101 protein-coding genes, 1 tRNA gene and 1 riboswitch (1 of these 103 running past the window's edge) are annotated in these 115,343 nt (G+C 67.4%); of the genes, 67 read left to right on the top strand and 35 right to left on the bottom strand.

Annotated elements, in window-relative coordinates:
- The 4 genes from CMO28_RS00700 to CMO28_RS00685 all read right to left on the bottom strand — a co-directional run.
- Positions 1-1,631 carry the 5' portion of an SLBB domain-containing protein gene (locus tag CMO28_RS00700; protein ID WP_296708122.1) on the bottom strand. It extends 1,069 nt beyond the left edge of the window, so 1,631 of the gene's 2,700 nt are visible here — the first part of the coding sequence; its start codon is at positions 1,629-1,631; its stop codon lies beyond the left edge, outside the window.
- A 214-nt stretch (positions 1,632-1,845) separates the two neighbouring features.
- Positions 1,846-3,198, bottom strand: a complete 1,353-nt coding sequence (locus tag CMO28_RS00695) for a nucleotide sugar dehydrogenase (protein ID WP_296708119.1) — start codon at positions 3,196-3,198, stop codon at positions 1,846-1,848.
- A 5-nt stretch (positions 3,199-3,203) separates the two neighbouring features.
- Positions 3,204-4,199, bottom strand: a complete 996-nt coding sequence (locus CMO28_RS00690; RefSeq protein ID WP_296708118.1) for an NAD-dependent epimerase/dehydratase family protein — start codon at positions 4,197-4,199, stop codon at positions 3,204-3,206.
- Between the two features lie 220 nt (positions 4,200-4,419).
- Entirely contained in the window at positions 4,420-5,196 is a 777-nt protein-coding gene (locus tag CMO28_RS00685) for a sugar transferase (RefSeq protein ID WP_296708116.1), read from the bottom strand.
- Positions 5,197-5,533: 337 nt separating this feature from the next.
- On the opposite strand from CMO28_RS00685, the gene CMO28_RS00680 reads away from it, so the two are divergent.
- The 8 genes from CMO28_RS00680 to CMO28_RS00645 all read left to right on the top strand — a co-directional run bounded on the left by CMO28_RS00680 (position 5,534) and on the right by CMO28_RS00645 (position 13,649).
- Positions 5,534-6,388 (top strand): NAD-dependent epimerase/dehydratase family protein, encoded by an 855-nt coding sequence (locus tag CMO28_RS00680; RefSeq protein WP_296708113.1) that lies wholly within the window; start codon positions 5,534-5,536, stop codon positions 6,386-6,388.
- A complete protein-coding gene (locus CMO28_RS00675; protein ID WP_062769425.1) occupies positions 6,388-7,410 on the top strand; it encodes a dTDP-glucose 4,6-dehydratase in 1,023 nt (340 codons plus the stop codon). The genes CMO28_RS00680 and CMO28_RS00675 overlap by 1 nt, the downstream gene beginning before the upstream one ends.
- 254 nt (positions 7,411-7,664) lie before the next feature.
- Positions 7,665-8,711: a sulfate ABC transporter substrate-binding protein gene (locus CMO28_RS00670; protein ID WP_296708109.1), complete on the top strand. Its 1,047-nt coding sequence runs from the start codon at positions 7,665-7,667 to the stop codon at positions 8,709-8,711.
- Between the two features lie 5 nt (positions 8,712-8,716).
- Positions 8,717-9,565 carry a sulfate ABC transporter permease subunit CysT gene (gene cysT, locus CMO28_RS00665; protein WP_296708106.1) on the top strand — a complete coding sequence of 283 codons (849 nt, stop codon included), beginning with the start codon at positions 8,717-8,719 and terminating at the stop codon, positions 9,563-9,565.
- Between the two features lie 4 nt (positions 9,566-9,569).
- Positions 9,570-10,454, top strand: coding sequence for a sulfate ABC transporter permease subunit CysW (cysW, locus tag CMO28_RS00660; protein ID WP_296708104.1), 885 nt, complete (start codon positions 9,570-9,572; stop codon positions 10,452-10,454).
- Between the two features lie 206 nt (positions 10,455-10,660).
- Complete coding sequence (locus tag CMO28_RS00655; RefSeq protein ID WP_296708101.1) at positions 10,661-11,719, top strand: C4-dicarboxylate TRAP transporter substrate-binding protein; 1,059 nt, start codon at positions 10,661-10,663, stop codon at positions 11,717-11,719.
- 78 nt (positions 11,720-11,797) lie between these two features.
- Entirely contained in the window at positions 11,798-12,304 is a 507-nt protein-coding gene (locus CMO28_RS00650; RefSeq protein WP_296708096.1) for a TRAP transporter small permease, read from the top strand.
- A gap of 4 nt (positions 12,305-12,308) precedes the next feature.
- Positions 12,309-13,649 (top strand): TRAP transporter large permease, encoded by a 1,341-nt coding sequence (locus CMO28_RS00645; RefSeq protein WP_296708094.1) that lies wholly within the window; start codon positions 12,309-12,311, stop codon positions 13,647-13,649.
- Between the two features lie 72 nt (positions 13,650-13,721).
- Here the strand turns inward: CMO28_RS00645 and CMO28_RS00640 are convergent, their stop codons facing one another.
- Genes CMO28_RS00640 through CMO28_RS00630 form a run of 3 tightly spaced genes read right to left on the bottom strand, consistent with a single transcriptional unit; the run spans position 13,722 to position 17,253 of the window.
- Complete coding sequence (locus CMO28_RS00640) at positions 13,722-14,525, bottom strand: enoyl-CoA hydratase/isomerase family protein (protein WP_296708091.1); 804 nt, start codon at positions 14,523-14,525, stop codon at positions 13,722-13,724.
- Complete coding sequence (locus CMO28_RS00635; protein ID WP_296708090.1) at positions 14,522-16,105, bottom strand: class I adenylate-forming enzyme family protein; 1,584 nt, start codon at positions 16,103-16,105, stop codon at positions 14,522-14,524. The genes CMO28_RS00640 and CMO28_RS00635 overlap by 4 nt, the downstream gene beginning before the upstream one ends.
- Positions 16,102-17,253 carry an acyl-CoA dehydrogenase family protein gene (locus CMO28_RS00630; protein ID WP_296708087.1) on the bottom strand — a complete coding sequence of 384 codons (1,152 nt, stop codon included), beginning with the start codon at positions 17,251-17,253 and terminating at the stop codon, positions 16,102-16,104. The genes CMO28_RS00635 and CMO28_RS00630 overlap by 4 nt, the downstream gene beginning before the upstream one ends.
- 169 nt (positions 17,254-17,422) lie before the next feature.
- On the opposite strand from CMO28_RS00630, the gene CMO28_RS00625 reads away from it, so the two are divergent.
- The 8 genes from CMO28_RS00625 to CMO28_RS00590 all read left to right on the top strand — a co-directional run bounded on the left by CMO28_RS00625 (position 17,423) and on the right by CMO28_RS00590 (position 25,048).
- A complete protein-coding gene (locus CMO28_RS00625; protein WP_296708084.1) occupies positions 17,423-18,328 on the top strand; it encodes an SDR family NAD(P)-dependent oxidoreductase in 906 nt (301 codons plus the stop codon).
- A gap of 140 nt (positions 18,329-18,468) precedes the next feature.
- Complete coding sequence (locus tag CMO28_RS00620; protein ID WP_014744214.1) at positions 18,469-18,918, top strand: MarR family winged helix-turn-helix transcriptional regulator; 450 nt, start codon at positions 18,469-18,471, stop codon at positions 18,916-18,918.
- A gap of 27 nt (positions 18,919-18,945) precedes the next feature.
- Positions 18,946-20,094 carry a CaiB/BaiF CoA transferase family protein gene (locus tag CMO28_RS00615; protein ID WP_296708081.1) on the top strand — a complete coding sequence of 383 codons (1,149 nt, stop codon included), beginning with the start codon at positions 18,946-18,948 and terminating at the stop codon, positions 20,092-20,094.
- Positions 20,095-20,186: 92 nt separating this feature from the next.
- Complete coding sequence (locus tag CMO28_RS00610) at positions 20,187-21,101, top strand: MaoC/PaaZ C-terminal domain-containing protein (RefSeq protein WP_296708079.1); 915 nt, start codon at positions 20,187-20,189, stop codon at positions 21,099-21,101.
- Complete coding sequence (locus CMO28_RS00605; protein ID WP_296708077.1) at positions 21,098-21,517, top strand: Zn-ribbon domain-containing OB-fold protein; 420 nt, start codon at positions 21,098-21,100, stop codon at positions 21,515-21,517. Before CMO28_RS00610 ends, CMO28_RS00605 begins: the two co-directional genes overlap by 4 nt.
- Positions 21,514-22,659, top strand: a complete 1,146-nt coding sequence (locus CMO28_RS00600; protein ID WP_296708076.1) for a thiolase C-terminal domain-containing protein — start codon at positions 21,514-21,516, stop codon at positions 22,657-22,659. The genes CMO28_RS00605 and CMO28_RS00600 overlap by 4 nt, the downstream gene beginning before the upstream one ends.
- 8 nt (positions 22,660-22,667) lie before the next feature.
- Complete coding sequence (locus CMO28_RS00595) at positions 22,668-23,465, top strand: SDR family oxidoreductase (RefSeq protein WP_322111277.1); 798 nt, start codon at positions 22,668-22,670, stop codon at positions 23,463-23,465.
- 41 nt (positions 23,466-23,506) lie between these two features.
- A complete protein-coding gene (locus CMO28_RS00590; protein ID WP_296708072.1) occupies positions 23,507-25,048 on the top strand; it encodes a class I adenylate-forming enzyme family protein in 1,542 nt (513 codons plus the stop codon).
- Positions 25,049-25,109: 61 nt separating this feature from the next.
- Here the strand turns inward: CMO28_RS00590 and cysC are convergent, their stop codons facing one another.
- A complete protein-coding gene (gene cysC, locus CMO28_RS00585; protein ID WP_296708199.1) occupies positions 25,110-26,969 on the bottom strand; it encodes an adenylyl-sulfate kinase in 1,860 nt (619 codons plus the stop codon).
- A 91-nt stretch (positions 26,970-27,060) separates the two neighbouring features.
- Complete coding sequence (cysD, locus tag CMO28_RS00580) at positions 27,061-27,864, bottom strand: sulfate adenylyltransferase subunit CysD (RefSeq protein WP_296708070.1); 804 nt, start codon at positions 27,862-27,864, stop codon at positions 27,061-27,063.
- A gap of 282 nt (positions 27,865-28,146) precedes the next feature.
- Between cysD and CMO28_RS00575 the strand changes: the two genes are divergently transcribed.
- Entirely contained in the window at positions 28,147-28,812 is a 666-nt protein-coding gene (locus tag CMO28_RS00575; protein WP_062769378.1) for a YjbF family lipoprotein, read from the top strand.
- Between the two features lie 88 nt (positions 28,813-28,900).
- On the opposite strand, the gene CMO28_RS00570 is transcribed toward CMO28_RS00575, so the two are convergent.
- On the bottom strand, positions 28,901-29,152 hold the full coding sequence (locus CMO28_RS00570; protein WP_296708068.1) for a hypothetical protein: 252 nt from the start codon (positions 29,150-29,152) through the stop codon (positions 28,901-28,903).
- Positions 29,153-29,417: 265 nt separating this feature from the next.
- Between CMO28_RS00570 and rfaD the strand changes: the two genes are divergently transcribed.
- Positions 29,418-30,404 carry an ADP-glyceromanno-heptose 6-epimerase gene (gene rfaD, locus CMO28_RS00565; RefSeq protein WP_296708066.1) on the top strand — a complete coding sequence of 329 codons (987 nt, stop codon included), beginning with the start codon at positions 29,418-29,420 and terminating at the stop codon, positions 30,402-30,404.
- Positions 30,405-30,413: 9 nt separating this feature from the next.
- Here the strand turns inward: rfaD and CMO28_RS00560 are convergent, their stop codons facing one another.
- A complete protein-coding gene (locus CMO28_RS00560) occupies positions 30,414-30,845 on the bottom strand; it encodes a cupin domain-containing protein (protein WP_296708064.1) in 432 nt (143 codons plus the stop codon).
- A gap of 186 nt (positions 30,846-31,031) precedes the next feature.
- Here CMO28_RS00560 and CMO28_RS00555 point away from each other — a divergent pair, with 186 nt between their 5' ends.
- Both CMO28_RS00555 and rfaE1 read left to right on the top strand, forming a co-directional pair.
- A complete protein-coding gene (locus CMO28_RS00555) occupies positions 31,032-31,646 on the top strand; it encodes an SIS domain-containing protein (RefSeq protein ID WP_296708062.1) in 615 nt (204 codons plus the stop codon).
- A gap of 40 nt (positions 31,647-31,686) precedes the next feature.
- Positions 31,687-33,201: a D-glycero-beta-D-manno-heptose-7-phosphate kinase gene (gene rfaE1 / locus CMO28_RS00550; protein WP_296708060.1), complete on the top strand. Its 1,515-nt coding sequence runs from the start codon at positions 31,687-31,689 to the stop codon at positions 33,199-33,201.
- 4 nt (positions 33,202-33,205) lie between these two features.
- Here the strand turns inward: rfaE1 and CMO28_RS00545 are convergent, their stop codons facing one another.
- Entirely contained in the window at positions 33,206-34,093 is an 888-nt protein-coding gene (locus tag CMO28_RS00545; RefSeq protein ID WP_296708058.1) for an alpha/beta hydrolase, read from the bottom strand.
- 184 nt (positions 34,094-34,277) lie between these two features.
- Here CMO28_RS00545 and CMO28_RS00540 point away from each other — a divergent pair, with 184 nt between their 5' ends.
- From CMO28_RS00540 to CMO28_RS00500, 9 genes are all read left to right on the top strand, one after another.
- The gene (locus CMO28_RS00540; protein ID WP_296708056.1) at positions 34,278-34,871 is read left to right on the top strand and encodes a DedA family protein; all 594 of its coding nucleotides are present in this window, start codon (positions 34,278-34,280) and stop codon (positions 34,869-34,871) included.
- A gap of 115 nt (positions 34,872-34,986) precedes the next feature.
- Positions 34,987-35,895, top strand: coding sequence for an alpha/beta fold hydrolase (locus CMO28_RS00535; protein ID WP_296708054.1), 909 nt, complete (start codon positions 34,987-34,989; stop codon positions 35,893-35,895).
- A 221-nt stretch (positions 35,896-36,116) separates the two neighbouring features.
- On the top strand, positions 36,117-37,112 hold the full coding sequence (locus CMO28_RS00530; RefSeq protein ID WP_296708052.1) for a BMP family protein: 996 nt from the start codon (positions 36,117-36,119) through the stop codon (positions 37,110-37,112).
- Between the two features lie 165 nt (positions 37,113-37,277).
- Positions 37,278-38,888, top strand: a complete 1,611-nt coding sequence (locus tag CMO28_RS00525) for an ABC transporter ATP-binding protein (protein ID WP_296708050.1) — start codon at positions 37,278-37,280, stop codon at positions 38,886-38,888.
- Positions 38,878-39,927 carry an ABC transporter permease gene (locus tag CMO28_RS00520; RefSeq protein ID WP_062769352.1) on the top strand — a complete coding sequence of 350 codons (1,050 nt, stop codon included), beginning with the start codon at positions 38,878-38,880 and terminating at the stop codon, positions 39,925-39,927. Before CMO28_RS00525 ends, CMO28_RS00520 begins: the two co-directional genes overlap by 11 nt.
- Positions 39,928-39,945: 18 nt before the next feature.
- The gene (locus CMO28_RS00515; RefSeq protein ID WP_296708047.1) at positions 39,946-40,887 is read left to right on the top strand and encodes an ABC transporter permease; all 942 of its coding nucleotides are present in this window, start codon (positions 39,946-39,948) and stop codon (positions 40,885-40,887) included.
- Positions 40,888-40,890: 3 nt separating this feature from the next.
- Positions 40,891-42,183 carry an amidohydrolase family protein gene (locus CMO28_RS00510; protein ID WP_296708044.1) on the top strand — a complete coding sequence of 431 codons (1,293 nt, stop codon included), beginning with the start codon at positions 40,891-40,893 and terminating at the stop codon, positions 42,181-42,183.
- A 116-nt stretch (positions 42,184-42,299) separates the two neighbouring features.
- Positions 42,300-42,611, top strand: coding sequence for an AbrB/MazE/SpoVT family DNA-binding domain-containing protein (locus CMO28_RS00505; RefSeq protein WP_014744190.1), 312 nt, complete (start codon positions 42,300-42,302; stop codon positions 42,609-42,611).
- Entirely contained in the window at positions 42,608-42,991 is a 384-nt protein-coding gene (locus tag CMO28_RS00500) for a PIN domain-containing protein (RefSeq protein WP_296708041.1), read from the top strand. The genes CMO28_RS00505 and CMO28_RS00500 overlap by 4 nt, the downstream gene beginning before the upstream one ends.
- Positions 42,992-42,995: 4 nt before the next feature.
- On the opposite strand, the gene CMO28_RS00495 is transcribed toward CMO28_RS00500, so the two are convergent.
- Positions 42,996-45,521 (bottom strand): cation:proton antiporter, encoded by a 2,526-nt coding sequence (locus CMO28_RS00495; RefSeq protein WP_082828853.1) that lies wholly within the window; start codon positions 45,519-45,521, stop codon positions 42,996-42,998.
- 113 nt (positions 45,522-45,634) lie between these two features.
- A complete protein-coding gene (locus tag CMO28_RS00490; protein ID WP_062769334.1) occupies positions 45,635-46,222 on the bottom strand; it encodes a hypothetical protein in 588 nt (195 codons plus the stop codon).
- A gap of 257 nt (positions 46,223-46,479) precedes the next feature.
- On the opposite strand from CMO28_RS00490, the gene CMO28_RS00485 reads away from it, so the two are divergent.
- Positions 46,480-47,322 carry a class I SAM-dependent methyltransferase gene (locus tag CMO28_RS00485; RefSeq protein WP_296708035.1) on the top strand — a complete coding sequence of 281 codons (843 nt, stop codon included), beginning with the start codon at positions 46,480-46,482 and terminating at the stop codon, positions 47,320-47,322.
- Positions 47,323-47,344: 22 nt separating this feature from the next.
- On the opposite strand, the gene CMO28_RS00480 is transcribed toward CMO28_RS00485, so the two are convergent.
- The 4 genes from CMO28_RS00480 to CMO28_RS00465 form a co-directional block, all read right to left on the bottom strand.
- Positions 47,345-48,613, bottom strand: a complete 1,269-nt coding sequence (locus tag CMO28_RS00480) for a TRAP transporter large permease (protein WP_296708032.1) — start codon at positions 48,611-48,613, stop codon at positions 47,345-47,347.
- Positions 48,610-49,221 carry a TRAP transporter small permease gene (locus tag CMO28_RS00475; protein ID WP_296708028.1) on the bottom strand — a complete coding sequence of 204 codons (612 nt, stop codon included), beginning with the start codon at positions 49,219-49,221 and terminating at the stop codon, positions 48,610-48,612. The genes CMO28_RS00480 and CMO28_RS00475 overlap by 4 nt, the downstream gene beginning before the upstream one ends.
- A gap of 30 nt (positions 49,222-49,251) precedes the next feature.
- On the bottom strand, positions 49,252-50,298 hold the full coding sequence (dctP, locus tag CMO28_RS00470) for a TRAP transporter substrate-binding protein DctP (RefSeq protein ID WP_296708025.1): 1,047 nt from the start codon (positions 50,296-50,298) through the stop codon (positions 49,252-49,254).
- Between the two features lie 97 nt (positions 50,299-50,395).
- Positions 50,396-51,103 (bottom strand): GntR family transcriptional regulator, encoded by a 708-nt coding sequence (locus CMO28_RS00465; RefSeq protein ID WP_014744182.1) that lies wholly within the window; start codon positions 51,101-51,103, stop codon positions 50,396-50,398.
- 116 nt (positions 51,104-51,219) lie between these two features.
- Between CMO28_RS00465 and CMO28_RS00460 the strand changes: the two genes are divergently transcribed.
- Positions 51,220-52,299: a malate/lactate/ureidoglycolate dehydrogenase gene (locus CMO28_RS00460; RefSeq protein WP_296708021.1), complete on the top strand. Its 1,080-nt coding sequence runs from the start codon at positions 51,220-51,222 to the stop codon at positions 52,297-52,299.
- Positions 52,300-52,438: 139 nt separating this feature from the next.
- On the opposite strand, the gene CMO28_RS00455 is transcribed toward CMO28_RS00460, so the two are convergent.
- Positions 52,439-52,513, bottom strand: a tRNA-Val gene (locus CMO28_RS00455).
- A 318-nt stretch (positions 52,514-52,831) separates the two neighbouring features.
- Between CMO28_RS00455 and CMO28_RS00450 the strand changes: the two genes are divergently transcribed.
- The 4 genes from CMO28_RS00450 (at position 52,832) to CMO28_RS00435 (ending at position 57,316) form a co-directional block, all read left to right on the top strand.
- Positions 52,832-53,788: an N-formylglutamate amidohydrolase gene (locus CMO28_RS00450; protein WP_296708019.1), complete on the top strand. Its 957-nt coding sequence runs from the start codon at positions 52,832-52,834 to the stop codon at positions 53,786-53,788.
- 136 nt (positions 53,789-53,924) lie between these two features.
- A complete protein-coding gene (locus CMO28_RS00445; protein WP_014744177.1) occupies positions 53,925-54,500 on the top strand; it encodes a GNAT family N-acetyltransferase in 576 nt (191 codons plus the stop codon).
- A 122-nt stretch (positions 54,501-54,622) separates the two neighbouring features.
- Positions 54,623-55,471 (top strand): phenylalanine 4-monooxygenase, encoded by an 849-nt coding sequence (gene phhA, locus CMO28_RS00440; protein ID WP_296708015.1) that lies wholly within the window; start codon positions 54,623-54,625, stop codon positions 55,469-55,471.
- A 909-nt stretch (positions 55,472-56,380) separates the two neighbouring features.
- Positions 56,381-57,316 (top strand): transglycosylase SLT domain-containing protein, encoded by a 936-nt coding sequence (locus CMO28_RS00435; protein ID WP_296708012.1) that lies wholly within the window; start codon positions 56,381-56,383, stop codon positions 57,314-57,316.
- A gap of 73 nt (positions 57,317-57,389) precedes the next feature.
- On the opposite strand, the gene rpoH is transcribed toward CMO28_RS00435, so the two are convergent.
- The gene (rpoH, locus tag CMO28_RS00430) at positions 57,390-58,337 is read right to left on the bottom strand and encodes an RNA polymerase sigma factor RpoH (protein WP_062769308.1); all 948 of its coding nucleotides are present in this window, start codon (positions 58,335-58,337) and stop codon (positions 57,390-57,392) included.
- Positions 58,338-58,849: 512 nt separating this feature from the next.
- On the opposite strand from rpoH, the gene CMO28_RS00425 reads away from it, so the two are divergent.
- The gene (locus CMO28_RS00425) at positions 58,850-59,425 is read left to right on the top strand and encodes a helix-turn-helix domain-containing protein (RefSeq protein WP_296708008.1); all 576 of its coding nucleotides are present in this window, start codon (positions 58,850-58,852) and stop codon (positions 59,423-59,425) included.
- A 10-nt stretch (positions 59,426-59,435) separates the two neighbouring features.
- Here CMO28_RS00425 and chrA read toward each other — a convergent pair whose 3' ends face one another.
- Positions 59,436-60,635: a chromate efflux transporter gene (gene chrA / locus CMO28_RS00420; RefSeq protein ID WP_296708005.1), complete on the bottom strand. Its 1,200-nt coding sequence runs from the start codon at positions 60,633-60,635 to the stop codon at positions 59,436-59,438.
- Positions 60,636-60,886: 251 nt separating this feature from the next.
- On the opposite strand from chrA, the gene CMO28_RS00415 reads away from it, so the two are divergent.
- Positions 60,887-63,208 (top strand): xanthine dehydrogenase family protein molybdopterin-binding subunit, encoded by a 2,322-nt coding sequence (locus CMO28_RS00415; RefSeq protein WP_296708003.1) that lies wholly within the window; start codon positions 60,887-60,889, stop codon positions 63,206-63,208.
- Positions 63,209-63,300: 92 nt separating this feature from the next.
- Here the strand turns inward: CMO28_RS00415 and CMO28_RS00410 are convergent, their stop codons facing one another.
- From CMO28_RS00410 to CMO28_RS00395, 4 genes are all read right to left on the bottom strand, one after another.
- Positions 63,301-63,882 (bottom strand): YqaA family protein, encoded by a 582-nt coding sequence (locus tag CMO28_RS00410; protein ID WP_062769296.1) that lies wholly within the window; start codon positions 63,880-63,882, stop codon positions 63,301-63,303.
- A gap of 161 nt (positions 63,883-64,043) precedes the next feature.
- Positions 64,044-66,197: a methyl-accepting chemotaxis protein gene (locus CMO28_RS00405; RefSeq protein WP_296707997.1), complete on the bottom strand. Its 2,154-nt coding sequence runs from the start codon at positions 66,195-66,197 to the stop codon at positions 64,044-64,046.
- Positions 66,198-66,478: 281 nt separating this feature from the next.
- A complete protein-coding gene (locus CMO28_RS00400; RefSeq protein WP_296708197.1) occupies positions 66,479-67,450 on the bottom strand; it encodes an NADPH:quinone oxidoreductase family protein in 972 nt (323 codons plus the stop codon).
- Between the two features lie 59 nt (positions 67,451-67,509).
- On the bottom strand, positions 67,510-68,238 hold the full coding sequence (locus CMO28_RS00395; protein ID WP_296707995.1) for a TetR/AcrR family transcriptional regulator: 729 nt from the start codon (positions 68,236-68,238) through the stop codon (positions 67,510-67,512).
- Between the two features lie 376 nt (positions 68,239-68,614).
- On the opposite strand from CMO28_RS00395, the gene CMO28_RS00390 reads away from it, so the two are divergent.
- From CMO28_RS00390 to CMO28_RS00375, 4 genes are all read left to right on the top strand, one after another.
- Positions 68,615-69,826 (top strand): acyl-CoA dehydrogenase, encoded by a 1,212-nt coding sequence (locus tag CMO28_RS00390; RefSeq protein WP_296707993.1) that lies wholly within the window; start codon positions 68,615-68,617, stop codon positions 69,824-69,826.
- 310 nt (positions 69,827-70,136) lie between these two features.
- Complete coding sequence (locus tag CMO28_RS00385; protein ID WP_296707991.1) at positions 70,137-70,430, top strand: DUF4258 domain-containing protein; 294 nt, start codon at positions 70,137-70,139, stop codon at positions 70,428-70,430.
- Positions 70,431-70,511: 81 nt separating this feature from the next.
- Positions 70,512-70,970: a helix-turn-helix domain-containing protein gene (locus tag CMO28_RS00380; protein WP_296707988.1), complete on the top strand. Its 459-nt coding sequence runs from the start codon at positions 70,512-70,514 to the stop codon at positions 70,968-70,970.
- A gap of 126 nt (positions 70,971-71,096) precedes the next feature.
- Entirely contained in the window at positions 71,097-73,028 is a 1,932-nt protein-coding gene (locus CMO28_RS00375) for a PhoX family protein (RefSeq protein ID WP_296707987.1), read from the top strand.
- A gap of 90 nt (positions 73,029-73,118) precedes the next feature.
- On the opposite strand, the gene CMO28_RS00370 is transcribed toward CMO28_RS00375, so the two are convergent.
- From CMO28_RS00370 to CMO28_RS00360, 3 genes are all read right to left on the bottom strand, one after another.
- Positions 73,119-74,165 (bottom strand): phosphotransferase, encoded by a 1,047-nt coding sequence (locus tag CMO28_RS00370; RefSeq protein ID WP_296707985.1) that lies wholly within the window; start codon positions 74,163-74,165, stop codon positions 73,119-73,121.
- 153 nt (positions 74,166-74,318) lie between these two features.
- The gene (locus CMO28_RS00365; protein WP_062769280.1) at positions 74,319-75,095 is read right to left on the bottom strand and encodes an SDR family NAD(P)-dependent oxidoreductase; all 777 of its coding nucleotides are present in this window, start codon (positions 75,093-75,095) and stop codon (positions 74,319-74,321) included.
- A gap of 79 nt (positions 75,096-75,174) precedes the next feature.
- The gene (locus CMO28_RS00360; RefSeq protein WP_296707981.1) at positions 75,175-75,951 is read right to left on the bottom strand and encodes a glucose 1-dehydrogenase; all 777 of its coding nucleotides are present in this window, start codon (positions 75,949-75,951) and stop codon (positions 75,175-75,177) included.
- Between the two features lie 168 nt (positions 75,952-76,119).
- On the opposite strand from CMO28_RS00360, the gene surE reads away from it, so the two are divergent.
- Both surE and CMO28_RS00350 read left to right on the top strand, forming a co-directional pair.
- Positions 76,120-76,926 (top strand): 5'/3'-nucleotidase SurE, encoded by an 807-nt coding sequence (gene surE / locus CMO28_RS00355; RefSeq protein WP_296707979.1) that lies wholly within the window; start codon positions 76,120-76,122, stop codon positions 76,924-76,926.
- Positions 76,927-77,153: 227 nt separating this feature from the next.
- On the top strand, positions 77,154-78,809 hold the full coding sequence (locus CMO28_RS00350) for a 3-(methylthio)propionyl-CoA ligase (protein ID WP_296707976.1): 1,656 nt from the start codon (positions 77,154-77,156) through the stop codon (positions 78,807-78,809).
- Between the two features lie 48 nt (positions 78,810-78,857).
- Here the strand turns inward: CMO28_RS00350 and CMO28_RS00345 are convergent, their stop codons facing one another.
- A complete protein-coding gene (locus tag CMO28_RS00345) occupies positions 78,858-79,319 on the bottom strand; it encodes a MaoC family dehydratase (RefSeq protein WP_014744157.1) in 462 nt (153 codons plus the stop codon).
- 374 nt (positions 79,320-79,693) lie between these two features.
- Between CMO28_RS00345 and CMO28_RS00340 the strand changes: the two genes are divergently transcribed.
- The 16 genes from CMO28_RS00340 (at position 79,694) to bfr (ending at position 98,405) form a co-directional block, all read left to right on the top strand.
- A complete protein-coding gene (locus CMO28_RS00340) occupies positions 79,694-80,959 on the top strand; it encodes a branched-chain amino acid ABC transporter substrate-binding protein (protein ID WP_197465288.1) in 1,266 nt (421 codons plus the stop codon).
- Between the two features lie 258 nt (positions 80,960-81,217).
- The gene (locus CMO28_RS00335) at positions 81,218-82,168 is read left to right on the top strand and encodes a branched-chain amino acid ABC transporter permease (RefSeq protein WP_296707971.1); all 951 of its coding nucleotides are present in this window, start codon (positions 81,218-81,220) and stop codon (positions 82,166-82,168) included.
- A complete protein-coding gene (locus CMO28_RS00330; protein WP_296707968.1) occupies positions 82,165-83,484 on the top strand; it encodes a branched-chain amino acid ABC transporter permease in 1,320 nt (439 codons plus the stop codon). The genes CMO28_RS00335 and CMO28_RS00330 overlap by 4 nt, the downstream gene beginning before the upstream one ends.
- Positions 83,484-84,236, top strand: coding sequence for an ABC transporter ATP-binding protein (locus CMO28_RS00325; RefSeq protein WP_296707963.1), 753 nt, complete (start codon positions 83,484-83,486; stop codon positions 84,234-84,236). Before CMO28_RS00330 ends, CMO28_RS00325 begins: the two co-directional genes overlap by 1 nt.
- Positions 84,237-84,241: 5 nt before the next feature.
- Positions 84,242-84,937 carry an ABC transporter ATP-binding protein gene (locus CMO28_RS00320; protein ID WP_062769489.1) on the top strand — a complete coding sequence of 232 codons (696 nt, stop codon included), beginning with the start codon at positions 84,242-84,244 and terminating at the stop codon, positions 84,935-84,937.
- A 173-nt stretch (positions 84,938-85,110) separates the two neighbouring features.
- On the top strand, positions 85,111-87,210 hold the full coding sequence (locus CMO28_RS00315) for a 3-hydroxyacyl-CoA dehydrogenase NAD-binding domain-containing protein (protein WP_062769256.1): 2,100 nt from the start codon (positions 85,111-85,113) through the stop codon (positions 87,208-87,210).
- 238 nt (positions 87,211-87,448) lie between these two features.
- Positions 87,449-88,645, top strand: a complete 1,197-nt coding sequence (locus CMO28_RS00310; protein WP_062769253.1) for an acyl-CoA dehydrogenase family protein — start codon at positions 87,449-87,451, stop codon at positions 88,643-88,645.
- 29 nt (positions 88,646-88,674) lie between these two features.
- Positions 88,675-89,823 (top strand): acyl-CoA dehydrogenase family protein, encoded by a 1,149-nt coding sequence (locus CMO28_RS00305; RefSeq protein WP_296707954.1) that lies wholly within the window; start codon positions 88,675-88,677, stop codon positions 89,821-89,823.
- A 160-nt stretch (positions 89,824-89,983) separates the two neighbouring features.
- Positions 89,984-91,795, top strand: a complete 1,812-nt coding sequence (locus tag CMO28_RS00300; protein ID WP_296707953.1) for an acyl-CoA dehydrogenase — start codon at positions 89,984-89,986, stop codon at positions 91,793-91,795.
- Positions 91,796-91,855: 60 nt separating this feature from the next.
- Entirely contained in the window at positions 91,856-92,713 is an 858-nt protein-coding gene (locus CMO28_RS00295) for a 3-hydroxyacyl-CoA dehydrogenase family protein (protein ID WP_296707951.1), read from the top strand.
- 105 nt (positions 92,714-92,818) lie between these two features.
- Positions 92,819-95,014, top strand: a complete 2,196-nt coding sequence (locus CMO28_RS00290; RefSeq protein ID WP_296707948.1) for an intermembrane phospholipid transport protein YdbH family protein — start codon at positions 92,819-92,821, stop codon at positions 95,012-95,014.
- A 32-nt stretch (positions 95,015-95,046) separates the two neighbouring features.
- Positions 95,047-95,241 (top strand): YnbE family lipoprotein, encoded by a 195-nt coding sequence (locus CMO28_RS00285; RefSeq protein ID WP_014744143.1) that lies wholly within the window; start codon positions 95,047-95,049, stop codon positions 95,239-95,241.
- Positions 95,241-95,633: a YdbL family protein gene (locus CMO28_RS00280; protein ID WP_296707944.1), complete on the top strand. Its 393-nt coding sequence runs from the start codon at positions 95,241-95,243 to the stop codon at positions 95,631-95,633. Before CMO28_RS00285 ends, CMO28_RS00280 begins: the two co-directional genes overlap by 1 nt.
- A 111-nt stretch (positions 95,634-95,744) precedes the next feature.
- Entirely contained in the window at positions 95,745-97,394 is a 1,650-nt protein-coding gene (locus CMO28_RS00275; protein WP_296707942.1) for an acyl-CoA synthetase, read from the top strand.
- 107 nt (positions 97,395-97,501) lie between these two features.
- Positions 97,502-97,711: a (2Fe-2S)-binding protein gene (locus CMO28_RS00270; RefSeq protein WP_014744140.1), complete on the top strand. Its 210-nt coding sequence runs from the start codon at positions 97,502-97,504 to the stop codon at positions 97,709-97,711.
- Between the two features lie 211 nt (positions 97,712-97,922).
- Complete coding sequence (gene bfr, locus CMO28_RS00265) at positions 97,923-98,405, top strand: bacterioferritin (protein WP_296707934.1); 483 nt, start codon at positions 97,923-97,925, stop codon at positions 98,403-98,405.
- Between the two features lie 93 nt (positions 98,406-98,498).
- On the opposite strand, the gene CMO28_RS00260 is transcribed toward bfr, so the two are convergent.
- The 3 genes from CMO28_RS00260 to CMO28_RS00250 form a co-directional block, all read right to left on the bottom strand.
- Positions 98,499-98,882, bottom strand: coding sequence for a hypothetical protein (locus CMO28_RS00260; RefSeq protein ID WP_296707931.1), 384 nt, complete (start codon positions 98,880-98,882; stop codon positions 98,499-98,501).
- Between the two features lie 163 nt (positions 98,883-99,045).
- Positions 99,046-101,319: a methyl-accepting chemotaxis protein gene (locus tag CMO28_RS00255; RefSeq protein ID WP_296707929.1), complete on the bottom strand. Its 2,274-nt coding sequence runs from the start codon at positions 101,317-101,319 to the stop codon at positions 99,046-99,048.
- A gap of 157 nt (positions 101,320-101,476) precedes the next feature.
- Positions 101,477-102,490, bottom strand: coding sequence for a nucleoside hydrolase (locus CMO28_RS00250; RefSeq protein ID WP_296707926.1), 1,014 nt, complete (start codon positions 102,488-102,490; stop codon positions 101,477-101,479).
- Positions 102,491-102,690: 200 nt separating this feature from the next.
- Between CMO28_RS00250 and CMO28_RS00245 the strand changes: the two genes are divergently transcribed.
- The 5 genes from CMO28_RS00245 to CMO28_RS00225 all read left to right on the top strand — a co-directional run bounded on the left by CMO28_RS00245 (position 102,691) and on the right by CMO28_RS00225 (position 106,901).
- Positions 102,691-103,911, top strand: coding sequence for an MFS transporter (locus tag CMO28_RS00245; protein ID WP_296707924.1), 1,221 nt, complete (start codon positions 102,691-102,693; stop codon positions 103,909-103,911).
- Positions 103,912-104,096: 185 nt separating this feature from the next.
- Positions 104,097-104,843, top strand: coding sequence for a methyltransferase domain-containing protein (locus CMO28_RS00240; protein ID WP_062770361.1), 747 nt, complete (start codon positions 104,097-104,099; stop codon positions 104,841-104,843).
- Positions 104,840-105,664 (top strand): FkbM family methyltransferase, encoded by an 825-nt coding sequence (locus tag CMO28_RS00235; protein WP_296707917.1) that lies wholly within the window; start codon positions 104,840-104,842, stop codon positions 105,662-105,664. Before CMO28_RS00240 ends, CMO28_RS00235 begins: the two co-directional genes overlap by 4 nt.
- The gene (locus CMO28_RS00230; protein ID WP_296707914.1) at positions 105,661-106,320 is read left to right on the top strand and encodes a LysE family translocator; all 660 of its coding nucleotides are present in this window, start codon (positions 105,661-105,663) and stop codon (positions 106,318-106,320) included. The genes CMO28_RS00235 and CMO28_RS00230 overlap by 4 nt, the downstream gene beginning before the upstream one ends.
- Positions 106,317-106,901, top strand: a complete 585-nt coding sequence (locus CMO28_RS00225; protein WP_296707911.1) for a peroxiredoxin — start codon at positions 106,317-106,319, stop codon at positions 106,899-106,901. The genes CMO28_RS00230 and CMO28_RS00225 overlap by 4 nt, the downstream gene beginning before the upstream one ends.
- Before the next feature lie 33 nt (positions 106,902-106,934).
- On the opposite strand, the gene CMO28_RS00220 is transcribed toward CMO28_RS00225, so the two are convergent.
- Positions 106,935-108,206, bottom strand: a complete 1,272-nt coding sequence (locus CMO28_RS00220; protein WP_296707909.1) for an MFS transporter — start codon at positions 108,204-108,206, stop codon at positions 106,935-106,937.
- A 189-nt stretch (positions 108,207-108,395) separates the two neighbouring features.
- On the opposite strand from CMO28_RS00220, the gene CMO28_RS00215 reads away from it, so the two are divergent.
- A complete protein-coding gene (locus CMO28_RS00215; RefSeq protein ID WP_296707906.1) occupies positions 108,396-108,980 on the top strand; it encodes a TetR/AcrR family transcriptional regulator in 585 nt (194 codons plus the stop codon).
- Positions 108,981-108,986: 6 nt separating this feature from the next.
- Here the strand turns inward: CMO28_RS00215 and CMO28_RS00210 are convergent, their stop codons facing one another.
- Positions 108,987-109,928 carry a homoserine O-succinyltransferase gene (locus CMO28_RS00210; RefSeq protein WP_062770343.1) on the bottom strand — a complete coding sequence of 314 codons (942 nt, stop codon included), beginning with the start codon at positions 109,926-109,928 and terminating at the stop codon, positions 108,987-108,989.
- A gap of 41 nt (positions 109,929-109,969) precedes the next feature.
- A riboswitch (SAM-I-IV-variant riboswitch) is annotated at positions 109,970-110,091 on the bottom strand.
- 77 nt (positions 110,092-110,168) lie between these two features.
- Complete coding sequence (putA, locus tag CMO28_RS00205) at positions 110,169-113,351, bottom strand: bifunctional proline dehydrogenase/L-glutamate gamma-semialdehyde dehydrogenase PutA (protein ID WP_296707899.1); 3,183 nt, start codon at positions 113,349-113,351, stop codon at positions 110,169-110,171.
- Positions 113,352-113,511: 160 nt separating this feature from the next.
- Between putA and CMO28_RS00200 the strand changes: the two genes are divergently transcribed.
- Positions 113,512-113,994 carry an Lrp/AsnC ligand binding domain-containing protein gene (locus tag CMO28_RS00200; RefSeq protein ID WP_296707897.1) on the top strand — a complete coding sequence of 161 codons (483 nt, stop codon included), beginning with the start codon at positions 113,512-113,514 and terminating at the stop codon, positions 113,992-113,994.
- A 195-nt stretch (positions 113,995-114,189) separates the two neighbouring features.
- Positions 114,190-115,305 carry an alkene reductase gene (locus CMO28_RS00195; RefSeq protein ID WP_296707895.1) on the top strand — a complete coding sequence of 372 codons (1,116 nt, stop codon included), beginning with the start codon at positions 114,190-114,192 and terminating at the stop codon, positions 115,303-115,305.
- Positions 115,306-115,343 lie beyond the last annotated feature (38 nt).

The following is a 115,343-nucleotide window of genomic DNA, read 5'->3' as shown; positions in this document are numbered from 1 at the left end:
GGACAGTTAACCGACCCAGGCGCGTTCGTGGACGTTCCACCCTGAACCAGAAATTGCCGCGCACTGAGGAAACTGTCTGCACGGGTCTTGCGAACCAGACTGGACAGGGACGCCAGAGCGGGGCATGCACCGCCAGAGTTGGCAAGTGCTTCCGCGACCGCCGGCGTCGAAAGGAACGCGATATCACCGGCACCCAGAACAATAAAGCGATCGCCGGAGGCAAGCGTCATATCCTGGTTGCCATTGATGACATTGACGAGATCAACTGGCGTGAACAGAGGCAGAAGAGTACTTGGATCACGCGTACGAATAACCGCAAAAGGCAAATAGGGTGATCCACTCAGCAGGTCGAGGTTCGACAGGAGGGACTTCAGGCTCCCCCTGCTGTCAAGCGCCCTGGGTCCAGGTGTGGAAACACTGCCCTCGACCACGACCGTTCCGCCCACGACGTTACGATCAATAAAGACCTGCAGAATTTCACCGCGCTGCAATGTGCCGGATCGCGCATCCGCGCTCGTCGCGGACTGGACGCCCTCACTGTCAAACGCAATGCGCATAAAGCGGTTGCCAGCGGGGCGCAGCGGCCCACCGGCCAACTTCATTGCTTCACTGACCGACATTGTCGAGCGACCGGGCGCAGTCTCGAAAATCGCCGGACGAGCCACATCGCCATCGACGGCCACCGTCGGACCAAGCAGAGGCACGACGATCCGGTCACCATCCTGAAGGGGCAGTGTAGCGCCGCCACCAGCCCCGATCAGATAATCGTACAGATCAACCGGGATGCGTTCGCCATTCGCCCGAACCAGTTCGATGCGACGAAGGGATCCGGAACGCAGTACGCCGCCCGCGGCACCAATTGCATCGACCACGGTCCCGAAGCTGTTCACCGGCCGCAGTCCCGGGCGGAACACTTCGCCAAGCACGGAAATGCTGATCAGACGTACGCTGCCGACAGTGACGAAGACCCGACTGCCCACCATGCTTTCGCCAGTCACCTGCTGCAGCCGGTTGCGAAGATCCGCCACGGTCGAGCCGACGGCCTTGATCGGTGGCGTTTCGGGAAGAACGATGTCGCCATCGCGATTCACCTGAACGCTGACTGTCCGTGAAATCTGGCCGCGATAGGTGACAATGAGTTCGTCGCCAATACCCAGAACATAGTCGGGGCTGATCTCTCCGGAGGTGATCGGAGCCCGCTGCGACTGACGAAACACGCGGTATCCATACTGGCTGATCGCGCGCCCGGTGCGAAGCGCATAGTCCCGTTCGATAGATGACGGGTTACCCGCAAGACCCAGACGTTGATCGTCCGCCTCTTCATCAGTGGCATTTCGCCGCTTGGTCTCTTCGTCGGCCTCTTCTGACCGATCTCCGGCTTCCGGATCGAGGGAAGTGTCAGCCGTCCCGTCTTTGGGATCGATATTTGAGGCACCGCCGTTCTGCAGCGCCTGCGTCGCTGATTCGATCTGACTTTGCAGATCCAGCAGCGTTTGTGCACCAGAATGCCCCGGAGCAAGGAGCGTCAAGGCTCCAACGGCCACCATAGCCACCGCGTTAGCAAGGTGCCGGACGGCGTGGCCAGATCTCACACGAAGGATTTCGCGAAGCGAAGCGGAGTCGAGGATCATGCTGCGTCCCGTGGCAGATTCGATGCTATGTTATGGATCTCTTAGCTCAAATCGTGAGGGGAAGTCCGTCGACGCTGCCGGGGCACCCTCGAACGTGACACCTCGCCGGCTGCACGTGAGCGCTGACACCCTAGCACATGCTGGCAGATCAGCAACGTGGTAAAAGCTCACTATTGTGCGGCGCAGTAGGAGTTCGGCGATAGGCTTTGCTCTCCTACAGGCTCCAATAGTTGACAGACGGATCACGCTGAGCCGTTCGGTAGAACCCTTTGGGATCCGCCATCATTCCTCCGGGTGAAACCAGGCGGAAGATCACTTCTGGCGATCGATCAAGAAAATCCCGATGCCCCACCGCCATTACTACAAGATCAAATGTCTCCTCTGGCCAGCCTATCGCCTCAACGTCCTGTCTAGACGCCAGCTCCTGAGGCGCGAACCACGGATCGTGCACCTTGACATCAAAGCCATGGCGGGACAGCCGATGGACAAGCTGGGGAATCCGTGAATTCCGCAGGTCCGGGACATCCTCCTTAAAAGTAGCCCCCAAAATCAGAACTCTCGGACGAAGTATTGGCTGGACGACCTCGCGGAAGCGAAAGGCGATACGGTCGGCCATCTCATCTGCCATGTGATCATTAATTCGACGGCCAGCGAGTATAACCTCGGGTTCATGACCTATCATTTGTGACAGATGGCTAAGATAATAGGGATCGACACCAATGCAGTGCCCCCCGACCAGACCTGGCTTAAAATCGAGGAAGTTCCACTTCGTACGCGCAATATCGAGCACATCATGGACCGATAAACCGATCCGCTCGCAGATCAGCGCCACCTCGTTCACGAAAGCAATGTTGATGTCACGCTGAGCATTCTCAATCGCTTTTGCCGCTTCCGCCGCCCGGATTGACGGAGCAACGTGGATCAACCCACCATTGAGCAGCCCATACAAACGGCCGAGCGCCTCGGTAAGCGCCCTCCCTTGCCCGGACACCACTTTCACGATTGTATCGATGCGATGCGCCCGATCTCCGGGATTGATCCGCTCCGGGGAGTAGCCGAGCATCACGTCACGGCCCAGCACCAGTCCCGAAGCCGCAGCCAGAGCGGGGCCGCATATATCTTCAGTCACACCGGGATAGACCGTGCTCTCGAATACGACCACGCTTCCAGCATGCAATCTCGGCCCAAGAATCGCGCATGCCGCGAGCAACGGGCCGAGATCAGGCCGCCTGTCCGAGGTGATCGGAGTCGGGACGCACACCATGATAATCCGTGCCTCCGAAAGACGATCCGGATCAGCCGTCGGCATCAGCCCGCGTGCCAATGCCCGCTGCAGGTCGGCTGGCGAAACTTCGCCGGTGTCATCCATCCCGGACCGGATGCGGGCAACCCGGCGAGCGTCCAGGTCATATCCGATGACGCGCCGACCGTGCGAAGCAAACGCCACGGCCAGAGGCAGCCCGACATAACCAAGGCCGATCACCCCCAGAACTGCCGTTTCGGGGTCCGCCTGTTCGAAAATCGGGAGCAGGAACGGATCGTCCGTCATCGACTTGTCGACATCCATATCAATCAGATCTCGTGATAGGCCCGAAACCAAGCAACGAAGCGGGGGATACCTTCGTCAATCGGAGTGCGGGGCTCAAAGTCCAAAAGACTACGCGCCCGGTCGATATCGGCATAGGTGGCCGACACATCGCCGGGCTGCATCGGCTCCATGATCTTCACCGCCTCCCGCCCGGTCGCCGCCTCGATCGCCCGGATGAAGTCGCCGAGTGCCACCGGCGCATTGTTGCCCAGGTTGAAAACGCGATGCGGCACCCTGCCGTCCCCGGCGTCGGAAGCCACGGAGGTCGGAGGAGTGTCCAGCGCCGCCAACACTCCACGGGCGATGTCGTCGACATAGGTGAAATCGCGCTGCATACGCCCTTCATTGAAAACCCGGATCGGCCGGCCGTTCAGAATGGCGTCGGTAAACAGCCAGGCCGACATGTCCGGGCGCCCCCAGGGACCATAGACCGTGAAGAACCGCAGACCGGTCAACGGCAGACCGTAAAGATGGGCATAGGTATGGGCCATCAGCTCCCCCGCCCGCTTGGTGGCGGCATAGAGCGACAGCGGGGTATCGACCCGATCCGCCTCGGAAAAGGGCAGCTGCCGGTTGGCGCCGTACACCGACGACGAGGAGGCATAGACCATGTGCACCAGGCCGGGCAGATGGCGGGCAAGCTCCAGAAGGCAGAGATGCCCCTCGACATTCGCCCGCGTGTAGCTGTGCGGCGCCTCGATCGAATAGCGCACCCCGGCCTGGGCGGCCAGATGGACGATGCGGTCGATCCGGGGCAGATGATCGCGCAGGGCCTCGATCGCGGCACGATCCGCAATGTCCAGCCGCCGGAAGGCAAAGCCGGCGCGCCCCTCCAGCCGGGCCAGCCGGGCCCGTTTCAGGGCCGGATCGTAATAGTCGTTCAGGTCGTCGATGCCGAGAACCTCTTCCCCGCGATCGAGCAGCAGGGACGCCACGTGCGAGCCGATGAAGCCGGCGGCACCGGTGATGAGGACGGTCATGGCATGCGGCTCCGGCAATGGAGATCATCGCGAGGCAAGGTAGCGATGCGGACCCCGGATGTGAAGCATGTCGGCAAATCAAAAAAGCCTGCGCCGGTCATCCGGCACAGGCTTTTGAAAGTCGTCGGGCGTTCCGGAAGAAGACGGCGAGCGTCCGGCAACGGCAGGCGGGCGCTCCCGTCGCGGCAGATGGCCGCCGGACATCCGGTCCGGGTGCGGCTCAGTAGGCGCCGCTATTGGGCGAGAACACCACACGCACGGTCTGGAACAGCAGCTTGAGGTCGAGAAGCGGCGTCCAGCTTTCCAGATAGGTGCGGTTGAAGGCGATACGCGAGTCGTACTCGCTGTCGGTCCGGCCATTGATCTGCCAGAGACCGGTGATCCCCGGACGCAGCGAGGTGTATTCAACCAAGCTCGCCCCCCAGCGGGAGGTCTCGTGCAGCGCCATCGGGCGCGGGCCCACAAGGCTCATATCGCCGCAGAGCACATTCCACAGCTGCGGCAGCTCGTCCAGGCTGGTCTTGCGCAGGATGCGGCCGATGCCGGTGATGCGCGGATCCTTGCGCAGCTTTTCGAACTGCTCCCACTCGGCGCGCGCCTCGGCGTCACGGGCGAGCAGATCCTTCAGCAGCTTGTCCGCATTCGGAACCATCGAGCGGAATTTGTAGCACTTGAACCGGTTGCCGCGATAACCGAGCCGCTCGTGGCCGTAGAAGATCGGCCCCTTCGTGGTCGCGACACAGAGCCCGAGGATCATGAAAATCGGCGACAGCAGCAGCAGCAGCGTCGTGGCGCCGACGATATCGAATGCACGCTTAAAGATACGAGCTCCGGTCGTAGTCGCCGGAACCACGCCGCGATCAAGGCTTGCCTCGAACACGTGGCTGGTGTTGACATCCGTCATGATGCTTGCCCGCTTGACGTTATTATGCACACCCGACTGCCGGACCGTACAACGCCTTCCATCGACGTCGCCCTTGAAGCGAAGACAGTCCATGATCCCGGTCGGGGCGGTTGTTTCCGGGGGCCTCATCCATCATCGGATGCACCACCCGGCCCGCACTGCATCGATTGCTTAACTTATACCGCGCATGTCCCTCATAGCCAACCCGGATTCCGCAGCGCACAAATCCCCTGAACGGGGGATCCGCGGAAGCCTGATCGACGGCCAGGGCCATCACGTCGGCGACGGTAGCAGATTGTTAACCATACGCCTAGACGACCTCGGCGCGATGATCACGCAAAAAACGAACGGCGTACGGCATGGCTGCCATGCATTCTCCCACCTTGATGGCGGATTTCCCGTTGGAGAGGACCGCCCCGGGTGTTAATCATTGGGCCGGTTCGACCATCCGCATTTTCAGGGCCTGGAGCAACGACTTCGCATGCGCATTCTCGTCTTCGGCGGCGGAAGCCTGCTTGCCCGCGCCTTCACCGGGACAGCCACACCCGGCGGATCGGTCCGGATCGCCCGGCATGACGACATCGATGCCCCCGACCTGATGGACGGGATCGACGTCGTGGTGAATTTCGCCCGCCATCCCGATGACATGCGTCTGGCCCACGACCCGGAACGGGACGTCGATCTCCGCTTGGCCCGGCGCGTGGCCGGGACGCAGGCGCGCTATGTGATGCTCAGTTCCCGCAAGGTCTATGCCGCCGACGCACAGCAGAATGCGACCGAAGACGCCCCGCTGTCCGGGCTCGACGTCTATGGTCGCAACAAGGTTGCAGCAGAAGCGGCCTTGCGGGACCTGCTGCCCGGGAATCGGCTCACGGTGTTGCGCATCGGCAACGTCATCGGCCCGGAGCGCATTCCCGGACGTCGCAGCTTCATGGGGTTCATGCTGAACACGCTTGCCGACACGGGTGAAATCGTGTTCGACATGAGCCCGTTCGTCTCGCGCGACTTCGTGACGGTGGAGCATTTCGCGGCCCAGCTCGGCAGGATCGTCGAACTGGGCCTGACCGGCACGTACAATCTGTCCTCGGGAACCGGCATCATGTGTGGCGAGCTCGCCCTCGCCGTGATCCGCGGACATGGCAGGGGGCAACTGCGGATCATCGATCCGCGTCATGCCGACGCCTTCCGCCTGGACGTCTCGCGCCTCGTTCGTGAAACCGGCCTCAGACAGACGGCCGACGAGATCATCAGCTACTGCTACAATCTGGGAAGGGCTCTTGGATAATGCCGAAGATCGTCATCACCGGCGGCGCAGGCTTCATTGGGTCGCATATCACCGACCACATCTGCGAGCAGTTCCCAGATCATGACGTGGTCGTCTTCGACAAGATGACCTATGCGGCAGATTTCCGGAACATCCAGGAGCTGGCGACCAGCGAGCGCATCGAGCTTGTGGTCGGCGACATCTGCGATTTCGATCTGGCCTGCCGGGTGGTCGACGGCGCGGATTACGTGATCCATGCCGCAGCCGAAAGCCATGTCGACAATTCCTTCGGCAACTCGCTGCTCTTCACCATGACCAACGTCTACGGCACCCATGCGATGATGGAAGCCTGCCGGCGGATGGGCGTGAAGCGCATCGTTCACGTCTCCACCGACGAGGTCTATGGCGAGGTGCTGGACGGGGCCGCCGACGAGAGCACCGTACTGAACCCGACCAACCCCTATTCGGCATCGAAGGCCGGCGCCGAGATGATCATCTCGGGCTATCTGCATTCGTACAAAATGCCGATCGTCACCGTGCGCGGGAACAACATCTACGGCATCCGTCAGTACCCCGAGAAGATCATCCCGCGCTTCTCGCTGCTGCTGGAATGTGGCAAGAAGCTGACGATCCACGGCACGGGCAACAACCGCCGGCACTTCCTGGCCGCGCAGGATTTCGCCGCCGCCATCGCCCTGCTGATGCGCAAGGGCGAGATCGGCGAGATCTACAATATCGGCTCGGAAGACGAGTTCGAGAACATCGTCGTCGCGCGCATGATTGCCGAGACCTTCGGCTACAAGCTGGACGACGTGGTCGATTTCGTGCCGGACCGGCCGTTCAACGACCGGCGCTATGCGATCAACAGCACCAAGATCCGCGAACTCGGCTGGGCGCCCAGGCGCAACCTGCTCGACGATCTGCCCACGGTGGTGCGGTGGTATCGCGACAATGCCCCCCGCTTCCGCCGGCTGATGACCACCTTCGAAAGCCATAGCGCCGATATCGACATCGATCTGCGCGCCATCACCCACGGCGCCTGATCCGGTACCGATCCGGGCCGTATGACGCCCGCCGGCATCCGGCGGGCGTTCTTTCGCCACCTTAATTACATATTTATTTTGTTTAATAATTGTTTATTACATTTCTAACAAAAAGAATCATCTTGATTCCACAGTTGTGCTGCCGCTTCATAGCAGCTGCACGCCAGGTGCCCGTACCGCGGACGGGATCCGGCCGATCTCTCAGATCCCATCCAGGCCGGGATGATCCTCCCGGCTGCACCGGAGCCGAACCCATGTCCCGAGGCCATGACACCCGGCCTGTATCCCGCCTGATGCGGTTTGCCGGCCTGCCGCTGATTGCGGCCCTCATCGCGGCGGCATCGCCGGTCGACGGGGTGCGCGCCGCCGATATCGAGCTGCTCAACGTCTCCTACGACCCCACGCGGGAGCTGTACAAAGAGGTCAACCGGGCCTTTGCCGCAAAATGGCGGGCGGAAACCGGCGACACCCTCACCATCCGCCAGAGCCATGGCGGATCGGGCAAACAGGCGCGCAGCGTGATCGACGGGTTGGAAGCGGATGTCGTGACCCTGGCACTGGCCTATGACATCGATGCCATCGCCGACAATGGCGGCGCCCTTCGCCAGGACTGGCAGAGGGCCCTGCCCGACAATTCATCCCCCTACACCTCGACCATCGTGCTCCTGGTCCGCAAGGGCAATCCCAAGGGGATCAAGGACTGGGACGATCTGGTAAAGCCCGGCATCAAGGTCATCACCCCCAACCCCAAGACCTCGGGCGGGGCGCGCTGGAACTATCTCGCGGCCTGGGGCTATGCGCTCGATCAGGGCCGGGACGCGGCCGGCGCCCGCGACTTCGTGAAGGCGCTGTTCGCCAATGTGCCGGTGCTGGACAGCGGTGCCCGCGGGGCCACCACCACCTTCGTTCAGCGCGGCATCGGCGACGTTCTGCTGGCCTGGGAGAACGAGGCCCTGCTGGCGGTGAACGAGCTGGGCCCCGATGCCTTCGACATCGTCGTGCCCTCGCTCTCGATCCTGGCGGAACCGCCGGTGGCGGTGGTCGATCGCGTCGTCGACGCCCATGGCACCCGCAAGGTCGCCGAGGCCTATCTCAACTTCCTGTACACGCCCGAAGGACAGGAGCTGGCGGCACGGCATTTCTACCGCCCGCGCGATCCCGAGGTGGCGGCCCGCCATGCCGCCACTTTCCCCGAGGTGAGGCTGTTCACCATCGACGAGGTCTTCGGCGGCTGGCGCAAGGCCCAGGCCGAACATTTCGCCGATGGCGGCATCTTCGACCAGATCGTGGCGAAGAACTAGGCGTCATGCGTGCCGTCGCTGGCCGCAGCGTCCGCGCCGGTGCCGGGCCCCTGCCGGGGTTCGGGCCGGCGCTTGGCCTGACGCTGACCTGGTTGTCGCTGATCGTGCTGATCCCGCTTGCCGCCGTATTCGTCCGCGCCTCGGGTCTGGGGGTGGACGAGATCCTGGCCAAGGCCTTCTCGGACCGTGCCCTCGCCGCCTATCGGCTGAGCTTCGGCGGCGCGCTGATCGCGGCCGCCCTCTCCAGCATCGCCGGGCTGCTGATCGCCTGGGTGCTGGTGCGTTACAGCTTTCCCGGGCGGCGGCTGGCCGATGCGATGGTCGACCTGCCCTTCGCCCTGCCGACGGCGGTTGCCGGCATCGCGCTGACCGCGCTGACGGCGCTCAACGGGCTGATCGGCGCGCCGCTTGCGGCCTTTGGGATCCGGATCGCCTTTACGCCCACAGGCGTGATCCTGGCCATGGTGTTCATCGGCCTGCCCTTCGTGGTCCGCACCGTACAGCCGGTGCTGGAGGATCTGGATCGCGAGGTCGAAGAGGCCGCCGCCTCGCTCGGCGCCGGCCGCCGCCAGATCCTGTGGCGGGTGATCCTGCCTGCCCTGGCGCCCGGCCTCTCCGCCGGTTTCGCCCTCGCCTTCGCGCGGGCGGTGGGGGAATACGGCTCGGTCATCTTCATCGCCGGCAACATGCCCGGGGTCAGCGAAATCGCGCCGCTGCTGATCGTGACCAGTCTGGAGCAGTACGACTATGCCGGCGCCTCGGCGATCGCCGCCGTGATGCTGATCGCCTCGTTCATCCTGCTGCTGATCGTCAACGGCCTGGATGCCCGCCGCCGCCGGGCCATGGAGGGGTGAACCGATGACCGATCGTCCCGCCCCTCTCCGCCCCGCGCCGCCGCTCCTCTCGCCGCCGCTCCCCTCCGTGCCGCTGACCGAGAGCCGCCCCGTCCGCATCCTGGCGGTGGCGGCAGCCTTCCTGATCCTCGCGGTCTTTCTGGTTCTGCCGCTTTGCAGCGTTTTCGCCCAGGCGTTCGCCAAGGGCACCGACGCCTTCCTGGAGGCGATCCGGGAGCCCGATGCCCTGGCGGCGATCCGGCTGACCCTGCTGGTTGCGGCGATCGCCGTGCCCGCCAATCTGATCTTCGGCATCGCCGCGGCCTGGGCGATCACCCGCTTCGACTTCCGCGGCCGCAACCTGCTGATCTCGCTGATCGACCTGCCCTTTTCGGTCTCGCCGGTGATTTCGGGCCTGGTCTGGGTGCTGCTGTTCGGCGCCCATGGCTGGTTCGGGCCCTGGCTTGCGGCGCACGGGATCAAGATCGTGTTCGCGGTGCCGGGGCTGGTGCTGGCGACGATCTTCGTCACCTTCCCTTTCGTCGCCCGCGAGCTGATCCCGCTGATGCTGGCCCAGGGGCGCGACGAGGAAGAGGCGGCGCTGACGCTCGGCGCCGGCTGGTTCACCATCATGCGCCGGGTGACCCTGCCCAATGTCCGCAACGGCCTGCTGGCCGGCATCCTGCTGTGCAATGCCCGGGCAATGGGTGAATTCGGCGCGGTCTCGGTGGTTTCGGGCCATATCCGCGGCCTGACCAACACCATGCCCCTGCATATCGAGATCCTCTACAACGAATACGACTATGTGGGCGCCTTCGCCGTGGCGTCGCTGCTGGCCCTGCTGGCGCTGGTCACGCTGGTGGTGAAGACCCTGCTGGAACGCGGCCATCGGCGGACCGGCGCCCACTGACCGCGGGGGGCCCTGCCCAACCCGATATTCCATGCCCCCGCCGGCCCGTCCGGCGGGGGTTTTCCATGCCTGCCCGGGCTGTCGTTCCCCGGCATATCCGCGACAATTTATGTTGCTAGATGATAATTAGCTTAATATCTTTCTCCGATCCGAAGCGCGGATAACCATCTGACGTGACGGCTTAAAAAAAATGAGGGAGGAAACAGATGAAACGTCTTGCCGGGCCGTTTCTGGCAGCAGCCTGCACGCTTGCGGCGGCTCTGCCCGCCGAAGCCGAGACCCGTCTGATCCATGCCGAACCCGGGCCGAACCGCGGCGTGCGTGCCGAGGCCACCGAATGGTGGATCGGCGAGGCCGCGCGCCGCAGCGGCGGCGAGCTGGCCTTCGACATCCATTGGGGCGGGGCGCTGTTCGGCGCCAATGCCGCGCTGACCTCGATCTCCAACGGGGTGGCGGATAGCGGGCTGATCGTCGGGTCCTATCTCGAATCCGAATTCCCCGAGCTGTATATGGGCGACCTGCCGCTGTCGGAGCGCGACCCCTGGGTCACCATGCATGCGATGAACGAGATCCTATCGTCCTATCCCGCCGTTCAGACGGCGCTGGCGGACAAGAAACTGGCCTATCTCGGCATCTATGCGACCTCGCCGCTGCAGATCGGCTGCCGCAACGACGCGCTGACCACGGTCGACGACGTCAAGGGCATGAAGATGCGCTATGGCGGCGTCTATGGGCCGGTCTTCTCGGCGCTGGGCGGCAACATGGTCGAGATGTCGATCTACGACACCTTCCAGGGCATGGAGACCGGGCTGATCGACTGCACGCCCACCTATGCCTATTTCGCGGTCGCGACCAAGCTGGACGAAATGCTCGACAGCCTGACCCCGATCAAGCTCAGCCCGGCAAGCAGCGTCGCCACCTTCATGAACCGCGACGTGTTCGAGGATCTGTCGCCCGAGCATCGCAAGGTGCTGGAGGGGCTGCGTGCCGAGGTGATCGACCACTTCGCCGAGCGGCTGAGCAAGGCGGATGCCGAGGCGATCAAGAAGATGACCACCCGCGAAAAGCCGGTGGTCATCCACAATCTCAGCGCCGAAGACGACGCCCGGATCCTGGAGGCCGCCCAGCCGGTGATCACGCAGTGGAAGGCCTCCGCCACCGCCAAAGGCTTCGATGCCGAGGCGCTGCTGGCCGAATACAAGCGGCTGCTCGACAAATGGGCGAAGATCCGCGACACGCAGGGCTACCCCTGGGAGCGCGGCTGAGACCGGCGCCCGGCGCCCCGGGGGAGCATGGCGCTTCCCCGGGCGACGGGCGGCCGGCCCGGCGCGGAGGCCCCACGGATGATGACCCGCATTGAAACCCTGATGAACACGATCGCCACGCTTTCGGTCGTGGCACTCTGTCTGCTGATCACCGCCAATGTCGCCGGCCGGATCTTCTTCGGCGCCGGCGTGCCCGACGCCATGGTGCTGGTGCGCGAGCTGATGGTGCCGGCAATCCTCTTTCCCCTCGCCTCGGCCACCGCCGCCCGCGCCCATGTCGCGATCGAGGTGGTGGCCCGGTTCTTCCCCCCGGCGCTGGCGCGCTGGATGGCGGTGCTGGCAGCACTCGTCGGGCTGGTGATCGTGCTGCCGCTGCTCTGGGCGGGCTGGCGCGAATTCACCGATGCCTTCGGCAGCGGCGCGCTGTTCACCGGCGATCTGGGCCTGCCGAAATGGCCGGGACGGGCGCTGTTCGTGATCGCGCTCGCCATGTTCGCGCTGCGCCTGGTGCATGTGGCGGCGATCGATCTGGCCGCCGCCCTGCGCGGCCGGGACACGCCCCGCACCGACCCGCAGGGGAGCTGAGCCGATGGAGCTTTGGATCTGTGGCATCATCGCCTTCGGCGTGATGCTCTCTCTGCTTGCCCTGCGCGTGCCGATCTCGTTCGCGCTGGGCGGCGTCGCGGTGACCGCGATCTTCCTGCTGTTCGCCTGGCGGACCGGCAGCTTCATGCCTGAACGCGCGATCCGCGCCACCCTGTCGCTGATTTTCGCCAGCACCTACGATCTGGTGCACAGCTACGACCTGTCGATGATCCCGCTGTTCATCGCGCTGGGTCACGTCGCCCACAAGGCGGGGATCACCACCGAAATCTACGAAACCGCCAGGGTCTGGCTGGTGCGCCTGCCGGGCGGTGTCGCCATCGCCTCGGTCGCCGGCTGCGGCGGGTTCTCGGCCATCTCGGGCTCGTCGATCGCCTGCGCCTCGACCATGGGGCGGATCTGCACGCCCGAAATGCTGCGCCTGAACTATGATCCGCGTCTGGCCACCGCCAGCGTGGCGGCGGGCGGCACGCTGGGCTCGCTGATCCCGCCCTCGGTGCTGTTCATCATCTACGGCATCTTCACCGAAACCTCGATCAATCAGCTGTTCCTGGCGGGCATCCTGCCCGGGCTGCTGTCGATGGCGGGCTATGCGGCCGCGATCATGATCTGGGTGCGGCGGGATCCGTCGATCGCCCCGGTACCGGCCGAGACCATCCCGCTTCGCGAGAAGCTGGTGGCCGCCGCCCGATCCTGGCCGGCGGTGGTGATGTTCGCCATCGTGGTCGGCGGCATCTATGGCGGCATCTTCACCGCCACCGAGGCCGCTGCCCTCACCCTGCTCTTCGCCACCCTGGTCGGGTTGGGGCGCGGCCGGATGCGGCTGGCCGACATCGTGCCCACCATGCGCGAGACCGCGAAGACCACCGCCGCGATCTTCTTCATCGCCGCCTGCGCCAAGACCTTCGTCGCCTTCATCTCGCTGACCGGCCTGTCCAACCAGATGGTCACCGCGGTGGGCGCCGCCGAGTTCGGCCCCTGGGCCTTTCTGGCGGCGGTGGTGGTGATCTATCTGGTGCTCGGCATGTTTCTCGACCCCGTGGGCATCATGGTGCTGACCCTGCCGCTGATGATCCCGATGGTCGAAAGCTACGGCATGGATCTGATCTGGTTCGGCGTGGTGATCGTGAAGCTGCTGGAAATCGGCCTGATCACGCCGCCGGTCGGCCTCAACGTCTTCGTGCTCGCGGCCGTGATCGAGGACAAGGTGCAGATCGGGCGGATCTTCGCCGGCATCACCCGCTTCCTGGCCATGGATCTGGTGGTTCTGGCCCTGCTGATCGCCATCCCCTCGATCTCGCTGATCGTCCCGCTGACCATGCGCTGATCCCCCGCAACGAAGAAGGGCCGCTCCCCATGGCCGGGAGCGGCCCTGTTTTTTTGCGCCCTTCGCGGACCCTCAGGCGCCGGGGAACAGCGGCGGCAGCTTGCGGGTGAAGCGGTCCAGCGCCTCCAGATGATAGGCACTGGTCAGGCAGTCGGCCTGGGCCCGGGCCTCGGCCGCAAGCAGGGCCTCGCCGTCCAGATCGAAGGCCCGGCCCGTCACCTGTTTGGTCCAGCGCACCGCAAGCGGCGAGGCGAGCGCCAGGGCCTCGGCCATGGCGATCGCCCGCTCTTCCAGGGCGTCCGGTGCCGTCACCTCCATGACGATGCCCCAGGCTTCGGCCTCGCGCGCGCCGATCTCGCGGCCGGTCAGGAACATCATCCGGGCGCGCTGCACCCCCGCCATCCGTGGCAGGGTGCAGAACAGGTTGAAATCGGGCACGGCACCCAGCTTGCAGAACGAGGCACAGAACCGCGCCTCTTCCGAGGCGAGCACGATGTCGGCAGTCAGCGCCAGGCCGAACCCCGCCCCATAGGCGACGCCGTTCACCGCCGAGATCACCGGCACCGGCAGATCCCTCAGCCGGCGCAGCCAGCCATGCAGCACCTCGAACCGTCCGGCGATGCTCTCGGGGCTCTCGCCCGCACCACCGGCCGCCCGATGACGGGCGAGCATGCCTTTCAGGTCACCGCCGGAGCTGAACGCGGCCCCCGTGCCGGTCAGCACCACCGCCCTCAATTCCGGATCGGCCTCCAGCCCGGCCACCGCATCGGCAAGGGCGGTCTTCATGGCATCGGTCAGGGCGTTGCGGGTGGCCTGATCCTGCATGCGCAGGATCGCGACCGCCCCCCTGCGCTCGATCGCGAGCGGTTCGGTCATGCCTCCTCCTTCAGCGCCAGGGCTCGGGCGCGCAGCAGGGTCTTGTCGATCTTGTTGGTGGGCGACAGCGGCAGCGGCTCGCGGAAGATGTCGATGCTGCGCGGCGACTTGAAGTCGGCGATCTGGCTGCGGCACCAGGCGATCAGCTCCGCCGCATCGGCCTCGGCGCCCTCGTGCAGGGCCACGGCCGCATGCACCCGTTCGCCCCACAGCTCGTCCGGCAGGCCGAAGACGGCGCATTGGGCCACGGCCGGATGGCGCGACAGGCAGTTCTCGGTCTCGATCGGATAGACGTTTTCGCCGCCCGAGATGATCATCTCCTTGGTGCGGCCGGCGAGGAACAGATAGCCGTCTTCATCCAGATAGCCGGCATCGCCGGTGTGGTAGAAACCGTTCCGGATGGCGCGCGCGGTCTCGTCGGGGCGGTTCCAGTAGCCGGTCATGACCTGGGGGCCGCGGATGATGATCTCGCCCACCTCCCCCACCGGCAGCTGCCGGCCATCGGCATCGACGATGCGCAGATCGCCGTAATGGATCGGCCGGCCCACCGAGCCCAGCTTGTCGAAGAAGCGGCTGCCCGGCACATGATCCTTCCAGGTCAACACCGACAGCACCGGCGAGGCCTCGGTCATGCCATAGCCCTGGCAGAAGGTGACGCCCGGCACCTTTTCGATCGCGCGTTCCATCAGCCTGACCGGCATCGGCGCCGCGCCATAGGTGAAGCAGCGGATCGACGAGAAGTCGAACCGGTCGAATTCGGGATGGTCCAGGATCATCCGCAGCATGGTCGGCACCAGGGTGACCGTGCTGACCCGGCAGTCCTGGATCAGCTGCATGGTCTCGTCCACCCGGAAGCGCGGCTGGACGACCATGCCGGCGCCGAAGACCAGGGCGGTAAAGACCCGAGACCCGGTGCCCAGATGGAAGAGGGGCCCTGAGAGCAGCAGCACGTCGTCCGACGAGAACTCGTAAAGCGGCCCGGTGCCGGCGGCATTGGCGAAGAGGTTCAGATGCGACAGCATCACCCCCTTCGGCACGCCGGTGGTGCCCGAGGTGTAATAGAGGATCAGCGTGTCGCCGTCGCAGGAAGCCAGATGGTCGAAACGGTCTTCGGCAACCGGCGGCTCGGCTGCGATCAGCGCGTCATAGCATTGGGTGCCGGGCGGCAGGGCCGGATGGGCACCCTCCCAATCGGCGAAAATCAGCCGGTCGAGCGCCGGACAGGCCGCCATCAGCCGGGCGCCGGTCTCGGCCATATGGCGGTCGACGATCAGGATCTTCGGCGTGCAGTCGGCGATCAGTTCGACCAGTTCGGGGAAACCCAGGCGGTGGTTCAGCGGCACCGGGATGGCACCGATCACCGAGGGGGAGAGATAGGTCTCGACCAGCCAGTGGGAATTCCAGCCCAGAAAGGCGACCCGGTCGCCGGGGCCGACACCGAAGCCGTGCAGCACCGAGGCCATACGGTGCACACGGTCGTTGGTCTGGCTCCAGGTGAAATCGCGCCCCTCGAAATGCAAGGCACGGCGATCAGGAGATGCTGCGGCGTATTTGCGCAGCAGATCGGGGATCCGGATCATTCCGACCTCCCGACCAGGGCGCGGCCGATGATCTCGCGCATGATCTCCCCCGTGCCGCCGGCAATGCGGCCGACGCGGGAATCCGCCCAGGCGCGGGCGATCGGGTATTCCCACATATAGCCGTAGCCCCCATGCATTTGCATGCAGATGTCGAGGCATTGGAACAGGGTTTCTGAGCTGACCATCTTGGCGAGCGCGGCATCGACCGCGTCCAGCTCTCCCTTCAGATGCATCTCAAGGCAGCGGTCGACGAAGACCCGCATCACCACCGCCTGGGCCTTGACCTCGGCCAGCTTGAAGCGGGTGTTCTGGAACTGGGCGATCGGCCGGCCGAAGGCCTTGCGGTCGGTGGTGTGGGCGACCGTCCAGTCGAGCGCCGCCTCCAGCGCCGCCGCGGCCCGGACCGCCTGAAGCAGACGTTCCTGCGGCAGCTGCTCCATCAGTTGAACGAAGCCGCGCCCCTCGCGGCCGAGCAGATTGCCGGCCGGCACGCGCACATCCTCGAAAAACAGCTCGGCCGTGTCCTGGGCCTTCCAGCCGACCTTGTCGAGCAACCGGCCCTTGGTGAAGCCCGGCCGGTCGGCCTCGACCAGGATCAGGCTGACGCCCTTGGCGCCGGCCGCGGGGTCGGTCTTGCAGGCCAGCACGATCAGGTCGCAATTGCCGCCATTGGTGATGAACACCTTCTGGCCGTTGATCACCCAGTCGTCGCCGTCGCGAACCGCCGTGGTGCGGATGCCCTGCAGATCGGATCCGGCGGCAGGCTCGGTCATGCCCACGGCGCCGATCGCCTCGCCCCGTGCCATCAGCGGCAGCCAGTGCCGCTTCAGCGCGTCCGAGCCGTAATGAAGGATGTAGGGGGCGACGATGTCGGAATGCAGCGAGAAACCGGGCCCCATCGCCCCCGCCCGCGCCAGTTCCTCCATCACCACCATCGAGAACAGGAAATCGGCCCCGGCGCCGCCATAGACCTCGGGCATGGCGGCACAGAGCAGACCCGCCTCGCCCGCCTTCCTCCAGGCGTCGCGGTCGACGACACCGGCCTTCTCCCAGGCGGCGTGGTTGGGGGTGATCTCCCGCTCGACGAAACGGCGCACCTGTTCGCGGAAAAGCTCGTGCTCCTCCGTGAAAATCTGTCTGGTGAACATCCCAGACGTCCTCCCTGGCGGTTTTTTCTCCGGCGGTCGTGTCTGCCTGCCGGGCAAGGTCGAGGTTAGGCAGCTTGAAAATCATAATCAAGCATATTATAAACCAGCTAACGGAATGCTGAAAACGGCCGTATTCCGCGGAAAAACCAGACAGTCAGGGAAGAAACGCATGCTCGAAGGTAAATCCGTCGTCGTCACCGGCGCCGGTCGCGGCATCGGCCGCGACATCGCCCTTCTGCTCGCCGCCAAGGGGGCCAGAGTGGTGGTCAACGACCTCGGCGGCTCCGACAAGGGCGATGGGGCGGACGACGCACCGGCGCGCGAGGTGGTGCGCGAGATCGAGGCCGCAGGCGGCGAAGCGGTCGCCGATTTCGGCGACGTCTCGCAGCTGGAAGACGCCGAGGCGATGATCGAGACCGCGGTCCGCCAGTTCGGCCGGATCGACGGCGTGGTCAACAATGCCGGCATCCTGCGCGACATGATCTTCCACAAGATGACCCCCGAGGCCTGGCAGGCGGTCATCTCGGTCCATCTGAACGGATCGTTCAACACCTCCTATGCCGCCGCCCGCCATTTCCGCGAGCAGGGCTCGGGCCGTTTCGTGCACTTCACCTCGACCTCGGGGCTGATCGGCAATTACGGCCAGGCGAACTACGCCGCCGCCAAGCTCGGCATCGTCGGCCTGTCGCGGTCGATCGCGCTCGACATGGCCCGCTTCGGCGTCACCTCGAACTGCATCGCCCCCTTCGCCTGGAGCCGGCTGATCGGCACCATCCCTGTAACCAACGAAGCCGAGATGGCGCGGGTGCAGCGGATCAAGGAAATGACGCCGAACAAGATCGCGCCCCTGGTCGCGGCCCTGCTCTCGGACCAGGCAGCCGACGTCACCGGCCAGATCTTCACCGTGCGCAACAACGAGGTCTTCCTGATGAGCCAGCCGCGCCCGGTGCGCTCGGCCCATCGCTCGGAAGGCTGGACGGCCGAGACGGTGCTCTCGCACGCGCTGCCGGCCATGCGCGCCGGTTTCACCCCGCTCGAACGCTCGGGCGACGTCTTCTCGTGGGATCCGGTCTGAGCCCCGGCCCAATCTGAGCTTCCGCCCCTCCCGATCCAACCCGGTCTGCAACATCGGGGGCCGGTCGCTTGCCGCCCCCGCCGCTGCGCCATAGATTGGGGACCGCTCCTCTCAGAAAGCCCTCTGCCGGAATGACACGCATGTCGAAGGCCCGCGCCAAAGCAGACAAGGACAACCCCGTTTTCCAGGACATCGCACGCTTTCGTGCGCTGATCTTCGACCGGCTGCTGAAGCCGCATGATCTGACCATGTCCCAGGGCTGGGTTCTGGTGCATCTGCTGCGCGAGAACGGGCTCAGCCAGTCGGAGCTGGCCAACCGGCTGGAGATTGCGACCGTCACCACCGGCAAGCTGATCGACCGGCTGGAAGAACGCGGCTTCGTGGAGCGCCGCCCCCATCCTGAGGATCGCCGGGCGAAGCTGGTCTTCGCCACCGACCTCGCCAAACCGGCGGTCAAGTTCCTGACCCGCTGCATCGGCGAGGTCGACAAGATCGCCTTCGCAGGCATGAGCGACGAGGACGTCGCCTTCATGCGCGACCGCCTGGATCTCGTGCGCGAGAACCTGCTGAAGGCGTGCAACCGGGGCTGAACCGGCCCCCTCGCACGGGTATCACACATGACCGAGACTGATCCGGGCGCGCCCCCTCTTGCGGGGCTGCGCGTGGTCGAGTTCGCCGGTATCGGGCCCGGCCCCTTCGCGGGCATGATGCTCGCCGACATGGGGGCCGAAGTGCTCAGGGTCGAGCGGGCGGGCGACATGCGGCCGGGGGCCGCCACCGACGTGCTCGCCCGCGGCCGTCGCTCCGTCGCCCTCGACCTCAAGACCGATGCCGGCCGCGCGGCGGCCCTTGCCCTCATCGACCGTTCGGATGCGGTGATGGAGGGCTACCGCCCCGGGGTGATGGAGCGTCTGGGCCTGGGGCCCGATGTCTGCCGGGCCCGCAATCCCCGGCTGGTCTATGGCCGGATGACCGGCTGGGGCCAGACCGGCCCTGCCGCGGCCGCCGCGGGCCACGATCTCAACTACATCGCGCTCTCGGGCGCGCTCTGGGCGATGGGCGATGCCGACCGGCCGCCGCCGGTGCCGCTGAACATCGTCGGCGATTTCGGCGGCGGCGGCATGCTGCTGGCCTTCGGCATGGTCACGGCTCTGCTGAAAGCCGCCCGCACCGGCCGGGGCGACGTGGTCGATGCGGCGATCTGCGACGGTACGGCGACGCTGATGGCCATGGCTTATTCAATGCGCGCCGCCGGCACCTGGTCGGATCGGCGCGCCGACAACAAACTCGATGGCGGGGCGCCCTGGTACGGCGTCTATCGCTGCGCCGATGACGGCTGGATCACGATCGGCGCGCTGGAACCCAAATTCTGGGCCCTGCTGCTGGACCGGCTGGGCCTCGATCCCGCCGGGCTCGGCGATCGGGACCGGCGCGAGGACTGGCCGCGGATGCGCCGCATCCTGGCCGAAACCTTCGCAGGCCACCCCCGTGCCCATTGGCAGGCGCTGCTTGAGAACACCGATGTCTGCTTCGCGCCGGTGCTCTCGCCCATGGAAGCACCGGACCACCCCCACAACCGTGTCCGCGGCATCTTCGTCACCCGCGACGGCGTGGTCCAGCCCGCGCCGGCCCCGCGCTTCGCCGAGGCCCGCACCCCCCTGCCCGCCCCACCGCCGGTGCCGGGGGCGGATACCGCAACCGCCCTTGCCGACTGGGGCCTGGATCCGACCCTGCTGGCGCGGCTGGGCCTGCCCGACGCCGGCTGATACGGCCAGCGCGCCGCCGGCGGCTTGCGCCGGCATGATGAGCTTGCTCAAATTGAGCCTGATAAGACGGATCAACCGTCCGGGAGGAAACGATGATCGATCACGACCGCCTGCTCGCGCGGGCGTTCCCGCCGGTCGAACAGGTCTATGACCATCGCGACAGCATTCTCTATGCCCTGGGTCTGGGCATCGGCAGCGACCCGCTGGACCCGGCCGCGCTGGGCGTCACCTATGAACGCGCCCCGGATTTCGCCGCCCTGCCGACCATGGTCGTGGTTCTGGGCTCGTCCGGATTCTGGGCGATGGAGCCCGATACCGGCATCACCTGGCAGCAGCTGCTGCACGGCGAACAGGCGATCACCCTGCATGCCACCCTGCCGCCCGCCGGTCGGCTGACCGGCCGCACCCGGATCACCGGCATCGTCGACAAGGGGTCGGGGCGGGGCGCGCTGATCTATTCCGAGCGCCGCCTGACCGATACCGCCACGGGCCGGCTGATCGCCACCATCGAGGTCACGAGCTTCGCCCGTGCCGATGGCGGCTTCGGCGGCCCGGCCGGACCGGTCAGGCCCCCCCAGCCCACGCCGGAGCGGGCGCCCGATGGCGTGCACGACCACGCCACCCTGCCGCAATCGGCCCTGATCTACCGGCTGTCGGGCGATCCCAACCCGCTGCATGCCGACCCGGCCGTGGCACAGGGGGCCGGGTTCGACCGGCCGATCCTGCACGGGCTGTGCAGCTATGGCGTCGCCGGCTGGTCGATCCTGCAGGCGACCGGCGGCGGCGATCCGGCCCGGCTGACCGCGCTGTCGGCCCGGTTCTCATCGCCGGTCTTCCCCGGCGAGACACTCCGCACCGAGATCTGGCGCGAAGGACCGGAAGATTACGCCTTCCGCACCCGCGTGCCCGCCCGCGACGTCACCGTGCTCAGTCATGGCCGCGCCCGCCTTACCGAATCTGTCCCTCTTGCCGAGTCTGGCCGCCCGACCGAAGGATCCACGCGATGAGCCTTGCCGACCGCCCTCTGCCAAAGCCCATGCCCGAAACCCGGCATTACTGGGAGGGCGCCCGCGAAGGCCGGCTGGTCCTTCAGTCCTGCCAGGCCTGCACCACCGCCTATTTCCCGCCGCGGCCCTTCTGCCCGCATTGCGGATCCCGCGAGGTGAAGACCTTCGACGCCAGCGGCCGCGGCCGGCTGTACAGCTTCATCATCAACCACCTGCCGGCCCCCGGCTATGACGGGCCGTTCATCGTGGCGGCGGTGGAGCTGGAGGAAGGGCCGCGGATGATGACCAACATCGTCGACTGCCCGGCCGATCCGGCCGCGCTTACCATCGACATGCCGCTTGAGGTGACCTTCGAACGGCGTACCGACGAGATCACCGTGCCCCAGTTCCGGCCCGTTCGGGGAGACGCCCGATGACCCGCGCCCGTATCGCCATCGTCGGTGCCGCCGAGACCACCCGCCTCGGCAAGATCCCCGAACTCAGCCAGACCGGGCTGCATGCCGATGCCGCGCTCAACGCGCTGGCCGATTGCGGCCTCACCCTCCGCGATGTCGACGGCATCGCCACCGCCGGCCATGACGCGGCCGAAATCGCCCAGTATCTGGGCATCACCCCCACCTGGCTCGACGGTACCTCGGTCGGCGGCTGCAGCTTCATCGCCCATGTCCGCCATGCCGCGGCCGCGATCGAGGCCGGGCTGTGCCGCACCGTGCTGATCACCCATGGTGAAAGCGGTCGCAGCGGCCATCGCGGCCACCGGCCGATCTTCCCGGCCATGCAGCAGCAGGAATTCGAAACCCCCTATGGCGTCACCCTGCCGCCGACCCGCTTCACCCTGCCGGTTGCGCGCAAGATGGCGAAGGACGGGCTGACGGAAGAACAGCTGGCCGCGGTGGCGGTGGCCCAGCGGGACTGGGCCTCGAAACACCCCCGTGCCGGCTTCCGCGACCCGATCACCGTCGACGACGTGCTCGACAGCCGGATGATCGCCTGGCCCTTCCGCCTGCTGATGTGCTGCCTGGTTTCTGACGGCGGCGGCGCGCTGGTGCTGACATCGGCCGAGCGGGCAAAGGATTTTCCGACGAAGCCGGTCTATCTGCGCGGGACAGGCGGTGAAAGCGCCGAGGGGCCGATGGTCTCGCAGATGGAAGATTTCACCTCCTCGCGCGCCTTCCGCACCTCGGGCCGGCTGGCATTCGAAAGCGCCGGCATCACCCATGCCGATGTCGACCATCTGATGATCTACGACGCCTTCGCCCATCTGCCGATCTACGGTCTGGAAGATCTGGGCTTCGTCGGCCGCGGCGAGGGGGGAGCCTTCATCGCCGAGGGCCATACCCGCCCGGGCGGCAGGCTGCCGATGAACACCAATGGCGGCGGGTTGAGCTATGCCCATTCGGGCATGTACGGCATGTTCGCCCTGCAGGAAGGCGTGCGCCAGGTCCGCGGCACCTCGCCCGCCCAGGCCGGCGAGGTGAAGGTCTCGGTCGTCCATGGCGTGGGCGGCATGTTCTCGGCCGCGGCGACCGCCGTGCTGACCTCGGAGGCGCAGTGGTGAGCCAAGATCTGAGATCGCGCGGGGATTTCGGCGGCCGCACGGTGGTGGTCTCAGGGGGAACCAGCGGCATCAATCTGGGCATCGCCCGTCATTTCGCCGCGGAAGGGGCCCGGGTCTTCGTGTTCTCGCGCAGCGCCGACAAAGTCAGCACGGCGGTGGCGGAACTCACCGGCATCGGCGCCGAGGCCCAGGGCATCGCCGCAGATGTCCGCGATGCGGCGGCGGTCGAGGCGGCGCTCGCCGCCGCGACCGACCGCTTCGGGCCAATCGATGTGCTGGTCTCGGGCGCTGCGGGCAATTTCGTCGCCCGCGCCGCCGATATCAGCTCCAACGGCTTCCGGGCGGTGCTGGAGATCGACCTGCTCGGCACCCATCACGTGATGCGGGCGGCCTGGCCGCATCTGAGGAAGCCGGGGGCCGTGGTCATCAACGTCTCGGCCGCACAGGCGAGCGTTGCCATGATCGGCCAGGCCCATGTCTGCGCCGCCAAGGCCGGGGTCGACATGATCACCCGGACACTGGCGCTGGAATGGGGCCCGGCGGGGGTGCGGGTGAATTCGGTGGTCCCGGGGCCGATCGCCGATACCGAGGGCGTGCGCCGGCTGATGCCCGACGCCGCGAGCGCGCGCGCCAAGATGGACGCCATCCCGCTTCGGCGCATGGGCACCACACGGGATGTCGCCGAGCTTTGCGGCTTCCTCGCCTCAGACCGCGCCTCGTGGATCACCGGCGCAGTGATCCCGGTGGATGGCGGGGCGATCCTGAACCCGATGCCCGGCCGGCTTGCCGACGTCGTCGGGGTCTGATCTGATCTGAACTCAACTGACAAGACCAGGGAAACGCCATCATGCCTCAGCCACAGTTGATTCCGCCCGAGATTCCGGGCGAAGCCTTCATCGGCTTTGCCCGTCGTCTGGCAACCAATGCCGCCCGCTTCCCGGGCGCACCGGCGGTGATCGACGAAAACCGCCGCCTCGACTGGGGCAGTTTCGCAGAACTGGTCGCCCGCATTGCCGGCGGGCTGACGATGCACGGCATCGGCCGTGGCGACATGGTGGCAACTCTCGCCTCGAACTCGGTTGAACATATCGCGGTCTATTGCGCGATCATCCACGCCGGCGCCTGCGTGGTGCCGCTGCCCTGGAGCGCCACCGAGGCGGCGCTGCAACTGATGCTCAAGGATTGCGGTGCCCGCATCCTGTTCGCTTCGGCCGCCCATGCCGACACGGCCCGCAAGCTTGGTGCCGAAGAGCTGGTGATGGTCGAAGCGCTGGAAAACTGGATCAGCTGGGCCCGCCCCATCCCGCCGGTCGACGTGCGGCCCACCGCTCTGATCAACATGATCTATTCCTCGGGCACGACCGGTGCGCCCAAGGGCATCGTGCACGACCAGCGCTTCCGGGCGCGCCAGGCCGGGCGGGTCGCGCAGTATGGCGTGAGGCCGGGCGCGCGGTCGCTGATCTCGACGCCGCTCTATTCCAACACCACGCTGTTCCTGGCCCTGCCGACGCTTGCGAGCGGGGCCACTCTGATCTCGATGAGCAGGTTCGATACGACGCGCTTCCTGGAGGTCGCCCAGGTCGAACATGTGACCCATGCCGTGCTGGTGCCGGTGCAATACACGCGGCTGATGGACACGCCCGACTTCGACGCGGCCAATCTTTCTGCTTTCATCTGCAAATTCTCCACCTCGGCGCCGCTGCCGGCCGCGATGAAGGCGCAGGTGATGGCACGCTGGCCCGGCAATCTGATCGAGCTCTACGGCATGACCGAAGGCGGGGTGTCGGTGATGCTCGACTGCGCGGCCCATCCCGACAAGCTCGACACCGTCGGCCGCCCCTCGCCCGGTGCCGATATCCGGATCATCGACGAGGACGGCAACGAACTGCCGCCGGGGGCCTTCGGCGAGATCGTCGGCCGCTCCGGCGCGATGATGCAGCGCTATCACAATCAGCCAGAGAAAACCGCCGAGATCATCTGGCGGAGCCCGGAGGGGCTGGATTTCATACGCTCGGGCGATATGGGCCGTTTCGACGCCGACGGCTTCCTGCAGCTGCTGGACCGCAAGAAGGACATGATCATCTCGGGCGGCTTCAACATCTATGCGACCGACCTGGAAGCGGCGCTGCGCAGCCACCCGGCCGTGGCCGATGTGGCGGTGATCGGCGTGCCGAGCGATGCCTGGGGGGAAACCCCGCTCGGCCTGGTGGTGCTGCGGCCGGGCCACGATGCCACGCCCCAGGCGCTGTGCGACCACGCGAATGCGCAGCTGGGCAAGACCCAGCGGCTGTCGGCGGTGGAACTGCGCGACAGCCTGCCGCGCAGCGAGATCGGCAAGGTGCTGAAGCGGGAACTGCGCGCGCCCTATTGGGCGAAGGCGACCGCCTGAACGCAGAACGCCCCGGCCCGCATTTGCAGGCCGGGGCATTCTACGTTCAAGGGTACCGCCATCAGCGGGTGATGGCGAAGCGCCGCTCGATATAGTCCATCACCGACTGCACCGCCTCTTCGATCGACAGACGACCGGTATCCACCACCAGTTCGGGTGCCGCCGGCGGCTCGTAAGGGGCATCAATGCCGGTGAAGTCGCGGATCTCGCCGCGCCGCGCCTTGGCATAGAGCCCCTTCGGGTCGCGGCCCTCGCAGACATCCAGATCGGCGCGGACATGGACCTCGTGGAAGCCCGCCCCGGCCGCGGCCCGGGCCCGCTCGCGATCGGCCCTGTAGGGCGAGATGAAGGCGGTCAGCACCAGGAAGCCGGCTTCGGCGAACAGGGCCGCGACCTCGCCCACCCGGCGGATGTTTTCGGTGCGGTCCTCGGGGCTGAAGCCCAGATTGGCGTTCAGGCCGTGGCGGACATTGTCGCCGTCGAGCACGAAGACCTGATAGCCCTTGGCGAAGAGCCGCTGTTCCAGCTCGATCGCCAGCGTCGATTTGCCGGCCCCCGACAGGCCGGTCAGCCACAGGACGCCACCGGTATGTCCGTTGCGCCGCGCCCGCGCATCGGCGGTTACCCGGTGTTCGACCGCGGTGATGTTGGTCGATTTGCGGGTCACGGCGCTGCGCTGGTCGGGATAGCCGTCCATCGAGATGATGCCGCCACCGACGGTGTCGTAATCCTCGATCAGCACGAAACGGCCGGTATTGGGCAGGTCGCGGAATTCATCCAGCGCCAGCAGGCCGCGCGACCGCAGCACCACTTCGGCGACCGCATTGCGTTCCACCAGCTGCGGCCCATCCCCCTGATCCGCCCCGGCCAGGCTGCCGGCATCGATCACCTTCTCGATCCGGTCGACCGTCACCCGCACCTGACGGGTGGCGAGCTTCATGAGGTAGCCAGACCCCACGGTGAGCGGGGTATGGCCCAGCCAGAACAGCCGCGCGCGGAACACGTCGGTCTCGACCGGCGGCATCTCGACATGGCTGATCACGTCGCCGCGTTCGATGAAGATCTGCTCGTCGAAGGTGATGCCGACGCTGCGGCCGGTCCCGGCCACCACCGGCGGCACGCCCTTGCCCCAATGCTCGATCGTCTGCACCCGCACGGTCTTGTTGGCCGGGGACACCATGATCGTGTCGCCGACCGCCAGCCGGCCGCTTTCGATCCGGCCGACGATGATCCGGCGCTCGTCGAATTTATAGACGTCCTGCACCGGCAGGCGCAGCGGCCGGTCGTCCAGCGCCGGGGCCGGCACGAAACCGTCCAGCGCCTCCAGCACGGTCGGCCCGCTGTACCAGGGCATGGTGCCGGCGGCACGCTCGACGATGTTGCCACCCTCGCGCGCCGCCACTGGCACGAAATGGGTGGCCGTCACCCCGATCCCGGCCAGATAGTCGGTATATTCGGCGACCACGGCGTCATAACGGGCCTGGTCGTAGCCGACCAGATCCATCTTGTTGACGACCACCGCGATCTGGCGCAGGCCCAGCAGGTGCAGCAGATAGCCGTGGCGGCGCGACTGCTCGCGCACGCCCTCGGCCGCATCGATCACCAGCACCGCGGCCTCGGCCGCGGCGGCGCCGGTGATCATGTTCTTCAGGAATTCCTTGTGCCCCGGCGCATCGATGATGACGTAGTCGCGGCGCGCGGATTTGAACCAGATCTGGGCCGAATCGATGGTGATGCCCTGGTCGCGCTCGGCCTTGAGCGCATCCATGACGAAAGACCATTCGAAGGGCATGCCCCGGCGCTCGCTCATCGCGCGGATGGCATCGACCCGGCCTTCGGGCAGCGAGCCGCTGTCGTTGAGCAGGCGGCCGACCAGGGTCGACTTGCCATGGTCGACATGGCCGACGATCACGATGCGCATCAGCCGGCGCTCGACCTCGGCGCGCAGATCGTCGTCTTGTGCCAGGACGGGCTGGAGGGTATCGGCAGTCATGGGCTGGGCTCCGTCCCGATCACATATAGCCTTCGGCGCGCAGGCGCTCGAAGGCATCTTCGGATTCCTTGTCCTGGGCGCGACCGGCGCGCTCGGAGGTTCGGGTGGTCTCAAGCTCCGCCACGATCTCGGCCACGGTCGATGCCGTGCTGCGGATCGGCAGGGTGCAGGGCGCGCAGCCGAGCGAGCGGTAGCGCAGCCCTTCCTGATTGGCGAAATAGAGGTTCACCACCGGGATCTCCTCGCGCTGGATGTAGCGCCAGATGTCGACCTCGGTCCAGTGGAGCAGCGGGTGGATGCGCACCGAGGTGCCGGCCGGGAATTCGGTCTTGAACTGGTCCCAGAACTCCGGCGGCTGATCCTTGACGTTCCAGGCATTGTCCTGGCCGCGCGGGCTGAACACACGCTCCTTCGCGCGCGTGCCCTCTTCATCGCGGCGGATGCCGGCGATGACGCCGGTGAAGCCGTGGGTGTCGAGCAGCGACTTCAGCCCCTCGGTCTTCAGCGCCGAGCAGCAGACCACGCGGCCGCGGGTGTGGTTCATACCCGCATCCAGCGCCGCCCGGTTCTGGCCGACGATCAGGTTCAGCCCCCATTCCCGCGCCATCCGGTCGCGGAATTCGATCATCTCGGGGATCTTGTACGAGGTGTCGACGTGGAGCACGGGGAAAGGCACATGGCCGAAGAAGGCCTTGCGGGCCAGCCAGACCATGACATTGCTGTCCTTGCCGATCGACCACAGCATGGCGAGCCTGTCGATGCGGTTGAACGCCTCGCGCAGGATGTAGATGCTCTGCGCCTCAAGACGGTCGAGATGATCCATGGAATCCTTCGCTCCTCATGCCCAGGCTGGCGTCGGCGAACGAGGCTGGCGGACAGGCGGGCGGGGTTCGGGTGCGGGCGGTGGATGTGGTTTCCGGCCCCACAGAAATCATGTTCCCGACAGATTGTCCAGGCCCTAATCGGATATTGATTTATTTAACCAATAATATTTGTGTTTTTGATGCCGGGGGCGGATGCTGCATCGCGGGCGCGGATGCTGTAGCTTTGGCGCGCTTTCCATGCGATGCGACCAGAGGGCCCGCCTGACATGAGCCGTTCTGCCATGAGCCACATCCGTTCGATCCTGCTCCTGCTGCCGGCCCTGCTGCTCGCCGCCTGCACGGACAAGGGGGAGCTGCCGGCCCCCTTCGACACGTTGGATGCGGTGTTCTTCCCGCAATCGGCACCATCTGCCGACGAGATCGATGTCGACAAGCTGCCGGTGGCGGCGATCCTGGTGGAATTCGGCCGCGGATCGGCCCGTGTGGCGCTGGCGGACACCCGCGACGGCACGCTGATCTGGCGCGCCCGCGACCGGGCCGAGATCCATACCCGCAACGGCATCCTGGTGCGTACGGTCGGCCTGCCCGACGATGTGCGGGTGATCCGCTTCGACGGCCTGCCGCCTGGCGCCCGGACGCCGGTGCCCGCCGCCGCCGGTGCCGGTACCTATGTCCGGATCTTCGACATGCCCGACCGGCGCCTTTACGGCGCACGGGCCGATTGCAGCCTGGCGGAGGTCGGCCAGGAGCCGGTGAAGGTGGGCAAGTACGAATTCGGCACCGTGGTCTATGACGAAAGCTGCACGGTCGAGGCACTCGGCTGGCAATACACCAACCGCTACTGGTACGAGCCCGACAGCAAGCGGATCTGGCGGAGCACCCAGCGCCTGTCCCGCGAGTTGGGCGACATGGAGATCACCCTGCTGCGGCCGGCGCGGATCCCGTAACACCGCACTCCGCACGAGCATCTCTACCGCAACAAGAAAGGGCGGCCCCTTGCGGGACCGCCCTTTCCGTCGTCGCGCCGACAGGCAATCAGCGGGTGCTGGTCGCCGTCGAGGTCGAGGTCGACGAGCCGCTGTTGTCGTCGTCCGAAGCAATGATGGCAATCGCCACGGCGGCGGCAGCGCCACCACCGACGGCCAGGCCGGTCAGCTCGTCGTCGAACAGATAGCCCGCTTCGTCGTCGTTGTTGTTCGCCGGCGGCGGAGTCTGCGCCAGCGCGATGCCGGCCGAACCCGCGAGAGCGAGCGCGACCGCAAGAGCGCGGATCGAGGTCTTGATCATGATATGATCTCCGATATTCCCCATGGGGTAGGTGCTAGCGTTAACAGTTATACGGCACGCGCGTGCCGCCGGGCAACCCGATACCGTGTCGCAATACCCATGCTGCATTGCACAGGGGGCGCGAGTCCACCCCCGGGGCGGGGCCGCAGGTGTGAGTTTTCCGCGGCACGGGCCGATTGATTGCAGAGATGCAACAGGTTATGCAGAAACGCCGACCGGCGCAGGGCCGGTATGACAGAAGGCGCAGCAGTGCAGGAGAAATGCCATGATCGTCGTGACCGGCGGCGCCGGCTTCATCGGCTCCAACATTCTGGCCGGGCTTGAAGCCCGGGGCCATGACGACCTGGTGGTGGTCGATACCCTGGGCACCGACGAGAAGTGGCGCAACATCGCCAAGCGTGCGCTTGCCGATGTGGTGGCCCCTGAGCGGATCTTCGATTTCCTGAACGCACGGGCAGGCGAGATCGAGGCCGTGGTCCATATGGGCGCCATTTCCTCGACCGAAGAGCGCGATGCCGACGTGATCGTCGCCAACAACATCCGGCTGACGCTCGACCTGGTCGACTGGTGCGCGCGCCATGGCGTGCGGCTGATCTATGCCTCCTCGGCCGCCACCTATGGCGACGGCGCGCTGGGCTTCGACGACGACGGCGAGACGGGCGCACTGGCCGGCCTGCAGCCGCTGAACGCCTATGGCTGGTCGAAGCACATGGTCGACCGGCGGATCACCGCGCTCCGCGCACGGGGGGCCGCCCTGCCGCCGCAATGGGCCGGTCTCAAATTCTTCAACGTCTACGGGCCGAACGAATACCACAAGGGCGGCCAGCGCAGCGTCGCCCATCAGGTGTTCTGCCGGATCCGCGACGGCGGCCATGCCCGGCTGTTCCGCAGCCACCGCCCCGACTATCCCCATGGCGGGCAGCTGCGGGACTTCGTCTGGGTGGGCGACTGCGTGGCCGTGGTCGAATGGCTGCTGGAGACACCCGAAGCCAGCGGCCTGTTCAATGTCGGCTCGGGCAAGGCCCGCAGCTTCGCCGACCTTGCCCGCGCCGTCTATGCGGCGATGAACCTGACCCCCGAAATCGAGTTCGTCGACATGCCCGAGCATCTGCGCGAGAAGTATCAGTACTTCACCGAGGCGAAGATCGGGCGCCTGCGCGCCGCCGGCTTCACCCGGCCGACGACCGAGCTTGAGGACGGCATCGCATCCTATGTTCGCGACTATCTGCTGAGCGCCGATCCTTATGTCTGACCGGGGGGCTCAGACGGCCGTGGTCGAGAACTCGGCCGGCGAGGTGATCTCGAGCATTTCGAGGTCGTCGGAGCCGGCCTCCAGTTCGTGGGCGATGCCGGGCGGCTGATAGACGCAGTCGCCGGCGGCCAGCGTCACCTGGCCGGTGCCTTCGTACCAGAACCGCACCCAGCCCTTCAGGACGTAGACCATCTGAAAGTCCAGCCCGTGGGCATGGCGACCGGTGCCGCCGGTGACGGCTTCCGAGGCCCGGATGACATGGGCGTGAAAGCGGCCCCGGGTGGCGGTGCCGATCGCAAGGTCGCGATAGGTGAAGAAGGCCCTGAGTCCGTCCCCCTCGAAATGCCCCTCGGCGGCGCGGGCGATGGTGACCCGCGGGCCCGCCTCCGATGCATCTGCCGGCGCATCTGCGGGTGTGGTCGTGGCGGTGGCGACGGTCATGACGGTTCTGTCCTCCCTGGCGGCCGCTTCGTCCGGCGGCATGTTCCCTTGTCCATGATCATCGGCTGCCGGGGAGGCGGCGTCAAACGAGCGTTCGAGCGATGGCCGCGTCTTGTCACCTGCGGCCCCGCCCCCTATCGTGGCCGCAGCCGGCAGATGGCCGGCCGATCAGCCAGGACCGGGCTCATGGATCTCGACGCCGCCTTCGATGCCGACGCCTTCTTCGATGCAGAACTGGAGGAACATGCACAGGTCGCCGCCCGCACCCGCGCGGCCCTGAAGCAGCCCTTCATCCGCTGGGTGGAGATGGCGCTGGCCACGATCCAGGGCGGCGGCAAGATCATGTTCTTCGGCAATGGCGGCTCGGCCTCGGACGCCCAGCATCTGGCGACCGAGCTGGCGGTGCGCTACCGCCGCGACCGCGCGCCGATCGCCGGCCTTGCGCTGACCACGGATACTTCGGCACTCACCGCCATCGGCAATGATATGGGCTTCGATCAGCTCTTCGCCCGCCAGATCCTGGCGCTGGGTCGGCCGGGCGACATGGCGGTCGGCATCACCACCTCGGGCCGCAGCCCCAATGTGCTGATCGGCCTGGATGCGGCCCGCACTGCCGGCATCACCACCGTCGCCCTCACCGGCCGCGACGGCGGCGACACGCTGAGCCGCGCCGATCTGGCCCTGGTGGTGCCGAGCGAGACCACCGCCCGCATCCAGGAGATGCACATCATGCTGGGCCAGATGCTCTGCGGCGCGCTCGAAATCGGCCTCGGCCTGGTGGCCGACGAACCGCGCGCCTGACCGGCACATTGCCCCACCTTTCAGACCGGACCCCGACCCGATGACGATCCGCCCCGCCCGTGCCGACTTCCTCGATCTCGACCGTGGCTTCGCTGCGGTCAATGTGGCGGTGATCGGCGATGTGATGCTCGACCGGTTCGTCTATGGCAAAGTGGAGCGGATCTCGCCCGAGGCGCCGATCCCGGTGCTGCGGGTCGACCGCCGCACCACCATGATCGGCGGCGCCGGCAATGCCGCCCGCAATGTCGCCTCGCTCGGTGCCACCGCCCGGCTGGTGGCGGTGGTCGGGCCCGATGCCGCAGCCGACGAGCTGCGCGGCCTGTTCGATGCCGAAGCCCGGATCAGCGGCGATCTGGCCGTCGACCCCGAGGGCGGCACCATCGTCAAGACCCGCTATGTGGCGCAAAGCCAGCAGCTGCTGCGCTCGGACGAAGACGGCACCGGCCGCCTGTCGCCGGCCGCCCGCGCCGGGCTGCTGGCGGCGGTGGACGCGGCGATTGCCGATGCCGGTATCGTGCTGCTGTCGGATTACGGCAAGGGCGTGCTGGCCCCCGACATCGTGACCGCGATCATGACGCGCTGTGCCGCCGCAGGGCGGCCGGTCGTGGTCGACCCCAAGGCGCGGGATCTCAGTCGCTATCGGGGCGCCATGGTGCTGACCCCGAACGCGGTCGAACTCGCAGCCGCAGCGGGTGAACCGGTCGACCCGGCCGATGATCATGCCGTGACCCGTGCCGCCCTGGGGCTGGTGCGCGCCAACGGCTTTCCCTATCTGGTCGCCACCCGCGGCGCCCATGGCGTCAGCGTCGTGGGCGCCGACGGGTCGGCGGTACATCTGCCGGCCCGGGCGCGCGAGGTGTTCGACGTCTCCGGCGCCGGCGATACGCTGGTGGCGGCCCTGGCCTGCGGCCTTGCGGCCGGCGGATCGATCGTCGATGCGGTCCAGTACGCCAATGCCGCCGCCGGCGTGGTGGTCGGCAAGCTCGGCACCGCCACGGTCACTCCCACCGAGGTGCGGGCGGCCGTGGCGGGCGATGCCGAGGCGAAATCGGTCGCAGCCGGCGGTGCGGCCCGTCATGCGCCGGTCTTCACCGATGCCGCCGCGGCAGCACGGCTGACCGCCGCCTGGCAGGCGGAAGGCCTGAAGGTCGGCGTCACCAATGGCTGTTTCGACCTGCTGCATCGCGGCCATCTGGACGTCATCGCCCGGGCACGGGCCGCCTGCGACCGGCTGGTGGTGGCGGTTAATGCCGATGTCTCGGTCAGGCGGCTGAAGGGCCCGACCCGGCCGGTCCAGGACCAGGAGACCCGCGCCGCGGTGCTGGCGGCGCTGGCCGATGTCGATCTGGTGCTGATCTTCGCCGAAGAAACCCCGGCCGAGCTGATCAGGGCGATCGGCCCCGACCTGCTGGTCAAGGGCGGCGATTACACGCCCGAAACCGTGGTCGGCGCCGATGTGGTGACCGCCCGCGGCGGTCGGGTGATGATCGTGCCGATCCTGCCCGGCCATTCGACCACGGCCACCGTCGCCCGCATCGCCGCCGGCGGCGACTGACGCGTCAGCCGATCCCCATCAGCCCAAGCGTCGCCCCGGCCAGCGGATGGCCGTCTTCGCCCAGGGCCTCCACCGCGCTCATGTGATGGCGGCCGGGCAGATCGATGGTGGTGATACGCGCGCCCGCAGCCGACCAGCGGCGGGCGAAATCCCGGCTCTGGCGATGGAACTCGGCGGATTCATCTCCGCCCACTGCCAGAACCAGCCGGGTATCCGGGCCCGGCACGGCAAAATGCGGGCTGGCGGCACGTGCCGTGGCGGGGGTCAGGCCCAGCCGGGCATTGATGGTGGTGCCGATCAGCGGCTCCAGATCGAACACGCCGCTGATCGCGACGCCGCCGGCGATCGGGCTGCCCTCGATCTCGGGGGCATATGCCTGCCAGGGCGTGGCGGCCAGCTGGCCCACGATCTGCCCGCCCGCCGAATGGCCGGTGACCACGATCCGGCTGCGGTCGATGCCCAGCACCGGCGCCAGACGCCAGAGCAGCAGCACCGCCTCACGCGCTTCCGCGGTGATGCCGGCCACCGTGGTCGCCGGGCAGAGGGTGTAGTCCACCACCGCCACCGCCGCACCGCGCGCGACATAGGGCCGGGCCAGATGGGTGAAATCGTCCCGCCCCATGGCCTGCCAGTAGCCGCCATGGAAGAACACCATCAGCGGCACCGGTCCGGCGCCGGTGCGTGACGGCGGCAGGATCAGGTCCAGCAGCTGATCCGCCCGCCGGCCATAGACCAGCCCGCGCCGCAACAGGCCCGCCCGTTCGAAATCCTGCCGGGCCGCCGCGGCCTCTGCCGCCCAACGGGCGAAGATCCGGGCGTGATCGGGCACGGCGGCCCGGGCATTGTATTCGCGTTCGGCATCGATGGCGGGGCGGGGTTCGAAATCGGTCATGGCTGCGGGAACATTCCAGGCGGTTCAACGGTATCGATCTACGATAACGTCCCGCGCGGCCGCTGGCTGCGGCGAAGTGGCACCCGGCTTCGTCGATGACCGGGGCTTTTCGGTGACCGGCCTTGTCCCTCCCGTCACCTGTGCCCACCTGACGCGGGCTCGCCTCATCAACGACGGAGCCTTCATGTTCGAGTGGATCGTGTCGACGGTATCCTCCGCCGGCTATATCGGTGTCTTTCTGCTGATGGCGGCGGAGAACATCTTCCCCCCGATCCCCTCGGAACTGATCATGCCGCTGGCAGGTTTCGTGGCGGCGCGCGGCGAGCTGGACGTCCTGGGCGTGATCGCCGCCGGCACGGCGGGATCGGTGGCGGGCACCCTGCCCTGGTACTGGCTGGGCCGCGCCTTCGGCCTGGCCCGCATCCGCCGCCTGGCCGAACGCTGGGGCCGGTGGGCGACGGTATCGCCCGACGAGGTCGACAAGGCCAATGGCTGGTTCGAGCGTCATGGCGGCAGCGCGGTGTTTTTCGGCCGGCTGATCCCCGCCATCCGCACCCTGATCTCGGTCCCGGCCGGCATCGCCCGCATGCCACTGCCCCGCTATCTGGCCTGGTCCACGGCCGGCTCCGCCATCTGGACCGCACTGCTGGCCGGCGCAGGCTATGCACTGCAAAGCCAGTACGAACTGGTCGCCGCCTATATGGACCCGGCCTCGAAGGTCATCGTCGCGGCACTGGTGCTGGTCTATGTCTATCGCGTGGTGACACGCCGGGGATGACCAGCCGCGGGCGCCCCTGGCCACAGGCGCATGCCCGATCTATCCTGCCCCTCCACCAGAACAGGCGCGGGTCTGCCGCAGGGCGTCCACGCAGCCGCATGAGGAGGATGCCCGGATGGATGGGATCGAGGGGCGCTTCGTCGCCAACGGACCGGTCAGGCTGCATGTGATCGAGGCGGGCCGGGGCGAGCCGGTGATCTTCGTGCATGAATTCGCCGGCGACCGGCGGAGCTGGGAGCCGCAGATGCGGCGCTTCGCCCGCAGCCACCGCGTCATCGCCTATGACGCCCGCGGCTATCCGCCCTCGGACGTGCCCGAAGAGCCCGACGCCTATGGCCAGGAGATGGCCGTCGACGACATCCGGGCGGTGATGGATGGCCTCGGCATCGATCGGGCCCATCTGGTGGGATGCAGCATGGGCGGGTTCGCGGTGCTGCATTTCGGCCTGACCCATCCCGCGCGCGCCCTGTCGATCACCGCGATCGGGGCGGGCTATGGCGCCGAGCCCGAGCTGCGCGAAAGCTTTGCCGCCAATTGCGAGGCCACGGCCGACCGGATTCTGGCCGACGGGCTGGAAGCCGCAGGGCGGAGCTACATGAATTCCCCCGGCCGCCGGCCCTTCGCGACCAAGGATCCGCGCGGCGCGGACGAAGCCTTCCGGGTGTTCCTGGACCATTCGCCGCTGGGCGCGGCACTGACGCTGCGCCGCTACCAGGCCCGCCGGCCGTCGCTTTTCGCCCTGGAAGACCGGTTCCGGACCATGACGGTGCCGGTGCTGCTGATCGTGGGCGATACCGACACCCCGGCGATCCGCGCCAATCTGTTCCTGAAAGAAGCCCTGCCCTCGGCCGGGCTGACCGTGCTGCCGATGACCGGCCACGCCGCCAATCTGGAAGAGCCGGAGCTGGTCAATCGCCTGCTCGCCGATTTCTTCGCCGCCACGGAACATGGTCGATGGCCGGTCCGGGATGCGGAACAGGCGGCGGATGACGGCGATGTGCTCGGCATGGGCGGCGGCCGCTGAACCGCCGGGTCCGGCCCGGAACATTTCGTCCTTCCAATTAGAGACCATTTGGTCAAAATTCGAGCGATCCGGCGCAGCCGCTGCCCATGCCGCAGGCAGTTACCGCCGGTCATGCCCCGGGCCGCCGGATTCCCACGCGGCGGCCTGCGGTTTTGGCGGTACTGGCCCGGTCCTTGCGTTATCATGCAAGTTCCGCGACACCCTTCGGAGATCGCTCGTCCATGTTGCTCGCAAAGCTCAAGGCCGCGGCCGTTGCCGCTTCGGTCGCCCTGGCGGCCCTGACCGCCGCCGAGGCATCGGCCGCCGACAAGATCAAGGTCGCCAGCGTCTACACCGTGCCGATCGAGCAGCAGTGGGTGAGCCGCATCCACATCGCCCTCGATGCCGCGGCCAAGCGCGGCGACATCGACTATGAATGGTCTGAGTCGGTCTCGAATGCCGACTATGAGCGCGTGATGCGTGAATATGCCGAAAAGGGCGTCGACATGGTGGTCGGCGAGGCCTTCGCCGTGGAACAGGCCGCCCGCCGCGTTGCCCGCGACTATCCTGAGACCGCCTTCCTGATGGGCTCGTCCTTCAAGCCGCAGGCGCCGAACTTCTCGGTCTTCGACAACTACATCCAGGAGCCGGCCTATCTGACCGGCATGATCGCGGGCGGCATGACGACGTCGAACGTGATCGGCGTGGTCGGCGGCTTCCCGATCCCCGAGGTCAACCGGCTGATGAACGCCTTCATGGCCGGCGCGCTGGAGGTCAATCCGGACGTCAGGTTCATGGTCAGCTTCATCGGCTCGTGGTTCGATCCGCCGAAGGCCAAGGAAGCCGCCTTCGCGATGATCGAGCGCAAGGCCGACGTGCTCTATGCCGAACGCTTCGGCGTGTCGGACGCCGCCAAGGAGCGCGGCGTGCTGGCGATCGGCAACGTGATCGACACCCAGGCCCAGTATCCCGACACCGTCGTCGCCTCGGCGCTCTGGCACATGGAACCCACCATCGACGCGGCGATCGCGGCGGTGAAGGCCAAGAGCTTCAAGGCCGAGGATTACGGCCACTATTCCAACATGAAGCCGGGCGGCGCCTCGCTTGCCCCCTATGGCACCTTCGAGGACAAGATCCCGGCGGAGCTGAAGGCGAAGGTCGAGGCGAAGAAGGCGGCGATCCTGGATGGCAGCTTCACGGTCGAGGTGAACGACGCCGAGCCGAAGCCCACGATGTGAGCCGCGACACCCAGGCATGAACCACCTTGAGAGGGGCGGGCGACCGCCCCTCTCGCCATCCGGGATCCCGCCGGCGGGGTGCCAGACCCGCGAGGGGCCAGAAACCCGACCGACCACAAACCCGACCGACCACAAACCCGACCGGCCAGAAACGCGAAGGGCCTTATGACCAGACCTGCCGAACCGCCTCTGACGGCGCCGCCCGGGGCGGAGCGGGCGCCGGAAACCGTGCTCCGGCTCTCGGGCATCACCAAGCGGTTCGGCGCGCTGACCGCCAATGACGCGATCGACCTGGATCTCCGCCGCGGCGAGATTCTGGCCCTGTTGGGCGAGAACGGCGCCGGCAAGACCACGCTGATGAGCATCCTGTTCGGCCATTACGTGGCCGACGAGGGCCGGATCGAGGTCTTCGGCCCCCCCCTGCCCGCAGGCTCGCCCAAGGCGGCGATCGCGGCCGGACTCGGCATGGTCCACCAGCATTTCACCCTGGCCGAGAACCTGTCGGTGCTCGACAACGTCACCATCGGCACCGAACCGCTGTGGAAGCCCGGGCGCGACCGCGCCGGTGCCCGTCGCCGGATCGCCGAGCTTGGGCAGCGCTTCGGCCTGACCGTCGATCCCGATGCCCGGGTGGGCGCGCTGTCGGTGGGCGAGCGGCAGAAGGTCGAGATCCTGAAGGCACTCTATCGCGATGCCCGGATCCTGATCCTGGACGAGCCGACCGCCGTGTTGACCCCGCAGGAAAGCGAGCGCCTGTTCGTCACGTTGCGCGCCATGGTCGCCGAGGGGCTCTCGATCATCTTCATCAGCCACAAACTGCCCGAAGTGATGGCGGTCAGCAACCGGGTCGCGGTGCTGCGCGCCGGCCGGATGATCGATCAGCGCCCGGCCGCCGGCCTCGACCGGGCCACGCTGGCCGAGCTGATGGTCGGCCGCAAGGTCGCAGGGCCCCGCCATACGACCGCCACACCGGGCGCCCCGGCCCTGGTCTTCGACCGGGTCTCCGCCACCGGCGCCGGCGGCAAGCCGAAACTGCACGAGGTGTCGCTGACCGTGCATGCGGGCGAGATCGTCGGCATCGCCGGCGTCTCGGGCAACGGCCAGTCGCTGCTGGCCGATCTGGTGGCCGGCATGGCCCGCGTCGAGGCCGGCCGGCTGACCATCCTGGACCACGAAACCCGCCGACCCGATCCGGCGGCGATGGTCCGACTGGGCGTCGGCCGCATCCCGGAAGACCGCCATGCCGAGGGCCTGGTCGGCGACATGAATGTCTGGGAAAACGTGATCGCCGAGCGGCGCAACCGCCCGGCCTTCTCGCGCTGGGGCTTTCTGCGCCGCAGCAAAGCCCGCGCCCATGCCGCCGATCTGGTGCGCGATTTCGAGGTGCGCTGCCCATCGGTCGATGCGACGGTGCGCCAGCTGTCGGGCGGCAACATGCAGAAGCTGATCCTGGGCCGGGCGCTTGCCCTGCATCCGGGGCTGATCCTGGCCAACCAGCCGACCCGCGGCCTGGATATCGGCGCGGTCGCCTATGTCCATCAGCGCCTGCTCGAAGCCCGCGACGGCGGTGCCGCGATCCTGCTGATTTCCGAGGATCTGGACGAGATCCTGGCCCTTTCGGACCGGGTGGCGGTGATCCATGCCGGCCATCTGACCCCCGCCCGCCCCAGGGCGGAGGTCACCGTGTCGGGCCTTGGCCTGCTGATGGCCGGCGCCGGTGATCCCGATGCCGGCTCGCCCCACCCGACCACGCCAGAGGCCGCCCATGCGTCTTGAACGCCGCGCCGAAACCCCGGCCGTTCTGTCGGTGGCGGTGCCGGTTCTGGCACTGCTCGCCGCCTTCGTCATCGGCGCCCTGCTGATCGTGATCTCGGGCGCCTCGGTGCCCGCCGCCTATGCGGCGATGGTCGAGGGCGCCTTCGGCAGCCGGTTCGCGCTGACCGAAACCCTGACCCGCGCCGCACCGCTGATGCTGACCGGGCTTGCCGCCGCGGTCGCCTTCCGCGCCCGGCTGTGGAACATCGGCGCCGAGGGCCAGCTCTATGGCGGCGCGCTGGCGGCCGTCTGGATCGGCACGGCGCCGCTCGGCATTCCCGACGCCCTGCTGCTGCCGGCGGTGATCCTGGCCGGTGCCGTCGCAGGCGGCCTGCTGCTGCTGGGCCCCGCGGTGCTCAAGACCCGTTTCGGCGTCGACGAGGTGGTGACGACCCTGCTGCTCAACTTCATCGTGCTGCTCTTCGTCTCGATGATGATCGAAGGGCCGATGAAGGATCCGATGGCCATGGGCTGGCCGCAGAGCGAGACCCTGCCGATGGCGGCGGAACTGCCGCGGCTGATCCCGCGCACCCGCCTGCATGCCGGGCTGATCATGGCGCTGGTCGCGGCCGGGCTGATCTATGTGATGATGACCCGCACGGTGCTCGGCTTCGAGATGCGGGCGGTGGGCGCCAGCCCGCGGGCGGCGCGCTTCGCCGGCATGGGGGTCGGCCGGGTGATGCTGCTGGTGGCGCTGATCTCGGGCGGTCTCGCCGGTCTCGCCGGCGTGAGCGAGGTGGCCGGCCGCACCGGCTATCTCACCCTCGACATGTCGCCGGGCTATGGCACCGGCGGTGTGGTGGTCGCCATGCTTGCCCAGCTGCACCCGCTGGGCGTGGTGCTGGGGGCGCTGATGGTGGCCAGCATCTTCGTCGGCGCCGATGCGATGAGCCGCGCGGTGGGGGTGCCCACCTATATCGCCGATGTGCTGGTCGCCGTGTCGCTGCTCTGCATGCTGACCGCCATGCTCTTCGCCCGCTATCGCCTGCGTCGCGGCTGATCCGGAGGTCCCGATCCCATGGAATTCATCGACCTTCTGATCTCGGCCGGTCTCTGGGCCACGGTGCTGCGCATCGCGACCCCCCTGATCTTCGGCACGCTGGGAGAGTTGATCTGCGAGCGGGCCGGCGTGCTCAATCTGGGCATCGAAGGCATCATGACCATGGGCGCCATGGTCGGCTGGATGGCGGTTTTCCAGGGTGCCGATCTCTGGACCGGCCTCGCGGTCGCGGCTGCGGCCGGCCTGCTGGTCGGCCTGCTTCACGGCCTGCTGACCGTGCCGCTCGGCCTGTCGCAGCATGTCACCGGTCTTGGCATCACCATGCTTGCGACCAGCCTGTCCTATTTCGCCTATCGCCTGCTGCTGCCCGAGACCACCACCCCGCCCTCGATCACCCCCTTCGCGCCGCTGGGCGATGGCTGGTGGCAGGCGGTGCCCTGGCTGGGCGAGGTGATCGGCCAGCAGACCGCCCCCACCCTGCTGGCCCTGGCTCTGGTCGGGCTGGTCGCGTGGGTGCTCTACCGCACCCCCGCCGGCCTTGCGGTGCGGATGGTGGGCGAGAACCCGGCCGCAGCCGATGCCCAGGGCATTTCGGTCACCGGCGTGCGGCTGGCGGCGGTGATGGTGGGCTCGGCGCTGATGGCGATGGGCGGCGCCTTCCTGACGCTGTCCGCCTTCAACGCCTTCTTCTTCAACATGATGGGCGGGCGCGGCTGGATCTGCATCGCGCTGGTGGTCTTCGCCTCGTGGCGGCCGGGCAAGGCCCTGCTCGGCGCGCTGCTCTTCGCCTTTTTCGATGCCGTGCAGACCCGCCTGCAGCAGATGACTGGCGGCGCCCTGCCCTATCAGCTGTTCCTGATGCTGCCCTATCTGCTCAGCATCCTGGCGCTGGTGGTGATGTCGCGCCGCGCCGCCTATCCCCAGGCACTGATGGTGCCCTTCCGCAAGGGAGAACGTTGAGCCATGTCCCTCGACCTGCTGATCGTGAATGCCCGCCTGCCCGAGGGCGGCACGCCCGTCGACATCGCGGTCCGGGACGGGCGGATCGTCGAGGTGGCGCCCGGCATCGCCGCCCGCGGCACCCCGGCTGCCGAAACCATCGACGCTGCCGGCAACCTGGTCTCGCCGCCCTTCGTCGATGCCCATTTCCACATGGATTCGACCCTCTCCTACGGCATGCCGCGGATCAACCGCTCGGGCACGCTGCTTGAGGGCATCGCCCTCTGGAACGAGCTGAAGCCCGAGCTGACCCACGAAGCTCTGGTGGAGCGGGCGCTCCTCTATTGCGACTGGGCGGTCGCCCGCGGCCTGCTCGCCATCCGCAGCCATGTCGATGTCTGCGATCCGCGCCTGCTGGCGGTCGATGCGCTGCTGGAGGTGAAGGCGAAGGTCGCCCCCTATATCGACCTGCAGCTGGTCGCCTTCCCCCAGGACGGGCTCTATCGCCGGCCGGGGTCGGAAGACCTGCTGATCGAGGCGCTGAACCGGGGTGTGGACGTGGTCGGCGGCATCCCGCATTTCGAGCGCACCATGGCCGATGGTGCGGCAAGCGTCCGCCGGCTGTGCGAGATCGCGGCCGAGCGCGGCCTCAGGGTCGACATGCATTGCGACGAAAGCGACGACCCGCTCTCGCGCCATGTCGAAACGCTCGCCTATGAAACCCAGCGGCTGGGGCTGCACGGCCGGGTGACCGGCTCGCACCTCACCTCCATGCATTCCATGGACAATTACTACGTCTCGAAGCTGATCGCGCTGATGGCCGAGGCGGATCTGGGGGCGATCGCCAACCCGCTGATCAACATCACCCTCCAGGGCCGCCACGATACCTATCCCAAGCGCCGGGGCATGACCCGGGTGCCGGAACTGATGGCGGCCGGGCTGACCGTCGCCTTCGGCCAGGACTGCGCCATGGACCCCTGGTATCCGCTGGGCTCGGGCGACATGCTCAACGTCGCCGCCATGGGTCTGCATGTCGCCCAGATGACCGGGCTCGACCAGATGCGGAGCTGCTTCGACGCCGTCACCACCAACCCGGCCCGGCTGCTGGGTCTGGAGGGCTATGGCCTGGCCGCCGGCTGCCGCGCCGACATGGTGATCCTGGATGCGGGCGACCCGGTGGAGGCGCTGCGCCTCAGCGCCACCCGCCTCTCTGTGATCCGGGCCGGTCGCGTCATCGCCCGCACGGCCCCCGCCGAAACCACGCTGATGCTGGGCGACGAGACCCGGACCACGCGGTGCCGGCTGGGGCGGGGCTGACGCTGCCGGCCTGATCTGCGCCCTTCGGATGCCGTCTTCACCGGCGGCATGGCATGCGCAGGGGGACCGCTCTATATTGTGAGATGACGGCGACAGACAGGGAGTCTCAGGGTTTCATGGTCGCATCCCGCAAGCAGAGTTCGGCTCCGCCGTCCGAGACGACCGGCCTGCGCGGCCATGTGAGCGAGACGGGGCGGCTCCAGCTTCCCGCAGAACTGCGTCGTGCCGTCGGCCTCGAACGGGGCGGGCCCGTGCGGCTTGAAATCGTCGATGGTTCGATCAGGATCCAGACCATGAAGGACGTGAAGGAGCACATCCGGGCCCTGGCACGCGACAGCGGCCTGAGCGACAAAGCCAGCGTTGCCGATTTCCTGAACTGGCGAGAGAAGGAGCGTCAGCAGGAAACGGGCGAGGCGGACGACGCGTGATCGTCATCGGCGCCTCGGCAATCCTGGCCGCCATTCTCGGCGAGACGGGTGGCGATCGCGTTTTCGATCATCTGGACGCCGCGCTGGTCAGTTCTGTCAATGTCGCCGAGGTCTATACTTATGCGACGGTCAATTGTCTTCCCGTCAGCGCAATCGACGCATTTTTCACGGAAACCGGGATCAACGTCGTCGCCTTCGATCACGCCCAGGCCGTGCTGACCGGGCAACTGGCGGACATCACCCGCAAGAGCGGATTGTCGCTCGGCGACCGGTCCTGTCTCGCCCTCGCAAAACTGCAGGCGGCCGAGGTGCTGACCGCCGATCGGGCCTGGCAGCGATTTGCCGGCGCACTCGGGCTGACGATCACGCTCCTCAGGTGACGTCTCAGGTCGCCGCACTCCGGTTCTGCGCCGCGCGGGCGCGGGCGATGCTCTCGAAGGTCTCGAGCAGGTCGGGGTCGCGACGCATCAGCCGGCGGAAATCATCGGCATCCAGGAAGAGCAGCTGGCAATAGCCGAGGGCGGCGATCTCGGCGCTGCGCGGGCGGTTGTCGAGCAGGGCCATCTCGCCGAAGAAGTCGCCGCGCCCCAGGCGGATGCGGCGATCTTCGATCCGGACCTCGACGGCGCCCGACGAGATGAAATAGACGCCGTCGCCCTTGTCCCCCTGCCGGAAGATCACCGTGCGCGGCAGCACGAAGACCGGCCGCAGCAGCTGACGCACCCGGGCCCGCACCTCGTCGCCGAGATCGGCGAAAAGCGGCAGGCGGCGCATCAGCTCGTCGGTGTCGAGGCCCAGATCCAGCCGGGGCAGGTCGTCCCGGCGCGACTGCGCCCGGGTGACGCCCCGATAGAGATCGTCGTAAAGCTCGGCATCGAGCAGGCCTTCCTGGGCGAGCGTGTCATAGCGGGCAAGCTCGTGCCGTTCGGCCATCCGGGCCAGGAAACGCCGCTCCAGCGCCTCGGCGTAATCGGGATACTGCAGGCGCATGGCGTCGAGCGCCCCCGCCACCTGACGGGCGCGGCCGTCGAGCATGTCGGCGATCAGCTCGGCGATGCGCCGGCCCAGCATCGGCCGGATCCGCTCGTCGACATAGGGCCGCAATTCCTGGATCGCCAGGCGGAAGGCGAGCAGCATCTCGAAACGGTTGGCGAGCCGGCGGGCGAGCGGCCGGTCCATGCGCAGCCGGCGGTGCAGCCAGTAGGCAAAGCGGAAGCCGCGTTCGAAATCGAGCGCGGTGCGCACCACGCGCATATAGCCGAGGCGGCCCTCGTTGCGCCCGCCTTCGAGCAGGGCCTCGGTCAGCCGCAGCAGCCGGTCGACGGTGGCGGTGGACAAGGTCCGCCGGTCGTGCAGGTCCAGGATCAGGCCGCGCTCGCGCACCGCCAGCGCCACAAGCCCCACGCCCAGACGCTCGCGATCGGCGATTTCGGCCTCGACATCGGTGTCGCTGGTCACCTGATCGGCGCGGCGGGCATAGGACTGGGCGATCTCGCGCACCACGCTGGGGCTGACGTCATAACGCCGGCCGGCCTCTTCGACCGCGCCACGGACATCGGTCAGCGACAGGGCCAGCACCTGACGGCGCAGCACCTCGCCCACCGGCGACAACCGGTCGAGCCCCAGCCACGAGATCAGCGGCCGGAGCGTGGTGCCGTTCACGAACAGGGTGAAGAGCACATAGCCGGTGGCGGTCACCGCCACGAAACGCTTGAGGCCGTCGGAGAGGCCCGGCGCCTCGACGACGCCGAGGGCCAGAACCAGGGTCAGTGCGCCACGCAGCCCGCCCCAGAGGATCACCGCCCGATAGCGATGGGTCACCCGGGTGGACAGCTTGAGCATGCTGAGCACCGGCAGCAGCAGCCAGAGGGTGATCGCCCGGCCGATCAGCGCAAAAAGTGCCAGCGCCAGGATGGTCAGCACATCGTAGAGATCGACATCCGCCATCAGCCGCGGAACCACCAGGGCGGCGAGCACGAAGATCATCGACCCGGCCCAGAAGGCGATCTGATCCCAGACCGCCAGCAGATGGCGCCAGTTTTCGGGCGAGATATGCGCCCGGCCCTGGGCCGAGACCACCAGCCCCGCCACCACGGCCGCCACCACACCCGACACGCCGATGCCGTATTCGCCGGTGACGAAGATGATATAGGCCGCCGCCACGGTCAGCGTTGCCTCGGCCGGCTTGATGTCGTCCAGGAGCGGCAGCAGCATCACGACCAGCCGCCCCGTCAGGGCGCCGAACAGGGCACCGCCGATCAGGCCGATGCCCAGATCGCTCAAGGCCTGCCAGGCCATGTCGGCATTGGGCTCTTCGATACCGGTGGCGCGCGCGGTAACCAGCGCGCCCATCAGCACGGTGAACAGGGCGATGGCGGTGGCGTCGTTGAGAATGCTCTCCCCTTCGACCAGCCGGGTCAGGCGACCGGGGGCGCCGATATCGCGGAAGATCGCAACCACCGCCGCCGGATCGGTGGTGGCCACGATCGCGCCGAGCAGCAGGCAACCCAGGATCGGCACGCCGAACACCGCCGAGAGCCCGAGGCCGATCGAGGCCGTTGTCAGCACCACCGCCACCACGGCGAGCAGCAGGATGGGGGCGATGTCTTCCACCAGCCGCCGCACATCGATGGTGAGCGCCGTCTGGAACAGCAGCAACGGCAGGAAAATGGTGATGACCGTCTGGCTCTCGATCCTGAGATAGACGACGGCACGGGCGGCTTCGTTGAAGACGTCGGTGAAAGAGGTGAAGAGCAGAAAGGCCGCCAGCGCCCCGATGGCCACGCCCACGGCCGCCAGCAGCACGTTCGACGCCACGCCGAGACGGCGGGCCAGCGGTTGTATCCCTGCAATGACGACCAGCAGAACGGCGAGCGTCAGTACCAGTCCCGTAATCCCGCCCGTCGTCACCCGTCGCTCTCCCCCGTCAGCCGCCCGAACGCCGCCGGATCATAGCAGAAACCGGCCGGAACCGCGGTAACCAGTCTGTGACGGGCACGACAGGTGGCCTGGCCGGGCCACGCTCAGGCGCCGGGATGGCTGCCGATGCCATAGGCCATGATGCCGCCCAGCGTCAGCCAGGTGGAGGCATCGACCAGACTGCCCGGATCGGGCGGAGCGACGCCGCCCGCCACCAGATCCAGATCCTCGTCGTCGAATTCGAGATCATCGGCACCCGCCGGGCGCCCGGCCACTGCCGGGACCCGCTCCGGCAGAATGATATCGATCAGCCCGGGTTCGGCATCGATCACGTCGACGACCAGCCCGGCCGCCATCTCGACCCCCTGGGCCCTGAGGGTCGCGACCGGCGCCACCCGCAGATCGGCCCGGAAGACCGGATCCGTCGCCGCCCGCCACATTGCGGCCTCAAGCGGGCCAAGCCCATCCGGCACGGGCGCATCGGTAAAGGGCGGCAGGGTCAGCAGCAGACGCCCGCGCCGCGGCCTGTGGACCCTGAGCTGCGCGCCTTCGGGCAGCAGGATCCCCATGGTGGCGAGCGCAGCGGCCGGGTCCGACCGGAACAGCTCGTGATAGCCGTCATCGGTCGCTGCACGCGCCAGGGCGGCGCGCAGCACCTCCGGATCGGGCAGGACGAATGGCTGAACGGTCATGTGGCACCCCGGCGCGGGTGGTGGTGGCGAATACATTGGCAAGCGAAGAATAAGGCTCTGGCCGGAAGAGAAGCCCCCGTCCGGACATGTGACCATGACAGCGCATGGCCGGGTGCGACCAGCGATCCCGCATCGCCGATCAATCGCGGTTAATCGCCGGGCGCGGTGATCCGGTCTTCAGCGCTTGCAGGGGCGCGAGAAGACCTGCATCGTCGTCTGCACGACAGATGATCCCTATGCGCCCCGAGGTGACCCGCATGCCAAGTCCGCGCCGCTATCCCGAGGCCGCTCTCTCCCGCTATCTCTCCAGCGGGATTCATGCGGTGCACGGCTGGCTCGACGACTTCAGCGCCGAAGCGATCGCAAAGCTCGGCGAGGCCCAGACCGATCACGGCCTGTCGGGGGCCGTGGCCGAAATCGGCGTGCATCACGGCAAGCTCTTCCTGCTGCTGCAGCTGGTCACCCGGACCGACGAGAAGGGCCTGGCGATCGATCTGTTCGAACAGCAGGAACTGAACATCGACCGGTCCGGCCAGGGCGATCGCGGGCGGTTCATCGAGAATCTGCGCAAGCACTGCGGCGGCGAGGACGGGGTCGTGATCCGGGCCGCCAGCTCCACCGACGTGACCGCCGGCGAGATCCGGGCCACCGTTGGCCCCGTGCGCCTGTTCAGCGTCGATGGCGGCCATACCGAAGCCCTCACCGCCAATGATCTGAAGCTTGCCGCCGCCTCTCTGGTCGACGGCGGCATCGTGGTCCTCGACGACCACTTCAACCCTTATTGGCCCGATGTGGCCGCCGGGCTCGGCCGCCATATCTTCGTCGACCAGTCGCCGCTGAGGCCGTTCGCGATCACCCCCGGCAAGGTGTTCCTGTGCCATCCGGACTGGTCGGCAACGTGGCGCGACGCCCTGGTCAAGGCCTTCCCCACCGCGCACGAGAAGCAGAGCGAGATGTACGGCGCCCCGGTGGAGATTCTGGGCATCGGGCGGTTTTCGCTGCGGGCAGAGGCCGACCGCCATCTCTGGCAGGTCAAGGCCTTCGTGAAGGCACGGCCGGCGCTTGCGTCGTTTGCCCGCAAGCTGACCGGCCGTAATTGACGACGGGCAGCCGTGGCTGCCGTCACCGCATGGTGGACGGCAGCCAGAGGGCGATGTCGGGCCAGATCATGACCAGGACCAGGCCGATCACCATCAGGAACACATAAGGGGCGACACCGCGGATCACCTCGCCCATCGGCGCCTTCGCGACCGCCTTGATGGTGAACAGGTTCATGCCCACCGGCGGCGTGATCAGCGCCAGTTCCAGGTTGATGGTCAGCAGGATGCCGTACCAGATCGGGTTGATGCCCAGATGGGCCATCACCGGCAGCACCACCGGCGTGGTGATCAGGATGATCGAGATCGTCTCGAGGAACATGCCGAGGAGCGCGATCAGCACCATCATCGCGATCAGGAAGCCGGCAACGCCCACATCCCAATGGACCACCAGTTCGACGATCTGCTGCGGCACGCGCATCTTGGTCAGCACATGGCCGAAGACGCCCGCCGCCGCCAGGATCATGAACAGCATGGCCGAGGTGCGGACCGAATCCATCGCCGACGCCCAGAGATCGCGCAGGCCGAAATTGCGATAGATGGCGGCCGAGACCACCAGGGCCGCCAGCGCACCGGCCGCCGCCGCCTCGGTGGCGGTGAAGACGCCCGCATACATGCCGCCCAGCACGAAGACAGGCAGCGACAGGGCCCAGCCGGATTTGCGCAGCGCCCGGCCCATTTCGGCCAGCGAGGCCCGCGGCTGACGAAGCGTGCCGCGATCATTGACCGCGCACCAGACGGCGAAGAGCACCGCGATCATCAGCCCGGGCAGAATGCCCGCCATGAACAGGCCGCCGATCGAGGTGTCGCTGATCACGCCATAGAGCACCATCGGCCCCGAGGGCGGGATCAGAATGCCGAGCGTACCGCCGGCCGCCACCACGCCATAGGCGACCCGCGGCTTGTAGCCGTAATGGATCATCTGCGGGATGGCCACGGCGCCCACGGTCAACGCAGTGGCGATGCTGGAGCCCGAAATGGCCGCGAAGATGGTGCAGGCGAAGACCGTGGCGATGCCGATGCCGCCGGGCAGATGCCGCAGCAGTGTATGGGCGGTGCCGTAGAGATCGTCCACCACCCGGCCGCGGATCATGATATGGGCCATCAGGGTGAAAAGCGGGATCGCGACCAGCAGATAGCTGTCCAGCTGGCCGAACACCACCTCGCCCAGCGCACCAAGATCGCCCTGAGTCGCGAGCAGCAGCCCGCCGGCAAACAGGCCGAGCCCGGTGAAGACCGGCAGGCCGGTCAGCAGCACCAGCACCACGCCGGCCAGGATGAGCAGGAAGGTCATGGACGCGGCCCCCCCTCTCCCGGTGCCGCGGATGCGCCCGCCTCGTCGATCGGGGACAGCCCGGCCGCCATGCGGGCAAGGCCGCCGAGGGCGCCCAGCACCAGCAGGATGCCGCCGATCCCGACGAATGCCTGGGGATATTCCATCGGCATGGCGAGATAGCCGGTCGAGACGATGCCGATCATCCGGGTGAAGGAGACCATTTCCCAGGCCTCGATGATCAGGATCACGCCGACGATGCCGACGGCGACCAGCCCCGCCGCGGCGACCGCGGCTCCGGCCCGGCGCCCCAGGCGCTGGGTCAGCACGTCGACCGAGATGTGCTCGCCGCGGCGCAGCGCATCCAACGCCCCCAGCATCACGATCGCAACCAGGCCATAGCCGACCAGTTCATCGGTCCAGACCACCGGCCGGCCGGCGAAATAGCGCTGCACGATCGACCAGCAGATCAGCACGAAGGCCGTGAGCAGCATCACCGCCGCGATCCCGGCGGCCAGAAGCGAGATCAGGCGCACCACCCGGTCGAAACCGAGCAGCAGGCGGGCGAGACCGCCCGCGACCACCGGGGATGGTGGCGGCGGGCGGTGACCGGTCGGTTCATGCGACATCGGCCGGGAGCGTCCCCTTGTCGTCCCCGCTCAGAGCGCGTTGACGAGGTCGACGAGCTTCGCCGCATCGGGGCTGGAGGCCTTGAAGGCCTCCATGACCGGCGGCTGCATCACCGCTTCGAAAGCGGCCGCCTCTTCCGGGGTCTGGACATGGATGGTCATGCCCTTCTCCTGAAGCTGGCGGATCGCATCTTCGGCGGTCTTCTCGGTCAGCGGGATGGACGCCGCTTCGGCCGACTGCGCGGCATCGTCGACCACCTTGCGCAGCTCCGGCGCCAGGCCGTCATACCAGGACGGGTTGACGTAGAGATGGAAATAGACGCTGAAGAAGGGCGAAACCGTGCCGTATTTCTGCACCTCGTAGAACCGGCGGCTATAGGCGGCCGACACGTCGGTCAGGCCGGCATCGATCACGCCGGTCTGCAGCGCCTGATAGACTTCCGAGCCCGGCATGGCGGCCGGTGCCGCACCGGCGGCGATCAGCCCTTCGTCGACCAGCTTGTTCAGGCCGCGGATTTTGATGCCCTTGAAGTCGTCGACCGCGACCAGCGGCTTGGCGGCCGAGGTAAAGATCGACTGGCGCGTGGTGTAGAACCAGGCGATGTTGCGCACGCCTTTTTCGAGCAGCTTCTGATCAAGCAGCTCTTCGGCGGGCGAGCCCGGGAACTTCTTGATCCGCTCCAGCTTCGTGAAGAAATAGGGCAGCGTGACGACGTTCATCTCGGGGATGGTGTTGCCCCACTGGAAATTCGTCGACACCGCCGCCTCGACCTGGCCGCGGGCCACGGCCGGGTGGTTCTGATTGGCCTTGTAGGCCTGCTCGGCCCCGAAGATCTGGACGTCGATGGCGCCATTGCTCTTCGCTTCGACATCGGCCGCGAACTGGTCGATCAGCTGCGCGATGTGATGTGCGGGCGGCAGCTGGTGGCTGATCCGCATCACCACCGGATCGGCGGCATCGGCGCCCTGGCCGGCGACCAGTGCCACGGCGAAGGCCGCCGCAGAAAGAAGCCCCGTAAGATGCTTGCGCAGCGGCCGCTTTGCGGCAGACAGCCGGGTGTCGGCAGGCGTGGTCATGACGTTTCGTCTCCCCTTGGATCGTCTCGTTGATCGTCTGAAATGAGGGCCGGTCACGGATCCGGCCTCATGCGGGCCGGTTACCGCCGCCCCGTCGTCAATCCGCCTCGGTCCCATCGAGGACGGCAAAACCGCGTACCGCGAAGCCGCGGCGCTGTGTCTTCAGGGCATCGAGCAGCCGGTCGCGACCGTGGCGGACATGGGACTGGATGGCAGCGGCCGCCGCCTCTCCGTCCCCGGCCTTCACCAGTTCGACGATCCGTTCATGTTCGATGAAGGCACGCTCCCGCCCGCCGGTCGACCAGATCTCCAGCCAGCGGCCACGGGCGATGCGGGTCATCACATCGTCGATCGCGCGCACGAAAAAGGCGTTGCCGGCAAGCCGCGCCAGCTCGACATGAAAAGCGATGCCGATGTCGAACCACTCGTCGCTGGAGGTGTCCCGGACCTCGGGCAGGATCAGCGGTTCGATGCCCGACAGGTCGAGCGCATCGGCGCGCGCGGCGGCAAGCCGCACGACGGTGGTCTCGATGGTCTCGCGGAAGACATAGGCCTGCTCGATTTCGCCGATATCGATCGGCGTCACCACATAGCCGCGGCCCTGTCGCTGCACCAGCCCCTCGCCCTCCAGCCGGACCAGAGCCGAGCGCACCGGCGTGCGCGACGCCGCCAGTCGCCCTTCCAGCCAGCGTTCCGAAATCGCCTCGCCCGGCCGCAATTCCACGCCCAGGATCGCATCGCGCAGCGACTGGTAGACGGATTGGGTCTGGGTCAGGCTGGGGCTGCGGTCGCGTGTCGCGGTCATCGGGGTCCGGGTTCGCTGGGGGCGTTGCTCAGAGAGTGGTATACCATCTGCCGGTCGCGCAAGGGAATTCGCCGGAGGACCGGTGATCCCTTGCCCGCGCAGAGGAGCAGAACGAGATGCGGATCATCGATCACGAGGTCTTGCGTGCCGCGGCAGCGGCGCTGATCGAGGCGGGCGGCAGCACGCCCGACGAGGCCACCATCGTCGCCGGCCATCTGGTCGAGGCGAACCTCGCCGGCCATGACAGCCATGGCGTGGGCATGATCCCGCGCTATCTGCAGAACGCCGCCGCCGGCGTTCTGCGCCCGGGCCGCACGGGGCGGGTCGTGACCGATGCCGGCGCCATGATCGTGATCGACGGCGAGCAGGGATATGGCCAGGTGATCGCGAAAGCCGCCACCGAGACGGCGATCGCCCGCGCCCGCGAGACCGGGGCTGCGGTGCTGGCACTGCGCAACTGCCACCATATGGGCCGGATCGGCAGCTATGGCGAACAGGTGGCCAAGGCCGGCCAGGTGGGGCTGATGTTCGTCAACGTCACCGGCTCGCCGTCGCTGGTGGCACCGCATGCGGGCTTCGACCCGCGCTTTTCGACCAACCCGATCTGCCTGTCCTTCCCCGGCGCCGATGGTGCGCCGCCGGTGATCTTCGACGCCGCCACCAGCGGCGTGGCGCTCGGCAAATGCCGGGTGGCGATGAACAAGGGCGAGCCGATGGCCGAGGGGCTGCTGATCGATGCCGAGGGCCGGCCGACCACCGATCCCGGGGTGATGTTCGCCGAGCCCCAGGGCGCGCTGCTGCCCATGGCCGGCCACAAGGGCTATGGGCTGGCCCTGTTCTGCGAACTTCTGGCCGGCGCCCTTACCGGTGCCGGCACCTCCCAGCCCGGCAATCCACGCTCCGACGCCATCCTGAACAGCATGTTCGCGATCGTGATCGAACCCGGCCGGCTGGTCGACACCGCCTGGCTCGCGGCCGAGACCCGCGCCCTGCTCGACCACATGCGATCCTCCCGCTCCGCTCCCGGGCAGCCGGTGCTGATCCCGGGCGAGCCCGAAATCGCCGCCCGCGCCGCCCGGCGGGCCGGGGGCATCCCGATCGACGACACCACCTTCGGCCAGCTGCGCGCGGCCGGGCTGGCGGCGGGCATATCAGCCGCGCGGCTCGATGCGCTTGGATTGACCGCTGGAACCTGAAGACATCGCCTGCCCGCCGCCCCGGACCTGGATGGATTTGGGGCGGCGACATGACAATTCCACGACAGTCGCATGCCATAGCGTTTCTAGAGCAAGTCTCAGAAACGACGAAACCCCCTGGTTTCCCAGGGGGTTTCGATGGTGGACGCGACAAGGATTGAACTTGTGACCCCCACGATGTCAACGTGGTGCTCTACCGCTGAGCTACGCGTCCATGTCCGCACCGCATCGGGCTTGTCTGCACCCGGCGTCGGTGTGGGCGTTCATATAACGCAGCCCGAAAGGCCGTGCAAGCCCGGAAATGCACGCCCGTGACGGTTCCGTGTCGCCGCCCCGGGAATGCGCTGCCGCCGCAAGGTGTTGCCCATGCGACGCGGACATGACCGCCCTGTGCCCCAGGGGCCGGTCCCGGGGACCGAATGGCATGACATGGGGGGCGGAATGCCGTATTCATGTGGGCCTGGATCGATGCGGCACCCGGATGGGACCGGGCAGCGGGCATCGGCGGCAGATCGGGGGACAAGACCGACCGATGGCCGATTTGGGCTTCGATACGGAAGACCGCCTGGAGATGGCGGGGGCAGCCACGACCGGGACCGGGTTCGACGACTGGGTCGATCCGGCGGTCGAGGTACTGCGCCCGGCCGATCTCCGGCTGCCCTTCGTCTTCGCCTCGCCCCATTCCGGGAACTGCTATCCCGCAGGCTTTCAGGCCTCGTCGAAGCTCGATCCGCTGACGCTGCGCAATTCCGAAGACGCGTTCGTCGACCGGCTGTGGGCCGCCGCCCCGGCGCTGGGGGCGCCGCTGATCCGTGCGCGTTTCCCCAGGGCCTATGTCGACGTCAACCGCGAGCCCTATGAAATCGACCCGCAGATGTTCGCCGATGCGGTACCGTCTTTCGTCAACGCCACGTCCCGGCGGGTGATGGGCGGGCTCGGCACCATCGCGCGCGTCGTGACCAACGGCCTGGAGATCTATGGCCGCAAGCTGTTCTGGGCCGAGGCGGAGCTGCGCATCGCCCGCTACTACTTCCCCTATCATGCGGCACTGAAGGCGACGATCGACGAAGTGCGCAGCCGGTTCGGCGGCGTGTTGCTGGTCGATTGCCACTCCATGCCGTCGGTGGGCGGGCCGATGGATCACGATCCGGGCGACCGGCGGGTGGATTTCGTGCTGGGCGACCGTTTCGGTGCCGCCTGCGCCCCCCGGGTGATCGATGCCGCCCAGCGGCTGCTGGAGGGGATGGGCTATAACGTGGCCCGCAACCGGCCCTATGCCGGCGGCCATGTGACCGAACATTACGGCCGCCCGGTGACCGGCGTGCATGCCCTGCAGATCGAGATCAACCGCGCCCTCTATATGGATGAGAGCGTGGTGGAGCCGCTGCCGGAGCTGGCGCGGGTCGCCGCCGACCTCACCCTGCTGATCGAGACATTGGGTCGCGACAGCGCCCTGCTCGCCGCCCTCGGCGTGGAACGACGAGGCTGACCGCCGCGGTTCGCCGGCCTCTGCCGCCGTCCCGGCACCCCGGCATCCCTTGCGGATGCCCGCTCATGGGTCCGACCGTCGCCCGCGGTCGGCTCCGCTGCCAGCCTCGACGCATTTCGAAGGGCGCCCCGATCCGATGGCCGTGCTCACCATGCCCAAACCCGATCGTCATCCGCTTCCCCAACCCGGGGTCGTCGTCCGCGACGCCACCGAGGCCGACATGGCCCAGGTGCATGCGATCTACAGCTATTACGTCTCCAACACCACGGTCAGCTTCGAACTGGCGGCACCGGATCTGAACGAGATGCGGGCCCGGCGGCTGGCGGCGCTGGATCGCGGCCTGCCCTTTCTGGTCGCGGTCGAAGCGGGCGAGGTGAAGGCCTTCGCCTATGCCTCGCCCTTCCGGATGCGTGCCGCCTATCGTTTCACGGTCGAGAACTCGGTCTATGTCGGCCGGGGCCAGACCGGGCGGGGGCTGGGGCGGGCGGTGCTGGCCGAACTGGTCCGGCGCTGCACGGCGGCGGGTTTCCGGCAGATGGTGGCGGTGATCGGCCATCCGGGCAATCCGGCCTCTCTGGCCCTGCACCAGGGGCTGGGCTTCACCCATGCGGGTGAATTCAAGGCGATCGGCTACAAGTTCGGCCGCTGGATCGACGCGATCATGCTTCAGCGCAGCCTGGGCGAAGGCTCTTCCACCGCACCGGAAGATTGAGGCCGGACTCTCAACCCGAAATTCGTTTCACTTGAAACTTTCCCGGCTTGAAAAAGCCGCGGGACGCACGCAGACTCGTCCTCAAACGCCCCCTTCAACGGTGCGACGAGGACTTGACGACCATGACCCAGGGTTATCGCGACCACGCGGCAGAGATCCGGGACGACTTCACCAGGGATCAGCATTGGGAGAAGCTGACCCAGGAGGAGCACGCGATCTGGCGCTTTCTGTTCGAACGCCAGGCCCGGATTCTGCGCGACCGGGCCGTTCCGGCCTTCATCGACGGGCTTTCGGGCCTGGGCATCGCGGCGGACGGCGTGCCGGAATTCGAGCGCCTCTCCGACGTTCTGGAAAAGACCACCGGCTGGCGGATCGTCTGCGTGCCGGGGCTGGTGCCGGACGACGTGTTTTTCCGCCACCTGTCGGAACGCCGCTTCCCCTCCACCAGCTTCATCCGCACCCGCGAGCAGCTGGACTATCTGCAGGAACCCGACGTCTTCCACGACATCTACGGCCATGTGCCGCTGCTGATGAACCCGGTTTTTGCCGATTACATGCAGGCCTATGGCCAGGCCGGGCTCAGGGCCGATGCCCGTCACTGCCTGCACAATCTGGCCCGGCTCTACTGGTACACGGTGGAGTTCGGTCTGATCGCCACGGATGACGGCCTGCGCATCTACGGATCGGGCATCGCCTCGTCGAAGGGGGAATCGATCTATGCGCTGGAGGATCGGCGCCCCAACCGGCTGGGCTTCGACCTGCGGCGGGGGATGCGCACCCGCTATCGCATCGATGATTTTCAGGAGACCTATTTCGTCATCCGGTCCTTCGAAGAGCTGTTCGAAGAGACCGCGCAGGACTTCCAGCCGATCTATGACGAAATGGCCAGCGCCGGCGACTATGCCCCTGGCGACGTCCTGCCCGAGGACCGGTTGTACCAGCCCAACCCACCGGGCGCCGAAGCCGCCTGACCACCGGACCATCGGCCGCTTTTCACCCCGCCATCCCCTGGATGGCGGGGTTTTGCATAGGCATATTTCGCATATGCAGCACAAGCCCGGACACCTGGCCCCAGCGGGAAGTCCGGACAAAAAAAAGGCCGTACCAGCAATCTGATACGGCCCAAGTCTAGGGAGGAAACGCCCAAGAAGATGGGCAGCATCACCAGACGCACAGCGTCTTATGACGCACTGCAATATATACGCTGCGACGCAGCAGCGGTCAAGCGGGAATTGTAATCGGTTTCACACGCGCAAAACGGGCCTTCGCATTTGCGAAATCACAGACCCGCCAGCGCTTCGCGACGCACCATCAGGACAAAAAAAAGGCCGTACCAGCAATCGGTACGGCCCAAAGTCTAGGGAGGAAACGCCCAAAAACTGGGCTGCAACAGCGGCGCCGCCAAGCGCCCGTTACAGGTATGAAGATACGTTGCGGCGCACAAACGGTCAAGGGGCTTGTCGGGCGGAATGGACAAAAAAAGCTGAGGAGGTCCAGGAATTCCGCGGGGTTATGCCGGTGCCGCATGCCCTGCATGCCAACCGGGCATCTGTGCAGGTGCAGCACGAACATCTTCCGGCCTGATGCGCGTCAGACGCCCGGGCGCAAAAAAAAGGCCGCGCCAGCAGACTGACACGGCCCTAAGTCTAGGGAGGAAACGCCCAAGGATCTGGGCAGCGGCCGCGAACGCCTGAGCGTTCACCTGCCGCGCTGCAACATATAGAGGCTGCCCGCGAATGAGGCAAGAGAATTTCGTGCCTCGATATTGAGCAGCAGCTCTGCGACCACCTTTCCCGACAATTGGCACGGGATTTGAAAGAGTGGAGCAGAACCGGCAGCCCCGCTGCAGCCCCCTCCAACGCCACCCGGATCCGCCGATCATGTCCGAGACCCCCCGCCCGACCAGCCCGGAACGCCCCCGCCATGCCGCGCGCCGCGGCGCGATGCTGACCGCCATCCTTATGGCCGGACTGGCGGTTTTCCTGGGCCCCACCCCCGCCCGGGCGGGTGACGACCCCGACGGAAAGGCCCGGGACTGGATGCTCTGCGACCAGGCCATCTCGGCCGCGGAACGTCGCCACGGCCTGCCCGACGGGCTTCTGGCGGCCATCGCCCTGGCGGAATCGGGCCGATGGAGCAAGGAGCGCTCGGCAAGAACTGCCTGGCCCTGGACCATCTATGCCGAGGGCCGCGGCCGCTACCTGCCGAGCAAGGCGGCTGCCCTGGCGGAAATCCGCGGCCTGCGCGCCAAAGGGGTCCGGAACATCGACATCGGCTGCATGCAGGTGAACTTCCACTTTCATGGCGAGGAATTCGACGACATCACCCAGATGATCGATCCCGCCTACAATGCCGACTACGCCGCCCGCTTCCTGAAAGATCTGCAGGGCGAAACCGCGACCTGGACCGAGGCGGTCGGCTTCTATCACAGCCGCACGCCCTCCAACTCCAAGCCCTATCGCAACCGGGTGCTGGATTTCTGGCTGGAGCGCAACGGCCATGCCCCGGCCGGCTCGGCTTCGGGCAAGCGCACGCCTGCGATCACGACCGCCGCCGAGGATGCCGCACAGCGCCAGGCACCGGCGGCTGACGAGACCCAGCTTGCCGCCGCCGACATGGCGCCCGAGACTGCCGGCGCTGACGACGCCCCCGGCGCCATCGCCCCCCGCCCCGCCGCCACGCGGGTGCATATGCCCTCACCCGCCCGCGGCGCCACGCTCGGCCCCGTCACCAGTTCGACCCGCGGGGTCTATCGGGCGCCGAGCGGTCAGGTTCTGCGCATGATGCGCCCCAGCGGGGCGATCGGCCTGAACTGACGTTGCGACACGAAAAACCCGCACCGGCCAAGGGGGCGGGTGCGGGCACATCCGGCCGGCAGAGACTGCCGGATCAGTTCGGCTGGGTGCTGCCGCGCAGCTGGCGATGGCCACCGGCCGCGCGGGCGGCGATCATCTGATCCTCGTTGACCACGCCGTCGGCGATGGCCAGTTCCAGCGTCTTCTTCTGCACCTTCTCGAAGGCCCTCACCTCGATCTGGCGCACCCGCTCCCGGCTGATGCCGTAGACCTGGGCCAGATCCTCCAGCGTCGCCGCCGGCTCTTTCAGGCAGCGCTCGGTGAAGATGTGGCGCTCGCGCTCGTTCAGGTCTTCCAGCGCCGACTGCATCAGGCCCATGCGCTTGGACTGCTCCTCGTCCTCGGCGACCATGGTTTCCTGGCTGGGCCGGCTGTCGGTCAGCCAGTCCTGCCATTCGGCATCACCTTCGGCCGAGACCGGCGCATTCAGCGACTGGTCGGGACCGGCGAAGCGGCGGTTCATCTCCACCACCTCGTGCTCGCCGACATCCAGCTCGGTCGCGATCTTCTTCACCACCTCGGGCGGCAGGTCGCCGGCCTCGATGGCGTTCATCTGGTTCTTCAGCCGGCGCAGGTTGAAGAACAGCTTCTTCTGAGCGGCGGTGGTGCCCATCTTGACCAGCGACCACGACCGCAGGATGAACTCCTGGATCGAGGCGCGGACCCACCACATGGCATAGGTCGACAGGCGGAAACCACGGTCGGGATCGAACCGCTTGACCGCCTGCATCAGGCCGACATTGCCCTCGGCGATAACGTCTTCCAGCGGCAGGCCGTAACCGCGATAGCCCAAAGCGATCTTGGCGACCAGGCGCAGATGGCTGGTGATCAGCCGGCGCGCGGCGTCGGCATCGGCATGGTCCCGCCACCGGCAGGCGAGCATGAACTCCTCGTCGGCGGTCAGGATCGGGTACTTCTGAATCTCGTTCAGATAGGTCGACAGATTACTGCCGCCCGATATGGCGGGAAGTTGAGCGACCAAGACCTTCTCCTTTCGTAGTCGAGACCGAAGATGCGGCCGGACCCGGCGGTCGGCATCCGGACGGCATGTATCACGTCAAAATGGGGTGTCGCGGACGCAAGGGCAAGGGATCCCCCCGTGACCGTTGCATGTCTGTGCCGGGCCCGGAAAAGACCCTCGGCAAAGCTGCATCCATCCGGCTCATCGACGGCGTAGGGAGATTGAGCATGCGCGCCGCCCGGGGGCGAAACCATGCGGTGCTTTGCCGCGGGCGCCCCGACCGCTCATGCGCCTCCGCTCGCCCCCCCCTGGTCACGGGGGATCGGGTGGCACAGGACTTGCGCTTTTGCCCTCAATCAATGCCGGACATGGCCGGCAGGGCCGGATTTCTGCGCCCCGCCTCGCGGAATGCGACGCGTATCGCAGTGATCGTTGCAAGTTGCGTCCCGGAGACGGAGACGCAGCGCCCGCCGCCATCCGCCTGTCCACAGTCCGGGGCTCTGCCCTTGAAAGACGAGATGCCGATGAACCGTATGACACCTGTCACCGATCGCCGCCCCGCCCTGCTGCTCGTCGGCCGTGGCGACAGCTTTCCGGTGTTCGATCAGGCCTCGGGGTCGCTGATGCGGATGCCGCGCACGGCCGTGCCCGACGCCCAGCGCGCGCTTGCCGCCATCCGCGTCTCCCCCCCGCCGGTGGTGATCGTGGGGCGCTTCGACGACATGCCGCGCGCCGGGCTGATCCAGCGGCTGATCGCCATCGTCCCGGACATCCGGCCGATTTTCGTGCGGCTGCCCGAAGACGACGACGAGGTGGTGGTCGGTGCCATGCGCGCCGGCGCCATCGACGTGGTGCCGCAGGACGCCTCTCCAAGCCGCATCGCCCATGCGGTGACCATGGCCATGACCTGGCGGGCCGGCTCCCTCGCCCTGCCCGAGGACGATCCGGCACAGCTGATCCGGCCGCTGGACGACGTGATCGACGAGACGATCGAACGCGCGATCCTGCTCTGCCAGGGCAATGTCACCCGGGCCGCCCAGCTGCTGGGCATCAGCAGCTCCACCATCTATCGGCGCCGGGAGCGCCGGGCCGGGAACGCCGCCGATTGACCTGCACCCGTCAGCCGAGGGCAGCCACCGCCATGCCCGCGGCGGCGGCCAGCGGCACCAGCCCCCAGACCGGCAGCCGCCAGACCAGCAGCGCCAGCAGGACCAGAATGGCGAGCGCGGCGTCCCGCGGGCCGGACACGGCCGTCACGAACACCGGATCGTAGAGCGCCGCGGCAAGCAGCCCCAGCACCGCGGCATTGACCCCCGCCACGGCCCGCCTCGCCCCCGGATGGCCGGCGATCCGGTCCCAGAAGGGCAGCGCCGCCACCACCAGCAGGGCGGCCGGCACGAAGATCGCGATCAGGGCGATGATCCCCGCCAGCCATCCCGGCAGCCCGCCCCAGCTGCCGGCGGCCCCCAGAAAGGCCGAGAAGGTGAACAGCGGCCCCGGCACCGCCTGGGCCAGACCATAGCCGGCCAGGAAGGCCTGGCCGTCGACATGGCCGCCGGTTTCCGCGGCCAGCAGCGGCAGAACCACATGGCCACCGCCGAAGACCAGGCTGCCGGCCCGATACATGCCGTCGACCAGCCGGCCGGTGGCGTCGCCCGTGGCCGACCAGAGCGGCAACAGCACCAGCCCGGCCAGGAAGATGAGCAGGGCTGCCGCCCCGGCCCGCCGCAGGGGGCGCCGGCCGGCGGGGGCCGCGGCGGCAGGTGCCGCCGGCAGATCCAGAAGCGGAACGGCCAGAAGCCCGATCAGGATGGCACCGAGCTGCCCGGCCAGCCCGGGCAGGGTCAGGGCGACCACGGCCGCTACGGCGGCCACGCTTCGCCGGGTACGATCGGGCGCCAGGCTGCCCGCCATCCCGGCCACCGCCTGAACCACCACGGCCAGCGCCGCGATCTTGAGCCCGGTGGTCAGGCCATCGGGCAGCCGGCCCGCCTCGGCACCGGCGCCGATGGCAAGCCCGGCCAGGATCATCAGCAGGGCGGAGGGCAGGGTAAAGCCGGCCCAGGCGGCGGCGGCCCCTGCCCAGCCGGCACGGCCGAAGCCGAGGGCGATGCCGACCTGGCTGCTCGCAGGCCCCGGCAGGAACTGACACAGCGCCACGATCCGCGCATAGGCCTCGTCGTCCAGCCAGCCGCGGCGGGCGACGAATTCGGTCCGGAAGAACCCCAGATGCGCCACGGGGCCGCCAAAGGCGGTCAGGCCCAGCTTCAGGAAGGCCCGGAAGACCTCGCCCGCACTGCCGTCGCTGCCTGTGCCCATGCCTCGCCCCCGCACCGCTATCTTTCGCGGGGACGATATCGTTCGACCTGACGCCCTGGCAATCCGGGCCGCGGGCGTCATGAAATCATCATGATCTCCCGCCGATGCCTGACTCTCCCGCCGATCCCTGAAAACCCCGCCTCTGGTTCCGCGGCGTGGACCCTGCCACAGGCAGCATTGCGCCGCCGCGCCGGGATCGGCTACCGTTCCGAAGTGACCCGCCGGACAGATACGTCAGGGAAGATCGCCCCATGCTGAAATTCGGAATCGGCCAGGCCGTGCGTCGCGTCGAGGACCGGCGCTTTCTGACCGGCCATGGCCGCTATACCGACGACATTTCCTTTGAAGGCCAGCTGCACGTGGCCTTCGTGCGCAGCCCCCATGCCGCGGCCCGCATCCTGGCGGTCGATACCGCCGATGCGGCGGCCGCCGAGGGCGTGGTCGCCGTCTTCACCGGCGCCGATCTGGATGCCGACGGCGTCGGCGGCGTGCCGGCGGTCGCGCGGGTGAAGAATGCCGACGGCAGCGGGATGCAGGCGCCCAAGCGTCCGGCGCTTGCCGCCGATGCCGTGCATTTTGCCGGCGAAGCGGTGGCGATGGTGGTCGCGACCGATCCGGTCGCCGCCCGCGATGCCGCCGAGCTGGTGGTGGTGGATTATGACGAGCGCCCGGCCGTGGTCGATCCGCTGAAGGCGGTGGAAGAGGATGCGGTGGTCGTGCATGACGGCACCCCCTCGAACCTCTGTTTCGACTGGCGCCAGGGCAAGGCGGCCGAGGTGGAGACGGCGATGGCGGCTGCCCACCAGGTGGTCGAGATCGACATCGTCAACAACCGGGTGTCGGCCAATCCGCTGGAACCGCGGGCGGTGAACGCGACCATCGATGCCGAAACCGGCCAGACCGTGGTCTATACCAATGGCCAGGGCGTGCACGGGCTGCGCGGCATCCTGGCCGATGCCGTGTTCAAGGTGCCGGCCGACGAATTCCGGGTGGTGATGCCGGATGTCGGCGGCGGCTTCGGCATGAAGATCTTCCTCTATCCCGAACATGTCGCGGTGATCTATGCCGCCCGCAAGCTGCGCCGGCCGGTGAAATGGACCGGCGACCGCTCGGAAAGCCTGCTGACCGACGCCCATGGCCGCGATCTGCGCACCCATGCCCGGCTGGGGCTGGATGCCGATGGCCGCTTCACCGCCTTCGAGGTCTCGACCGTCGCCAATCTGGGTGCCTATGCCTCGCAGTTCGGCGCGATGATCCCGACCTCTGCCGCAGCCGGCCTTGCCACCACGGTCTATGCGATCCCGGTGGCCGCCCTGCATGTGAAGGGCGTCTTCACCAACACCGCCCCGGTCGATGCCTATCGCGGCGCCGGCCGGCCCGAGGCGAATTACCTGATCGAGCGGCTGATCGACACCGCTGCCCGCGCCACCGGCCGCAGCCCGGCGGAACTGCGCCGGATCAACTATATTCCTGCGACCGCGATGCCCTATACCAACGCCATGGGCACCACCTATGACTGCGGCGATTTTGCCCTGATGCAATCCCGCGCGCTGGAAGCGGCCGACATGGCCGGCTTCGCCGAGCGCCGCCGGCAGTCGGCGGCCAAAGGCCGCCTGCGCGGCATCGGCATGGCCAGCTATATCGAATGGACCCAGGGCAACCCCAAGGAAGAGGTGCGGATCCGCTTCGAAGCCGATGGCAGCGCCACCGTGCTGGTGGGGACCCAGTCCAACGGCCAGGGCCACGAGACCTCTTTCGCCCAGGTGGCGGCCGAACTGCTGGGCATGCCCTTCGAAAAGGTGCAGGTGGTGATGGGCGATACCGCCCGGGTGAAGACCGGCGGCGGCACCGGCGGCTCCCGCTCGCTGCAGATGGCGGGCTCGGCGATCCGTCTGGCGTCCGAGGCGGTGGTGGAACGGGCACGGTCGATCGCGGCCGAAAAGCTCGAGGCCGCGGCGGAGGATCTGGTGTTCGAAGACGGCCGCTTCACGGTTGCGGGCACCGATCTCGGGATGGATATGGAGGCGGTGGCGCAGATCGCGCTGGATGCCGGCGCGCCGCTCGACGAAAGCCGGACCTTCGACCGCCCCGCCCCCACCTTCCCCAATGGCTGCCATGTCGCCGAGGTCGAAATCGACCCCGAGACCGGCCGGGTGGAACCGGTGCGCTATGTGGTCGCCGACGATTTCGGCAAGGTGGTCAACCCGATGATCGTGATGGGCCAGGTGCAGGGCGGCGTCGCCCAGGGGCTGGGCCAGGCGCTGATGGAACATGCCGTCTATGACGACGACAGCGGCCAGCTGCTCACCGGCAGCTTCATGGATTACGGCATGCCCCGCGCCGAGGACATGATCTTCCTCGACATCCGGCTCTACGAGGATCTGCCGACGGCGTCGAGCGGCCTCGGCTCCAAGGGATGCGGCGAGGCCGGCACCATCGGCGCCTGCCCGGCGATCATGAACGCGATCAACGACGCCCTGATCGCCGAGGGCGCGGGCGAGATCGACATGCCGGCGACCCCGGCCCGGGGCTGGGCGGCACTGGGCGCCGCGCGCAGCACCGCTGCGGCCTGAGTGACGCCCGGCCATATCGACTGGAAACGGGCCCTGCGGTTCGCCGCAGGGCCCGTTTCACGTCCGAAGACCCGGGCGACCCGGCCGGTCGGTCAAAGGATGTAGCGCATCAGCACGAAACCGCCGACCAGCAGCACGCAGAACAGAACCGTGAACAGGCCGAGCCGCTTCTCGACGATGGCAAGGGTCTTGGGCCCGAACCAGTAGATGATCGCGGTCACCGCATAGAACCGGATACCGCGTGCCACGATCGCCGACAGAATGAAACTGACGACATTCATGCCCGTGACGCCGCTGGTGATGGTGATCACCTTGAACGGGATCGGCGTGATGCCGGCCAGCAGCACCATCACCCAGCCGAGTTCATTATAGCGGGCGGCGGCGGCGGCGAAGTCCTGACGCAGGCCATAGATGTCGAGGATCGCCTGGCCGACGCTTTCAAACAGCAGATAGCCGATCAGATAGCCCAGCACCGCCCCCGCCACCGAGGTGAGGGTGCAGATGAGCGCGAACCGCCAGGCCTTGGAGCGCTGGGCCAGCACCATGGGGGCGAGGATCACGTCCGGCGGGATCGGGAAGAACGAGCTTTCGGCGAAGCTGACGACACCGAGGGCACGTTCGGCGTGACGATGGCCGGCAAGCGCCATGGTCCGGTCGTAGAGGCGGCGGAGCATCGGGACCTTTCGGGATGGGTCGGCGAAGCCTGGAGACTAGCACCGGCCATGCCCCCCGGCATCCCCAATTCAGGGCGGCGAGAACACCATCTCCGCATGAAGACGCCCCGGACGGTTTCCCGTCCGGGGCGTCTTCGCCGTCAGGCGTGCGGTAAACCGGCTCAGCCGGCGCGCACCGCTTCAAGGAAGCTGCGGACTTCGCTGTCCAGATCAGTGGCCTGGCGGGCGAGTTCGCCGGCCGAGGACAGGATCTGCTGCGAGGCGCTGCCGGTGGCCTGGGCGGCGTCGCGCATGTCGTCGACGCTGCGGCTGACCTGTTCGGTACCGCGGGCGGCCGCCTGGACGTTCGAGGCGATCTCCTGGGTCGCGGCACTCTGCTGTTCGACCGCACTGGCGATCGAGGTGGCGATGTCGTTGATCTCGACGATGATCTTGCGGATGCCTTCGATCGCGCCGATCGCCTGGTTGGTCTCGCCGCGCACCGCCGCGATCTGGGTCGAGATTTCCTCGGTCGCCCGCGCCGTCTGATTGGCGAGGCTCTTGACCTCGGAGGCCACGACCGCGAAGCCCTTGCCGGCTTCGCCTGCCCGGGCCGCCTCGATGGTGGCGTTGAGCGCCAGAAGGTTGGTCTGCTCGGCGATGTCGGTGATCAGCCGCACCACGTCGCCGATCTTCTCGGCCGCGGCCGCCAGGCCATAGACGGTCTGGTTGGTACGCTCGGCCTCGTCGACCGCGCGGCCGGCGATGGTCGAGGACTTGTGGACCTGCCGGCCGATCTCGGAGATCGAATGCGACAGCTCTTCGGCGGCGGCTGCCACCGTCTGCACGTTCTCGGTCGCCTGGGCGGTGGCATGGGCCACCTCGTCCGACTGATGGCGGGCGCCATCGGCGGTGGACGACATCGAGCGGGCGGTGGCATCCAGCTCGGTCGCAGCCGCCGTCACCCCACGCAGCACGCCGCTGACCCGGTCGTCGAAGCTGCGGGTCAGGCGCACCAGTTCCTCGGCGCGCTTCGACTTCTCTTCCTGATCAAGCCGCTGGGCCTCGGCCAGGCGCTGGCTTTCGACCATGGCGTCCTTGAAGACCTGCACCGAGGCGGCCATCTCGCCGATCTCGTCGCTGCGGTCACGATCGGGAATGTCGATCGAGAGATTGCCGTTCGAGAGTTCCTTCATCGCGCCGGTCATCCGGCCGAGCGGGCGGGTGACGCCGCGGGCGACCAGCATGCCGATGGAGCCGACGATCACGATCAGGCCGACGGCCACCGCGGCGATCATGTTGCGCATGTCGACGACCGGCGCCAGGATCTCGTCCTCGGCGACGTCGGCGATCACCGCCCAGCGCTGCCCCAGGAATTCCAGCGGCTCGTAGGCGCTGAGCACCGGATAGCCGCCGGGGCCGATATCGCGGACAGAACCGCTCTTGCCGGCCAGCGCCGCGGCGACGGCATCGGTGTTGACCTGCCGCTCCAGCACGGTGGTGTCTGCCGACAGCCGCGAGTTGGAGCGCATATAACCGTCGGAGCCGACCAGATAGGTCTCGCCGGTCTCGCCCAGGCCCTGGGCGCTCTGCATCACCTCGTCGACGCCCTTGACCGACAGACGCACGACCACGGCACCGACATAGCCGCCGTCACCGAAGACCGGCACCGCCAGGAAGGCGCTGACCTCGTTGTTGGCCTGGGGGTGATAGGTGAAGTCGATCAGCGACACCTGGCCCGGCTCGGTGGTCGCCTGCGCGGCGGCGACGGCACGGCCGAGACCGGTCTGGCCGACATCGCTCTCGTCGAGCTTGACCGCAAAATCCGTGTTCTTCTCGACCGAGTAGACCACCCAGCCGTTCTTGTCGACGAGATAGAGATCGGCATAGCCCTTGGAGCGTGCGGCTGCCCGCAGCCAGGGATGATAGCGCTCGTGACTGTCGCTGAAGAAGGTGCCGTCACCGGCCTTGTTCAGCACCGCCCGGTCGGTTTCGGGATTGTCGGTGATGTACGACTTCTGAAGGATCTGATCGGGCTTATCATCCATAAGCGAGATCAGCTCGAAGGCGTAGGTGAAGTCGATCAGGGTCTGGCGCAGCACCGAATTGTCGGCCAGCACCGCCACATCGGACCGCACCCGTTCCAGATAGTCGTTCAGACGGGCCTTGCGGCCCTCGGTGATCGCTTCCAGCTTGGTTTCCGATGCCTCCACCAGCTCCCGCGACGACACCAGATAGGCGACGACGCCGAGTACGATGGATGTGATCGCGACCGCAGCCACGATGGCACCGGGAATTTTATGAACGATGCGCAGCCCACGCGCCGCAGCCGCCATATCGGTGTCCCTCTTCCCAAGATGTCCCGTGAGCGGGTCTCTCACTGCCAGCCCGGACCCGCCATGCCCACTGTTCAATATCCCGAAACTCCCCCCGGTCGGAAGTTATCGCAGGGGAGAAGTTAATCATTTGTTAGGATCGGCGAGCAAACTGCCACGAGGGGCACGAAAATGCGTCGCATTTCGCATATGCAACACATTTTAGATAAATGAAACCGGCCGCGGACCATGGTCCGCGGCCATCCATGCTTCGAGATGCAGTCGAAGCAGACGTTCGCGGGTCAGTTCAGATCGATGACGACCTTGCCGGTCGAGCGCCGCTCCATCAGCGCCCTGAGCGCCTTGGGGGCCTCGACCATCGGGAAGGTCTCGGAGACATGCGGCTTGAGCTTGCCTTCGGCATACCAGCCGAGCAGCGTCTTCAGGCTGTCGCCCAGCACCTTGGGATCCTTGTGCATATAGGCACCCCAGAAGGTGCCGACGACCGACACGTTCTTGACCAGCAGCAGGTTGGCGGGGATCTGCGGGATGGTGCCGCTGGCGAAGCCGATCACCAGGATGCGGCCTTCCCAGTTGATGCAGCGGAGCGAGGCATCGAAGGCGGCACCGCCGACCGGGTCGTAGACCACGTCGACGCCGCCGACCAGCTCCTTCACCTTTTCGCGCAGATCATCCTTCGAATAGTCGATCAGGTGGGTCGCGCCGTGGGCGCGGGCGATTTCCAGCTTCTCGGGGCTGCTCGCCACCGCGACCACCTCGGCGCCCATGGCGGCACCGATCTCCACCGCCGTCAGGCCGACGCCGCCGGCGGCCCCCAGCACCAGCAGCTTTTCGCCCGCCTTCAGATGCGCCCGATGGTCAAGCGCCACATGCGAAGTGCCGTAGGCGACCGGGAAGGCGGCGGCGCTTGCGAAATCCATCATGTCGGGGATCGGCACGACGGCGGCCGCAGGCAGCACGACTTCCTGGGTATAGGCGCCGCTCTGCGCCATGCCCATCACCCGCTGACCGGGCTTCAGATGGGTCACGTCCGCCGCCACGTCCATCACCTCACCCGCCAGTTCGATGCCGGGTGAGAAGGGCAGTTCGGGCCGCACCTGATACTTGCCCTGGATGATCAGCGTGTCGGCGAAGTTGACGCCCGCCGCGCGCACCCGCACCCGCACATGGCCGGGCTTCATCTCGGGCGCCTGGATCTCCCTGATCTCAAGATCCTCAGGGCCACCCAGCTTCGTGCACAGAACCGCCTTGATCACGTCTTTCCTCCGTTCGACCGGTTTCGATCCGTATCCGTTTCAGTCTTGGGCGCCCGTCAGGACGCCGCCTCTACCGCCTCATCCTCTTCCGCCTGCGCGCGCGGCGATGCCGCCGGGGCGTTCTGGCCAAGGGTGAAGACGGGTACCTGATGCAGCGGCGGCGCATTGCGGAAGCCCGCCGCGGCAAAGGCCACCATCCGCCGGATCAGCGCGTCGTAATCCTCCAGATCGCAGACGCCCTGCGAAATCGCCTCCAGGCGGCTGAGATCGGTGATGGTGTAGTGCATCATGCCCAGCGAGAAATGCAGCCGCCAATAGATCTCCTCGGCCGCCAGGTCCGGCAGCGCCCGCTGCAGGGCCGGCACGAAGCGGCGCAGGTGGCGCACGTCGCGGTCCAGCAGTGCCTTCATCTCGGGCGTGCCGTCGGCGCGGCAGCGGGCCAGGAACTGCACGAAAACCGACAGCCCGCGCCCGGGATCCGACATCCAGCGCATCGGCGGCGCCAGAAGGGCGTAGAGCACCTCTTCCAGCGGCAACGGCCGGTCGCCGGACTTGGCCTCGATCTCGGCCAGCAGCGCTACGCGCTCGCGGTTGAGGTCGCGCGCCCGACGGTGAAACACCGCCTGCAGCAGCGCATCCTTCGATCCGAAATGATAGTTCACCGCCGCCAGATTGACGTTCGCTTCCGCCGTGATGGTGCGGAGCGACACACCGGCATAGGTGTGCTCGGCGAACAGACGCTCGGCCGCGTCCAGAATCCTCTCCTTGGTGTCGGTGCCCGCCATCGATGCGTTCCCATCCGATGCTGTTCGCCCGTTGCGGCGGCCGGAGCGGCGATGCGATGCGGGGGCATCACATGCGGGCGCTCCATGGCCGTTCGTTTCAGGCGACGTTTTAAATCAACGTTCGTTCGAATATCGATGACACAGGCGTGACGGCGCGACAATGTAAAACATGCATGTCCGGACAGCGCGGCGATCCGGCCCACCATCTCCGCCCGCTGCCTGTGTCGCCTCCCCGGCCCTCACCTCTCTTGCGGTTTCTCCATCGACAACGCCCCAAGCCCTGTGCTATCACAGCCTAGATAAAACGTTTGTTTGATACAAGTGTTGGCAAGCCAGCCGGGCCCCGAAGGCACGGCCAGATCAGGAGGAAGCCCCCATGGAGTTCGGCATCAGTCCGCGGGCGCAGGAAATCCGCGAACGGCTGATCGAGTTCATGGACGCCTACGTCTATCCGGCGGAGGCCGTCTTTGAAGAACAGCACCGGGCGTCGCCCGACCGCTGGGTCACGCCCCCGATCATCGAGGAACTGAAGGCCAAGGCCCGCGCCGCCGGCCTCTGGAATCTGTTCCTGCCGCACAGCGAGCGCGGCGCCGGTCTCAACAACCTCGACTACGCACCGCTGTGCGAGGTGATGGGCCGTTCCGAGATCGCGCCGGAGGTGTTCAACTGCAACGCTCCCGACACTGGCAACATGGAAGTGCTGGAGCGCTACGGCACCGAAGAGCACAAGCGCCAGTGGCTGGAGCCGCTGCTGGAAGGCAAGATCCGCTCGGCCTTCGCCATGACCGAGCCGATGGTCGCCTCGTCGGACGCGACCAATATCGAGAGCCGGATCGAGCGCGATGGTGACGAGTATGTCATCAACGGCCGCAAGTGGTGGACCAGCGGTGCGCCGGATCCGCGCTGCAAGATCATGATCTTCATGGGCAAGACCCGCTTCGACGGGCCGCGCCACAGCCAGCAGTCGATGGTCCTGGTGCCGATGGACACCCCGGGCGTGACGGTTCTGCGTCCGCTGAAGGTGTTCGGCTATGACGACGCGCCACACGGCCATGCCGAGGTGCTGTTCGAGAACGTCCGTGTGCCGGTCGAGAACATCCTTCTGGGTGAGGGCCGCGGCTTCGAGATCGCTCAGGGCCGCCTTGGGCCGGGCCGCATCCATCACTGCATGCGCCTGATCGGCCTTGCCGAGCGTGCGCTCGAGTCGATGTGCAAGCGCGCCCAGCAGCGCACCGCGTTCGGCAAGACGCTGGCCGAGCATGGCATGACCCGCCACTACATCGCCCAGTCGCGCATGGAAATCGATCAGGCCCGCCTGCTGACCCTGAAGGCGGCCTGGATGATGGACACGGTCGGCAACAAGAACGCCAAGTCCGAAATCGCGGCCATCAAGGTCGTGGCGCCGAACATGGCGACCCGCGTGATCGACCGCGCGATCCAGGTCCATGGCGGCGGCGGCGTCTGCCAGGACTTCTTCCTGGCCAAGGCCTATGCCGGCGCCCGCACGCTGCGCCTGGCCGACGGCCCGGACGAGGTCCATCAGGAGACCATCGCCAAGCTCGAGCTGGCCAAGCACGCGCTCGGCTGATCCTCGATCAGACCACCGGCCCCGCCTGCACCGCGGGCGAGGCCGGACTGCCTTCGGAACCCCCCGTCCGGCTGCGGACGGGGGGTTTTCGCGTGTCGCGGCCTGTTTCGAAAAACACAATCATCTACGCGCTAATCGCGCACGATCCCACTGACTATGCACTTGCCACACGCCTCCATTTCTTCCTCAAATCCATCACTTGAGTAGCAGTCCATAGTGGCAATCCTCCCTCGCGACCCATCCTACCCCACCACGAATCTGCCATTGACCGACAATCAAAAAGTATCATATTGATATCCAGAGAACGCGGATGAACCTGCTGTCCAGATCCCAGGCCACGACCATCATCCGGCAAGACGCGCTGGACTCGTCTCGAATTCACTTCACGCGCCACGTCCGCGAGAGGATGAAAGAGCGACAAATCACCGACCGGCAGGTCGTGAGCGCCCTTCGGACCGGCGTTGTGGTCGACGACGGCTTCATGTCAATCCATGGAGATCCGAGCTACCGGGTGTCTGGGCGAGGTGCAGGCGACAACATCTGCGTGGTCGTCGCGATCAATCTTGAAGGATTGATCATCGTAACGACCTTCGAGGAGCGTTGATGACGCCGCAATAGCGGCAATCGCACCTTTTGCAGGTGCGTGAACAGATAGGGTCGCACCCCGTGCGGTGCGTGAACCGCGATGATCGATGATCTTTATCACTATACCGAATGCGGGCTGGATAACGTCTATCTCGCAAACGGCTACACCCTGCGCGAGACACCCTATGGCGAGACGCTCGCCATCCACGACATCGACCGCCTGCATCGGGCGATCGGTCTTGCCCTGGTTCGCAGGTCAGGCGGGCTGAGCGGTGCCGAGCTCAGGTTTCTGAGGGCCGAGCTCGGCTGGTCGCAGGAAGAGCTTGCCCGGCTGCTGGGCCGCGACAAGCAGACCGTCGGTCGATGGGAACGGGGTGAGAGCAACATCGATCCGCTCGCCGAACGGGTCCTGAAGCTGATCTTTACCGAACATGCCGGCGCGGAGAACACACCACGCCTGACCGAGCGGCTGTCGGCCTTCGAGGCAGAGACGGCCGGCGGAGGCCGGACGGATGTGGTGATGGAAGAGCGTGGCGGGTGGCAGAGCCGGGCGGCGTGACCTGCATCGACCGCCGTCATCCATCCACCTCACGCATGGCACCAGAACCGTAACATACCAGGACTAGCATCTGCGCCCGGCCGGCCGCACGACCGACCCTGTCCTGGATGCTCGGAGATCTGTTCCATGTCCACTCTGCCCGAGGCTTCGCGCCGCACGGTTCTCCGCCTGCTGGCGGGCATGCCGCTTCTGCCCGTGGCGGGGCTTGCCGCCGGCTCGACGGCGACCGCCTTCGGCCGCACCGCTTTCGCCGCGACCGGTGGCGCCGCTGCAGCACCGAAGTCGGTGGAATTCGTCGCCATGTCGGCGCCTGCCACTGCGGCGGCACAGGCCACCACCACGGTCGGCTCGTCGATGGTGGTGACCTATGCCGACGGCAAGACGCAGAATTTCGCGCTCGGCTACGAGCCGCTGTTCATCACCGGCGATCAGGTGCCGGACGGCAAGGGCGGCAAGGTGCTGGCGGGCGGCTATGTCGACATCAACGGCAAGCCGATCATGGACGCCTCGGGCGAGAAGCCGGTGCAGTTCTTCTCCGACTGCCCGGACGGCTGCAACATGCTGATGCCGATGGACGCGAAGGTCGCGGGCGTGAAGGGCAACACCGTGTTCGCGGTGGTGCAGTTCGAATACACCACCCGCGATGCCGCCGATAAGGACATGTATGGCCGCCTGCCCTCGCCCATCGCGGTGCTGACGCTGGACCAGGATCCGGCGACCGGCGCGCTGAAGCTTGTGCAGTACCACAATGTCGACACCAGCCCGGTGCACGGCCTGTGGATCACCTGCGGCGCCAGCCTGTCACCCTGGAACACCCATCTGTCGAGCGAAGAGTACGAGCCCGACGCCCCCTTCGCCAAGACCGACGAGCAGTTCCGCGCCTTCAGCCAGAACCTGTTCGGCGACCCGGACAAGGCCAACCCCTATCACTACGGCCATCTGCCCGAGGTGAAGGTGAATGCCGACGGCACCGGCACCATCACCAAGCACTATTGCATGGGCCGCATCTCGCACGAGCTGGTGCAGGTGATGCCCGACCAGCGCACCGTGCTGATGGGTGACGACGCCACCAATGGCGGCCTGTTCATGTTCATCGCCGACAAGCCCGCCGATCTGTCGGCCGGCACGCTTTATGCGGCGAAGCTGGCGCAGCGCGCGGGCGTCGACATCGACAAGGGCGGTTCGTTCGATCTGACCTGGGTGAAGCTCGGCCATGCGACCAGCGACGAGATCCGCAAGCTCGCCGACACGCTGACCGCCGCCGACATCGTCGAGGTGGTGAAGGAGGATCCGAAGGACGCCTCGTTCACCCAGATCGGCTTCAACGGCAAGGCCCAGTGGGTGCGCTTCAAGCCGGGCATGGAGAAGGCGGCGGCCTTCCTCGAAACCCATCGCTGGGCGCCGCTGCAGGGGGCCACGCTGGCGCTGAGCAAGCTGGAAGGCGTGACCGTCAACGCGAAGGACAAGACCGCCTATATGGCCGTGTCCTACATCTACAAGTCGATGAGCGACGGCAAGAACGGCATCAAGGTCGACAAGATCGATGCCGGTGCGGTCTATCAGCTGCCGATGGAAGGCGGCCGCAAGGATGCCGCCGGCAACGCCATCGACAGCGAGTGGGTGCCGGTGCATTTCTCGGCCGTTCCGGCCCTGGTCGGCCGGGATCTGGCCGAGCCGGACGCCGTCGGCAACACCGCCGATGTCGACCTGGTCGCCAATCCCGATAACGTGAAGTTCTCGGAGCGGCTGCGCACGCTGTTCATCGGCGAGGACAGCGGCAACCACGTCAACAACTTCCTCTGGGCCTATGAGGTCGATACCGGCCGCCTGTCGCGGCTGCTGTCCTGCCCGGCCGGCGCCGAATCGACCGGCCTGCAGGCGGTCGACGACGTCAACGGCTTCGCCTATATCATGAGCAACTTCCAGCACCCGGGCGACTGGGGCAAGGGGCTGCACGACAAGGTGAAGGCCGAGGTCGCACCGCTGATCGACGCCAACTACCGCAACCGCCGCAGCGGCGGCGTCGGCTACATCGCCGGCCTGCCCAAGCCGGTCTGAGCACGTCGCGACAGGTCGGTCACCTCACGAAAAAAACGGCCGCCCGGAGCTTCCGGGCGGCCGTTTTTCCGTCGGCGACAGCCGGTCCGGTTACGACACCTGCTGCCAGCCCAGTTCGGCGAGCAGCGAGGCGCGGGCACCGACCACCTTGGCACGCTCGGAACTCGCATTGCCGGTGATGCCGCGGTGATAGACGCCCTGAAGGATGGCGGCCAGGCGGAACATGGCGAAGGCCTTGTAGAACGGCCAGTCGTCGATGCCGTCGCGGCCGGTGCGGCGGCAATAGGCGGCGACGTATTCCTCTTCCGTCGGCACGCCCAGCGGTCCGAGATCGATCCCGCCGAGGCCGGGGAAGCCCTCGTCGCCGGCCGGCAGGCTGTAGAACATGGCGTTGTAGGCGAAATCCGCCAGCGGATGGCCGATCGTCGCCAGCTCCCAGTCCAGCACCGCCAGGATCTTCGGTTCGGTCGGGTGGTAGATCACATTGGCGATGCGATAGTCGCCATGGGCGATCGACACGCTGTCATCGGCCGGGATATTGGCCGGCAGCCAGGCGATCAGCTGATCCATCGCCGGGATCTCGTGGGTCTTGGTCGCCTCGTACTGCTTGGACCAGCGGGCGATCTGGCGGGCCATGTAGTCGGTGGCCTTGCCCATATCGGCCAGCCCCGCCGCCGTGAAGTCCACGCTGTGCAGCGCCGCCATCCCCCGGTTGAGCTCGTCATAGGTGGCGCGGCGCTCGTCGGGGCCAAGACCGGGCAGGGTCGGATCGGTCAGCACCCGGCCTTCGACATAGTCCATGACATAGAAGGCCGTGCCGATGATCCCTGCATCCTCGCAAAGCAGCCGCGCCGGCGCCACCGGGACATCGGTGTCGGCGAGCCCGGCGATGAAGCGGTATTCCCGCTCCACCATATGCGCCGAGGGTAGCAGCTTGCCCGGGGGCTTCTTGCGCAGCACATAGCGGCGCCCCGCGCTCTTCAGCATATAGGTCGGGTTCGACTGCCCGCCCTCGAACTGCAGGATCTCGAGGTCGGCGGGGTCGAAATCGGGCAGACGGTCGGCCAGATAGGCCGAAAGCGCCGCCTCGTCGAGGCGATGAGCCTCGCGGACCGGAACGAGATTGGGGCCGGACATGTGGCGCAGGATCTCCGGAGGTTCAGTGGTGGATGCAGACGGCCGCGGCCGGACATGACGAAACGGAAGGGCCGGCGTCACCGCCCGCCCCTCCGCTTCAATGTTCCGGCCGGGCTCGTATCGGATGGGCCGGTCTCGGATGGGTCCGCCCGCTCAGAGCGTATCGCCGACGGTGACACCGCCGTCGATCACCAGCAGCTGGCCGGTGATGAAGCGGGCGGCGTTCGACGCCAGGAACACGGCGGCGCCGCCGATATCCTCGGGCTCGCCGATCCGGTGCAGCGGGGCCGACTTCTCGACCTTCTCGCGCATCTTGGGGTTCTCCCAGAGCGCGCGGGCGAAATCGGTCTTGATCAGGCCCGGGGCGATGGCGTTGATGCGGATGTTGTGCGGCCCGTATTCGATCGCGAGGTTGCGCACCATCTGCGCCTCGGCGGCCTTCGACGCGGCATAGGCGCCCAGCACCGGCGTGCCGCGGATGGCGGCGATCGACGAGATCAGCACGATGGCGCCGTCGCGGCGCTCCTTCATCTCGGGCACCACCTGATTGCAGAGCCAGAGATTGGAGAGCACGTTGTTCGACATGATCTTGACGAAGGCCTCGTCGGGCATCTCCGCCGCCGGGCCGTAATAGGGGTTGCTGGCGGCGTTGCCGACCAGGATGTCGACCCGACCGAACGCCTTGCGGGTCTCGGCGATCAGGTTCTCGCAATCATCCTTGCTGCTGATGTTGCAGGGAACGTCGATCGCCTCGGCGCCCTTGGCGACCAGTTCCGCCCGCACCGCGGCGCAGGGCTCGGGCTTGCGGCTGGAGATCACCACCTTCGCACCGGCGGCCGCCATCTGCTCGGCGATCGACTTGCCGATGCCGCGGGTGGAGCCGGTGATGACCGCGACCTTGCCGGTCAGGTCGAACATCGGATTGGTCATGGGTCGGGAACCTCCCTCAGGATCTGTCATGGTCCGGCCTCTCGGGCGGGCCGGCTGGATTGGCTGCGAAGGACCGCGATCAGGCGGCGGTGTTGCCACCATCGACCGCAAGCTCGGTGCCGGTCACGAAGCTGCTCTCGTCGCTGGCGAGATAGAGTGCGGCATAGGCGACCTCTTCCGGCCGTCCCATGCGCCCCATCGGTGCCGCGGTGGAGAGCGCCGCCTCCATCTTGTCCGGGTTGCGCGCGGCGGTGATCATGTCGCGCACCATCGGGGTCTCGGTAAAGGACGGGTGGATGGAGTTCACCCGGATGTTGTAGCCGCGCCGGGCACAATGCAATGCCGCCGCCTTGGTGAACAGGCGCACCGCCCCCTTGCTGGAGCAATAGGCCGCCAGGTTTACCGCACCGATCAGGCCGGCGATCGACGAGATGTTGACGATCGAGCCGCCGCCCGTGCCCTTCATCACCTTGATCGCCTTGCGGGTGCCGAGGAAGGGGCCTTCCGAATTCACCGCATGGACGCGCTTCCACTCGGCAAGCGTGGTCTCTTCCAGATCGGCCATATAACCGATACCGGCATTGTTGATCAGCACGTCCAGCCGGCCGAATTCGGCGACACCGGCATCGACCACCTCTTCCCAGCGGGCCTCGTCGGTGACGTCCTGCTCCATCACCATCACCCGGTCGTGGCCATCGCCCGCCAGATCCGCCTTCAGCGCCTCCAGCCGGTCGGCCCCCATATCGGTCAGGATCAGCCGGGCCCCTTCGGCCGCGAACAGATGGGCCATCGCCCGGCCAAGGCCGCCGGCGGCCCCCGTGATCAGAACCACCTTCCCTGCCAGCCGTCCGCCCATGTCCGGGGTCTCCTCCACTGAAAGACATGACGGGTGGGACCGGTCTCGCTGCGGCCCCTTCCCGCTTGATCTCGGGCAGTGTTTCCGGTTTCATCGCCTACGTCAAACGTTCGTTTGAACGAGACATCATCTCCACCCGTCTCGATCTGCCCGAGGATGCCGCCGACGATGACCTCTGCCACCGCAGCCCCGCGCCGGATGCCCGCCCGCATCCTGCTGACCAATGACGACGGCATCGACGGCGAAGGCCTGGCGGTGCTGGAGCAGATCGCGCGGGAGCTGGCGCCCGAGGTCTGGGTCGTGGCCCCCAGCCGCGACAGCAGCGGCGGCTCCACGGCGCTCACCATCCGCCGTCCGCTGCGGGTGCACGAGCTGGGACCCCGGCGATACAGGGTCGACGGCACGCCGGCCGATTGCGTGGCGGTCGCCCTGTCCTATCTGATGCCCGATACGAAACCCGATCTGGTGCTGTCGGGCATCAATCGCGGCGCCAATCTGGCGGAAGAGGTGATCTATTCGGGAACGGTGGGGGCGGCGACCACCGCCCAGCTGATGGGCATTCCGGCCATCGCCCTCAGCCAGACCTTCCGCGACCCGGCCTTCATTCCCTGGGACACGCCGCGGACGCTTGCCCCGGGCATGCTCCGCCGCCTGATCCAGGCCGGATGGCCCGCGAATGTCACGCTCAGCCTCAACTTCCCCGACTGCGCCGCCGACGAGGTTCGCGGCGCCCGGCTGACCCGTCAGGGCCGCGGCATGATCGGCGGCATCCGCATCGAGTCCACCGTCGACCACCATGGCGACACCGATCTCTGGCTGCGCTTCGACCGCGCCGGTCTGGACCGGACGGAAGACTGCGACATTCAGGCGCTGCGCGATCGCCATGTGTCGGTAACCCCGCTCGGCGTGGATCGCAGCTGGGCCGGAGATCGCGCACCGCTCGCCGCACTCGCCCAGGGGCTGATCGATCGCTGAACCTGCTGCCGCCGGTGGCGTGCCGGCACGCGATCGCACGGTTCGCCGGCATTTGTGCGAAACGGGCACAAATGCGTGAGACAAACGTTTGACCTGTCGCGCAAGACCAGCCACGATAACGACGACCGGCCGCTCAAGAGCCGGCACTCAACGATAAACGGCACCGCACGCCGGGGGTGTGCGAAGCGGTGCCGGCCGTGCTGCTGCTAGGGAGGAATATCCGTATCATGTCCCGTCCTCTGCCGCTTCTGGGGCAGATGATGGACAGGCCGCTGTCCATCATTGCGTTGCTGCAATACGCAGCCCGTTGCCACGCCACGACCGAGATCGTGTCGCGCAACTGCGAAGGCACCATCCACCGCTACGGCTATGGCGACGCCTATGCCCGGGTGCAGAAGCTGGCCCACGCCCTGGTTTCGCTGGGGGTGAACCCCGGCGACCGCGTCGCGACGCTGGCCTGGAACAACCACCGGCATTTCGAGCTGTATTTCGCGATTTCGGGGATGGGGGCGGTCTGCCACACCATCAACCCGCGCCTCGCCGCCGACCAGATGGCCTATATCCTCAACCATGCCGAGGACAAGGTTCTGTTCGTCGACCCGACCTTCGTACCGCTGGTGGCCCGGCTTGCCGGCCAGTTGCCCAGGCTGCAGGCCGTGGTGGTGATGACCGACCGGGCGCATATGCCCGACGCGCCGGCCGGCTTCGAGACGCTCTGCTATGAAGACCTGATCGAGGGCCAGCCCGAAAGCTATGACTGGCCGGAGCTGGACGAGCGCACGGCATCGTCGCTCTGCTACACCTCGGGCACGACCGGCAAGCCCAAGGGTGTGATGTACAGCCATCGCTCCACCGTGCTCCATGCCATGGCAGCGGGTGCCGCCGAAGGCGTCGGCATTTCGGGCCGCGAATGCGTGCTGCCGGTGGTGCCGCTGTTCCATGTGAACGCCTGGGGCATTCCCTATGCCTGCGCCATGTTCGGCGCCAAGCTGGTGATGCCCGGCCCGCGACTGGACGGCGAAGGCCTGCACGAGATGTTCGAGGCCGAGAAGGTCACGATCACCGCGGGCGTGCCGACGGTCTGGCTGAACCTGATCAACTATCTCCGCCAGTCGGGCAAGCGGCTCGACATGCTGAAGCAGTTGATCATCGGCGGCTCGGCGGCGCCGCTCGCCATGATCCGGACCTTCGAGGAAGAGTTCGGCGTGCCGGTGGCCCATGCCTGGGGCATGACCGAGATGAGCCCGATCGGCACGGTCGGCACGCTGAAACTGGCGGACGAGGCGAAGCCGGCCGACGAACGCTGGCTGCTCAAGACCTCTCAGGGCCGGATGATCTGCATGGTCGACATGAAGATCGTCGACCCGATGGGCAACCGCCTGCCCCATGACGGCAAGGCCTTCGGCGAACTGCTGGTCGCCGGCCCCTGGATCACCAGCGGCTATTACGAGAATGCCGAGGCCAATGCCTCGGCATTCGACGACGAAGGCTGGTTCCGCACCGGCGACGTCGCGACCATCGACCCCGACGGCTATATGCGCATCGTCGACCGGGCGAAGGACGTGATCAAATCGGGTGGCGAGTGGATCAGCTCCATCGACCTTGAAAATGCGGTGATGGGCCATCCCAAGGTGGCAGAGGCCGCGGTGATCGGCGTTACCCATCCGAAATGGGACGAACGGCCGCTGCTGATCGTGGTGCCGAAGCCGGGTGAGACCCCCACCAAGGACGAAATCCTGTCCTGGCTGTCGAGCCGCGTGGCGAAGCTCTGGCTGCCCGACGACATGGTGCTGGTCGACGAACTGCCCCATAGCGGCACCGGCAAGGTGCTGAAGGCACAGCTCCGCCAGACCTTCCGCGACTACGCACTGCCCACGGCCTGACCGGCACGGAACACCCCCGGCCCGCCTTTGCGGACCGGGGGTGGCCGATCAGGCGAAGTTCACGATCGACAGGGTCTCGGCGACGCAGACCGGCCGCTCCTGGCCTTCCCGCTCCACCGTGATCTCGACCGTCAGGCGCAGCGAGCCGGGCCCCTGCTCGTCCACCGCCTTCAGGACGCCCCGGCCGCGCACGCGGCTGCCAGCCGGAACCGGCGCCGTGAAGCGGACCTTGTTGGAGCCGTAATTGATCGAGGAGGCAACGCCTTCGATCTTCCAGATGCCGGCCATGATCATCGGAACCAGCGACAGGGTCAGATAGCCATGGGCGATGGTGGATTTCCACGGGGTTTCACGGGCGGCACGCTCGACATCCAGATGAATCCACTGGAAATCACCGGTTGCCTCGGCAAACTTGTTGATCCGGTCCTGATCGACAAGAATCCAGTCACTGACCCCCAGCTCGGATCCCACGGCAGACTTCAGCTCTTCCGCTCCGCTGATAACGCGCATGAGTTTAAGGCCTCCTCTTTGGTTGCGCCTTTTGGTGGATTTTAAATACTGTTCATCCACCTGAAATTATATGACCACCCCAACGGTTTTTCAAAGAGTTTGCTCTGAATTCTGCACTGCGAAATGATATTTCGCTGTTTTTGAAGCCCAGGATCGATTAGGTTATAAGCAATTGTGGTGCAAGGCCCTGAGAGGCCGCACCGCCAACAACATACCGGCCAGGTAAAGGCCGGTCTGGATGCCGGTTCGACAGGAACGGGCATCCGTCAGGAACAGGCACCGCCGATGGCGGCGCGCGCCCCCGGGAGGGCGCCCGTGTCCGCGCCGGCAGATGTGCCGCTACGCAACGACGTAGGATGCCAAGGGAGGCTGCGTTGACGCCCAAGACCACTCTGACCGCCATGACCAGCGCGATCGCGCTTGCTGTGGCCGCTTTCGGCATGGCCGGTGCCGCTTACGCCGACGACACGATCAAGATCGCGTATATCGACCCGCTGTCGGGTCCGTTCGCGAATGTCGGTGACGCCGGTGCGAAGCACTTCTCGTACTTCATCGACTATTTCAACGAGCATGGCGGCTTCAACGGCAAGAAGCTCGAGTTGATCGCCATCGACAACAAGTCGAGCCCGAAGGACAGCCTGGTGGCGCTGAAGAGCGCGATCGACCAGGGCGCCCATTTCATCACCCAGGGCAACGGCAGCCATGTCGGCGCGGCCCTGAGCGAGGCTGTCGCCAAGCATAACGAGCGCAACCCCGACAACCGGGTGCTCTACCTGAACTATGCGGCGGTCGATCCGGCGCTGACCAACGACGCCTGCAATTTCTGGCATTTCCGCTTCGACGCCAACAGCGACATGAAGCTGGAAGCCATCACGAACTACATCAAGGACCAGCCGGAGATCAAAAAGGTCTATCTGGTCAATATGGACTACTCGCACGGCCAGGCCGTGTCGAAGATCGCCCGCAAGCTTCTCAATGAGAAGCGTCCCGACATCGAGATCGTCGGCGACGACCTGCACCCGGTCGGCAAGGTGAAAGACTTCTCGCCCTATATCTCGAAGATCAAGGCATCGGGCGCCGATACCGTGATCACCGGCAACTGGGGCGCAGATCTGGCCCTGCTGGTCAAGGCGAGCGCCTCGGCCGGCCTGAATGTCCAGTACTACACCTACTACGGCGGCGGCCTGGGCGCGCCGACCGCGATCGGCCCGGCTGGTGAGGGCAAGGTGAAGCAGGTCACCGAGTGGCATGCAAACCTGCCGGTCGAGACCCCGTCGGAACAGGGCAAGGTTCTGGAGGACGCCTATGTCGGCTTCCTGCAGAAGTATGACCTCGACTTCTATTACGGTCGCATCCGGACCATGCTCGGCATGCTCCAGGAAGCCATGAACGAGGCCAAGAGCGACAAGCCGGTCGATGTCGCCAAGGCGCTGGAAGGCATGACTTACCAGACCGCCATGGGCCCCGTGACCATGCGCGCCGACGACCACCAGCTCGCCCAGCCGCTCTTCATTTCGACCTTCGTGAAGGGCGTGAAGTACGACACCGAGCACACCGGTCTCGGCTGGAAGACCGACGCCAAGATCGACGGTCCGGCCACCGAGACGGCGACCACCTGCAAGATGCAGCGCCCGAGCTGACGTCGCCCGGCGGGCCGGAGGTGATCCCTCAGGCCCGCCGATATCCCCGCCCGCCATCCGTTCGCCCGGTCCCCGCCCGCGGGACAGATGGCAGGCCGGGAATCGCCAGACACCGGACGCCGGGATGCCCATCCCCGGGACCGCGACTCCCGGGACGGCGACCCGATCCCGGGGCGGCCTCGTACCGGCCCCGACCGCGCGCCATCGACGCGCTGGCCGACGCCGGCCGCGCCACACCTCGCAATGACGAAGGGCGAGATGCTGGAAATCCTCGTCTTCTCCCTCCTCAACGGCGTGCTGTTCGGCATGCTGTTGTTCATGCTGTCGAGCGGGCTCACGCTCATCTTCAGCATGATGGGTGTCCTCAATTTCGCGCATGCCAGCTTCTTCATGCTGGGTGCGTATTTCGCCTATCAGATCAGCACGGTTACCGGCTTCTGGATCGCCCTGATCCTGGCCCCGCTGCTGGTCGGTGGCATCGGCATGCTGATCGAACGCTACGGCCTCAGGCGTGTCCACAAATACGGTCACGTCGCCGAGCTGCTGTTCACCTTCGGCCTCGCCTTCCTGATCGAAGAGGTCGTGGTCATGATCTGGGGCCGCATCCCGGTGGATTACGGGGTGCCGACGGATCTGAACTTCACCTTCTTCACGCTCTTCGGCACGAACTTCCCGGCCTATCGCGCCTTCATCCTGCTGATCGCGGTGATGATGTTCGTCGCCCTGTTCCTCACCATCACCCGCACCCGCATCGGCCTGATCATTCAGGCGGCGCTGACCCATCCCGACATGGTCGCCGCACTTGGTCATAACGTGCCGCGGGTGTTCATGATGGTGTTCGGCGGCGGCACGGCGCTCGCGGCGCTGGCCGGCGTGATCGGCGGCCCGATCCTGGTGACCGAACCCGGCATGGCCTTCCTGCTCGGCCCCATCATCTTCGTCGTGGTGGTGTTCGGCGGCATGGGCTCGCTTGGCGGCGCCTTCGTGGCCTCGCTGCTGATCGGCATCATCCAGACGCTGGCGGTGGCGCTCGACTGGTCGCTGGGCGGCACCCTCGCCGCGATCGGGATCACCGTGCCCGTCGATGGCTTCATCGGCACGCTGTCGCGGATCACCGTGTCGCAGACCGCGCCGATCCTGCCCTATCTGATGCTGGTGCTGATGCTGATCTTCCGCCCGAAGGGCCTGATGGGGACGCGCGAATCATGACCGACCGCACCCTTCCCACCGGCAAGACCGCCGCCGCGGCGATGCGCGGCGGCGCCCGCCCCGGGGGCCCCGGCTTCCTGGCCCGCTACGGGCTGTGGATCTTCGCCATCATCGTGATGATCGCCGCCCCCCAGTTCATGACCTCGGGCTTCTCGCGCTCGATGCTGAGCCAGATCGGCATCGCGATCATCTTCGCGCTCTCTTACAACATGCTGCTGGGCCAGGGGGGCATGCTGTCCTTCGGCCATGCGGTGTTCTACGGTCTGGGCGGCTTCGCGGCCATCCACCTGCTGAACGAGATTTCGCCCGACGGCTTCCCGCTGCCGCTGGAACTGCTGCCGCTGGCCGGCGGCGTCGGCGCCATGGTCTTCGGCGTGATCTTCGGCTGGATCTCCACCGCCCGTGCCGGTACCACCTTCGCAATGATCTCGCTCGGCATCGGCGAACTGGTCTATGCCGGCACCTCGATGTTCCCCGACCAGTTCGGCGGCGAAAGCGGCATTTCCGGCAACCGGGTCACCGACACCAGCCTGTTCTTCGGATATGGCCCGCAGGTCGAGGTCTACTACCTGATCGCCTTCTGGTGCCTGATCTCGACCATCGTCATGTACCTGCTGACCCGCACGCCGCTGGGCCGCATGGCCAATGCCGTGCGCGACAATGAAGAGCGGGTGCGTTTTGTCGGCTACGATCCGCGCATCGTGCGCTTCGTGCAGTACGTGCTCGCCAGCTTCTTCGCCGGCATCGCCGGCGGCCTGACCGCGATCAACTATGAAATCGTGACGGCTGAGAATGTCAGCGCGGTCACCTCGGGCTCGGTGCTGCTGATGACCTTCATCGGTGGTGTCGGCAACTTCGCCGGCCCGATCCTGGGCGCCATTCTGGTCACCGTCCTGCAGCTCAGCCTGTCGTCGATCACCGAAACCTGGCAGCTCTATTTCGGCCTGCTGTTCGTGGTGATGGTGATGTTCGCGCCCATGGGCCTCGCCGGCATCATCATGGCCCATCAGCCGGTCTGGCAGGCGGGACGGATGGGGCGGCTGGTGGTGCCCTACGCCATCGGTCTCGTCACCTTCCTGATCATGGGCCTGGGTCTCGTCGCCCTGATCGAGATGAACTACTACATGTCGACCACCTACGACGCCTCGATCCCGATGGAGCTGTTCGGCCAGAAAGTCTCGGTTCACGAGACCATCCCCTGGGCACTGGCGATCGCCGCCACCGTCATCGGCGGCTACCTCTTCCGTCTGGCGATCCGGGGCATCGTCCGCGCCTGGGATGCCGTGGTGGCCGAGATCAAGCAGGGAGGTGCGTGATGTCGACGCTTGCACTCGAACTCACCGATCTCCGCAAGAGCTTCGGCCCGACCGAGATCATCCGCGGCCTGAACCTTCAGGTGCAGCAGGGGCATCGCCATGCCGTCATCGGCCCCAACGGTGCCGGCAAATCGACCCTGTTTCACCTGATCAGCGGCCGCTTCCCGCTCACCTCGGGCTCGATCAAGCTCAACGGCGAAGAGATCAGCGGCCTGCCCGCACAGCAGATCAACCGCCGCGGGCTCAGCCGCAGCTTCCAGGTCACGAACATCTTTCCCAAGATGAGCGTGTTCGAGAATCTCCGCTGCTCGCTGCTCTGGTCGCGCGGCTACAAATACTCGTTCTGGCAGATGGTCTCGAAGCAGCGCCAGCTGAACGAGGATGCCGAGCGGATCCTGGAGCGCATCCATCTCCAGTCGCGCCGCAACGTGCTTGCCGGCTTTCTCTCTTATGCCGAACAGCGGGCGCTGGAGATCGGGCTGACCATCGCGGGCGACCCCGATGTCATCCTGCTCGACGAACCGACCGCGGGCATGAGCAATACCGAGACCGAACAGGCGGTGGAGCTGATCCGCGATGTGACCGTGGGCAAGACCCTGGTCATGGTGGAGCACGACATGGGCGTGGTCTTCGGCCTGGCCGACCGCATCTCGGTGCTGGTCTATGGCGAGGTGATCGCCACCGACACGCCCCAGGACATCCGCAAGAACCGCGCCGTGCAGCAGGCCTATCTCGGCGAGGAAGCCGCATGACCACGATGCTCGACGTCCGCGACCTGCACGCCTATTACGGCAAGAGCCACATCCTGCAAGGGGTGAGCTTCGACGTGAAGGAGGGCGAGATCGTCAGCCTTCTCGGCCGGAACGGCGTCGGCCGGTCGACCACCATCAAGGCGATCATGGGGCTGGTGCCGCCGCAGGGCACCGTGAACTATCGCGGCCGCAACATCGCCGGCATGACCCCGCACGAGATCGCCCATCAGGGGCTGGGCTATGTGCCGGAAGACCGGTCGATCTTCCCGACCCTGACCGTGCGCCAGAACCTGCTGCTCGGCCAGAAGAGCACCCGCAAGCAGGGTCGCTGGTCGGTCGACGACATGTACAAGCTGTTCCCGCGCCTCCAGGAACGTGCCGATACCCTGGCCGGCGTGCTTTCGGGCGGCGAACAGCAGATGCTGACCATGTGCCGCACCCTGCTCGGCGATCCCGACCTGATCATGGTCGACGAGCCGACCGAGGGGCTTGCGCCCAAGATCACCGAACAGGTGGGTGATCTGCTGTCGGAAATCGCCCGGCGTGGCGTCAGCGTGCTGCTGGTCGAACAGAAGCTGACGATCGCGCTGCGCATCTCGCAGCGCCTCTATGTCATGGGCCATGGCCATATCGTCTACGAGGGCACGCCGGATGCCCTGGCAAAAGACGAGGCCGTGCGCAAGGAATGGCTGGAGGTCTGACGCGGGGCGTCGTCTGATACACGCCCGGGCCACAGGCCCGGCACATTCACGACGCGGCCGGCGCCGGCCTTCCGGTGACGGCCGCGTCGTCCGGTCCAAAACCCGCATCCGGCCGCGCAAAGCGCTCCCTCCCCGGGCAGATGCCGGATCCGACAGTCGAGGTGACCAGTTTCATGAGCACGAGTGTCCGCTACGAACGCCAGGGCGATGTCGGCGTCATCACGGTCGACAACCCGCCGGTCAACGCCCTCAGCCAGCATGTCCGGCAGGGGCTGCTCGACTGCCTCGCCGAAGGCCTGGCCGATGACGAGGCGAAGGCGCTGGTTCTGGTCGGCGCGGGCCGCACCTTCATCGCCGGTGCCGACATCCGCGAATTCGGCAAGCCCCTGGCCGAGCCCGATCTCAACGGCGTGATCTCGACCTACGAGAATGCGACCAAGCCGGTCGTGGCCGCGATCCACGGCACCGCCCTCGGCGGCGGCCTGGAAGTGGCGCTCGGCTGCCACTATCGCGTCGCCGTCGCCCAGGGCAAGGTGGGCCTGCCCGAGGTGAAGCTCGGCATCCTGCCCGGCGCCGGCGGCACCCAGCGCCTGCCGCGCGTGGCGGGTGTGGAAGCCGCCATCGACATGATCACCACCGGCAAGTTCGTGCCGGCCGGCAAGGCGCTCCAGCTCGGCATCATCGATGCCGTGGTCGACGAGCTGGTCCCCGGCGCCGTCGCCTTCGCCCGCAAGCTGGTCGAAGACGGTGCGCCGCTGCGCCGGGTGCGCGACATGGACGAGAAGGTGAAGGCCTTCGACGCGGCGAAGCTGCCCGAGATCCGCAAGCAGGTGGTCAAGGCCGCCCGCGGCCAGATGTCGCCGGTGGGCTGCTTCGACGCCGTCGCCGGCGCCGTCACCCTGCCCTTCGACGAGGGGCTGAAGAATGAGCGCGAGATCTTCGGCGGGCTGATGGCGTCTGACCAGTCGAAGGCGCTGCGCCACATCTTCTTCGCCGAGCGCGAGGCACTGAAGATCCCCGACGTGCCGGGCGACACCCCGACCCTGCCGATCCGCCAGGCCGCGATCATCGGCGCCGGCACCATGGGCGGCGGCATCGCGATGAACTTCGCCAATGCCGGCATCCCGGTGAAGGTGCTGGAGATGACCGCCGAGGCGCTGGAGCGCGGGCTCGGCATCATCCGCGCCAACTATGCCGCGACCGTCTCCAAGGGCCGCCTGACCCAGGACGCCATGGACAAGCGCATGGGCCTGATCGAAGGCGTGCTCGACTACGACGCCCTCAAGGACGCCGACATCATCATCGAGGCGGTCTTCGAGGAGATGGACATCAAGAAGAAGGTCTTCTCGACCCTCGACGCGGTGGCCAAGCCGGGGGCGGTGCTCGCCTCGAACACCTCGACGCTCGACATCGACGAGATCGCGGCCACGACATCCCGGCCGGAATTCGTCATCGGCACCCATTTCTTCAGCCCGGCCAATGTCATGCCGCTGCTGGAACTGGTGCGCGGCGCCAAGACCTCCTACCAGGTCATCTCGACCTCGATGAAGCTCGCCAAGACCATCGGCAAGGTGCCGGTGCTGGTCGGCAATTGCGACGGCTTCGTCGGCAACCGCATGCTGGAGCCCTATGTCCAGCAGGGTGAGCTGATGCTGGTCGAAGGCGCCCTGCCCGCCCAGGTCGACGGCGTGCTGCAGCGCTGGGGCCTGGCGATGGGCCCGTTCACCATGGGCGACATGGCCGGTCTGGATGTCAGCTGGCGGATCCGCAAGCGCCGCGCGGCCACCCGCCGCAACGATCTGTTCTGGCCGACCGTGTCGGACCAGATCTGCGAGATGGGCCGCTTCGGCCAGAAGACCAAGGCCGGCTACTACCTCTATGAGGGCGGCAGCCGCACGCCGGTGACCGATCCCAAGATCGAACAGCTGATTGTCGAGGCCTCGAAGGCCGCCGGCGTCGAGCGCCGCGAGATTTCGGAAGACGAGATCCTGAAGCGCTCGCTCTATGCCCTGATCAATGAAGGCGCCAAATGCCTTGAAGAGGGCATGGCGATCCGGGCGAGCGATATCGACGTGATCTACTGCTTCGGCTATGGCTTCCCGGCCTGGCGCGGCGGCCCGATGTTCCAGGCCGACCTGATCGGCCTCGACAAGGTTCTGGCCGACATCAGGCAGTTCCATGCCGATCTCGACGATCGCTGGAAGCCGGCGAAGCTGATCGAGACCCTGGTCGCCGAGGGCAAGTCCTTCGCCGACTACGACCGCAGCCGGTGATCCGGCAGACCGGCCGCCACGTTTTACGGGGCGGCCGGTCGTCCATGATCTGCAGCCGGGCCGTGACGCTTTCCCCTCTGCCGCAATGGGACGTATCGACGAAATGTCCCGATCTCGCGGTTTTCACTGGCCTCGGCGTAAAACAGTCGTATGTTTCAAAGACGGATCGACCTTGAGGGGGGGACGGTCCTGAACCAGGGGTCCGGGGACCCCGCAGATTTCAGGGAGCAGGGGCGCGATGAAGCTTACCCTCAGCGCCGAAGATCAGGCGTTCCGCGAGGAGGTCCGCGAGTTCATGCGGACGTCGTTGCCGGAGGACATCAAGGCGCGCTTCGAGCGCAGCATCCATCTGCCGAAGGAAGATTTCGTCCGCTGGCAGAAGATCCTCTACAACAAGGGCTGGATCGCCCCGGCCTGGCCGAAGGAATATGGCGGCACCGGCTGGGATCCGATCAAGCGGTACATCTTCGACCAGGAGATGAACGCCGCCGGCGCGCCGCCGCCGATCGCCTTCGCCTTCAGCATGGTCGGCCCGGTGCTCTACACCTTCGCCAACCAGGCCCAGAAGGACCATTTCCTGCCGCGCATCCTGTCGTCGGAAGATTTCTGGTGCCAGGGCTTCTCCGAGCCGGGCTCGGGCTCCGACCTCGCCTCGCTCAAGACCCGCGCGGTGCGTGACGGCGACGAATATGTCGTCAACGGCTCGAAGATCTGGACCACGCTCGGCCAGTATGCCGACTGGATCTTCTGCCTGGTGCGCACCGACAGCACGGTCAAGAAGCAGGAGGGCATCTCCTTCCTGCTGATCGACATGAAGACCCCGGGCATCTCGGTCACCCCGATCATCACCATCGATGGCGGCCACGAGGTCAACCAGGTCTTCTTCGAGGACGTCCGCGTCCCGGTCGAAAACCTGGTCGGCGAGGAAGGCAAGGGCTGGACCTATGCCAAATTCCTGCTGAGCCACGAGCGCACCGGCATTGCCGGCGTCGGCCGCTCGCGCCACCAGCTGCGCAAGCTGAAGGCACTGGCCGCGAAGGAAGTGGACGACGAAGGCCGCCCGCTGATCGAGAATGCCCGCTTCATGGAGCGGCTGGCCGCGGTCGAGATCGAGCTGATGGCGCTGGATGCGACCGTCATGCGCATGATCACCACCTCGAAGAGCGGCCGTCCGGGCCCTGAATCCTCGCTGCTCAAGATCAAGGGCACCGAGATCCAGCAGGCGATCACCGAGCTGCTGCTCGAAGCCGTCGGCCCCTACGCGCAGCCCTATCTGCCCGAGAGCCAGCATCCCGGCTGGAACGGCGAGCCGATCTCGAGCCTCGAGGCCAATCTGGCCGCGCCCTACTACCTCAACTGGCGCAAGAGCTCGATCTACGGCGGCTCGAACGAGATCCAGAAGAACATCATCGCCAAGGCCTTCCTGGGCCTCTGACGCACGACCGGGACAAGGATCCGAGTTTCATGGACTTCTCACTCAGCGACGAACAGCAGCTCCTGGTCGAGAGCGTCGAGCGCTTCGTGCGCAACGAATACCCCTTCGACGCGCGCCGCAAGCTGGCCGAGAGCGAGGACGGCATCTCGGCGAAGAACTGGGGCACGCTCGCCGAAATGGGCCTGCTGGCGGTGATGGTGCCTGAAGACCAGGGCGGCATCGGCGGCAGCATGGTCGATGCGGCCCTCATCCTGGAAAAGCTGGGCGCGGGCCTGGTGCTCGAGCCCTTCATGCCGACGGCGGTGCTGGGCGTGCGCGCCCTGACGGCCGGCGCCAAGGGCGACGTGCGCGATGCCCTGCTCGGCCAGGTCGCGGAAGGCGCGCTCAAATTCGGCTTCGCCCATTACGAGCCGCGCGGCCGCTATGCCCGCACCCGGGTCACCACCCGCGCCGAGCGTTCAGGCGAGGGCTTCACCCTCTCGGGCGTCAAGGCGGTGGTGCGCAACGCCCAGCATGCCGACAAGCTGATCGTCAGCGCCCGCACCGCGGGTGGCGAGCGTGATGCCCAGGGCATCACCCTGTTCCTGGTCGATGCCGGGGCCGCGGGCGTGTCGCTCAAATCCTACATGACCGTCGATGGCGGCCGGGCGGCCGACGTCACTTTCGAAGGCGTCCAGGTCGGCCCCGAGGCGGTTCTGGGCGAGGTCGACGGCGGGGCCGCCCTGCTCTCCGACCTGCTCGACCATGGTGCGGTGGCGGTTTCGGCCGAGGCGGTCGGCGCCATGAAGGCGCTGCACATGCTGACGGTCGACTACCTGAAGACCCGCGAGCAGTTCGGTGTGGCGATCGCGAACTTCCAGGTGCTGCAGCACGCCGCGGTCGACATGATGAACCACATGGAGCAGAGCCGCTCTCTGGCCTATGCCGCCGCCATGGCCCTGGCCGAAGAGGATGATGCCACTGCCCGCGCCCGTGCGGCCGCGGCCTGCAAGGCGCATACCTCGCGCTCGGGCCGTCTGGTCGGCCAGGCCGCGATCCAGCTGCATGGCGGCATCGGCATGACCGAGGAATATGCCGCCGGCCACTACTTCAAGCGGCTGACCATGATCGAGGGCGAGTTCGGCGATCACGATCACCATCTCGACCGCATGGTGGCGATGATCCGTCGCGCCGCCTGACCGGATTCCCCAGGAACCGGACCTCAAAAGGGGGCGGCGGCCGCTTGCGGCGCCGTCCCCTTTTTCGTGGCCATCCGCACCGACCGAACATTTGGTCTGCATGTCCCTTGCCTCGACTGCGGGCCTGAATTTCCAAGATCTCCAGGGAGGATCGAGGCTCATGGACTCGAAGATCATCAACCGGCGCGACCTCGACTTCATGCTCTACGACATGCTCGACGTCGAAAGCCTGACCACCCGGCCGCGCTTCGCCGACCATAGCCGCGACACCTTCGATGCGGCGATCGACCTGTCGATGAAGATCGCGACCGATCACTACCTGCCGCATCTGCGCAAGAACGACACCAACGAGCCGCGCTTCGAGAACGGCCGGGTGGTGATGATCCCCGAGGTGAAGGCCGCCGTCGATCAGTTCATCGAGGCCGGATTGCTGGCGGCGGGACAGGAAGAGGAATGGGGCGGCATGCAGCTGCCCACCACCGTCGCCCATGCCTGCTATGCCCTGTTCGACGGCGCCAACGTCGCCACCGCTTCCTACACTTTCCTGACCATCGGCGCCTCGAACCTGATCAAGAGCTTCGGCTCCGACGCGCAGCGCGAACGCTATCTGCGGCCGATGCTGGCCGGGCGCTTCTTCGGCACCATGGCCCTGACCGAGCCCCAGGCCGGATCGGGCCTGGCCGACGTCCGCACCCGCGCCGTGCCGCAGGACGACGGCACCTACAGGATCACCGGCAACAAGATCTTCATCTCGGCCGGCGATCACGAGCTGTCCGAGAACATCATCCACATGGTGCTGGCCCGGATCGAGGGCGCGCCGGCGGGCGTGAAGGGCATCTCGCTGTTCATCGTGCCCAAGGTGCTGGTCAACGAGGACGGCAGCCTGGGCGCACGCAACGACGTGGCGCTGGGCGGGCTGATCCACAAGATGGGCTGGCGCGGCACCACCTCCACCATGCTGAATTTCGGCGAGAACGGCGGCGCGGTCGGCTATCTGGTGGGCGAGCCCCACAAGGGCCTCAGCTACATGTTCCAGATGATGAACGAGGCGCGGATCGGCGTCGGCCGCTGCGCCGTGATGCTGGGCTATGCCGGCTATCTCCACTCGCTGGACTATGCCCGCAACCGCCCGCAGGGACGACTGCCCACCGACAAGGACCCCGCCAGCCCGCAGGTGCCGATCGTCAATCATGCCGATGTGAAGCGCATGCTGCTGGCCCAGAAGGCCGCGGTCGAAGGCGGGCTGGCGCTCACCCTCAGCTGCGCCCGGCTGGTCGATGAACAGGAAACCGGCGAGACCGAGGCCGCCCGCGCCGAGGCGCAGCTGCTGCTCGACATCCTGACCCCGATCGCCAAGGCCTGGCCGTCGGATTACTGCCTGGAAGCCAATGTCCATGCCATTCAGATCCATGGCGGCTATGGCTTCACCCGGGAATACCAGGTCGAGCAGTATTACCGCGACAACCGGCTGAACCCGATCCATGAAGGCACCAACGGCATCCAGGCGATCGACCTTCTGGGCCGCAAGGTGACGATGATGAACGGTGCCGCCCTGCAGGCGCTTGGCAAGCGCTACGCCCAGGCGATCACCGAGGCCCGCGCCTCGGGCGACGACCGGGTGCTGTGGCTGGCCGACCGGTTCGAAGAGGCGGTCGCACGTCTGCGCAAGACCACCGAAACCCTGGTACCGATGGGGGCGGAAGGCAAGGTGGAGCTGTTCCTCGCCAATGCCACGGCCTATCTGCACCAGTTCGGCCATACCGTGCTGGCCTGGATCTGGCTGCGCCAGGCGACCACCGCCGCCCGGCTTGCAGCTGCGGCCCCGCATGACGCGGAGCGGGCCTTCCTGGACGGCAAATTCGCGGCCGCCCGGTACTTCTATGTCTGGGAACTGCCCAAGACCGCGGTCTGGGCCGGGATCCTGGAATCGAAGGACGACACCCTGCTCGCCACCGCCGACGCCTCGTTCTGAGGCGCCGGCGGCGCGGAAAACCGACCGACAAGAAGACGCTCCACGGAAGGAAACGCCACCATGACCACCCGCATCGGCGTCGTCGGCGCCGGCATGATGGGCTCTGAGATCGCCCTGATCTTCGCGCTGGCCGGCAATGACGTGCTGCTGACCGATCAGAATGTCGAGGCGGCCCGGGCCGCGATCGGCCGACTCGAGGGCGTGCTCGACCGCGGCATCGGCCGCGGGCTGTTCTCGGAGACCGACAAGGGCCGCGCCCTCGGCCATCTTCGCGCGGCGGAAAGCCTTGAGGCCTTCGCCGATCGCGAACTGGTCGTGGAGGCGGTGTTCGAGGATCAGGAGATCAAGCAGGCGGTGTTCCGCCGCCTCGACGGCATTCTGGGGGCGGAGGCGATCATCGCCAGCAACACCTCGACCATCCCGATCTCGACGCTCGCCTCGGCGGTCTCGGCCGGTCGGCAGACCCGGTTCCTGGGCACGCATTTCTTCTCGCCCGTGCACCGCATGAAGCTGGTCGAGGTGATCCCCGGCTTCGACACCACCGACGAGGTGATCACGCGGGTGATGGATCTCTGCCGGGATGCCGGCAAGGAACCGATCCGGGTCAAGGACGTGCCCGGCTTCGCGGTCAACCGTGTGCTCCACGCCTTCCTGATCGAAGCGGTGAAGCTGGTCGAGGAAGGTGTCGCCACCCCGGAGGACATCGACAAGGCCTGCCGGCTGGGCCTGGGTCACCCCATGGGGCCGTTCGAGCTGATGGACGTGGTGACCAACAGCCTCAGCCTTCAGGCGCAGGAAATCATGCACGACGCCTATGGCGAGCGCTTCCGCCCGGCCTCGTTGCTCAAGCAGAAAGTGGCGGCCGGCCATGTCGGGCGGAAGGCGGGGCGCGGCTGGAAGGTCTATCCGAAAGCATAGTGGGCACCTGCGGATGGATGCGACCGGACACATCGGCTAGACTGTCCGCGAACGGGTTCACGCGGGGGAGACGGGATGGCCGGTCGGCGAGGGACGATCATCCTCGTGGCATCCATCGCCGCACTTGCGGCTCTGGGCGTCGGAGCCTGGCGCTATGGCCCGGTCCTGGCCGTCGACCTCGCGGCAGATGCACTCACCCGCCGCGGTCTCGGGCCGGTAACGGTGGCCGATCGCCATTTCGCCGATGGTGCACTGGTTCTGGACGACGTGACGCTCGGCGCCCCCGCCGACGGCAGTTCAGCGGCCTCGGGCGCCCATGCCCGCCGGATCACCCTCGCCTTCACACTCGATGCGCTTCTCGACGGCCGGCTGGCGGATCTCAGGATCGACGGTCTGACGCTGCGGCTGGTCGACGGGCAGCCCGGGCCCTTCGCGCCGCTTCTTCAGCCTGCCTCCGCCGCGGAGGAGACCACGCCCGCTCCGCTGACCCTGCCGGTCGACGGGGCCACGATCGACGATGTCGACGCAGCCTGGCTCGCAGCCGACGGCACGCCCCTGCTCCGCTTCCAGGGCAGCGCCGGCGCCGACCGCCTGTCCTCCGATCCGGACATCACCCTCACCGGCCGGCTCGCTTGGTCGACGGCGGACGGTGCCACCGACGCCGCTGCCGATCTGGCCCTGTCCGCCCGGCTGTCGCGTGCAGACGGCCGCGAACGCATCGAACTGGGCGGCGATGTGGCGCCGGCCGGCGGCGGCCCCGGCTGGCATGTGGATCGCGACCGGCCCGTTCCGGTCGCCTTCACCCTGACCCGCAGCCTGGTCGATGGCGGCGTGCGGATCGACCTTGCCGACTGTCTCAACCTCCCGGCCCTGACCCTGGACGCAGGAGAGACAACGCTTCGCCTGAGCGAGGGACGGCTCTGCCCCGTAGAAGGCCAGCCGCTGCTCGACCTGACCGACGGTGCCAGATCGGTCCAGGGCGTGCTCGCCGGGGCCCGGATCGACGGGGACGAAGTGACCGGCCGGCTGCCGACCATCACGCTGGCCGGCGACCCGCTGGACGGCCCCCTGCAGATGACCGCGTCGGACGGGGATCTCCGGCTGCCGGCCGCCGATCTCGCGATTTCGGGGCTGACGGTCGAAGCCGGCATCGAAGCGCCGGATGCGCCGGATCCGGTGGTCACCATCGGCCGGCTGTCCGCCCGCCTGACGGACATCGCTACGCCGCTGCGCTTCGCGCCCCTCGACATCGCGCTCTCGGGCCGGGCTGCCGCCCAGGGCATCGAACTGGCGGGTGAGGTGCATGATCCGCGGCAGCGGGCCCGGGCCGATATCACCCTCTCCCACGACCCCGCCAGCGGGCGCGGCACGGCCCTGGTCAGACTGCCCGCCGTCACCTGGGCGCGCGAGCGGCTGCAACCGGCCGATCTGGTGCCGGCGGCGGGCGGCATCGTCACCGGTGTCGCCGGCCAGACGGCCGCCACCGCCACGATCCGCTGGGGCGGCGGCCCGCTGCGGCTGCGGCTGGTGGCGAGCCTCGCCAATGCGGGCTTCACCGCCGAGGCGGCGACCATCTCGGGCCTGACCGGCCAGCTGGTGCTGACGGGCCCCGATCCCTGGGTCACCGACGGGCCGCAGACGCTCGACATCGGCCGGATCGAGGCGGGGCTGCCCCTGACCGACGGCCGGATGACCGCGATCCTGACCCCCACCACCTTCGATGTCGTCAACGCGGAATGGCCCTTCGCCGGCGGCCGCTTGTCGGTGGAACCGGTACGGGTACCGCTGGGCGCGGGCGACCGGCGGGTGATCCTGCGGGCCGAGAACCTGGAACTCGGCCTGCTCGCCGCCTTTGCCGACGAACCGGCGCTGAATGCCGATGGCCGCATTTCCGGCTTCGTACCGGTGGTTCTGGGGGAAGAGGGCATTCGCATCGACCATGCCGAATTCACCGGCCAGGCCGGCCGGCTGAGCTGGGCATCGGATACGGCCGAGGCCGCGGCCGGCAGCGCGGGCGAAGGCGCCGACCTGCTGGCGCGTGCGCTGGAAGACTTCCGCATGCGGCATCTGCGCCTCCCCCTCGACGGCCCGCTGGAGGGTGAGCTGACCGCGGGATTGTCGCTCGCGGGATCGAGCCCGGCGGTGTATGACGGGTATCCGATGGAGATCAACCTCGACGTCCGCGGGCCGCTCGCCCAGCTGCTCTCCGTCGAAGGGCGGCTGTTCGATTCCGGTGCGGAGGGTTTCGGCCAGTCCCTCGTGAAAGAGCAGTCGCGGATGAAGAGCCGGTCGCCCGAATAGCGACCCGATACCGCAGGCCGGGGAGGACAGGAATGGCCGGACCGATACGTTTGCTGCCGCTGGCCGGCATTCTGGTGCTGCTGGCGGCCTGCCAGCCGACCGTGAGGGTCGAGGCGCCCGAGAAGCCGATCGTCATCAACGTCAACGTCAAGATCGAGCACGAGGTCCGGGTCCGGGTCGAAAAGGACATCGAGGATCTGCTCGCCGAAGAGCCGGAGCTGTTCTGATGCCGACCCTGCCCGCCCGTCGCCGCACCGCCGCCCGGTTCCTCGCCGTTCTGCTGGCCGCCGCCCTGCCCGCCGCCGCCGTCCTGCCATTGGCCCAGCCCCGCGCCGCCATGGCCCAGGAAGCCGGCCTCGATGCGCTGAAGGCGCAGGGGCTGGTCGGCGAGCGCTTTGACGGCTATGTGGGTGCCGTAAAGTCCCGGACCGATGCCGCCACGCAGCAGGTGATCGACCGGATCAACCTGCAGCGGAAGGACCGCTATCGGGCCATCGCCGCCAGGCGCGGCGCCTCGCTCTCGGCCGTCGAACGCATCGCCGGCGCGCAGGTGATCGAGCGCGCCCCGTCCGGAACCTGGGTGATGCCGGAAGGCAGCGGCTGGGTGCAGAAGCCCTGAGGCCACGCCCCGGCGGGCGGAAGCCTTGCCGGCCCGGGGCAGACGCGGCAGGATCTGCAGGCCCCGACAGGCCATGGAACGAGCCTCGGGGCCAACCGGAGGACTCGCCCGATGCTCGACGCTCCCCGCCCCGACGAAACCATTGCCGGATGGCGCGCCCGCTTTCGCTGGCAGATCCCGGCGCGGCTGAACATCGCCGCCCAGACCGCGGGCCGCTGGGCGCATGAGGCGCCGGATCGCACGGCCCTGATCCATGTCGAGGAAGACGGCAGCCGCAAGGTCTTCAGTTTTGCCGACATCGACCGGCTGGCGGGGCGTCTGGCCGCCGGGCTTCTGCATCTGGGGGTCGGGCGCGGCGACCGGGTGGGGATCTGCCTGTCGCAGAGCCCCGAAGCGGCGCTGGCCCATATGGCGATCTACCGGATCGGCGCCATCGCCCTGCCGCTCTTCACACTCTTCGGCCCGGAAGCGCTCGCCTATCGCCTGGCCGACAGCGGCACCCGCGCGGTGATCGTCGATCCCGGCCGGCTGGATGCCGTGATGTCGGTGCAGACCGACTGTCCGGATCTTGCCCGGGTGATCGTGACCGGCCCCGAGCCGGTGCCGGCCGGCACCATCGCCTTCGACCGGCTGATCCGCGATGCCACCGGCACTCCGCCCGCGATCCTCGACACCGCGGCCGATGATCCCGCCGTGATCATCTATACCTCGGGCACCACCGGCAATCCCAAGGGTGCACTGCATGCCCACCGGGTGCTGTCGGGCCATCTGCCGGGCGTGCAGATGCCGCACGACTTCCCGCCCCGGCCGGACGACTTGTTCTGGACACCGGCCGACTGGGCCTGGATCGGCGGGCTGTTCGACGTCCTGCTGCCGGCCTGGGCCATGGGGATCGGCGTTGTTTCGCAGCGCATGCGCAAATTCGACCCCGAAGCCGCCCTCCGGCTGATGGCGACGGAGCGGGTGCGCAACACCTTCCTGCCGCCGACCGCGCTGAAACTGATGCGTGGCGTGCCCCGCGACCGGGTGCCCGCCGATCTGGCGCTCCGCTCCGTCGGCAGTGGCGGCGAAAGCCTCGGGTCCGAGCTGCTCGACTGGGGGCGCGAGGTTCTGGGCGTGCCGATCAACGAATTCTACGGCCAGACCGAATGCAATCTGACCGTGTCCTGCAACCAGCGGATCGAACCCTCGCCCCCAGGCGCCATGGGCCGCGCCGTGCCCGGCCACGAGGTGCTGATCGTCGACGAGGCGGGCCAGACCGTGCCCGATGGCGAGACCGGCGAAATCGCGGTCAGTGCCCCCGACCCGGTGATGTTCCTGCGCTACTGGAACAACCCTGCGGCCACCGAGGCCAAGTTCCGCAATGGCCGGCTGCTGACCGGCGATATGGGCCGGCGCGACGCCGACGGTCTGTTCCACTTCATGGGTCGGGCCGACGACGTGATCACCAGCGGCGGCTACCGCATCGGCCCGGCCGAGATCGAAGACTGCCTGATCCGCCATCCGGCGGTGGCCATGGCCGCCGTGATCGGCAAGCCCGATCCGGTGCGCACCGAGATCGTGAAGGCCTTCGTGGTTACGGCCCCAGGGGTTGAGCCGTCGGACGATCTGGCCCGCGCGCTGGGTGCCCATGTTCGCGACCGGCTGGCGGCCCATGAATACCCGCGCGAGATCGCCTTCGTTACGGAACTGCCGATGACCGCAACCGGGAAGATCATGCGGCGCGTTCTGAAGCAACGCGAGGCGACAATAGGCGATTGACAATCATTCTCAGCATTGCCACTCTATCCATGCGAACGGTTCGCAGTGGCGGCGAAGCGCCCCTTCCCGCCACTGCAACCAGCCCCCGGATCGGAGTGCGGCTCAGCATGTATGTCTGCATCTGCAACGGATTGACGGAACGGCGTGTGCGCGAGGCTGCGGCCGGTGCGCGGAGTGTCTCGGGCGTCTACCGCGCCCTCGGGACCCGGCCGCAATGCGGCAAATGCATCGACTGCGTCCGGGCCATGCTGCCCGGCTGCGGCAGCACCGGTGCCGAGGCGGCAAATGCGGCGGTTCCGGCGTCGATCCGCGCCTGACAGTCAGTCTCAGGCTTCGATCGCGCAGTTGCGACGCAAACTCAAGAAAAGCTCGAAGCTGCGACGCAAACTCAAGTAATTCCACGACTTTTTGAAGAATTCCAGCCTGTCCGCACTGGCCGCGGGACAGAGTTGTGGCTATAGTCTCGTTCAAAGCCGGCGCCTTCCCCTGCAGCCGGCATCGGGTCACGAGAACGAGGACGAGACGGCCATGAAGGGCGATCCCAAGATCATCAAGCACCTCAACACGGTGCTGAAGAACGAGCTCACCGCCATCAACCAGTATTTCCTTCATGCCCGGATGCTGAAGGACTGGGGCTATCGCAAGCTCGGTCACGTCGAGTACCACGAGTCGATCGACGAGATGAAGCATGCCGACAAGGTGATTGAGCGGATCCTGTTCCTGGAAGGTCTGCCCAACCTTCAGGATCTGGGCAAGCTGCACATCGGTGAGACCGTGCCCGAAATGCTCCAGGCCGATCTGGATCTGGAGATGAAGGCCGTCGTCGATCTGCGCGTCGCCATCGCCGATTGCGAGACCAAGGCCGATTTCGTCACGCGCGATCTGCTGCGCGAGATTCTGAAGAGCGAGGAAGAGCATATCGACTGGCTGGAGACCCAGCTGGGCCTGGTCGATCAGCTCGGCCTGCAGAACTATCTCCAGACCGCGGCCGGCGAGATCGAGGAGCCCTGATCCGGGCCGCCCCGACAGAGTTGACCAACGGAAGGGCCGGCAGTTTTCACTGCCGGCCCTTCTGCTTGAAGCCTTGCCGGTAATCCCGCTGGTTCATCCCTGCGGATCCACCCACCGGCCCTCGTTGACCATCGCGATGGCACGGTCGGTCTCGGCCTCGATCTCGCGCAGGCGCGCGGCGCGGCGGTTCAGGTCGTCGGCAATCCCGCCCAGCCGCTCGACATGTCGGGCCAGCTGGCCGCGCTGATCGTCGAGGCGCCGGTGCTGATGATCCAGCGCCCCACGCGCGGCCGCAAGATCCGCACCGGCGGCATCGATCGCCTCCAGCGCCCGCGACAGCCGGTCGACCGCACGCTGCCGGCGATCGAACGCAACCACCACCGGTACAGCCCCACGCACCGCATCCTTCGGCGGCATCGGCACGCGCTCGCTGCGATGCCGGCCGAGTTCAACGATCTTCGCGCCATCCTCGGTCATGTGGGGCCTCCCATTCCGGTGGATCTGCCGGCCCCGGATGTGGAAGGGCCCATTCATATAGAGGTGGGGCGACGGCTGTGTAAGGGAAAGGCGCGATTGACGGGAAAGAAACAGGGAAATATCCGCGCCTGACGACATCCTCCCTCCGCCTTCCCCCCGGGCGTCAGGCGCTGCGCAGACGATCCAGGAAGCCGCTCATCGACCCGTCGAGATTACGGGAGGCCGCGCCCAATGCGTCGGCCGCATGCCGCACCTGATCTGCCCCTTCCGACGTGCGGCGGCTGGCATCGGCGACATCGGCGATCGATGTCGACACCTCGCGGGACCCGGCACTCAGCTCGGCCACGCTGCGGGCGATCTCCTGGGTGGAGCTGCCCTGCTGCTCGACGGCGGCCGCGATGGCACTCGCAATCTCGTTCAGCCGCAGGATCGTGTCGCGCACGTCGCGGATCGCCTGGACCGCCTCTCCGGTGCGGTTCTGGATCGCCTCCACCCGCTGGCTGATCCGACCGGTCGCCTTGGCGGTTTCGGCCGCCAGGGTCTTCACCTCGCCCGCCACCACGGCGAAGCCCTTGCCGGCCTCGCCGGCACGCGCCGCCTCGATGGTCGCATTAAGCGCCAGCAGATTGGTCTGGCCGGCGATCTCGCCGATCAGCCGCACCACCTCGCTGATCTCCTCGCTGGCCTTGCCCAGCTCCTCGACCGTGGTGTCGGTGCGCTCCACCTGGGCGACCGCGCCCCGGGCGATGGTGGATGCCTCCTGGACCTGATTACCGATCTCGGCAACCGCGCCTGAGAGCTGACGGGTGGCATCGGAGACCGTCTCGGCATTGCGTTCCGCCTCTTCGCTGGCCGCAGCGACGGTCTGGGCACGTTCGTCACCCCGGGCCGCAGCGGCGGTCAGTTCCGACGAACTGGCCCCCAGGGCCGAAACCGCTTCTGCCAGCTGGTCGACGACGCCCTTGACCTCGGCCTCGAAAGTGGCCGCCAGGTTGAGCATTTCCCTGCGCCGGATCTCCCGCTGCCGTTCTTCCTCTGCCGCGGCGCGCGCCTTGGCCGCCTCGACCTCGGCGGTGGTGTCGCGGAAGACCTGCAGGGCCTCGGTCATCCGGCCGATCTCGTCGCCCCCCGCCGGCGGCAGTTCCACCGTCAGATCGCCGGCCGCCACCGACCGCATCGCCCGCTCCAGACGCCGCAACCGGCCGATGACCCGCCGGCCGACATAGCCGAGCGCGATCAGCAGCGAGACCGCGACACTTGCACCGGCCAGCGCGAGCAGAACCGTCCGGCTGCGGGTCAGGTCTTCGGTCGTGCGGCTGCGGACCTCGGCGATGGCGCCCGAGGTCTGGAAGACCAGCCCGTCGACATCTTCCGCCAGCAGCTGGCCGGCCTCACGGGCGGCCTGCAGACGCTGGTCGACCTGGGTCAGCGCCGTGATTTCCGCCACGCGCATCTCGAAGACATTGTTTTTGTCGCCGGGCGTCGCCGCCTGGGAGAAGCGTGTCACCGCCTCGAGCAGGGGGCCCTTGTTCACCCGCTCGTCCAGGGCCTTGGTGTCGCGATCGAGCGCATAGGCGGCCGCCTGAAGCCGCTGACGCAGCCGTTCCAGATGTGTGGCGTTGGTGATGGTCGCGGTCTCGGCAACGATGCCCTGGGCGGCCGCGATGTCACCGCGCAGCTGGATGCTGAGCTGAAGGGCCGGCAGCTGCCGGCTGGTCAGATCATAGACCGCCTCCTGCAGCATGCCGAACTCGAACATGCCGGCGGTCGCCTCCGCCTTGTTGCGGAAGTCCTGGGAGATCCGCTGCGCCCCGGGAGAGATGGCCGCCAGATAGGTGTCGCGTGCACCGGCCAGGTCGCGGATGGCGGCCTCCCGCCGGGCGGTCAGCGCATAGCGCTCTTCCACCGCCTTGAGCAGTTCATCGAGCCGGGCGATCAGGGCGTCGACATCCTCGCCGACCATGCCGACCAGGCCGGCATCCAGCCCGGCCGATTGCAGGGCGGCAAGATCGCCGCGCATGCCGCCGATCGCGGAGGTGATCGCCTGGCGTTCCTTGTCGAGCGCCTCGGCCGAGCCGGCACTGGCGACAGCCGGGGCCGAGGCCGCCAGCACCTCCGCCTGCCGGGCAAGACGCAGTGCCGCGGTCAGCGGCCGCACGCCCTGTTCCTGCACCTCCTCGAAGCCACGCTCCACCCGACCGTAAGAGATCCAGGCGACACCGCTCGCCACGACGGCCAGGATCGACACCACCGCAAAGGCCAGGAACAGCTTCGGCCCAAGCCCGATCCGGCCCAGCCGCCCGGGGCGCCGGACGTCCCGGCCGCGGGGCCTCTCGGCCCGCCGGCGACGGAAACGTCGGCGACGGCCGGTTTCCGGTGCCGGCGTGGTCGTGACATCGGCTCCCGCACCGGTGGCCTGCTGGTCATGCTCGCTCATGTCGTCCCAACCTCCCCTGATCGTTCTTCTTTGTCGTTTCCGCGTCCTGCCCGCGGCATGCGGCGGTCGGAGCCCCCCCGGCCCGGCCGTCGCATGGATCTTCATGACAACATCATTAAAGGATGAAACTTATCGGTCCGTTAACGCCACACGATGATCAGCCGTCGCCGAGGTCGGCCACAGCAGAGAAAAGCGCGGCGCGCAGGCGGCCGGCATCGCCCTCGACCATCCAGACGACCCGCGATCCGACACCGACGCCGAGGCCCGTATCGAAAGAGGCGAGCGTCTGCCCCCGCGCCGGCCCGTGGAGGACGACCCGCAATCGCCCCGGTACCGCCCTGACGGCCCCCGGCGCCAGCAGGTCGGCGATGACGCAAGGGTCGTGCAGAGGTGCCTCGTCGGCGGGCGCGCCGCCCATGCCGGGCAGCGGCGCCACGCGGTGCCGGTCGAGATAGGCCCCCAGCATGCCGGCGACGGCCCGCCCCGCCCGGCTGTCGAGGGCGGCATATCGGGCAATCTCGGCACGATCGGCGGTGACGGTATGGGTGAGCGTCAGCCCGTAAACGTAGAACGGCACGCCGTCGGCACCGGCCGCATCCAGGGTGGCCGCCACCCGTTCCAGCGCCTCGGGATCGACATAGGCGTTGAATTCGGCCGCAGGGGTGATGTTGCCGCGCCCGGCACTGCCGATCATGGCGCGCACCTCCAGCAGCCCGTCTGCGATGTCGGGCGCCATGATCAGCGCCGGCGCCAGATTTGTCAGCGGCCCCAGCGTCACCAGCCGGACCCGGCGGCCCTCTGCCGCCGCCCGCCGCAGCCGGTCGATCAGAAAGGTCACCGCATGGATCGGTTCCGCCTCTCCCTGCGGCTCGGGCAGGCCGGCGCCGTCCAGACCGTCGGCACCGTGGACGTCGGCGGCGTCGGTCAGGGCGCCGATCATCGGCCCGGGGCAGCCGGCATAGACCGGAAGCGCTGCGGCATCCAGCCCGGCCGCCTCGCGGATCCGCAGCGCATTGCGCCGGGTGTGACGGAGCGCGACATTGCCCGCGACCACCGTCACCGCCTCGAGGCCGCTGAGGTGCCGGGCACCGATCGCCGCGAACAGGGCATGGGCGTCGTCAACGCCCGGGTCGCAGTCGATGATGGTGGGCGGCACGGCGACAGCGGTCATGGGCACGGCTTTCAAATGGCGTTCGGGGCCGACAGAGTGACATGCCCGATACCCGGGGGGGAAGAGGTCCGATACACGATATGGACGCCACGCGATATGGACGCGGCGGTTTCAACAGGTCAGGATGGTGAAAACACCCCGGGCCCGCCGGCTGATGCGGGGCACATCCCGGACCAGAAGGATGCGGAGTTCCCACCCCCATGACCGCCACCGTCACCGACTCGGCCCGTGCGCCGGGCGGCAGCCGCCGCGCCATTGCCCTGCTGTCCCTGTCGCAGGGCTTCTACACCATCATGACCATGCTGCTGGTGACGGTATCGGCCCTCGCCGGCCATATGCTGGCCGAAGACAAGAGCCTGGCCACCCTGCCCTTCGCGCTGACCTTCATCGCCAATACCGCCACCACCATCCCGGCCTCGATGCTGATGGCGCGGCAGGGCCGGCGGGCGGGCTTTGCGCTCGGCGCCTGTCTCGGCATCGCCGGGGCGCTGCTCGCGGCCGTCGCCATCGCCATGGCGAGCTTCCTGCTGCTCTGTGCCGCCATGGTTCTGGTCGGCATGTCGAACGGCTTCAGCGTCTTCCTGCGCCATGCGGCGGGCGAGGCCGCGCCACGCGGCGGCGAGGCGCGGGCGATCGCCTTCGTCATCTCGGGCGGGCTGCTCGCCGCCCTGGTCGGCCCCACGCTGGCCGGCGCATCACGCGACGCGATATCGCCCTATCCCTTCCTCGGCACCTATCTGGTGATCGCCGGTGCCGCGCTTCTGATGCTGATCGCCGCCCTGGCCCTGGACCTGCGCAAGCCGGCCGGCACGGTTAAATCACTCTCGGGCGGGCTGGGCGCCGCCTTCCGGCGGCCGCGTTTCGTGATCGCGATCCTGGCCGGCATCACCGCCTATACGGTGATGAACCTGCTGATGACCGCAACACCGCTGGCGATGGTCGCCTGCGGGCTGGATTTCACCTCCACCGCCCAGGTCATCCAGTGGCATGTGCTCGGCATGTTCGCCCCGGCGCTGATCGTCGGCCGGCTGATCGAACGTTTCGGCCTGATGCCGATGATGCTGGCCGGCTGCCTGCTGATGGCGATGGCGATCGGCGTCGGCGCCTCAGGGATCAGCGTCTGGCATTTCAGGATCAGCCTCACCCTGCTCGGCCTCGGCTGGTCGGCCCTGTTCGTCGGTGCCACCACCCTGGTATCGCTGTCGCTGCTGCCGGCCGAACGGGGCCCGGGTCAGGCTGCCAATGATTTCCTGGTCTTCGGGCTGGTGGCGCTCTCGGCCTTCTTCTCGGGCCAGCTCATCGAGCGCTTCGACTGGGCCACGCTCACCCTCTCGGCCCTGCCGCCGGTGGCGCTGACGGCCTGTGCCCTGGCCTGGCTCTGGGCCATGGAAGGCACTCGCCCGCGCGCCATAGGCGTCTGATCGTCATGCGCCACAACGCCCGGATGAACCATCTGGGCGTTTTTCTTTTCCATAAAGAAATCATCAGTAGAATTTCGGATTGAAAAAGAAGCATCTCCATGGAATCTTCTGCTGGCGAAAAGGCAGGGGGCAGTTCCATCCGCCGCGCGGCCACGCCACCGGTCCGCGCCGCACGGAGACCACTGATGACCGCGACACCGGAGACATCCCGGATCGTGGAGCTGGCCGCCGGTGACGGTATTGCCGTTGCACCGGCCCGTTGGAGCTTTGCCGGCGATGTCGCCGGCAAGTTCGACGGCCATGTCTCCCGATCCGTGCCGCTTTACGACAGCGGCCATGATCTGACGGCCAGGCTTTCGGACTATTTCGTCCGGGCGGGGTCCACCGTCTACGAGATCGGCACCTCCACCGGCACCCTGCTGCGCCGGCTGGCGGCACGCCATGGCGACCTCGCCGACACCCGCTTCATCGGGCTGGACGTGGAACCCGACATGATCGCCCATGCCCGGCAGGTCCATGCCGACATGCCGAACATGTTCTTCCAGACCGCCCGGGCGGAGCGCTTCGCCTTCGAACGCTCGGACCTGATCACCGCCCATTACACGGTGCAGTTCATCCCGCCCAAACATCGTCAGGCCCTGTTCGACCGGATCTGGGACGCCCTCGACTGGGGCGGCGCCTTCATCCTGTTCGAGAAGGTGCGGGCCAACGACGCCCGTTTCCAGGATGCCTTCACCACGCTCTACAACGAATTCAAGCTCGCCAACGGTTACGACCACCACGAGGTCCTGGCCAAAAGCCTGAGCCTGAAGGGCAAGATGGAGCCCTTCACCTCCGAGGCGAATGTCGACTTCATGCGCCGGGCCGGGTTCAGCGACATCATCACGGTCCAGAAATATCTCTGCTTCGAAGGGTGGCTCGCGATCAAATGACCGACATGTCCCTGCCCCTGACCCGTTTCGCGGTGCGCGGTACCAGCTTCGCCCTCCACGATCCGGGCGACACCGTGGCACGCGAAACCTTCTCGGCCCTCGGCTATGAACCTGCCGTGGTCGATCTGCTCGACCGGATCGCGGACAGGCTGCCGGCCGCCACCTTCTGCGATGTCGGCGCGCTGCACGGCTATTACCCCTGCCTCGTCGCCGCCCGCTATCCAGGCTGGCGGGTGGAGGCTTTCGAGCCCAACCCCCAGGCTTTCGAGGTGCTGGCCGGAAACATCCGCCGCGCCGGAGATGCCCATGCCACCAGAGAGCCCGGCCGCGCCCATTGTCTGGCGCTCAACGACACCGGCGACAGCCTGCATTTCCGTGGCCGGACCATCGTCGCCCCCGACACGCCGGACGCGATCATCGTGCCCGGTCGGCGCTTCGACGATCTGGCCCGCGACCTGCCCGCCGGACCGCTGGTGGTGAAGATCGACGTGCACGGTGCCGAGGGCGTGGTTCTGGCCGGCATGCCCGCCTGCCTGGCCGGCAGCCTGCCCGGCATCGACCTTCGGGCCGTGCTGATCGAGGTGCATGCCCATCATCTGCTGGTCGGCGGCCACGACTATGAAGCCATGCTGGGGCGGCTGGAAGGCGCCGGGCTTGAAGTGTTCGAGGTCCGCGACTTCCGCGACACCGATACCGCGCTGCCGGTGCCGCTGACCGGGGAAACCCGGCGGCGCTTCGTCGATCCCGCGCTCTGGACCCAGGCGCAGATCGATCGCGAACGGCTGATCCTGGCCACCCGTCCCGGGACCTTCCGACCTTGACCGCACAGCTGTTCGGATCGGTGATGCTGCTGGCGGTGGTGCATCTTGCCGCCATGCTCTCCCCCGGGCCGACCGCGCTGATCGTGCTGCGCCATGGCGCCGAACCCCGCATGGGGCCGATGGCGCCGCTGGTCTCGGGCATCGTCGGGGCGACGGTCACCAATGTCGCGCTGATGATGGCGGGGGTGGCGGCGGTGATCGCCGCCTCCCCCGCCCTCGGCCTGGCCCTGGCGTTGGGCGGCGCCGCCTATCTGGTCTGGCTCGGCATCCGCAATCTGATGGCCGCGGTCACCAAGATGCGGCACCGCCGCGCGGCACGCGCTGCGGCACCCCCGGTTTCACCCCCACCGCAGCGTCGCTCGCCGGCGGCGCTGTTTCGCGACGGCTATCTGGTCAACCTGCTCAACCCCAAGATCGCGATCTTCTATGTCAGCATCTTCTCGCAGGTCGCCACCCCCGATCTGCCGCGTGCAGCCCTTGCGGTCTTCGGCGGCCAGCTGATCCTGCAATCGGCCCTGTTCTGGTCGTGTTTCGCGATCCTCGCCCGATCAGGCGTGATCGCCCGGGCGGTCGATGCCTCCAATGGCTGGGTCGATTTCGTCTTCGGCGGCGCGCTGATCGGCTTTGCCACCACACTTGCATGGAGTGCCCTGTGACCGCCCCCTCCCCCGCCAACCAGCCCTCTTTGACCAGTGTCGACTGGAGCAGCATCCCGGCCCCCGTCGATGACGGTGCCGCCGCACATCTGACCGGCGCCCGTCTGCCGGATCTGGCCCTGCCCTCGACCGCGGGCGGCACCGTCCGTCTGGCCGATCTCGCCGGCTGGAGCGTGCTCTATTTCTATCCGATGACCGGCCGGCCGGATCAGCCCCTGCCCGAGGGCTGGGACATGATCCCTGGTGCCCGCGGCTGCACGCCGCAGTCCTGCGCCTTCCGCGACCATGCCGTCGAGCTGGCCGAGGCCGGGGTCTCTGCGCTCTATGGCATCTCCACCCAGGACACCGCCTGGCAGCGCGAGGCGGCAGAGCGGCTGCACCTGCCCTTCCCGCTGCTGTCGGACGCAGATCTGCAGGTGACCCGGGCGCTGAACCTGCCGGTGATGGAGGTGGGCGGGCACCGGCTGATCCGCCGGCTGACCCTGATCACCCGCGATGCTGTGGTGCAGCAGGTGTTCTATCCGGTCTTCCCGCCCGACCGGAATGCGGGCGATGTGCTGGACTGGCTGCACCGGCGCTGACGGCCAGCCCCACACCCTTCAGCCCCACACCTGTCAACCCCTGACCGGCGGCCGGAGCGTGCGAACCGCACCGGCCGCCAGGAAGCACAGGATACCGGCGGCGAAGAAGGCCGGCAGATAGGTACCGAGTTCGCTCCGCGACAGCCCGGCGCCGAAGGCCGCGGTGGCGGCGCCGATCTGGTGGCCGGCGAAGATCCAGCCGAAGACCATCGGCGCCCGCTCCCGGCCGAAGCGGTCGGCGGTGAGCTTGATGGTCGGCGGCACCGTCGCCACCCAGTCGAGACCATAGAACATCGCGAACAGCGACAGGCCGTAGAGGGTGAAATCCGAATAGGGCAGGAAGACCAGCGACAGCCCGCGCAGGCCGTAATACCAGAACAACAGCTTGCGGTTGTCGTAGCGATCCGACAGCCAGCCGGACAGCACCGTGCCGATGAAATCGAAGATGCCCATCAGGGCCAGCAATCCGGCGGCCCTGACCTCGGCCACGCCGAAATCGACACAGAGCGGTACCAGATGGGTCTGAACCAGGCCATTGGTGCTGGCGCCGCAGATGAAGAAGGTCAGGAACAGCACCCAGAAGACCCTGGTCCGTGCCGCATCCTTAAGCGCGCCGATCGCCGCCAGGGCGACCGAGGCGCCAGCCGGGCCTGCCGGCGGCGGCATCACCTCGGTCTCGCCATAGGCCGGCAGGCCCAGATCGGACGGGCGGTCGCGGAGCAGAATCAGGGCCAGGATCGCCGCCAGCGCCATCAATCCGCAGAGCAGCATCACCGCGGGGCGCCAGCCCATGCCGTCGGCGATCCAGGCGATCAGCGGCATGAACACCAGCTGGCCGGTGGCGGTGGAGGCGGTCAGCAGGCCGATCACCAGGCCGCGCCGCTTCACGAACCAGCGGGTCGCGACCGTCGCCCCCAGCACCATGGCGATCATGCCGGTGCCGATGCCGACCACCACGCCCCAGAGCAGGATCAACTGCCAGAGTTCGGTCATCGCCAGCGAGAGCGCCAGCCCGCCGCCCACGGTGGACAGCGACGCCAGCACCATGCGCCGGACGCCGAAACGGTTGATCAGCGCCGCTGCAAACGGCCCCATCAGGCCGAACAGCAGCAGGCGGATCGCCATGGCGCCGGAAATCTCGGACGTCTGCCAGCCGAAATCCCGCTGCAACGGCAACAGCAGCACGCCGGGCGCGCCCACCGCCCCTGCCGCCACCAGCATGGTGAGAAAGGTCGTGCCCGCGACCACCCAGCCGTAATGGATCCGCCGGCGGGCAAGGGCCGCCGCGATCACCGTCGATGCCATTCGTCCGCTCCTGCCCAGGCCCGGCAGCCGTCGACTGCCCTGCCGTCCACCGCCGCATTGCCGCCCAACGGCGTTCGGTTTATGATGACGGCCATCATGTTTTATTGATGATGAACGTCATACCCGCCGTCAAGAGCAGATCGATGCATGCGCGTCCGATCGACGTGCGGAAGAGAGGGGGCCAAAGCGGTGAAGGTGACCAGGGAACAGGCGGCCGCCAACCGGGCCGCCATCGTGAAGGCGGCCGCCCGGCTGTTTCGCGAGCGCGGCTTCGATGGTGTCGGCGTGGCCGAGATCATGAAGGCCGCCGGGCTCACCCATGGCGGCTTCTACGGCCATTTCGCGTCCAAGGACGCACTTGCCGCCGAAGCCTGCGGCAAGGCCTTCGGCGACACGATCGAGCGGCTGGAGGCGGGGCGCGACCAGGCGGGCCGCGATCTCGGCCGCTTTGTCGAGACCTATCTGTCCGACACCCATCGCAGCCGTCGCGACATCGGCTGCCCGATCGCGGCATTGGCGACCGACGTGCCGCGGCAGGAGCCCGGCGTGCAGACGAGCTATGCCGAGGGGGTCGACCGTTTCATCGACACCCTGGCGGCGCGCTTCCCGGCACTGGCCGGGGCCGGGGGCGACCGCAACCGGGCAATCCTGGTGATGTCGGCCCTGGTCGGCGGCCTGGCACTTGCCCGTGCCACCGAGGCCAGTGACCGCGCGCTGTCGGACGAGATCCTGGCCGCAGTGCGCGACGAGATCACGAAGCTTCCCCGGACCTGACCGTCGTCACCGGCCGGAGGGCACGTGATCCTCGATCCCGATCCGCCCCAGATCGAAGGGGGTGGTCTGGTAAATCTCGTTGATCCAGTTGCCGATCAGCAGATGGGCATGGCCACGCCAGAGGTTGTGAGGCAGGCGACCGGGATCGTCGCCGGGGAAATAGCCGACCGGCAGGGTCACAGGCACCTCGGCCGCGACGTCCCGGTGATATTCTTCCGCCAGCGAGACCGTGTCGTATTCCAGATGATTGAACATGTGGAGTGCCCGGTGGGCCGGGTCGTCGAGCAGACAGAGACCGGTCTGATCGCTTTCGGCCAGCACGGTCATGCCGCTCGAAGCGGGCACATCCTCGGCCCGCACCTCGGTCCAGCGCGAGACCGGCGTGGTGAAGATGTCCGGAAAGCCGCGCAGCCAGGGCGAGGCCGGCGCCAGCACCCGGTGGGCATAAAGCCCGAAGGCCTTGGCGGGCAGGTCGTATTTGGCCATGCCGTGGAAGTGATGCACCGCCGCCTGCGCGCCCCAGCAGATCGTCAGGTTGCGATGAACATTGGTCTGGGTCCAGTCGAGGATCCGGCGCAGCTCGTCCCAGTAGGTGACCTCTTCGAAGCGCAGCCGTTCGACCGGTGCACCGGTGATCACGAACCCGTCGAAGCGTTCGGTCGCAACCTCGGCCCAGGGCCGGTAGAAGGCCGACATATGGTCGGTGGCGGTGTGGCGCGAGACATGGTCGGTGATCTTGACCAGGGTCAACTCCACCTGCAGCGGCGTGGAGCCGAGCAGCCGGGCGAACTGGGTCTCGGTCCGGATCTTGTTGGGCATGAGGTTGAGCAGGCCGATGCGCAGCGGGCGGATGTCCTGGCGGACCGCGTCGGTCTCACCCATCACCATCACCCCTTCCGCTTCCAATGTGCGGCGGGCGGGCAAATCGTCAGGAATCTTGATCGGCATCGGCGCGTCCCCACTCGGCATGTCAGGGGCGGACGCGGTGGCGTGATCCGTTTGATTGCCGGCTCGGCCACATCTTCCCGATCGCAGGGATCACGAGGGAGTGCCACCTTGCCCGGATGCGGCAGGTTGGCGTTGGGCGTCGCCCCAACTCTTGATGTGGCGCGGATCATAAGGCCATCGCACCCGCTCTGCAATGGCCGCCATGCGCAGCCTTGCAGAGCGGGTGACGGGCCGGAACGCTCAGTCGCCGCCGTCGGCGATGGTGGTCATCAGCCGGGTGTCGCCGCCGGCGGCGGCGGTATTGACCGACAGCACGCGCTCGACCGCAAACCGATGCAGATAGCGCGGACCGCCGGCCTTGGGGCCGGTGCCCGACAGCCCCTCGCCGCCGAAGGGCTGGGTGCCGACCACAGCACCGATCATGCTGCGATTGACATAGAGATTGCCCACCCGGGCCAGCTCCGCCACCCGGCGCACCGTCCGGTCGATGCGGCTGTGCACGCCCATGGTCAGCCCATAGCCATAGGCATTGATCCGCTGTACCACCGCCTCCAGATCCCGCGCCTCATAGCGCCAGATATGGAGCACCGGCCCGAAGACCTCGCGGGTCAGGCGGTCGGGGCTGTCGATCCGCCAGGCGGTCGGGGCGAGGAAGGTGCCGGCTTCGGCCCTGGCCGGCAGCGGTGCCTCGGCGATTTTCGTCTGGCCGGCCGCCTTCAGCGCCGCCAGATGGGCCTTCAGCCCGTCCAGCGCCTCGGCATCGATCACCGGCCCGACATCCGTCGCGAGCCGCATCGGGTCGCCCACCTCCATCACCGCCATGGCGCCGGCGAGCATGGTCTCGATCCGGTCGGCGACATCCTTCTGCACACACAGCAGGCGCAGCGCCGAACAGCGCTGGCCGGCAGAGCCGAAGGCCGAGGTCAGCACATCCGCCACCACCTGTTCGGGCAGCGCAGAACTGTCGACGATCATGGCGTTGAGCCCGCCGGTCTCGGCGATCAGCGGCACGATCGGCCCGTCACGCCCCGCAAGGCCGCGGTTGATCAGCTTCGCGGTCTCGGTCGAGCCGGTGAAAGCGATGCCGGCGACCCGCTCGTCGGCGACCAGCTTCGCACCGACCCGGGCACCGTCGCCGGGCAGCAGCGCGATGGCGCCGGCCGGCACGCCGGCCGCCAGCATGTGGCGCACCGCCCAGGCGGCGATCAGCGGGGTCTGCTCGGCCGGCTTGGCCAGCACCGCATTGCCGGCGGCAAGGGCTGCGGACACCTGGCCTGTGAAGATCGCGAGCGGAAAGTTCCAGGGTGAGATACAGGCGAAGACACCGCGGCCCGAGTGCCGGATCTCGTTGCTCTCGCCCACCGGCCCGGGCAGGGTGACGGGGCCGGCGAAATCGGCGCGGGCCCGGGCGGCGTAGTAGCGCAGGAAATCGATCGCCTCGCGGATCTCGGCCACGGCATCCGGCCAGGTCTTGCCGGCCTCGCGGATCAGGATCGCGAAGGCGCGGTGGCGGTCGGCCCAGTAGCGATCGGCGATCGCCTCCAGCACGGTGGCGCGGGCGGGCCCGCCCAGCGCATCCCAGCGGCCCCAGGCAGCGCGGGCGGCCGTGATCGCCGCCTCGACCGCGGCATCGTCGGCCTCGGCCACGCGCCCCACCACCACCGCGCGGTCGGCGGGGCTGCGGATCTCCGCAAAGGCGCCGCCGCGATCCCGGCCCTCGACGATCGCCGAGGCCTCGGCGGGCATGGCGGCGGCAGCGGCGACGGCGGCGTCCAGCTCCATCACCACCAGCGGATCGGCCAGATCCAGCCCCTGGCTGTTCGGCCGTTCGGGGGCATAGATCGCACCCGGCAGCGGGATCGACGGGTTGGGCCGCGAGGCCCGGCCGGCAAGCTTCGCCACCGGGTCGGCGACCAGATCGCCGATGGCGACGCTCTCATCGGCCAGGCGATGCACGAACGAGGTATTGGCCCCGTTCTCGAGCAGGCGCCGGACCAGATAGGGCAGAAGATCCTCATGTGCGCCGACCGGCGCATAGATCCGGCAGCTGACGCCGCCCTTCGACGGCGCATCGCCCAGCGCCGCCTCGTAAAGCGGCTCGCCCATACCGTGCAGGCGCTGATATTCGAAGCGGCGGTCATTGCCGGCCATCACGTCGATCGCCGCCACGGTATGGGCGTTATGCGTGGCGAACATCGGATAGAGCCGGTCGCGCGCCGCCAGCATGCGGCGGGCGCAGGCGAGATAGGAGACGTCGGTCGCCTCCTTGCGGGTGAAGACCGGGAAGGAACTGAGACCGCGTTCCTGCGCCCGCTTGATCTCGGTGTCCCAATAGGCGCCCTTGACCAGACGGGTGGGGATGATGCGGCCGGTGCGCCCGGCCAGCTCCACCACATGATCGATCACCGCATGGGCGCGCTTCTGATAGGCCTGGACCGCCAGCCCCAGACCGTTCCAGCCGGCAAGCGCCGGGTCGGCCGCGGCACCTTCCAGCAGGTCGAGCGAGATGTCGAGCCGGTCGGCCTCTTCGGCATCGATGGTGAGCCCGATGCCCACCGCCTTCGCCTCGCGCGCCAGTTCGGCCAGCCGGCCGCCCAGTGCCTTCAGCATGCGGCCGTCCTTGGCCGCCTCGTAGCGCGGATGCAGCGCCGAGAGCTTCACCGACACGCTGGGACGGGTGATCTCGTCCAGCTCCCGCGGGGCCGTCTTGCCGACCGCGCGGATCGCCGCCAGATAGGCCTCGTGATAGCGGGTGGCATCGGCCTCGGTGCGGGCGGCCTCGCCCAGCATGTCGAAGGAATGGCGCCAGCCCTTCGCCCAGCCGGCGCGGGCACGATCCAGCGCTTCCTGAATGTTCCGCCCCTGGACGAACTGCTTACCCATCATGCGCATCGCGGCATGCAGGGCCTGGCGGATCACCGGCGCGCCCGACCGCGACACCAGCCGGCCGATGGCCGAAGAGGCACCGCCGGCGACGTCCTCGGGCGCCAGCCGGATCACCCGTCCGGTCAGCATCAACCCCCAGGTTGATGCATTCACGAACAGGCTGTCGGCGCGGCCCAGATGCGCATCCCAATCGGCCTCGCCCAGCTTGTCGCGGATCAGCCGGTCGGCGGTGGCAGCATCGGGCACGCGCAGCAGGCTTTCGGCCAGGCACATCAGCACCACACCTTCGCGGGTGCCGAGCCCGTATTCCTTGAGGAAGGCTTCGACGCCACGCGCCGGCTCGTCCCCGGCGCGAACCTTGGCGACCAGCGCCTCGGCACGGCTGCGGACGGTTGCGGCCATGCCCTCGGGCAGCCGGGCGTCCTCGATCAGCCGTGCGGTGATCTCGGCCTCGGGGGCGAGGTTCAGCTCCGCGATCCGGCGACGGCCGGCATCGGTGGTGAGAGCGAAGGGACGGGCGTCGGTATCGCGGATCATGATGTGTCGTCTCCGGAGGGGCGGCACGCGGTTGGGCGCCTGGCAAATGGGGCGCAATCTCCGGAGATTACCCGTGAGCAGGCAGAATGTGCGGCTGTTCTGGCGGTTGCGGCGTTATATTCTCTGCCCGAACCCCGATCTGGCAGCATGAGATCCGCCAATGACCGATGACGCCACACCACGCCCGCTCGACCGCATCGACCGGCGCATCCTGACCGAGCTTCAGAGCGACGGCCGGCTGACCAATGTCGAGCTGTCGCGCCGGGTGCATCTCTCCCCCACACCCTGTCTCGAACGGGTCCGGCGGCTGGAGCGCGAGGGCTATATTCGTGGCTATCGCGCCGAACTCGACCCGGCCATGCTGGATCGCGCCCTCCTGGTCTATATCGAGGTCAGCCTGGACCGCACCGACGAGACCGTGTTCGAAGCCTTCAAGGCCGCGATCCGCCAGCAGCCGGATGTGCTGGAATGCCATATGGTCGCCGGTGGATTCGACTATCTGGTCAAGGCGCGTCTGGCCGATATGGCCGCCTATCGCCGCTTCCTGGGCGACTGCCTGGTCAGCCTGCCGGGGGTGCGCACCACCCATACCTATGTGGTGATGGAAGAGGTGAAGACCGACGCGCGGTTGCCGGTGGATTGATCCCCGACCGCGAGATGTGACGTCTGTTATCACGCTCCGGAAACGGCCTGTTCACGAGAGCGGCCACTTCCGCACCGCAACAGGCCGCCCCATCTGCACGGATGCATGCCCGCGGCATCTGACGGGCCCACCCCGGCGCCTCGGCCGGCGGCCGGCCCGCCGCTCCGCATTTTTCGTCCGAGGATACCCGACCCGATGACCGACCAGATTTCCGATGCCCGCCTGTTCCTGCCGGTGACGCTGGGCTCGCTGACGCTCGCCAATCGCATCGCCATGGCGCCGCTGACCCGCTCGCGCGCCGGCGCCGACGGCGTTCCCTCGCCGCTTGCCGCCACCTATTACGCCCAGCGCGCCGCGGCCGGCCTGCTGATCACCGAGGCGACCAATATCAGCGCCGAAGGCCGCGGCTATGCCTGGACCCCGGGCATCTTCACGCCCGAGCAGGTGGCCGGCTGGAAGGCGGTCACCGAGGCGGTCCATGCCCGGGGCGGCCGGATCTTCATGCAGCTCTGGCACACCGGCCGGATCTCGCATCCCAGCCTGCAGCCGGGCGGCGTGCCGCCGGTGGCGCCCTCGGCCATCCGCCCGGAAGGCCAGGCCTTCACCGAAGCGGGCTTCGTGCCCTTCGAAACCCCGCGCGCCCTGTCCGCCGACGAGATGCCGCGGCTGATCGAGGATTATCGCAAGGCGGCGGAGAACGCCAAAGCCGCCGGGCTCGACGGCGTCGAGATCCACGGCGCCAACGGCTATCTGCTGGAACAGTTCCTGCGGGATGCCACCAACACCCGCACCGACGACTGGGGCGGCAGCATCGAGAACCGTGCCCGGCTGCTGCTGGCGGCGACCGATGCCGCGATCTCGGTGTTCGGCGCCGACCGGGTGGGTGTGCGGCTCTCGCCGGTGACCCCCGCCAATGACGCCGGCCAGGATTCCGATCCGGCCGCGCTCTATGGCTATGTCGCCACGGAACTCGGCCGGCGCGGCATCGCCTTCATCCATGTGATCGAAGGCGCGACCGGCGGCCCGCGCGACAACCAGCCCTTCGACTATGCCGCCCTGCGCAAGGCCTTCGGCCGCCATGGCTGGATCGTGAACAACGGCTATGACCGCGCGGCCGCGATCGCCGCGATCGATGAAGGCCGGGCCGATATGGTCGCCTTCGGCCGGCCGTTCATCTCCAACCCAGATCTGGTCGACCGGCTGCGCCGCAACGCGCCGCTGGCACCGCTCGATCGCGACACGCTCTATGGCGGTGGCGCGAAGGGCTATGTCGACTACCCCACGCTCGACGGCCGCGCCGCCGCCGAGTGAACTGAGACATCCCTCCGACGGGCCGGGCCCCGCCTGCA

The sequence above is a fragment of the Tistrella sp. genome, assembly GCF_002684955.1.
Lineage (GTDB): Bacteria > Pseudomonadota > Alphaproteobacteria > Tistrellales > Tistrellaceae > Tistrella > Tistrella mobilis.
This window is presented reverse-complemented; position numbering and strand designations above follow the sequence as displayed.

Bases quoted from the DNA above. Each gene is read 5' to 3' on its own strand.
- CMO28_RS00695 (WP_296708119.1), bottom strand. From the start codon at position 3,198: ATGGATGTCGACAAGTCGATGACGGACGATCCGTTCCTGCTCCCGATT.
- CMO28_RS00305 (WP_296707954.1), top strand. From the start codon at position 88,675: ATGGACTTCTCACTCAGCGACGAACAGCAGCTCCTGGTCGAGAGCGTC.
- CMO28_RS00490 (WP_062769334.1), bottom strand. From the start codon at position 46,222: ATGACCGTTCAGCCATTCGTCCTGCCCGATCCGGAGGTGCTGCGCGCC.
- CMO28_RS00300 (WP_296707953.1), top strand. From the start codon at position 89,984: ATGGACTCGAAGATCATCAACCGGCGCGACCTCGACTTCATGCTCTAC.
- CMO28_RS00625 (WP_296708084.1), top strand. From the start codon at position 17,423: ATGCTCGAAGGTAAATCCGTCGTCGTCACCGGCGCCGGTCGCGGCATC.
- CMO28_RS00435 (WP_296708012.1), top strand. From the start codon at position 56,381: ATGTCCGAGACCCCCCGCCCGACCAGCCCGGAACGCCCCCGCCATGCC.
- putA (WP_296707899.1), bottom strand. From the start codon at position 113,351: ATGATCCGCGATACCGACGCCCGTCCCTTCGCTCTCACCACCGATGCC.
- CMO28_RS00195 (WP_296707895.1), top strand. From the start codon at position 114,190: ATGACCGACCAGATTTCCGATGCCCGCCTGTTCCTGCCGGTGACGCTG.
- CMO28_RS00395 (WP_296707995.1), bottom strand. From the start codon at position 68,238: ATGGCGGGCACCGACACCAAGGAGAGGATTCTGGACGCGGCCGAGCGT.
- CMO28_RS00670 (WP_296708109.1), top strand. From the start codon at position 7,665: ATGTCCCGAGGCCATGACACCCGGCCTGTATCCCGCCTGATGCGGTTT.
- CMO28_RS00250 (WP_296707926.1), bottom strand. From the start codon at position 102,490: ATGACCGCTGTCGCCGTGCCGCCCACCATCATCGACTGCGACCCGGGC.
- CMO28_RS00310 (WP_062769253.1), top strand. From the start codon at position 87,449: ATGAAGCTTACCCTCAGCGCCGAAGATCAGGCGTTCCGCGAGGAGGTC.
- CMO28_RS00640 (WP_296708091.1), bottom strand. From the start codon at position 14,525: ATGACCGAACCGCTCGCGATCGAGCGCAGGGGGGCGGTCGCGATCCTG.
- CMO28_RS00380 (WP_296707988.1), top strand. From the start codon at position 70,512: ATGATCGATGATCTTTATCACTATACCGAATGCGGGCTGGATAACGTC.
- CMO28_RS00535 (WP_296708054.1), top strand. From the start codon at position 34,987: ATGGATGGGATCGAGGGGCGCTTCGTCGCCAACGGACCGGTCAGGCTG.
- CMO28_RS00445 (WP_014744177.1), top strand. From the start codon at position 53,925: ATGGCCGTGCTCACCATGCCCAAACCCGATCGTCATCCGCTTCCCCAA.
- cysD (WP_296708070.1), bottom strand. From the start codon at position 27,864: ATGGATCATCTCGACCGTCTTGAGGCGCAGAGCATCTACATCCTGCGC.
- CMO28_RS00275 (WP_296707942.1), top strand. From the start codon at position 95,745: ATGCTCGACGCTCCCCGCCCCGACGAAACCATTGCCGGATGGCGCGCC.
- CMO28_RS00485 (WP_296708035.1), top strand. From the start codon at position 46,480: ATGCCAAGTCCGCGCCGCTATCCCGAGGCCGCTCTCTCCCGCTATCTC.
- CMO28_RS00655 (WP_296708101.1), top strand. From the start codon at position 10,661: ATGAAACGTCTTGCCGGGCCGTTTCTGGCAGCAGCCTGCACGCTTGCG.
- CMO28_RS00465 (WP_014744182.1), bottom strand. From the start codon at position 51,103: ATGACCGCGACACGCGACCGCAGCCCCAGCCTGACCCAGACCCAATCC.
- CMO28_RS00555 (WP_296708062.1), top strand. From the start codon at position 31,032: ATGGATCTCGACGCCGCCTTCGATGCCGACGCCTTCTTCGATGCAGAA.
- rfaD (WP_296708066.1), top strand. From the start codon at position 29,418: ATGATCGTCGTGACCGGCGGCGCCGGCTTCATCGGCTCCAACATTCTG.
- CMO28_RS00385 (WP_296707991.1), top strand. From the start codon at position 70,137: ATGAACCTGCTGTCCAGATCCCAGGCCACGACCATCATCCGGCAAGAC.
- CMO28_RS00615 (WP_296708081.1), top strand. From the start codon at position 18,946: ATGACCGAGACTGATCCGGGCGCGCCCCCTCTTGCGGGGCTGCGCGTG.
- CMO28_RS00365 (WP_062769280.1), bottom strand. From the start codon at position 75,095: ATGACCAATCCGATGTTCGACCTGACCGGCAAGGTCGCGGTCATCACC.
- CMO28_RS00235 (WP_296707917.1), top strand. From the start codon at position 104,840: ATGACCGACATGTCCCTGCCCCTGACCCGTTTCGCGGTGCGCGGTACC.
- CMO28_RS00650 (WP_296708096.1), top strand. From the start codon at position 11,798: ATGATGACCCGCATTGAAACCCTGATGAACACGATCGCCACGCTTTCG.
- CMO28_RS00335 (WP_296707971.1), top strand. From the start codon at position 81,218: ATGCTGGAAATCCTCGTCTTCTCCCTCCTCAACGGCGTGCTGTTCGGC.
- CMO28_RS00575 (WP_062769378.1), top strand. From the start codon at position 28,147: ATGAGCCACATCCGTTCGATCCTGCTCCTGCTGCCGGCCCTGCTGCTC.
- cysW (WP_296708104.1), top strand. From the start codon at position 9,570: ATGACCGATCGTCCCGCCCCTCTCCGCCCCGCGCCGCCGCTCCTCTCG.
- CMO28_RS00635 (WP_296708090.1), bottom strand. From the start codon at position 16,105: ATGATCCGGATCCCCGATCTGCTGCGCAAATACGCCGCAGCATCTCCT.
- CMO28_RS00525 (WP_296708050.1), top strand. From the start codon at position 37,278: ATGACCAGACCTGCCGAACCGCCTCTGACGGCGCCGCCCGGGGCGGAG.
- CMO28_RS00280 (WP_296707944.1), top strand. From the start codon at position 95,241: ATGCCGACCCTGCCCGCCCGTCGCCGCACCGCCGCCCGGTTCCTCGCC.
- CMO28_RS00325 (WP_296707963.1), top strand. From the start codon at position 83,484: ATGTCGACGCTTGCACTCGAACTCACCGATCTCCGCAAGAGCTTCGGC.
- CMO28_RS00545 (WP_296708058.1), bottom strand. From the start codon at position 34,093: ATGACCGATTTCGAACCCCGCCCCGCCATCGATGCCGAACGCGAATAC.
- CMO28_RS00285 (WP_014744143.1), top strand. From the start codon at position 95,047: ATGGCCGGACCGATACGTTTGCTGCCGCTGGCCGGCATTCTGGTGCTG.
- CMO28_RS00675 (WP_062769425.1), top strand. From the start codon at position 6,388: ATGCCGAAGATCGTCATCACCGGCGGCGCAGGCTTCATTGGGTCGCAT.
- CMO28_RS00515 (WP_296708047.1), top strand. From the start codon at position 39,946: ATGGAATTCATCGACCTTCTGATCTCGGCCGGTCTCTGGGCCACGGTG.
- CMO28_RS00245 (WP_296707924.1), top strand. From the start codon at position 102,691: ATGACCGCCACCGTCACCGACTCGGCCCGTGCGCCGGGCGGCAGCCGC.
- CMO28_RS00475 (WP_296708028.1), bottom strand. From the start codon at position 49,221: ATGTCGCATGAACCGACCGGTCACCGCCCGCCGCCACCATCCCCGGTG.
- CMO28_RS00410 (WP_062769296.1), bottom strand. From the start codon at position 63,882: ATGCTCCGCCGCCTCTACGACCGGACCATGGCGCTTGCCGGCCATCGT.
- CMO28_RS00390 (WP_296707993.1), top strand. From the start codon at position 68,615: ATGGAGTTCGGCATCAGTCCGCGGGCGCAGGAAATCCGCGAACGGCTG.
- rfaE1 (WP_296708060.1), top strand. From the start codon at position 31,687: ATGACGATCCGCCCCGCCCGTGCCGACTTCCTCGATCTCGACCGTGGC.
- CMO28_RS00630 (WP_296708087.1), bottom strand. From the start codon at position 17,253: ATGTTCACCAGACAGATTTTCACGGAGGAGCACGAGCTTTTCCGCGAA.
- chrA (WP_296708005.1), bottom strand. From the start codon at position 60,635: ATGGGCACAGGCAGCGACGGCAGTGCGGGCGAGGTCTTCCGGGCCTTC.
- CMO28_RS00200 (WP_296707897.1), top strand. From the start codon at position 113,512: ATGACCGATGACGCCACACCACGCCCGCTCGACCGCATCGACCGGCGC.
- CMO28_RS00345 (WP_014744157.1), bottom strand. From the start codon at position 79,319: ATGCGCGTTATCAGCGGAGCGGAAGAGCTGAAGTCTGCCGTGGGATCC.
- CMO28_RS00450 (WP_296708019.1), top strand. From the start codon at position 52,832: ATGGCCGATTTGGGCTTCGATACGGAAGACCGCCTGGAGATGGCGGGG.
- CMO28_RS00610 (WP_296708079.1), top strand. From the start codon at position 20,187: ATGATCGATCACGACCGCCTGCTCGCGCGGGCGTTCCCGCCGGTCGAA.
- CMO28_RS00620 (WP_014744214.1), top strand. From the start codon at position 18,469: ATGTCGAAGGCCCGCGCCAAAGCAGACAAGGACAACCCCGTTTTCCAG.
- CMO28_RS00405 (WP_296707997.1), bottom strand. From the start codon at position 66,197: ATGGCGGCTGCGGCGCGTGGGCTGCGCATCGTTCATAAAATTCCCGGT.
- CMO28_RS00370 (WP_296707985.1), bottom strand. From the start codon at position 74,165: ATGTCCGGCCCCAATCTCGTTCCGGTCCGCGAGGCTCATCGCCTCGAC.
- phhA (WP_296708015.1), top strand. From the start codon at position 54,623: ATGACCCAGGGTTATCGCGACCACGCGGCAGAGATCCGGGACGACTTC.
- CMO28_RS00255 (WP_296707929.1), bottom strand. From the start codon at position 101,319: ATGAGCGAGCATGACCAGCAGGCCACCGGTGCGGGAGCCGATGTCACG.
- CMO28_RS00295 (WP_296707951.1), top strand. From the start codon at position 91,856: ATGACCACCCGCATCGGCGTCGTCGGCGCCGGCATGATGGGCTCTGAG.
- CMO28_RS00480 (WP_296708032.1), bottom strand. From the start codon at position 48,613: ATGACCTTCCTGCTCATCCTGGCCGGCGTGGTGCTGGTGCTGCTGACC.
- CMO28_RS00690 (WP_296708118.1), bottom strand. From the start codon at position 4,199: ATGACCGTCCTCATCACCGGTGCCGCCGGCTTCATCGGCTCGCACGTG.
- CMO28_RS00260 (WP_296707931.1), bottom strand. From the start codon at position 98,882: ATGACCGAGGATGGCGCGAAGATCGTTGAACTCGGCCGGCATCGCAGC.
- CMO28_RS00330 (WP_296707968.1), top strand. From the start codon at position 82,165: ATGACCGACCGCACCCTTCCCACCGGCAAGACCGCCGCCGCGGCGATG.
- CMO28_RS00540 (WP_296708056.1), top strand. From the start codon at position 34,278: ATGTTCGAGTGGATCGTGTCGACGGTATCCTCCGCCGGCTATATCGGT.
- CMO28_RS00320 (WP_062769489.1), top strand. From the start codon at position 84,242: ATGCTCGACGTCCGCGACCTGCACGCCTATTACGGCAAGAGCCACATC.
- CMO28_RS00210 (WP_062770343.1), bottom strand. From the start codon at position 109,928: ATGCCGATCAAGATTCCTGACGATTTGCCCGCCCGCCGCACATTGGAA.
- CMO28_RS00220 (WP_296707909.1), bottom strand. From the start codon at position 108,206: ATGGCATCGACGGTGATCGCGGCGGCCCTTGCCCGCCGGCGGATCCAT.
- CMO28_RS00530 (WP_296708052.1), top strand. From the start codon at position 36,117: ATGTTGCTCGCAAAGCTCAAGGCCGCGGCCGTTGCCGCTTCGGTCGCC.
- CMO28_RS00415 (WP_296708003.1), top strand. From the start codon at position 60,887: ATGCTGAAATTCGGAATCGGCCAGGCCGTGCGTCGCGTCGAGGACCGG.
- CMO28_RS00570 (WP_296708068.1), bottom strand. From the start codon at position 29,152: ATGATCAAGACCTCGATCCGCGCTCTTGCGGTCGCGCTCGCTCTCGCG.
- CMO28_RS00270 (WP_014744140.1), top strand. From the start codon at position 97,502: ATGTATGTCTGCATCTGCAACGGATTGACGGAACGGCGTGTGCGCGAG.
- CMO28_RS00520 (WP_062769352.1), top strand. From the start codon at position 38,878: ATGCGTCTTGAACGCCGCGCCGAAACCCCGGCCGTTCTGTCGGTGGCG.
- CMO28_RS00600 (WP_296708076.1), top strand. From the start codon at position 21,514: ATGACCCGCGCCCGTATCGCCATCGTCGGTGCCGCCGAGACCACCCGC.
- CMO28_RS00360 (WP_296707981.1), bottom strand. From the start codon at position 75,951: ATGGGCGGACGGCTGGCAGGGAAGGTGGTTCTGATCACGGGGGCCGCC.
- CMO28_RS00605 (WP_296708077.1), top strand. From the start codon at position 21,098: ATGAGCCTTGCCGACCGCCCTCTGCCAAAGCCCATGCCCGAAACCCGG.
- cysT (WP_296708106.1), top strand. From the start codon at position 8,717: ATGCGTGCCGTCGCTGGCCGCAGCGTCCGCGCCGGTGCCGGGCCCCTG.
- dctP (WP_296708025.1), bottom strand. From the start codon at position 50,298: ATGACCACGCCTGCCGACACCCGGCTGTCTGCCGCAAAGCGGCCGCTG.
- CMO28_RS00460 (WP_296708021.1), top strand. From the start codon at position 51,220: ATGCGGATCATCGATCACGAGGTCTTGCGTGCCGCGGCAGCGGCGCTG.
- bfr (WP_296707934.1), top strand. From the start codon at position 97,923: ATGAAGGGCGATCCCAAGATCATCAAGCACCTCAACACGGTGCTGAAG.
- cysC (WP_296708199.1), bottom strand. From the start codon at position 26,969: ATGCGCATCGTGATCGTCGGCCATGTCGACCATGGCAAGTCGACCCTG.
- CMO28_RS00560 (WP_296708064.1), bottom strand. From the start codon at position 30,845: ATGACCGTCGCCACCGCCACGACCACACCCGCAGATGCGCCGGCAGAT.
- CMO28_RS00240 (WP_062770361.1), top strand. From the start codon at position 104,097: ATGACCGCGACACCGGAGACATCCCGGATCGTGGAGCTGGCCGCCGGT.
- CMO28_RS00350 (WP_296707976.1), top strand. From the start codon at position 77,154: ATGTCCCGTCCTCTGCCGCTTCTGGGGCAGATGATGGACAGGCCGCTG.
- CMO28_RS00510 (WP_296708044.1), top strand. From the start codon at position 40,891: ATGTCCCTCGACCTGCTGATCGTGAATGCCCGCCTGCCCGAGGGCGGC.
- CMO28_RS00685 (WP_296708116.1), bottom strand. From the start codon at position 5,196: ATGGACTGTCTTCGCTTCAAGGGCGACGTCGATGGAAGGCGTTGTACG.
- CMO28_RS00425 (WP_296708008.1), top strand. From the start codon at position 58,850: ATGACACCTGTCACCGATCGCCGCCCCGCCCTGCTGCTCGTCGGCCGT.
- CMO28_RS00590 (WP_296708072.1), top strand. From the start codon at position 23,507: ATGCCTCAGCCACAGTTGATTCCGCCCGAGATTCCGGGCGAAGCCTTC.
- CMO28_RS00645 (WP_296708094.1), top strand. From the start codon at position 12,309: ATGGAGCTTTGGATCTGTGGCATCATCGCCTTCGGCGTGATGCTCTCT.
- CMO28_RS00375 (WP_296707987.1), top strand. From the start codon at position 71,097: ATGTCCACTCTGCCCGAGGCTTCGCGCCGCACGGTTCTCCGCCTGCTG.
- CMO28_RS00315 (WP_062769256.1), top strand. From the start codon at position 85,111: ATGAGCACGAGTGTCCGCTACGAACGCCAGGGCGATGTCGGCGTCATC.
- surE (WP_296707979.1), top strand. From the start codon at position 76,120: ATGACCTCTGCCACCGCAGCCCCGCGCCGGATGCCCGCCCGCATCCTG.
- CMO28_RS00505 (WP_014744190.1), top strand. From the start codon at position 42,300: ATGGTCGCATCCCGCAAGCAGAGTTCGGCTCCGCCGTCCGAGACGACC.